This is a genomic window from Mycobacterium sp. FW102-FHT13B02 (genome assembly GCF_058790275.1).
In genome coordinates this window covers 280,017-374,218 of sequence record NZ_JBYTCM010000006.1, presented here as the reverse complement: position 1 = coordinate 374,218, position 94,202 = coordinate 280,017, and the positions used below count along the sequence as shown (strand labels likewise).

Genomic DNA, 94,202 nt, shown 5'->3' with positions numbered 1-94,202 from the left:
CGCAACCTACAACGAGACATTCGCAACGTCACTCGCAACCTAAGTCGAGACTTCGCAACCTTCACTGGGACCAGACAGCAATGGCCTACCTCGAGATCACACCGGCTCGTTAATTGGTAATACCACTAGACCTCTTACCTCTAGTGGGTTAGTGTCGTGCCATGGAGTTGATCGCGATCAAGCGCCGCTCGGCTGCCGACGAGGTGCACGACCAGCTGCTCAAGCAGCTCGTCGCGGGCGCCCCGCCGCCGGGCTCGCGCCTGCCGAGTGAGCGCAAACTGGCCGAGGTGCTGGGCGTTTCGCGGCCTGTGGTGCGCGAGGCGATTCAGCGCCTGGTCGCATCCGGACATCTCGATGTGCGGCAGGGGGACGGCGCTGTCGTCAACGACATCACGCGCACCGGCGGGCTCGACCTGCTGCCGCATCTGCTGGTCGACGCGCCCGAGGGGGCGATGGTGAATCCGTCGGTGGTGCGCAGCGTGCTGGAGGTGCGCGAATACCTCGGGCCGTGGATCGCGGAGCGAGCTGCGGCGCGCTCAGCGGAGAAGCTCTCCGGACCGCTGACCCGGGCACTCACGGACATCGAGCACGCGCAGACCGGCGCCGAGCAGCAACTGGCCGCCCTCACTTTCTGGGAATGCCTTGTGGTGGGCGCGGATTCGATCGCGATGACGCTGATCTTCAACGGGATGCGCCGGGTGTACCAGCCGATGCTGGCGGTGGTGGCCGACGCCGTCGCGGCCGCCGAACCTGTGGACGCCTATCGAAAGCTCGCGGCGGCAGTGACGTCCGGTGCCGCGCCGAAAGCGCGCCGGGCTGCTGCCGTCGTGCTCGGTGGCGCCACCGCGGTGCTCACGGATTTTCTCGACCAGATGGAGGCGCAGTGACGACCACCGGCACCCGAGGTGTGACCCTTGGCCAGGCGGCCCGCGAGTTCTGGCGCCATCCGACGCCGTGGATGATCCTGGCGCTGGTGCTTGGGTCGGTGGTCGCCCGCGTGGCGGTCGGTGGCATCGGTCTGGCCGACGTGTGGGCCCCGCTGGCACTGGTGCTGCTATTTCCGTTCGTGGAGTGGGTGATTCACGTTTTCATCCTGCACTGGCGACCGCGGAAGCTGGGCCGGATCACCCTGGACACACTCGTCGCGCGTGATCATCGTCGACACCATGCGAACCCCCGCGACGTCGACCTGGTCTTCATTCCGACGCCGACCCTGCCGTGGCTGATCGCGGCTATTGTGGCGCTGCCTCTGGGCATCGGCGCCGCGGCCGGCGTGCCCGTATCGGCCACGCTGTCGTTCATTGTGGTCGAGTCGCTGCTCCTCATGACCTACGAGTGGATTCACTACCTCGTGCATACCGACTACAAGCCACGGACCACGCTGTACAAGGCGGTGTGGCGCGGACATCGGTTGCACCACTTCAAGAATGAGCACTACTGGTTCTCGGTCACCACCTCGGGCACATCAGATCGGGTACTCGGCACCTACCCGGACCCCGCGTCGGTCGAGACGAGCCCCACGGCGAAGAATCTGCACGGCACGCTGAATTAGCCGCCCTTACAGGAGATGTCGACCCACACCGTGGTCATTTTCGTCCGATCGATGATGGCGCCCGAAGAATCGACGTTGTCGTTGCGCAGGCCCTCGATTCCGAGGACCTCGCATCCCGACCGCGGTAACGACACCGACCATACGGCTGATTTTGGGCATGCGAATACTCCGTTCGCGCGACCGCGCGGTTGTATTGCAGAGGATTTCGGGCGTCAGGCCTGAACGAACTGTTTGACGAAGGCGATCAGGTCGTCCTTCGGTGGCGGCACGTTGTACGGCTTGGTCTGCGTGTCATTGTCGAAAGACATGAACATCGGACATGTGGTGTCCGTGCCGGACAGCTCCGTGGTGGCGAGCTCCTTGCCGGTGGTGGCCACCCGCACCGTCACGGTGTAGGTGGTGGCGCGCAGGTCGACCTTGTTCGCGGTGGAGTGCCCGTTGTCCTCGTAGCCGGTGCATTCCTTCACGGACTGCTCGTCTTTCGTCTCAACGCACACGACGGTGTCGATGGCGGCATAGGTGTCGCGGTTCGCGTCGAACTGCACTGTCCAGTCCGCCGGCAGTGTGCTGGTGTCCTCGACGAGCGACTGGCCCACCGGGGTGAACAGAATCGTCTTGTGGAACGGCGCATCCGGGTTGTAGCGGGCGGCGCGTGACTGGGTTGCGCCCTGGCACACGGGCATGAAGTCCGCGCTGGTCAGCTTGGCGGCTGCGGGCGGCGATGTGGAGGGATCGAGAGCGGGAAGGGGCTTGGCGGCGTCGACGCGGGAGCAGGCGGCGAGATGGCTAAGGCCGACACCCGCGACCACGATGGTGGCGACGCGTATGCGATTGAGTTGGGGCACTTCGGTTTTCTTTCACCTAGAGACGAATTGCCGTGGGCTGGCTGCCATTGACAGATAGGCAGCCGGGTTACAGCCCACGGCAATGTCGTCGTCTCAGGTGAAGAGATCGGCCTCGCTCAGTGCAGAGTCAGCCAGGCCAGACTGCCCAGTCCGGCGACAAGGCAGTAAATCGCGAACGGCGTCAGCGTGCGGGTTTCGAAGTACTTCACCAGGAACCGCACTGACAGGTACGCCGCGATGAACGCAGCGGCACTACCGGCCAGCACCTGTCCGCCGATGCCGTCGCCGGCGGGGCCGAGCAGTTCCGGAATCTTGAGCGCGCCCGCGGCCAGGATCACCGGGGTCGCCAAGAGGAACGAGAACCGCGCGGCGTCTTCGTGGGACAGCCCTCGCAGCACGCCGGCGACCATGGTCGCGCCGGATCGGCTGATGCCCGGCAGGAGCGCCAGGATCTGGGCCGCACCGATGCCCATGGCCTCCGGGATCGGGAGGCGGGCCAGGCGCTCGTCGGACTCGTTGAGTGCTTCCGAATGTGCGGCGGCGGGCACCGCCGAGGCCGTGCGCCGCCGAAGTCGTTCACCCACAAAGAGAACGACACCGTTGATGGCGAGGAACGCGGCTGCCGGTACCGGCTTGCCCAACGTCGTGCGCAGCGCGTGATCCAACGCCAAGCCTGCGATACCGACGGGGATGGTGGACAGGACCAGCAGCCACGCGAGGCGCTCGGCGGAGGTGGTGATCTTCCGGTTCTTGATCGACGTGATCAACCCGCCGATCACCGCGAGCCAGTCTCGCCAGAAGAAGACGAGCAGTGCCAGCGCGGTCGCGACGTGCACGGCCACCAGGAACGCCAGGTACGGCGATTTCTCGGCCGTCATGCTCAGGTCCTGGGCCCAGCGACCACCGACCAGCGCCGGTACCAGGATCGAGTGGCCCAGACTCGACACCGGGAACAGCTCGGTGACGCCCTGGAACGCGCCGACCACGATAGCTTCGATGTAGTTGAGGCTCAAGGTAATTTGCCCTACTCGCCCTTGAACTGCGGCGGTCGCTTTTCGAACATCGCGGTGATGCCCTCGGTCAGATCCTTCGACGCGATGAACGCCGAGTTCCATGCCGCGACGTAACGCAGGCTGGCCGAAACCCGTTCGGTGCGTTGTTCGTCCAGCACGTCCTTGACGCCGCGCACGGTCAGTGGCGGGTTGGCGGCGATCTCGCGAGCGGTTTCGTGGGCGGCGGCCAACGACGCCTCGGCGTCGGCGAAGACGTCGTTCACCAGACCGATCTTCTCGGCGCGCGCAGCGTCGAAATCCTTACCTGTCAACGCCAATTCGCGCAGATGCCCGTCGTTCAGGATCAGCGGCAGGCGGGCCAGCGAGCCCACGTCGGCGACGATGGCCAGCTTGACCTCACGCACCGAGAACTTCGCGTCGGCGCTGGCGTAGCGGATGTCGACCGCGGAGATCAGGTCGACCCCGCCGCCGATGCACCAGCCCTGAACCGAGGCGATGGTCGGGGTGCGACAGTCGGCGACCGCGGTGATCGACTGCTGCATGGCCCGCAGCTTGGTATGGAAGTCGGCGCGCTCCTTCGCCAGTGCGCCGTCGGCCATCATCGGCGTCAGAGTGCCGCCCATCGCGGCCAGGTCCAGCCCGTAGCTGAAGTTGCGGCCTGATCCGGTGAGGACGATGGCCCGCACGTTCGGATCGGCATCCAGCGCCCCGAAGGCCACCGGCAGCTCGGCCCAGAAGGCCGGGCCCATGGCGTTGCCCTTGCCGGGGCCGGTCAGTGTCACCTGCGCGACGTGATCGTTGACCTCGACAGTGAGAGATTCGTAGGTAGCACCCATGAATCGGAAGGCTAGCCGGTGAACCTGGGCGTAGCGTCTCGCCTATGACGATTCCGTCCGATGTGATCGAGGCCGGCGAGGCCAGTCTGGATGTTCTCGAGCAGGTGCTCTCAGGTCTGGGGCCCGACGACGCAGCGCGGCAAACACCGTGCAGCGAGTTCGATGTGGCGGCGCTCACCGATCACTTGATGAACTCGATCACGGTGATCGGCGGGATCGCGGGCGCGCAGTTGCCTGAACGGGACGCGGCGGCGCCGATCATCGACCAGGTGAGTGCCGCCGCGCGGCCTGCCTTGGCGGCGTGGCGGACCAGGGGACTCGAGGGCACCGTCGCGGCGGGGCCGGGCGAGATGCCGGCCGTGCGGGTCGCCGGCATCCTGTCGCTCGAATTCCTCGTCCACGCGTGGGACTACGCGACGGCAGTCGGCCGGCAGGTGGAGGTCCCCGATGACCTGGCCGAGTACGTCCTCGGGATGACCAAGGCCGCCGTCAGCCCCGCGGCACGGGCAGCCGTCGGGTTCGACGATCCCGTCGAGGTCCCGGCCGACGCGAGCCCGCTCGATCAGCTGATCGGCTTTACCGGCCGCCGCGCCAACTGACGGCGAAGTCCAGGAAAAGGTCGTTCTCCGGCGGCACCGTGACGGTGACGCGGACGCCTTCCTGGCCGTAGGGCCGCACCAGGAGTTTGTTGTCGGCCGCGGCATCGACGAAGTCGACGGTGTCCTCGGAGCTCAAGGGCAGCCAGATGAAGTTGGCCTGCGAGTCGGGCAGCTCGAAGCCCGCCGCGCGCAGTGCGGCGCTGACCCGGGCGCGTTCGGCCACCACGGCGTCGGTCCGGGCCAGCAGCTCGTCGGCGGCGTCTAGGGACGCGATGGCTGCGGCCTGGCTGATGCTGGTCGCGGTGAACGGCACGTACACCTTGCCCAGCGCCGTGACGATGTCTTGGTGCGCGACGGCGTAGCCGACCCGTAGTCCGGCCAGGCCGTAGGCCTTCGAGAAAGTGCGGAGCACGACGACGTTCGGGTGCCCCCGCACCAGTGCCAGGCTGTCCGGGAGCAGGCCGTCGCGGATGTACTCGACGTAGGCCTCGTCCAGGACCACCAGGATGTGCGGTGGCACCTTGGCGACGAAGTCGGCCAGCTTGACCGGATCGACGACTGTTGAGGTGGGGTTGTTGGGGTTGCAGACGAAGATCAGCCGGGTGCGGTCGGTGATCGCGGCCAGCATGGCGTCCAGGTCGTGCGTGTGATCGGTGAGCGGGACGGGGACGGGCGTCGCGCCGGCGGTGCGGACCTGAAGCGGGTAGATCTCGAAGCTGCGCCAAGCGAACAGCACCTCGTCGCCGACGGAGGCGGTGATCTGGATGAGCTGCTGGCACAGGCTCACCGACCCGCAGCCCACCGAAATCTCGTTGGGCGCGAACCCGACATAGGCGGCCAGCCGCTCGCGCAACGCCGCATAGCCGTTGTCCGGATAGCGGTTGATGTTGTCCATCGCATTGACGATGGCCTCGCGGACGCTGGGCAGCGGTCCGTCGACGGTTTCATTGCTGGCGATCTTGATGGCGCCGGGCACTGTGCGGCCGGGGGTGTAGGCGGGCAGGGCGTCCATCTCGGGGCGCAGGCGGGCGGTCACCCGGGACAGTCTAGGTGTCCGGCAGATGGCGCCCTGGCGTCGCGCTTTGCCTTTCGCGGTGTTGACTGTGTACCGTATGCCCTCGGCGGTTCCGGGGTGTAAGAGTCCGGTACCCTCGGATCGTTCAGGAGGCGTGCCAGAGCGGCCGAATGGGACTCACTGCTAATGAGTTGTCCCCCTTACAGGGGACCGGAGGTTCAAATCCTCTCGCCTCCGCCACATAACTTAATAGTTGTAACCATGCGCCCGTAGCTCAACGGATAGAGCATCTGACTACGGATCAGAAGGTTAGGGGTTCGAATCCCTTCGGGCGCACAATCACTACAGGCCAGGAGCATTGCTCCTGGCCTGTAGTTCGTCTATGAGCGGTTTAGATTCCGGCGACGTGGACGAGTTGACCGACGAGTGCCGTCACCAGCATGGCCAACCCACCGCCGATGACGACGCGGAGCGCGGGTCGGAGCAGCTTGGTTCCGGCAATCCACGCGCCCAAGACTCCCGCGACGGCCAGGCCGATGACGGTCACGGCCACGATGAGCCACAGTTTGGTGGTGGGTGTGGGTGCGAGCAGCCCCAGCAGAGGTATGAGGCCACCGACGAAGAAGCTGGCCGCCGATGCAGCGGCAGCTTGTACTGGCCGGGCAGCGGTGATGTCGGAGTGCCCGAGTTCATCGCGTAGGTGTGCCGCCAATGGATCGGCGTCGTGCAACGCGTGTGCGACTTGGTCCGCGAGCTCAGCGGGTAGACCGCGGTCGCGGTAGATGCCGGCCAACTCGGCGAGTTCGGCATCCGGGTCGGTCGCCAATTCGTGCGTTTCTTTGGCGCGATCGCCCCGTTCCACATCGACTTGCGAGCTCACGGAGACGTATTCACCAGCGGCCATAGCCATGGAACCAGCGGCCAGCCCGGCGATACCTGCGGTCAAGACGCTCGTGGCCGCGGCGCCACTGGCCGCGACACCGACCATCAGGCTGGCCGTGGACACCAGACCATCATTGGCGCCCAGTACCGCGGCCCGCAACCAACCGGCATGTGCGCCGCGGTGGGCTTCGGAATGCGGATTGACCATTTCGAAAAAGCTCACAGATATCTCACCTCTGTCGTCGGATCACCTGGCACGTTCGCAGGTTCGCGCCCAGGACGGCTAGGGCATAACGGCTCCATCGATGGAAGTGCGCATCGACTGGGTGGTGGGGTCCTACGGCCCTAGATGCGGCGTGAGCGCCCTGGTGGACTGGGCCAGACGTGCTGCCTTCGATTCTGCCTTGGATCGAGCGCGGGTATGGCAACGGTGGCGCGGCCGAAAGGACAGTCGTGCGAGGCGAGACGAAACAATCAATGAACCAATGGATTTCGCGGCTGCGCCCGTTTGTCGAACCCACGATCGTGGTGCTGACGGTGGCCGCCCTCGCCGGCGGCGGGGTTGCTTGGCTGACCGGATGGCGGTCTGTCGCTGATCGATGCTGGATCGCCGGCACGGTGCTGGCCGTGGTGCCGGCTGTGGTGTGGGTGGTGATCGCGTTGCGACGAGGGCGGCTCGGGGTGGACGTGATCGCGGTACTGTCCCTCGTTGGCACGCTGCTTGTCGGTGAGTATTTGGCGGGTGCGCTGATCGCGGTGATGCTGGCCGGTGGCCGCGCACTGGACGCGGCCGCCACGCGGCGGGCCTCCCACGATCTGCGGGCTCTGCTCGAACGTGCGCCGCGATTCGCGCGGCGCCGGATCGGCACGACGGTCAGTGTGATCCCGCTCGATGACGTGGTTGTCGATGACCTGCTGGTCGTCGGCCCGGGCGAGGTGGTCCCCGTGGACGGCCGGGTTCTCGATGTGGTGGCTGTGCTCGATGAGTCGCTGCTGACCGGCGAACCCCTGCAGGTCGAGCGTGCTGTCGGCGAGCCGGTCCGCAGCGGTGTGGTCAATGCGGGCGGGGCATTTGAATTGCGAGCGACGGCCACCGCTGAGGCCAGCACCTACGCCGGCATCGTCCGGTTGGCCGAGCAGGCCGGTGCGGAAAGCGCTCCGATCGTGCGCTTGGCCGATCGGTACGCCGCGTGGTTCTTGCCGCTGGCGCTGGGGCTGTCGGTAGTGGCGTGGCTGGCCAGCGGCTCGGCAGTGCGTGCGGTGGCGGTGCTGGTGGTGGCTACTCCGTGTCCGTTGCTACTGGCAGCGCCGGTGGCGATCGTGTCGGGTTTGTCGCGGGCATCGCGCACCGGGGTGATCATCCGCAGCGGCGGCGCGTTGGAAAACCTGGGACACGCAACAACTTTGGTGATGGACAAGACCGGAACCCTGACCATGGGCCGCCCGGTTGTGGTCGACGTGATCGCCGGACCTGGCAACGAGGCGACCAGCTTGCTGCAGCTGGCGGCGTCGGTGGACCAGTTCTCCCCGCATGTGCTCGCCGAGGCCATCGTCACCGAGGCGCTGGCACGTGGACTGTCGTTGTCGTTGCCTACAAACGTGGTCGAAGAACCGGGTCGTGGGGTGACGGTCACCATCGAGGGCCGTCGCGTCTCCGTCGGCAAAATTCCGGTCAGCAGCGTGACCAGCGACTGGGGGCGTGGCGTGGTCAACCGGGCCAGCCTGGACGGTGCCGCGATTGCCTGGGTGAGCATCGACGGTGAACTGGCCGGCGCCGTCTTGTTGCGGGACCCGTTGCGCCGCAGGGCACCACGCACGATGCGCCGACTGCGCAAGGCGGGTTTCGACCGGTTGGTCATGCTTACTGGCGACCGGCCCGAGCCCGCCCGCGAGGTCGCCACGGTGCTCGGACTCGATGAGGTCTACGCCGAACAAACCCCGGCGGACAAGGTTGCCGCAGTGCGCGCCGAACGCCAACGTGCCGTGACGGTGATGGTCGGTGACGGCATCAACGACGCACCCGCACTGGCCGCGGCGACGGTGGGGGTGGCGATGGGCGCCCGCGGCGCCACCGCATCTTCCGAAGCTGCCGATATCGTCTTGACCACCGATCGGGTCGACCGGCTTGCAGATGCGATGGACATCGCCCGCTGGTCGCGACGCATCGCTGTGCAAAGTGCGGTGGTCGGGATGAGCTTGTCGCTGCTGGCGATGGTGATCGCCGCCCTGGGGTGGCTACCGCCGGCCGCGGGCGCTCTGCTGCAGGAAGGCATCGACGTCGCGGTTATTCTCAACGCACTTCGTGCCTTGCGGGCCAACCCTCAGACTGCCGTGGAACTACCCATCGAGACCGAACAGCTGCTACTGCACTTTGCGGCCGAACACGACGAGCTGCGCGACACCTTGGGCCAGCTGCGCGAAGCCGCCGACCAACTCGCGGCAACTCCAGATGCGAAGGCATTGCAGTCGCTGATGTCGATACGCAGTCTGCTGTCGGACCGGATCCTGCCTCATGAACTGGCCGAGGAAAACGAGCTGTATCCCGCGTTGGCGCGGCCGCTCGGCAGCGATGAGGCCACCGCCACGATGAGTCGCACTCATGCTGAGATTCAGCGGCTCTCCGATCGTGTCACGGCCCATGCCGGGCTCGCCGAATCGGCCGGCACGATCCAACCGGATCAAGTCGATGACCTATTGGCGTGCCTGTACGGCCTGTACGCGCTGCTGCGCCTGCACTTCGCCCAGGAAGAAGAAAGCTACTTCACCCTTGCGCAGGACGACCCGGCGGCCAAAGATGCGACTGCGGTGCGGCCCGGTTCCGCAGCGGCGCGCTGAGCCCACGGGATAAGCCCGGGATAAGTAGGCGCCGCGGTCACGGACAAGCGCCGGCAAGCGCGGCAAGGTTAGCCATTCCTTGAAGCACAAAGTCGTTCGCCGTGGTGACCAACGTCGCCTCTAACGCCGACATTGCGCCCTCGAATCGTCGACGGACTGCACCGACGATAGCGATGTGTTGTGTGGACAGCGAAAGGGATAACACTTGTGGACACGTTGTTTGGGCTGCCGGGCCATCCGTTGTTGGCGCACGTGGCGGTGACAGCGATTCCCGTCGCTGCGGTGCTGACGGTGGTCATCGCGGCGTTTCCGCGGGTGCCGGCGCTGGTGAAAATCACCACGCTGGCGCTGGGCACCGTCGCGCTGGCCGTGGTGCCGTTCATGGAGTCCTCTGGCAAAGCGCTCGAACACAAGGTGACCGAGACGCCGGCTGTGGAGCTCCACACCGAAATGGGAGAAACGTTGCTGCCGTGGGTAATTGGTCTATTCGCGATCATCGTCGTGATCCTGATGGCTGATCGCTGGTTGCGTCGACCGCAGTCGAACGGGTCAGGCGCGGTAAGCGTGCCGCGTCAGCGCACCCCGATGGGGCGGGCGGTGACCGCGGCTGCGGCCATCTCAGCAGCGGTGGTCGCCACAGGCACTCTGGTGCAGACGGTCCGTATCGGTCACAGCGGCGCGCAGGCCACCTGGTCGACCCCCGCGCCTGCCGTTCCCGCTCCTGGCTCGGGCGGCGCAGGTGAGCAGGAACAAGGTGAACACTGACCAGAGCCGCCGCGCAACTCATACAAATTCATTCCCGCGAAAATATCTGCGGTTCAATGTAATTAAAGGAGAACCGATGCTTCCTTTCCGCCGTTCGTCTATCGTCGCGTGCGCTGTGCTGATGCTGCCGGTAACCGCATGCGCCGGCCAATCGACCCCATCGGGCGCTCCAACCACGTCGAGCACCTCCGCGCTGGCCGAATCCACACGGGCCAATGCCCTGACCGCAATGCATGGCGAAGCGATGGCTCACGCGAAGTATCTGGCATACGCGGCGCAGGCTCAGCAGACAGGGCGCGCGCCGGCCGCTGAGCAATTCACCAGCGCAGCAGAAACCGAATTGCGCGATCATTTCGCTCGCGAAGCCGACCTCATCGGACTAGGCGGAAACCTGTCCGAGAACCTACGCGACGCGCTGAGCGGCGAAACCACCGAAGCCACCAACATGTACCCTGAATTCGCCAAACAGGCTACCGCGGAACATGATCCGGCTGCAGCTGCGCTGTTCACCGACATCGGCTCCGATGAGGCCACGCACGCCAGAGACTTCAGCACCGCCCTGACCTCCGTCACCGGCGGCCAGGGCGCGCCACCGGTACCCGGTGGCGCGCATCCCGCCCCGGAGGCGATTACCGCGGGACCGCCGCATGCGTCGGGTGCGACATTGGACAACCTGCGCTCCGCGATGCAGGGTGAGGCCTTCGCTTACGCCAAGTACATGCGCTACGCAGACCAGGCCCGCCGGGACGGTAACTCCGCAGTGGCACAACTGTTCGCCAGTACCGCCGCCATCGAACTCAACGAGCACTTCGCCTCCTTGGCCAACCTGGCCGGGCTGGTCGCTGCCAGCACCAACGCCAACCTCACCGACGCCATCAACGGCGAACAACACGAGGCTGACGTCATGTATCCGGACTATGCGCGCCAAGCCGATGCGGCGGGCAACCCGCAGGCCGCCGGCCTCTTCCGTGAAATCGCCGGCGACGAAAAGACCCACCAAAAGGCGTTCCAAACGGCACTGACCACCTCATGAACCCGCCGCGGGACACCCGCCACACCACCCGGCGGACCCGCGGCACCCTGACCAGCGGGCTGGCATTCGTTCAGATCTGCTGGACGGCCTACCGGGCTCCACACGAAGGCCCAGGGGGTATCGCGCGACGACAGCAGCAGCGCCTGGAACACCTCGTCGCATATGCCCGCGCACAGTCGCCCTACTATCAGCAGCTGTACCGTGATCTTCCCGAATCGCTTTGCTCGACAGCTCAATTGCCGACGGTCAGCAAGACCGATCTGATGAATCACTTCGACGACTGGGTAACCGACCGAGCCGTCACCAAGGCCACCGTGCAGGAGTTCCTGGCCAATGCGGACAATGTTGGCCACGATTTTCTCGGACGCTACGTCGTGTGTACGACCTCGGGTGCCACCGGTGTGCCGGCGATACTTCTGCACGACCATTTCGCGTTGATGGTCTACAACGTCTTGGGCTACCTGCGTTCGTTGCCGGCGGCGCTGATGACACCCCGAGATATCTGGGCACTGTTGCGGCGACGTGCCCGACTGGCGGCGGTGTTTGTCACCGGTGGACATTTCCTGGGCAACACCATGATGGCTCGACGCATCCGTGCGCTGCCATGGCGCGCCAAGACTCAGCGCCTGTTTTCCGCTTTGTCGCCGGTACCGCGACTGGTGCACGACCTCAACGCTTTTCAACCCGCAGTCCTGGGTGGCTATCCGAGCGCGCTCGAGACGTTGGCCAGAGAACAGCAAGCCGGGAGGCTGCATATCCGCCCCATCCTGATCAACGCCGCGGGTGAAACGCTCACCACCACCGCACGCCGGCTCATCGCAGCCGCTTTCGGCTGCCGAGTCGGCAACTACTACGGCTCATCCGAAGCCATCGGGTTGACCTACGAATGCCGGGCACAGCGACTGCACGTCAACGCCGACTGGTACCTCGTTGAGCCCGTCGACGAACACAACCGCGCGGTACCGCCGGGCCGGCTCTCCGATGGCGTGCTGGTGACCAACTTGGCCAACACAATTCAGCCGATCATTCGCTACCAGATGGGCGACCGCGTCGCGATCGACCCCGATCGGTGTCCATGCGGCAGCCCTTTTCTCTCCATGCGGGTGGTCGGGCGCACCGACGACGTCCTGACGTTTCCGACCGAAGCGGGGGAACCGGTTCGCATCCTGCCGCTCGCGGTCGCGACGGTGGCAGAGGGGATCCATGGGGTTGCTGCCTGCCAGTTCGTTCAGCGCACACCGTCGACGCTCACCGTTCGCCTCGCCACCGACGACGACGCCGATGAGCGGCAGGTGTGGTCCGCACTCCGAGAGCGGCTGGCCGCCTTTCTCACTCAGCATGGCGCCACCACCGTCACGATCGAGAAAGCAGCAGAGCCACCCGCCCTGCACCCTCGCAGCGGAAAATTCCGGCAGGTGTATTCGGAGCTGACGGCACAACATGACGCGGGACGCAGCTAGGCGTCCCGGTTGAATCGGTGACAGCGGATGATGCTCAAGGTGCGGCGACGTCAAGTTCGGCGTACATGCCCGCCGCGTAGTGCCCGGCGATGTTGCAGATCAGCTCGTAGCGCCCCGGTGGCAGGGCCAGGGTGGTCCAGCCGGTGGACTGTGGGGCAATGCCGTACTCGGGCGAGTTTTCTTGGCCTTGGTCGGCGCCGCAGGTGCGGGAGGCTTCACCCAGGCTGCCTGCCTCGTCCACGCGGCCGTCGGGGCCGCTGACACGTTGCCCGGGTAGCTGGCCGGCAGGCAGCGGCAACACCACCATTTCGTGGGCCACGGTGCCGGTGTTGTCGACACGCAACGATATCTGACCGGCCGGGATCAGGTTGGGATACACCATGATTCGCATCATGCCCATACCGGGCATCATGTGCTGGCCCATCATCGGATATCGGCCCATCATCGACCGGCCCCACGGACCCATCATCGGTCCCATATCCGTGAGATTGACCTGAGTCACGGTGCCGGGCAACGCCGGTACCGAACATGTTGGGGCAGAAGGATATTGTCGCCATCGGCCGGGGTACGCCACCGCAGTGGCGGCCAATCCAAGGATCAGCGACGTGGCTGCGATGGCCACCACCGACCACGCACGGTGGGCGCGCCACGTAGCCATGGTCAGCGGTGCTCGCGCAGGGCGGTCATGCGCCGCCGGTATTCGTCATCATCAATCTCGCCCCGGGCCAGGCGTCCACCCAAGATGTCTTCCGCGGCCGGGGTCCGCGGCGCGGCACCCGCGTCCCGAGGGGCACCGCTGAGGTAGCGCACCACGAGCACCGTCGCGGTGATCAGCATTGCGAAGAACAATGTGAACACCACAGCGGTGCCGACCCAACCCCAGCCGCCATTCCACATCCAGCCGTTGCCGCCCCAGCCGCACATCTGCCCATTCCCTTCCCGGCGCCCGTCACGAACTCCGTCCGCAATCGAAACGATTCACCGGAGCGTCAACGCTTTCTAGAGTCCAATGGCCGGCCCCGCAGGGCCCATGGTCGTCAGCCGCCGTCGCGATACGGGCGTCGGGCAATCTGGCCGCGAATGCCGCCCTGACGTGCGCGTTCGGCGCTAAGCTGCCGGTCATGTCGCCGGCGACCACGTCTGCACAGGCCCTGGCGCGTCGCCAACGGGTGTTGACGGTCGCCGCCCGGATCGGTGCTGTGGTGGCCGCCTTTCTCGGCGTCCTGTCGATGCTGGCGGGTGAGGCCGGCATCTGGATCGGGTGCCTGGCCGTCCTGTCCACGCCGGCCTACCTGATGATGCCCAGGCTGTACCGCTACGGCGAAGTCGTCGCACCGCTGACCTTCATCGGCATCGCCTATTTCGTCACGACCCTCGTGACCGCCTATGTCGGAAGGGGAGCCGGTCAGCAGTTGTACTTCCTCGTCGCTGCAGCGCTGTTGGTGGTCATTCTCGGAATCGACCACGTCGTACTGGCATCGGGAGTCGCAGCAGTGGGTGCAGCAACGAGCATCGCACTGCAGTTCCTGGTACCCGCGGATACCGGCGTCCAGCCACAGTGGGCCACGACCGTAGGGTTCGTCATCTCGGTGGTTTCCTCATGGGTGCTCGTGATTGCCACCATCGGGTACGCGATGCGCGAAACCGCCCGCGCCGAAACAGCTTTGGCCGGCGAATACGAACGCTCAGAGTCGCTGCTGGCCAACATCCTGCCGGCGAAGGTCGCCGAGCGGCTGAAGGATCCCCACCGGGACGTCATTGCCGACCGGTACGACGATGCCTCGGTGCTGTTCGCCGATATCGCCGGATTCACCGAGCGGGCAAGCGCTACCTCGCCCACCGATCTGGTCAGATTCCTGGACGCCTTGTACACCGACCTGGACACCCTGGTGGACCGTCACGGACTGGAGAAGGTCAAGACGAGCGGTGATTCCTACATGGTCGTGAGCGGGGTGCCGGAACCACGACCCGACCATCTCCAGGCATTGGCGTGCCTGGCTCTGGAGATGGTCGATGTGGTCGCCGAGTTGACGGACCCTGATGGCCGGCCGGTGCCGCTGCGGATCGGGCTGGCCTCGGGCCCGGTGGTGGCGGGTGTTGTGGGCGCCCGCAAGTTCTTCTACGACGTGTGGGGTGACGCGGTCAACGTCGCGGCGCGAATGGAGACCACTGACGTCGTAGGCCGAATCCAGGTGCCGCAGAACGTTTATGAGCGGCTCAAGGACGCTTTCGTGCTGGAGGAGCGTGGGGCGGTCGAAGTCAAGGGCAAAGGCGTGATGCACACGTGGTACCTGACGAGCCGCCGCGGTGGTTCAACGCACTGACCGGGATCGGTTGCGGCCGGCTACGCCGCAGCCTGCTCCAATTCATCGAGCGCGTCGCGGGAGTAGACCGCCAGGCGCTGCAGGTGCGGCATGGTGTCGCGGCAGCCGATGAATCCGAGGATGACCTTGTCGGTGTAGCCGACCAGGGTGATGTTCAGGCCGTAGCCGTCGCACAGGAAGGACACCGGGGCGATCAGTTCCAGCTGGGCACCGCCGAGGTACAGCGGCTCTTTGGTCAGCACCACGTTGGACACGGTGAGGTTGAACAACGGCGGAATCTTGGTGAGGGCACCGGTCTTCTGGCCGATGGTCAGCGGCAGCAGACCCATCAACGTGTAGTGGTTCAACGCATTTGGTGACATCGCGAGCAGTTCCTTCTTGCCGCGCGTGGTCGAGGCATTGATCACTGCCAGCCGCTGTAACGGGTCGGATTCGGTTGTCGCCAAAGGGCAGACGAATCCGGCGGCGGCATTCAGGGTGTCCTCGTCCCGCTCCCAGCCCACCGGCACCGAGGCGGTCAGGGTTTCGTCGGGTAACTCACCCTGCTCGTCGAGGTAGCGGCGCAAGGCGCCTCCGCACACGGCAAGCGTGACGTCGTTGACCGTCGTCTCTGTGGCTTTGGCGATGGTCTTCAGGCGGGACAGTTCGAGCACCTCGACCGCGAGGCGGCGCTGAGGCGTGAGCGTCGCGTTGAACGGAGCCCGCGGGGTGCCCAGCGTGGCGCCCACGTGGCTGTTGGCGCCGCCGATCATCCCGACCAGATTCTTCACCAACTCGGCCGAACCGGTGACGCCATCCGCGGCCCGGTTCCACAGCTCGTACGCGACCGACGCGAGCCGGTTGCGGTCGGGCACCTCGGCCTTCGGTCCGGCCTCGGACAGCGGTACGTAGCGGTCGGGTTCGGTGCTCAACCATTTCTTGATGGTGTTGATCGCGCCCATGCCGTCCACCGCGCAATGGTGGGCCTTGAAGTAGATCGCGAAGCGACCGTCGCACAGGCCTTCGATGAAGTGCGCCTCCCACAACGGCCGGTGCATGTCGAGTGGGTGCGCGTGCAACCGGGCGACCAGTGTGCCGAGGTCGGCCTCACTCCCTGGATACGGCAGCGCCGACAGGCGCACGTGGTACTCCGGGTCGGGGTCGACGGCGCGCCACTCGGGCAGCAGACCGTCGACCACTTCGCTGTCGAACGGGAACGGCAGAAACGAGAGTCTGGAGAACACTTCGTAGAGGCCGCGGACGTAATCGGGGCCGGCGCCGTCGGGCAACCGGAATGTCAGCAGGGCGCCGATGTGCATCGGCGTCCGGTCGGACTCCATCCGGTAGAACATGGTGTCGACAGCACTCAACAACCGCATGGCAGCACTATGGCAGCTTCGCCAGCTGGAATGCGACGAAATCCACCACCAAGTCCACGCCTGACGCGAATACTTCGTCCCGATCGAACCGGGCCAGAAAAGGAGCGCACGCAACGACTTCCGGTAGCGAGGAACTTTCGAGTTCCGCCTGCCGGGACGCGATGTCGGCCGGATTCGCGCTGCCGAACGTGGGGCCGGCCGACACCTCGCGAAGCAGCATCCCGACGACCGTCGCCACAAGTGCGCGTGTGAGCCGCACGGCGTGCTCGGGGTCCGCTCCGGCCCGCCGCAGGATGGACAGCAGGGCGTCGACGGGCGCGAGCCCGGCCGGCGACGACATCTGCCGCGTCAGAACGAGAGTCGCGGCTTCGGGATGCGCGAGTGTCACCCGCCGAAACGCGTAGGCGAGGGCCCGCAGATCGGTCCGCAGTTCGCCGGTGGGTGCCGGTGGCCGCAGCTGTCCCAGCAGATGTTCGGCGACGGCGTCCAGCAGATCGTCCTTGTCGGCGACATGGTGGTACAGGCTTTTCGCGTCGACGCCGAGTAGTCGGCTGACCGACCGCATGCTCACCGCGGCGATGCCGTCATCGTCGATCACGGTCAGCGCCGCCTCGCGGATGGTCGATCGGCTGAGCTGTGCCAGGGCTTTTGGCGGCCGTCCGCGTCGAGGCGCTGAGGTGGCCGCGTTCATGGGCCCATTCTCACCCAGACTCTTGCGAATTTCCACACCGTGGGATTACTCTCGATTTAATCCCACGGTGTGGAAATAACTTGTAGCTGGAGGAGACGTCATGACGCACCGCTTCGCCATTCCTTCCATCGAGGTATTGCAGGCTCGCGAGAAGCTCGTCCTCGACCACTTCCACGACGAGGTCCGCCAGGACTGGGACGACGTACTGGCCACCTTCCCGCATCCGCACTACGAGATCATTCCGACGCTGACCGTCCACGACGGCGACGCCGATGTGCGTGGCTACTACCACGACACCCGGGTCGCGTTCCCCGATCAGGACCACGAGATCATCGCGCTGCGCCACAGTGCCGATGCGGTGATCGTCGAATTCTGGCTACTCGGAACACATCTCGGTCCGCTGGGCGGTATCCCGGCCACCGGATCGCGGCACCGCACGAGGATGACGGCATATTTCGTGTTCGATGAGGACGAGAACCTGGTGGCGGAACGCATCTACTTCGACACGCTGACAATGCTGAAACAGCTTGTGGGCGGCCTGAATCTGCGTGATCCACGAAACTGGCCCACGGTCATCCGGGGGCTGCGCGGCCTGCTGGCCATGTCGAGTCAGCCCGACGCCCGGCTCATCGATACCGCGCCCGCCAACCTGACATGAGAGTCCACCACCTGAACTGCGGCACCATGCACCCGCGTTTCGTCCCCGACGGGCTGGTCTGCCACATCTTGCTCGTGGAAACGCCCGGCGGTCTCGTGCTTGTCGACTCCGGGCTGGGGCTCCGCGACGCCGAGTCACCGGCCAGCCGTTTCGGCCCGGCCCGCTTCTACGTCCGTCCGGTCTTCGATCCGAATGAAGCCGCCGTCAACCAAATCCGCCGGCTCGGATTTCAGCCCAGCGACGTTCGGCACATCGTGATCACCCACTTCGACGCGGACCACGTGGGTGGCCTCGCCGACTTCCCTTGGGCGCAAGTTCATCTCACCGACGCCGAGGCATTCGCCGCGCTGCACCCCAAGACGCTGGTGGAGAACCGGCGGTACTTAGCGGCCGGCCACGGGCACGGCCCGCTCCTTGTCGAGCACTCGCCGTCGAGCGCCGAGTCCTGGCGCGGATTCCCGGGCGCCAAAGAACTGACCGAGATCGCCGACGGCATGGTCTTGATCAGCCTGCCCGGGCACACGCGTGGGCACGCCGCGGTGGCGGTCGACGCCGGAGACCGCTGGATTCTGCATGCCGGTGACAGCTTCTACCACCACGGCCAGCTCGACGGCAGCGCCACGGCGCCCCGTGCCCTGCGGCTGATGGAACGCTCAGTCGCTTTCGACTGGCGGCGGGTCCAGGCGAATCATCAACGCTTGAGCGAACTTTGGGCTGCGGATGAACCCGATCTATGCCTCGTCAACGCCCATGATCCGGAGCTGCTGCGGCGAGCCGCCGGCTAGGTCTGGCCCAGGGCGTCCCGCCGGATTGCGCGGCGATGGCTGGCCGGACCGGCGCCGAACCAGCGGCGGCATGAGCGCGTCAGCACGCTCTGCTCGGCGTAGCCGAGCTCGCGAGTCAGGTGAGACAGGGTCATGTTGGTATCGCGAAGGTAGTGCTCGGCAGTTCGCCGGCGGACGTCGTCCAGTAACTCGCGGAATGGCGCTCCTTCGTCGGTGAGCCTGCGCTGCAAGGCTCGTGGATGCATGTTGAACTGGCCGGCGATCAGTTCCAACGTGACGGTGCCGGTCGGCAAGAGTTGGCGGACCATCGTTCGCACTGACGTCGAGAAACCTGAGTCGCGAGCGGTGATCAGTTTCAGATATTGGACGACGGCCTGGTTCGCGAGTTGATCGTGGTTGAGATGCTGCGCGAGATCGGTTGTCCGCAAGGTGAATCCGGCGGCCTTGGCACCGAAGCGTGGCGGGCAGCCGAAGTAGCGCCGATAGTCGTCCTCGGGCGTCAGTGGCTGGTGTGGAACGTGGACGTCCAACGGCGTATAGCCGGTGCCGATCATGAGTCGGAGCACGCGAAGTGTGACGCCGAGGGTCAGTTCTGTTGATTGCGTTATCGGCGGCGATCCCTCGAGCAACAATCGAAACTCGAAGAACGCCCGCCCGGGGTCGTCCAGTTGCGTGACGGTGGTGGAAATCGCCGGGCTGTAGGCCGCCATGAAGTTCTCGAAGATGGCGAACGCGTCGGCGACTGTGGCCGCGGTGCGGGCTGCGACCCCGACCGGCCCGAGGATCTCGATGCCTTGTCGCAGGGCGAGCCGGCGCCCGAAGTCCGGTGTGGCAGTGGCGACGGCGGCGGATTCGACGGCAGCGGCCACACCTTCAAAAGGGATGAAGACCTCGTATTGGTCGACGTCTCGGGGCTCGATGCCGGCAGTGCGAAGGAGCTCCACCGGATCGCCGCCCAGCTCGTGAACGAGCCGCGGGTAGTTCGACAGCGATGTTCCTCGCACGACGGACATGGCATCAAATGTCAAAGAATCGTCGTGAAGTGTCAAGACTGCGGCGGGTTCGGCGCGGGATCGTGATGGCAGCTGCCAGATCAACTGACCCGCGAAGGAGGACTCCCATGACAGTGCGACACGTCGCGATCACCGGCGGTGCCCGCGGCATCGGCCTCGCCACCGCCCAGGCCTGCCTACGCGCAGGTATGTCGGTCGCGATCGGAGATGTCGACGGGGCGGCGTGTGCGGCCGCCGCTGCCGAACTCGGTGACCGTGCCGTAGGCCTGCGCCTCGACGTTCGCGATGTGGCCAGCTTCCAGGCCTTTCTGGACGAGGCCGAAAGCCGCCTCGGCTCGCTGGACGCTGTGGTGAACAACGCCGGCATCGCGCCCATCGGCATGTTCGTCGACGAAGATCCCGCTGACACCCAACGGCTGCTCGACATCAACCTCGGCGGTGTGCTCACCGGAACGAGGTTGGCACTCAAGCGGTTCTTGCCCCGAGGTCATGGGCATATCGTGAATCTCGCCTCGTCGGCGGGTCAGATCGCTACCGCCGGCGGCGCCACGTATGCGGCCACCAAGCATGGGGTTGTCGGGTTCACCCGGGCGATCCGCGCTGAATGCCGCGGCACCGGCGTGCGCACCACCATCGTGATGCCCGGCCTCATCAACACCGACATGATCAGCGGCTTCGGTAAGGCCCGCGGCAGCCGCATTGTCAGCCCCGACGCGGTGGCGGAAGCCATCGTCGACGCGTTGCGTGGCGGACGGCAGGAAGTGTTCGTGCCCCGTGAACTCGGCCTCGTCGCCCGGCTCATCGCGGGAACTCCGCCCGCTGTCTCTGATCGGCTCAAGAACCTGCTCAATGCCGATCACATCATGACTCATGCCGATGCGAACGCGCGTGCCGGATACAACCTGCGAATGGACCGCGAGGTCAAGGAGATTCAGCGATGACCGGGTTCCAAACGCGACGGTTGGAGGTGAACGGTGTCGGCTCGCCGGTGTTGACTGGCGGCACCGGCGCCCCGCACGAGGCTGTGGTCTTCGTCCACGGAAATCCGGACGCCGCCGGAGACTGGGAACCATTGATGGCACGGGTCGCGGAGTTTGCGGCTGTGGTGGCACCGGACATGCCCGGTTTTGGCGGGGCGGACAAGGGCGCGGACCAGGATTACACCTTGTCCGGGTATGCCGCTCACCTCGGTGGGCTGATCGACCAACTCGACCTTGATCGAGTACATCTGGTCGCGCACGACTTCGGCGGTCCGATGGCACTGACCTGGGCTGCGGCGAATCCGGATAAGGTCGCCAGTGTCACGCTGATCAACACCGGGGTGCTGCTGGACTACAAGTGGCATCGGCTGGCTCGCGTCTGGCGCACCCCGATCGTGGGGGAACTGTTCATGCGCGCCACCACCGGCCGCTTGGCGCGCTTGGTGATGCGTCACGACAACCCCGGGTTACCCGAGGGCTGGGTGAATCGGATTGCGGGACATCTGAATCCGGCGGGGACCAAGCGAGCCGTCTTGCGTCTGTACCGGTCCACCCGGGCGGAAGACATGGACGCGCTGGTCGAACCATTGCGCCGATGCGATCCCGATGCGCTCGTGGTGTTCGGCACCGACGACGTCTACATCCCGGCCGAACAGGCCGAGCGCCAGCGCCGCGTGTTTCCGCGCGTACGCATTGAAACCTTGCCCGGTGTCGGTCACTGGGCGTGGCTCGAGCAACCCAGCCGGGTTGCCGGCTTGGTCGTCCCGTTCCTGCGTGAACGGGTCGGCATCGATGTTCACAAATCCAACTGACACAAGGAGATTCGACAATGAGCACTTCGGTAGACACCACGGCAGAACAGTTCGCCGCGCTGGCCGCGCGGGCAGCCGACGCACCGCTGGTGATGGTGAACCTGCTGCAGTTCAAGAAGCCGGGTGGGATCGAGCGCTACCTGCAGTATGGGCAGGATGTGGCTCCGCACCTCGAACGCGTCGGGGCCCGCATCGTGTACGGCGGCACCGCACCGGCGGTCATCATCGGGGAGGGTGACTCGCCGTGGTGGGACGCGATTCTGATCGTCGAATACCCCACGCCCGCTGCGTTCATCGACATGGTCACCACCGATGAGTACGCCAAGGTTCACGAGCACCGGGCCGCTGCGCTCGACCGCGGAGACCTGATCGCCACGTCGATGTGGGCGCTGGCCGATTGACCAAGCCGCTCGCACCTGCGATGGGGGCGCGCCCACTGTGACCGTCGCTGACTGACAGCACCTGGCTCGGGCGGCACCAAAATCGCCAGCCTGGCCGGGTCAGATTGCACCCCGGTGGGCGAGCGAATCAGATGGTATGGACTATTGCATGCAGCGTCCTGCAAGATCGTGCCGTGACGGCAGATCATCAGCGATGGGCGGTTGCAGGTGCGGGCGGATCTGGATGCCGAAGTCGGTGCCAAATGGGTGGCTGCGATGGAGCAGTGGTCGGCGCCGCGGCCCGAACCCGACGGCAGCCCCGATGTTCGGTCGGCGGGGCGGCGCCGGGCTGATGCCCTGGAGACGGTGTTGGATATCGCCGCCCGCGGTGGGGATGTCGCCTCGGCGCCGCGCACCCAGTTGCTGCTGACAGTGCCCGCTGACACCCCGGACCTGGCCCAGCTGGAGTTCATGGGATCAATCAGCGCGGCGACGCTGGACAGGATCTGCTGCGATACCACCGTGACCACGGTGATCGTGGACGGCGAGCAGGTACCACTGGATATGGGGCGCGACAAACGGTTGTTCCCGGCGCATCTACGCAAAGCCTTGTATCTGCGCGATCAATGCTGCATCAAATGCGGGGCGCCGCCCGGTCGCACCCATGCGCACCACATCGTGCACTGGACCCACCACGGCGACACCAGTTTGGGGAACGGCTGCCTGCTGTGCCCGGGCTGTCATGCCAATGTCCATCACGACGGCTGGGACGTGGTCATGGGCCTGGACAAACACCCCTGGCTCATCCCACCCGCAGCGGTGGACCCCCACCGGAACCCGATCCCGGCCTACAACCGCCGCACCATGCGACTGGACGTGGCCGCATAGCCGCCCCACGCGCTATCTGAAACCTGCTGTGCACCTTGACAACTAAACAGTGTTGGCCGTTTTCATCACGCCCGGCTTGTACGGCTGCAGCGGCCGCTGCCGGACGAACGTCGGCCACCAGAACCACGGACCCAGTAGCCGCACCAGACACGGCACGATGAACGACCGGACGACCAGGGTGTCCAGCAGCAGGCCGATGCAGACGGTCGAGCCCATCTGGCCGATGGTGCGCAGATCGCTGGAGAGCATGGCCAGCATGGTGAACGCGAACACCAGCCCGGCTGATGTCACCACACCACCGGTGCTGCCCAGTGCGCGGATCAAACCGGTGTTGAGGCCGGCGTGGATTTCCTCCTTGAGGCGGGCCACCAAGAGAAGGTTGTAGTCCGAGCCGACGGCCACCAGCACGATGAACGTCAGCGGCAGGATCAGCCAGTGCAGGTGTAGCCCGATCAGGTGTTGCCAGATGAGTACCGACAACCCGAACGCGCCCGCGTAGGAGAACGCCACGGTGCCGGGAATGACCAAGGCGGCCACCAGAGATCGGGTGATGATCATCATGATCAGGAAGATCAGCACGAAGGCCGCGATGGCCGCGATCATCAGGTCGTTCTTGGCGTACAGCTGGATGTCCTTGTTGTTGGACCCCGAGCCGCCGATATAGATTTTCGACCCGGCCAGCGACGTCTCCTTCAATGCGATCTTGATGGCGTCGGGGAATTGCTCGACGTGCTCGATGCCCTCAGGTCCCATCGCATTGCCCTCATGGGTGACGATGAAGCGCGCCGCATGGCCGTCAGGCGACATCATCAGTGCCATACCGGTTTTGATGTCGTCGTTGTCGAAGGCCTCGCGCGGTATGTAGAAGAAGTCGTCACTGCGCGACGCGTCGAAGTCGTTGCCGACGTTGATCATGTCGTCGAAGGTCTGGTCGGTGTTCTTGTTCTGAATGTCGGTGGGGCCGTAGTTGTTGACGATCAAAGCCAGCAGCGCCTGATTGTCGGCCACCGTCTGCCGCAGCAGTGACACCATCTGCGGCATCAAACTGTCGACCACCTCCAACGAGCCGACGGCATTCCCGATGTCGGCCGCGAGGTTGTCCACCTTGTCGATCACGTCGAACAGCGAGCGGAACGACCAGCACACCGGAATGTCGAAACAGTGCGGTTCCCAATAGAAGTACGCGCGGATCGGGCGCATGAAGTCGTCCAGATTGGCGACCGCGTCGCGCATGTCGTTGGTGACCTGCTGCATGTCCTCCATGGTGAGCACCGTGGAATGCAGCTCGTCGGCGAGCTTCTGGGTCAGGTCCGCCGTCTTCTTCAGTACCTCGATGCTGTGCGCGGTGATCTTGGCCTGCTGGGCGGTGTTCTCGTTGTTGTGCTGGGTGAACGGCAGCTGCTGGCCGTTGCCGCTGCCCTGGGTGGTGAAAAGGTAAGGGATGGAGGCATGTTCGAGGGCCCGTCCCATGGGGCGGGTGATGCTCTGCACCATTGCCACGCCGGGCAGCCGGATGAGCGCCTTGGCCACGCGGTCCAGCGAGATGAAGTCGGCCGAGTTGCGCATGTCATGGTCGGCCTGGACCATCAGCATCTCGCTGAACAGCTTGCTCTTCGGGAAGTGCCGGTCGGCGGCCTGAAATCCCTGGTTGGCCGGGGCATCTGGTGGCTGGTATGTGCGGTCGTCGTAGCTGACCTGGTACGTGGGCACGAACACCGCGCCCACCGAGACGACCGCGACGCTGGCCACCAGGATCGGCTTGGGCCAGCGCACCACGGCGGTGCCGATGCGCCGGTACAGCTTTGCCCTGACTGCCTGCTTCGGGTCGAACAGCCCGAAGAGGCTACCGACGCTGAGTAGTGCGGGCCCGATGGTGAGAGCGCCGGCGATGGTGATCAACATGCTGACCGCCACGGCGGGGCCCATGGTGTGGAAGTAATTCAGCCGGGCAAAGGTCAGGCAGGCGCAGGCGCCGGCGATGGTCAGGCCGGAGCCGACGATGACGTGCGAAACACCCTTGTACGCCGTGTAATACGCGTCCTCCCGGCTCTCGCCGGCCAGCCGTGCTTCGTGATATCGGCCGATGAGAAAGATGCCGTAGTCGGTACCGGCGCCGAGCGTCAGCGAGATGACCATGTTCGTCGCGAACGAAGACAACGGGATCACGCCGTAGTGGCCGAACGCCGAGATCACGCCCTTGACCGACAACATCAGCAGGATCACCCCGAAGAATGGCACCAGCATCGTGACGACCGAGCGGTAGACCAGCAGCAGCATGAAGATGATCAGGAACATCGTCGCGATGGTGATGTTGTTCAGGCTGGAGTTGGCGATGAGGACGGTGTCGGCCGCCAAGGGTGCTGCGCCGCTGACGTAAACCTTCAGCCCGGCAGGTGGATTGGAGTTCTTGACGATCTGTCTGACGGCATTGACCGAGTTGTTGGCCTCCATCTGGCCGATGTCGCCGGCCAGCCGGAGCAGAACGTAGGCGGACTTGCCGTCGAGACTCTGCGCGCCGGCTGCGGTGATCGGTTTGCCCCAGGTGTCCATGACGTACTGCACGTGCGTGCTGTCCGCTTTGAGCGTGCCGACCAGCCCGGCGTAGAACTCGCGATCCTGTTCGGTGAGGCCCCGGTCGGCCTCCAGCACCAGCATGGTCAGGCTGGTCGAGGTGGACTCGTGGAATTCCTTGCCGATGGTCAGCATCGCCACCTGGGACGGCGCGTAGGTTGGCACCATCGGACCGGCGAGTTCCTCGGCGACGTCTTCGATCTTCGGCACGAACGTGTTCGTGACCACGGCGAGCAGGGCCCAAAACACGATGATCGGGATCGCCAGCAGGCGAACCATTCTGGGGACGAAGGGGCGCTTCACCGCGCTGTGTGCGGGATGGGCGATCGGGGCGGTGTCGGTATCGGTCACGCGGACTTCACCCGGCACGCGACGTCGGCGTTGCCGTGATCGTCGGATTGTTCGTCGCGCACAACGTCGTTCACCTTCATCCGGCAGCCGACGGTGCCGCCGTGTACCTGAACGGAGATGCTGCCGGAAACGACGGTGAGGGTGGTGGTCTCGGTGTGCGACCACGGCAGTTCGGTCAGATCCACCTTGTGCGGGTGTCCGCTGATGTCGATGTACGACAGCAGGCCGCCGGAGCCGAGGTTGCCGAACACTTCATAGGTGAGGGTCTTGGGCGTGAACTCCGGTGGCGCCTGCGGTGGGTTGACGGCCAGCACCGGTCCTGGTTCGGAGAACTCGTGCACTTTCACCATGCACAGCACCCCGACGCCGATCGCGATCAGGGCGATCGTGGGCATCCAGGCGCGGGCAAGGAACCGTCTACCGGTAGAGCGCTGGCTCACTCGACCACCTTTCGACAGTGGGACGTCATATATCAATTAGGTTGAGATGAGTCGGCGTAAACGCTATCAGTGAATCGACAACGGGGGAATTTGAGATATTCCACAGCGCGAAAAGGCGTGGTAGGAGCGTCCAGCTAATTCCCAGAATCCACCAGGGTTACCTGGGGGAGACGCCTTTTCAGTTTGATCACGCGGAAGATCTGGGTGGTGACATTGATGGACGAGATCATCGCGATGACGCCGAGGAAAGTGCGCTCCGATGGCGTGGCTCCGTGCAGCTGTTCCAGGCTGCCGAGTACGTAGAAACAGCCCAGCGAGAAGATCGTGAGGGGAATCGCAAAGGTCATCAACGTCCGCTGGCTGTCGATCACCTGGGTGGCGTACTCCAGCTCCTCGGCCGTCATCGGCTCGCGCTTGCGTACCTTGCCGAGCACCGTCTGCTTGGCTCGAACGTTCTCTGCCATCGGCAGTTGCGGTTGTTTTCGCAGGCGCTGGATATAGAAGAACATCACCGTTGCGCCGAATAGCAAAGTCAACAGGGCGACGTCGGCCAGCTTGCCGAACAAGTGCCAGTCGGTGCCGAGAAAGTTCCAATTCATTCGGGCACTCCTTCGCAGTTCTTGATGTGCGGGACGCTACCTCAGCTAACTGGTAATGCGCAGTCGGTGTCAACTCGATTGATATGAGCCCTTGATGCCGAGGCATCGATGGCACAGACTGGCGGAGATGACGCACGTGCAGACGGTCAGAGGCCCGCTGCCTGTCGACCAACTCGGGGCCACCCTCATGCATGAGCACGTGTTCATCCTGGGCGAGGAAATCCGGCAGAACTTCCCGGACTATCCGTCGACGTGGGATGAGGAGACCCGCGTCGCCGACGCGATCGACCAACTGCGCCAATGTAAATCGCGGGGTATCGACACCATCGTCGACCCCACGGTGATCGGCCTGGGCCGTTACCTGCCGCGCATCCAGCGGATCAACGAGCAGGTCGACATCAACATCGTCGTGGCGACCGGCATCTACACCTACAACGACGTGCCGTTTCAATTCCTGCATACCGGTCCCGGGCTGCTCTTCGACACGCCCGAGCCCATGGTGGAGCTGTTCGTCAGAGATATTCGCGAGGGCATCGGTGGCACGGGAGTCAAGGCCGCGTTCCTGAAATGCGCCATCGAGCGCCACGGTCTGACGCCCGGCGTCGAGCGGGTGATGCGCGCGGTCGGTCAGGCGCACGTGGAGACCGGCGCGCCGATCACCGTGCACACCGACGCGCGCAGCCGGTCCGGCCTCGTCGCTCAGCGGGTTTTCGCGGAGGAAGGCGTCGACCTGACCAAGGTGGTCATCGGACACTCCGGGGACAGCACGGATCTCGACTATCTGTGCATGCTGGCCGATGCCGGGTCGTATCTCGGCATGGACCGGTTCGGGCTCGACATCCTGCTGCCGTTCGAACAGCGAGTCGACACGGTCGCGGCGCTGGCCAAGCACGGCTATGCCGAGAAGGTCGTGCTGGCGCACGACACGTCGTGCTTCATCGACTGGTTCTCGCACGACGGGAAAGTTGCGGCGGTGCCGAATTGGAAGCTGACGCACATCAGCGACGACGTCCTGCCCGCGCTGCGCCAACGCGGCGTCACCGACGACCAGATCACCACCATGCTGGTGGACAACCCGCGCCGGTATTTCAGTGCTGCGCCTACTGCTGATCTCTGACACCCACGTGCCCAAGCGGGCGCGGGACATGCCGGCGCGAGTCTGGGATGAGGTGGCCCGGGCGGACGTCGTGCTGCACGCCGGTGACTGGGTTGACGTGACGCTGCTCGACGAACTCGAGCAGCGGGCCACCCGACTCGTCGCGTGCTGGGGTAACAACGATGGCGTCGAACTGCGCGCCCGGCTGCCCGAACGGGCTGACGTCACGCTCGGCGGCGTCCGGTTCACTGTCACGCATGAGACCGGCGCATCAGCCGGCCGCGACGCACGCGCGGCCCGGCTATATCCCGACACCGACGTTCTGGTGTTCGGGCACAGTCACATTCCATGGGACAGCACCGCGGCCACCGGACTGCGGCTGCTCAACCCCGGCTCGCCCACCGACCGTCGGCGACAACCGCACTGCACCTACATGACGGCGGCCGTGGCCGGGGGAGTGCTCACGGACGTGGTGCTGCACGAGTTGTAGCCGCTGAAACGGTATTCCCGCGGCGAAAGTGTGAGAAGCGGCCTGCTGGAATACCGCTTCGGCGAGAATGGGGGGCATGGAGCAGAAGCCGCCCACCGAGGCCATTGCCACCGCCAACCGTGCACACGCCGCGTCACTGCCGTTCGCGGACACCCGGGACTTCGATGACGCCGACCGCGGATTCATCGGTGCGCTGGAGCCCTGCGTTGTCACGGCCGCTGACGGAAGAGTGGTGTGGGACAACGATTCCTACTCGTTCCTATCTGGGCCAGGAGCGGCTCAGGCCCCGGACAGCGTGCACCCCAGCCTGTGGCGGCAGTCGCAGTTGTGCGCCAAGCAGGGCCTGTACGAGGTGGTGCCGGGCATCTACCAGGTCCGGGGCCTGGATCTGTCGAACATCAGCTTCATCGAGGGCGACACCGGCGTCATCGTCATCGACCCGCTGATCTCCACGGAGACCGCCGCCGCGGCGCTCGCGCTGTACCGCGCGCACCGTGGTGAGCGCGAGGTCCGGGCCGTGATCTACACGCACAGCCACGTCGACCATTTCGGCGGGGTGCTTGGGGTGACGTCCCAGGCGGAGGTTGACGCCGGAAAGGTTGCGGTCATCGCGCCGGAGGGCTTCACCGAGCATGCCGTGCAGGAAAACGTCTACGCCGGAACTGCAATGGCCCGCCGGGCGGGCTACATGTACGGCGCCGCCCTGGACCGCGGCCCGCAAGGGCAGGTGGGCTGCGGCCTGGGGCAGGTCGGGTCGACGGGCGAAGTCGCGCTCATCGTGCCCACCCTCGACATCACGGCGACCGGTGAGACCCACACCGTCGACGGCGTAGAGATCGAGTTCCAGATGGCGCCGGGCACCGAAGCGCCGGCCGAGATGCACTTCTATTTCCCGCAATTCCGCGCGCTGTGCATGGCCGAGAACGCCACTCACAACCTGCACAACCTGCTGACTCTCCGCGGCGCACTGGTTCGCGATCCGCACGGCTGGGCCGGTTACCTCACCGAGGCCATCGACACGTTCGCCGGGCGCACCGATGTTGTCTTCGCGTCGCACCACTGGCCCACCTGGGGACAGGACAACATCGTCGAATACCTGTCCGTGCAAAGGGATCTGTACGCCTATCTGCACGACCAGACGCTGCGTCAGCTCAACCAGGGCTACACCGGTATCGAGATCGCCGAAACCTTCCAGATGCCACCGGCATTGGAGAAGGCGTGGCACACCCATGGCTACTACGGCTCGGTCAGCCACAACGTCAAGGCCGTCTACCAGCGGTACATGGGCTGGTTCGACGGCAACCCGGGCCGGTTGTGGCAGCACCCACCCGCCGCGGCGGCACCGCGTTATGTCGCTGCGATGGGTGGCATCGACCGGGTTGTGGAGCTGGCTCGCGCCGCCGCCGACGAGGGTGATTTCCGTTGGGCCGTCACCTTGTTGGACCACGCCATCTTCACCGACGAGAATCACGCGACGGCCCGCGAACTGTATGCGGACACGCTCGAACAGCTGGCCTACGGCGCCGAGAACGCGGTGTGGCGCAACTTCTTCCTGTCCGGCGCCACCGAGCTGAGAGTCGGCACGTTCGGCACACCGACCCAGGCCGCGTCGCCGACCATCATGATGCAGCTGACCCCGGAGCAGATGTTCGATACCTTCGCCATCAACATCAACGGCCCGCGTGCATGGGACCTGAACCTCGTCATCGACGTGACATTCCAGGACATTGCCACCAACTACCGGCTGAGCCTGCGCAACGGAGTCCTGGTACACCGCGAGGTTGCCGCCGACCCGGATACCGCGCAAGCCACCGTCACCCTGGCGAACAAGTTGCGGCTCTTGGCTTTTGCCGCCGGAGATGCGAGTTCCCCGGGGGTTGAGGTGACGGGCGACGCCACGGCGCTCCCGACGCTGCTGAGCGTGGTCGACCGGCCCGACCCGGCGTTCAACATCATCACGCCGTAGCCGGGCCGGCCGGCGAACCTCACACGCTGGGTACCCAGTTGCCGTGGAACCCGGCCGGCACCCGGTGTGGGATCTTGATGCTCGCGACATCGTCCAATGTCTGGGCGTCGATGATCGCCAGCTCGCTGCGGTCGGTCGCCTGGTCGTAGACGTAGCCCATCAGCACGCCGTCGTCTTCGGCCGCGGTCGGCGACGACGGATGGAAGACGAACTCGCCCAACATCTTCCCGCGACCGAAGTTCCGTGTGGCGGTACTGCCGCCGATCAGGTCGTGCTTGAGCAACGTGTCGCTGCCGCTGGCACCTTCGCCTACGGCGGGCGCGTAGCCGTAGCGGTGCCGCTTGCCGGTCAGGCGTTCGTCGACTCGGGGGAACTCCTGGCCACGGTCGTCGAAGCGTTCTTCGCGGACCTTGCCGTCACCCAGGTCGACGGTCCAGCGTTCGAGGGTGGGCGGTCCCTCGTTCGGTCCCAGCTGGTCGGTGTCGAACATCTTCGGGTGCCGGACGACATCCAGGACGATCGTGTTGTCATCGGGGGAGTCGTAGGCGTTCATCGGGTGGAACACATAACACGGCTCGACGTTGAACCAGCGGACGTCGGAGTTGCCACCGTTGCGGGGCATCACGCCAATTCGCGCCGGGTACTTCGGATTCCACGAGTAGGGCATCCGCCGGTCCTTCGATGAAAAGCTCGACTGTCGCGCGGTGACCGGATCGGGAATCTTGACCCGACCGATCAAGGACGACAACAGCAGTCGCGCCGGCAACCGCAGTAGCTTCGGCACCGCCATCTCGGTGATGATGCCCGCATCGAAGCTCACCGGCAGGTCGTAGAAGATGACGTGCCGCTCGGTGAGGGAGAAGTCGTGCATCATCGGGCTGCCGTGCACTTCGATGTCGACGGTGCGTTTCGCGCGGCCGTCGGTGCCGATCACCGAGTACTGCACGGTGTTGCCGCGGGTGAAGCTGTACGAAACCGCGTGCAGTTCACCGGTTTCCGGGTCACGTTTCGGGTGAGCGGTGTAACCGCCGCTGAGGGTCCCGTTGAAATCGCAAACGCCGGCGGTGTCCAGTTCCTCGGTCAGTTCATAGTTCGCCCCACCGCCTTCGACCAGCGCCAGGGTCTTGCCGGCGTGTTCCAGCACATTGGTGTTGGCACCGATGCCGAAAGGACTGCCGTGCCCGGCTTGAGTACCTTCGCCGAGCGCGGCGGCGGTGGACGGCCCGCGCACCCAGCGATTGCGGTACCACTCGGCTTTACCGTCGCGGATGCGGATGCCGTGGACCATGCCGTCACCCAGGAACCAGTGGTACAGCTCGGGGTCGACCTCGCCGATGGGGTTCGGTCCATTGCGTAGATAGCGACCGTCCAGATAGTCCGGGATCGTGCCGGTGACGGTCAGGTCGGTCAGGGTGTATTCGTCGTGCAGTGGCGCGAAGGCGCCTTCCAGGTAGCGGTTGGTCATCCCAGAGCCTCCATAACAGTGTTATTGGCCGCGGTTACTGGTATAACACTGTTATGAGAGGTGTGCAAGGGTGAGCGAAGAAATTCGTCGGCAGTTGATCGAAGCCGGCATCGTGATCCTCGAGCGCGACGGTCTCCAAGCGCTGACTGTGCGCAAGCTCGCCGCCGAGGTCGGCACGTCGACGATGGTGGTGTACACCCACTTCGGGTCGATGACCGGTGTTGTCGACGCCGTGGCGGGCGAGTCGTTCGAGCGGTTCATGCAGGCACTGACCGAAGTACCGCACACCGATGATCCCGTAGCGGACTTCTTGTCGATGGGTAGCGCCTATCACCGCTTCGCCATGGACAAGCCGCAGCGTTACCAGCTGATGTTCGGCACCACCGCGCCGGCCGCGCTGTTGACGCAGCGAAAGGACCTCACCGTCACCGGACATGCCGGCCCGTCCGATGAGTCGTTCCAGGCTCTGCGCAACGGAGTACGCCGCATGATCGACGCGGGACGTATCCGGGACGGCGATGACGCGGCGATCGCGGGCCGTATCTGGAGCGTGATCCACGGGACCGTAATGCTGGAAATGGCAGGGTTTTTCGGCCATGAGGGGCATGGTCTCGTGGGCATCCTCGCACCGCTCGTCATGGACCTACTGGTGGGGATGGGCGACGACCGCGAGCGGGTGAACCAGTCGTTCGCCGCTGCGGCCGCACTCGCATCCGCGGGGGCGAGCTAGGCGAACCCGCCGTCGGCGCGCAGGATGGACCCCGTCGTGAAGCTGGACGCGCCAGACATCAAAAATAGTGCGGCGCCCACGATCTCGCTGGGCTGACCCGCTCGCTGCAGGGGCAGGGAGTGGAAGGCGTTCGCCGTATCCTCGCCCCAGGCCTTGCTGACGTCGGTGAGGAACGGGCCGGCCATCAGGGTGTTGACCCGCACCGTCGGTCCGAACGCCTTCGCGAAACCCTCTGTGAGAGTGTTCAATCCGGCCTTGGCCGCGGCGTAGGGCAGCATGTACGCGTCCGGGCGCAGCGATCCCGACGAGCTGATGTTGATGATCGACCCGCCACCGTCGGCCACCATTCTTTCGCCGACCAATGCCGACAATCGGAACGGCCCCTTGAAGTTCAGGTTCACCACCGCGTCGAAAAGCTTCTCGGGGACCGAGCCCAGCGACTCGTACAGCGGGGACATCCCCGCGTTGTTCACGAGTACGTCGACCTTGCCGAAGCGCTCGTACGCGGCATCGACCAGACCGTCCAGCTCATCCCAGCGTCCGACGTGCACCTGGTGTGCCAGTGCGGCTCGTCCGGTCGCCGCGACGATCTCGTCGGCAGTGGACTGACACGACTCCAGATTCCGGCTGGCGATGACGACGTCGGCGCCGCAGCGGGCCGCGGCGAAGGCCATCTCCCGACCGAGCCCGCGGCTGCCCCCGGTGATCAGAACCACCCGGCCGGTGAGGTCGAAGAGTTCGTCGGCATACCCCATGGCTTTATGGTGACACGGTGCAACTGCTTCTGATCCGCCACGCCCTGCCGCTGCGCAGCGCGCCCGGCGAGGGCGCCGACCCCGATCTGTCGGAGGAAGGCATCGCGCAGGCGATGCGGCTGCCCGATGCCCTCAAGCGGTACCCGATCGCCAGGCTGATCAGCAGCCCGCAGAAGCGCGCCATCCAGACCGGTCAACCGGTGGCCGACGCGCTCGGGCTGGCCATCGAGGTCGACGATCGGCTGGCCGAGTACGACCGGGACATGGCGCAGTACATCCCGATCGAGCAGATCGCCGCCGAGCATCCGGAGGAGATGGCCCGGCTGATGACCGGTCATCTCCCCAGCAGTGTCGACGAAGAGGAGTTCCTGGCGCGCATCACCGAGGCCGTCATGGACATCGCGAGCGAGGCCGAGGCCGACGACACCGTCGCGATCTTCAGTCATGGCGGCGTGATCAACGGCCTGCTGCACGACATCGTGCCGACCGAGCGCATCCTGTCGTTCCAGGTCGACTACACCGGGATCACTCGGCTGCTGGCCTCGCGCAGCGGCCGGCTCGCCGTTGCCGGCGTCAACAGCGTCGAACACGTATGGGATCTGCTGCCGCGAAACCAGCGGTGGTAGACACATTTTGCCGGGGCGAGCGCAGCGACGGGAGAAACAATGACCAGTCTCGAAGGCCTTGATCTCTCCGCCCTTGACGCGCACCTGCGCGGGATCGGGGTGGCCCGCACCGGTGAGCTGCGGGCCGAACTGATCGCCGGGGGCCGGTCGAATCTGACGTTCCTGGTGTTCGACGACGCCGCCAAGTGGGTGCTGCGCCGGCCGCCGCTGCACGGCCTCACGCCGTCGGCGCATGACATGGCCCGCGAGTACAAAGTCGTTGCGGCACTTGAAGGTACGACGGTGCCGGTGGCCCACCCGGTGACGATGCGGGGCGACGACTCGGTGCTCGGTGCGCCGTTCCAGATGGTCGAATTCGTGCCCGGTCGCGTGGTGCGGTACTCGGCGGAGCTCGACGCACTGGGGGATCAGCAGGCCATCGATGCGTGTGTGGACGCGCTGATCAAGGTGCTCGCGGACCTGCATGCCCTGGACCCCGAGGCCGTCGGGCTCGGGGACTTCGGGAAGGCCAACGGGTACTTGGAACGGCAGGTGCGGCGCTGGGGTTCGCAGTGGGATCTGGTGCGGCTGCAGGATGATCCGCGCGACGCCGACGTGCGCCGGTTGCACGGCCTGCTGGCCGAGAAGCTGCCGCCGCAGAGTCGCAGTGCGATCGTGCACGGCGACTATCGCATCGACAACACCATGCTCGACGCCGTCGACGCCACCAAGGTGCGGGCCGTGCTGGACTGGGAGATGTCGACGCTGGGCGACCCGCTGTCGGACGCCGCACTGATGTGCGTCTACCGGCACCCGATGTTCTCCATGGTGCATTCCGACGCGGCCTGGTCCTCGGACAAGATTCCGCCGATGGACCAGCTGGCCCAGAAGTATTCGGTGGCTGCTGGGCAACCTTTGGACCATTGGGAGTTCTATCTGGCGTTGGCGTACTTCAAGCTGGCGATCATCGCCGCCGGCATCGACTTCCGCGCCCGGATGGCGGCCGCAGACGCGGGTCACGACGACCCGGTCGGGGAAGCCGTCGCACCGCTCATCGCCGCCGGACTCGCGGCCCTCACTTAGCGCGCCCCCGCCCACCGCGAGTGTGCGTGTCTGGGCGCGACACGCGGCATTTCACGTGCAGTTCCGTGCCGCTCGACGGCGGCGAGCGTGCGCAAACTGCACGGCTGACCCGGTGTGTCGCGTGCAGACGCGCACGCTCGCGGAAGAAGGGGCGAGAGCTAGAGCCCGGCCTTCAGGTTCTTCTTCGCGGCCAGCCGCAGTTGCAGGATGCGGGTGGTGGCGACGGCGAAGGTCAGCAGGCCGCCGGCGATGGCCGCGAGCAGGATCGTCACACCCAGCTGCACCTGGTGCAGTTTCCAGCCGAGCAGGACGATGTCGACCGGGGTGTCGTTCTGGATGACGAACACCAGCAGCAGGATCAAAATCAAGAAACCGAGGACCAGTGCCGTCCACAGCGCCGCGGTGCGGGTGAACTTCACCGCCGATTCGGGTGCCTTGGACGTCTTGGCGGGCGCCGAGCCCGACTTGGGCGACTTGGGCTCCGGTGGTTCGGCGTGGGTAGGCGCGGCCTTGTGTGTCGCGTCGGTCGGCTCGGGGGTCGACGCGGGATCGCTACTCATACGGTCCATCTTGACGGTTATGTGGGCCGGATGCCGGGAACTGCGGCACCAATTTTCGAATAACGCTAGGGTCGGCCTCAGTGCACGACGCCGAAAGGACGTTCGGATGGACTTTCGGGGAGCCGGGGTGGGCGCTGCCGTACCCCGCCGACTTCTCGCTGCTCTGGCCCTGCTGTGCGCTGTCCTGCTGGCCGGGTGCGGCAGTGCCAATCCCCTCGGCGGAGGCAGCATCTCGGGTGATCTCAAGTCGATCGTGGTGGGGTCCGCCGACTTCCCCGAGTCGAAGATCATCGCCGAGATCTATGCGCAGGCTTTGGCAGCCAACGGCTTTACCGTCGCCAAGCAGTTCGGTATCGGCAGCCGTGAGACTTACGTCCCTGCGGTGAAGGATCATTCGATCGACCTGATCCCCGAATACACCGGCAACCTGCTGCAGTACTTCGACCCGAAGACCACGGCCACCGCCGCCGATGACGTCGAATTGGCGCTCGCCCGAGCGCTTCCGGGGGATCTGTCGATCCTGACGCCCTCCCCGGCCGCCGACACCGACACCGTGGCGGTGTCGGCGGAGACCGCCAAGAAATGGAATCTGAAGACTATCGGTGATCTGGCCCGGCATTCGGCCGAGGTGAAATTCGGTGCGCCATCGGAGTTTCTGCAACGGACCGAGGGCCTACCCGGATTGAAGGCCAAGTACGGCCTCGATATCGCGCCGGCCAACTTCATCGCGATCAGCGACGGCGGGGGACCGGCCACGGTCCGTGCGCTGGTGGACGGAACCGTCACCGCGGCAGATATTTTCAGCACCTCACCGGCCATTGTCCAGAACAACCTGGTGGTACTCGACGATCCGAAGCACAACTTTCTGGCCGCCAACGTGGTGCCGCTGGTGGCGTCGCAGAAGAAATCCGATCTGCTGAAGACGGTGCTCGACGCCGTGAGCGCGAAGCTCACCACGAAGGCCCTGATCGACATGAACACCGCGGTGTCCGGCAACAGCGGCGTCGACGCGGATCAAGCTGCGAAGAAATGGGTGCAGGACAACGGGTTCGACAAGCCGGTGGGCCGATGATCACGTTCGACAAGGTCACCAAGAGCTACGGCGATGCCGTCGCCGTCGACGAGCTGAGCCTCGAGATCGCCGAGGGTGCGCTGGTGGTGTTCGTCGGGCCGTCCGGCTGCGGCAAGACCACCTCCATGCGGATGATCAACCGGATGATCGACCCGACGTCAGGGACCTTGACTGTCAACGGCTCCGACGTGGCGGCCGTCGACCCGGTGAAGCTCCGGCTCGGCATCGGCTACGTGCTGCAGAGTGCCGGGCTGATGCCGCACCTGAAGGTGGTGGACAACGTCGCGACGGTGCCGGTTCTCAAAGGCGAATCCCGCCGCACCGCAAGGAAAAAGGCGCTAGGTGTTTTGGAGCGCGTCGGGCTCGACGTCAAGCTCGCCGACCGCTACCCAGCCCAGTTGTCGGGCGGGCAGCAGCAGCGGGTCGGGGTGGCCCGGGCACTGGCCGCAGACCCTCCGATCTTGTTGATGGACGAGCCGTTCAGCGCGGTGGACCCCGTCGTCCGTGAAGAGCTGCAAGCCGAAATCCTGCGGTTGCAGAGCGATCTACGCAAGACCATCGTCTTCGTCACCCACGACATCGACGAGGCCGTCAAACTCGGCGATCGGGTCGCGGTGTTCGGGCCTGGTGGCAGCCTGCAGCAGTACGACGCGCCACAACGTCTGTTGTCCAACCCGGCCAACGCATTCGTCGCGGGGTTCGTCGGTGCCGACCGCGGCTACCGCGGCCTGCAATTCCGCGACACCGACGGACTCCGGCTGCGCGACATCCGCACGGTCGCCGAGCCGGCGGTCGACGCGTTGGAACTGACCGACGGCCAATGGGCGCTGGTGGTCAATGCCGACGGCAGCCCGTACGCGTGGATCAACGCCCATGGCGTGGGCCTGCACCGCATCGGAAAGTCCTTGTACGACAGCACCATCGCCGGTGGCTCTCTGTTCCGGCCCGACGGCACCCTGCGACTGGCGCTGGACTCGGCGCTGTCGTCGCCCTCCGGTCTGGGTGTGGCGGTCGACGCACAGGGGCGCGTGGCCGGCGGCGTGAGCCTGGACGACGTCATGGCATTGGTGAAGAATCGTAAAGGCCCCCAATGCGATACCTGCTGACCCACCTCGAGACCGCGTGGGTGCTCACGCAGATTCACCTGCGGTTGGCGCTGCTGCCGCTGCTCATCGGGGTGCTGATCGCCGTGCCGCTGGGTGCCTATGTGCGGCAACGGCCGCGGCTGCGCCGGTTCAGCACCGTCACGGCCAGCATCGTGTTCACCATCCCGTCACTGGCGCTGTTCGTGGTGCTGCCGCTGATCATCCCCACCCGGATTCTCGATGAGGCCAACGTCGTGGTCGCCCTGACCCTCTACACGGTGGCCCTCTTGCTGCGGACGGTGCCCGAGGCGCTCGACGCCGTGCCGGCGGACACCCGTGAGGCGGCGACCGCCATGGGCTATCGGCCCCGCACCCGGCTGTTGAGAGTCGAACTGCCGCTGGCGATTCCGGTTCTCACCGCCGGGATGCGCGTGGTTGCCGTGACGAACATCTCGATGGTGTCGGTGGGGTCTGTGATCGGCATCGGCGGGTTGGGTACCTGGTTCACCGAGGGCTATCAAGCCGACAAGAGCGACCAGATCATCGCCGGCATCATCGCGATCTTCGTGCTGGCGGTGGTGGTCGACATGGTGATCCTCGCCGCCGGCCGCCTGGCCACCCCGTGGCTCCGGGCGAAGGCTCCGGCATGAATTTCCTGCACCAGGCCCTGGCCTACATCTTCACCGCAGCGAACTGGACCGGTCCGGCGGGGTTGGGCATGCGAATGCTGGAACATCTCGAATACACCGGCATCGCGGTGCTGTGCAGCGCACTCGTCGCCATCCCGGTGGGCATGTACGTCGGGCACACCGGTCGCGGTACCGCCCTGGTGGTCGGCGGCGTCAACGCCCTGCGCGCACTGCCCACCCTCGGCGTCCTGCTGCTCGGCGTCCTACTGTGGGGCCTGGGCCTGCTGCCCCCGACCGTCGCGCTGATGCTGCTGGGCATTCCACCGCTGCTGGCGGGGACGTACGCCGGGATCGCCAACGTCGACCCCGTGGTGGTCGACGCCGCTCGCGCCATGGGCATGACCGAACGTCAGGTGCTGCTGCGCACCGAGGTACCGGTCGCCATGCCGCTGATCGTCGGAGGCCTGCGGACCGCGACGCTCCAGGTGGTGGCGACGGCGACCGTCGCCGCGTACGCCAGTCTGGGCGGGCTGGGCCGGTTCCTGATCGACGGCATCAAGGTGCGGCAGTTCTATCTGGCGCTGGTCGGGGCCCTGTTGGTCGCCGTCCTCGCCCTCGCTCTGGACGCTGCCTTGGCGCTGGCTGTGCGGGCATCGCGGCCCGGTCCGTCCTCCAGTTGCAGTCGTGACTACGAAGGCGGGCGTCCGTCGCCTACGGTAGACGGGTGAGTGCAGCCCAGTCCGATGCCAGCCCCAACGCTGCTGAACCCGCCTGGCCGGCGATTCTGACCTGGCGCGCGCAGGATGTATCGCGCATGGAGTCGGTCCGGGTCCAGTTGTCCGGCAACCGAATCAAGGCCTACGGCCGCATCGTGGCCGCAGCCACCGACATACATCCGGCGTTCAGCGCGTCCTATGACCTGGTGACCGACGAGAGTGGCGCAACCAAACGCCTGTCGCTCACCGTCACCCTCGCGCAGCGCGAGCGGCAGCTGTCCATCGCGCGCGACGAAGAGAACATGTGGCTGGTGCAGGATCACCAGAACCAGGCCCGCCGTGCGGCCTACAACGGGGCGCTGGACGTCGACGTGGTCTTCAGCCCGTTCTTCAACGCGCTGCCCATCCGGCGTACCGGGCTGCACCACCGCGCTGCGGCGGTGTCCTTGCCGGTCGTCTACGTCCGGGTGCCGGACCTGACGGTCGAACCGGTGACCATCAGCTATGCCAGTGCCGGCCCCGGCCAGCCGATCAAGCTGGACTCACCTGTCGCCGACACCTCGATCACCGTCGACGACGACGGCTTCATCCTCGACTACCCCGGACTGGCAGAGCGGATCTGATCACTCCACCGGCCCGTCCCTCGGCAGCCAGCTCCTCGCGCCAGCCGTCGGCCCCGATGGTCGTCGCGATGATCTCGGGCCGGCGGAAGCTGTCGTAGCGGACGCGAGCGGCATGGCCACTCTCGACCAGTTCAGCCACGGATTGGGCCTCTACCAGCGACGACCGGGCTTGGCTCAGCAGGTCAATGGCCCGGTCCAGCATGACCGTCAGCTCCACGGCGTTGGCCTCACACATGGCCCGGACGAGGTCGGGTCCGCTGGCCGCGACCCGGGTGCCGTCCCGGAACGACCCCGCGGCGAGGGCGAATGCCAGCGGAACCTCACCGGCGGTCGCGGCCAGGGCCTCGGCCAGCAGGTGCGGCAGATGCGAGATGGCGGCGGCCGCGGCGTCGTGTTCGTCGGAGCGGGCCGGGACGATCACCGCGCGGCAATCCAGCGCCAGGTGCATCACCTGGGCCCACACCTGGGGGTCGACGTGGTCGTCGACGCTCACCACCCACGGCGCACCGACGAACAGTTCGGCGGTCCCTGCGGCCCAGCCGGAATGCGCGGTGCCGGCCATCGGATGGCCGCCCACGAAGTTATCCAGTAGTCCGTACTGCTGAACCTGTTCCAGCACATTGCCTTTGACGCTGACAACATCGGTGAGCGGGCAATCCGGGGCGGTGTCGCGGACGTGCTCGAGCATGATCGGCAGCGCGGGCACCGGCACCGCCAGGACGATGAGCGCTTCACTCAAGGCGGCGCGTTTCAGGGTGGCGGTGAGGTCCTCGGTCGCGTCGAATCCGTCGGCCGTCGCGCTCTTGACCGCCTCGATCGAGCGGTTGTACCCGAAGACTTCGCGGCCTGCGGCCTGGCCGGCCCGCATCAGCGAACCGCCGATGAGCCCCAAACCGAGCACACACACCGGAGTTGTCACCATCCAAGGTTTGCACATGGCCCGGGTCGGGTACATACGGGACCGCTGGTCAAGTGGCAGGGCGCGGACTAGCGTTGTCCGCATGGGAGTACAGCGCGCGCAGGCACAGCAGCAGGTTGCCGATCTCCCCGACGGCTTCGGTGTCGCGGTCGTGCGGGAGGACGGCGCGTGGCGCTGCGCCCCGCTGAAGCGGACCGCGCTGGTGGATCTGGCCGCCGCCGAGACCGAACTTCGTGAACTTCGCTCCGCCGGTGCGGTTTTCGGGCTGCTGAACGTCGACGACGAATTCTTCGTGATTGTTCGCCCGGCCCCCTCCGGCGCCCGGCTGCTGTTGTCGGATGCCACCGCGGCGCTGGATTACGACATCGCGGCGGACGTGCTGGAGAAGCTGGATGCCGACCTGAGCCTGGAAGAGCTCGAAGAAGACGACCCCTTCGAGGAAGGTGACCTCGGGCTGCTGTCCGACCTGGGCCTGCCCGAGGCGGTGCTCGGTGTGATCCTCGCCGATGACGAATACGCCGACGAACAACTCAGCCGCATCGCCCAGGAGATGGGCTTCAACGACGAACTCGTGGCGGTATTGGACAAGCTGGGGCGGTGAGCGGCGCTGGCTGTGGCTCGAATGTCGGCTCAGCCGACGAACGGCTGATCAGGCTGGCGCTGGAAGCCGCCGAACTCGCCGGTGCCGACGACGTCCCGATCGGCGCTGTGGTGTTCTCGGCGGACGGGGTCGAGCTGGCCCGGGCGGCCAACGCCCGCGAATCGCTGGGTGACCCGACCGCGCACGCGGAAATCCTGGCGCTGCGCGCGGCTGCGGCGGTGCACGGCGACGGCTGGCGGCTCGAAGGTGCGACGCTGGCCGTGACGGTCGAGCCGTGCACCATGTGCGCCGGCGCGCTGGTGATGTCCCGCGTGGCCCGGGTGGTGTTCGGGGCGTGGGAGCCCAAGACCGGCGCCGTCGGCTCGCTGTGGGATGTGGTCCGGGACCGCAGGCTGACGCACAGACCGGAGGTTCGCGGCGGGGTGCTGGAGGCCGAGTGTGCGGCGCTGATGGAGCAGTTCTTCGCTCGTCAGCGCACGTCAGGGCTCGATTAGGGCGAGACACCCTGCGGCCGGTAAGCTGCCACACGGTGGCGTGTCCGAGCGGCCTAAGGAGCACGCCTCGAAAGCGTGTGTGGGGTAACCCCCCACCGAGGGTTCAAATCCCTCCGCCACCGCCATTGAGCCCCTCACCTGTTAGCCCAGGTGAGGGGCTTTTTTGCGGGTGATCGCGGGCCTGCGTGCGCGCACAGGCGCACAGATCGCAATCTGGAGATTTCGGCGATCTGGCCACACGCTCGCCACTAAAAGTCCCTGAGTGCAATCGTGATTGCGATGCGGTGGTGGTTATTGCGCTCAGGGACCTCTGAAGCCCGCAAAAAGTACCTGGGCTCAATCGCGGCAGCTGCGGGCGCCCCGTGATTGACGCCAGGTATTTCTCTGGTGTCCCTGGCTGAATTTCTCTCCGGCGAGCAGAGTCCGTCGGTGGCGCCGAGCGCGAACCGAGGTCACCGTTGGAGCTCGCCGGAAATCACAAAGGCCAGGCACCCATCGGGTGCCTGGCCTTTGAGATGAGGATTAGCGGCCGAAGTTGAAGGCCGATCCGGTGTTGAAGTTGGAACCGCCGACCGGGGTCGCGACGCCGGCGCCGGAGTTGGTGCTGGTGCTCGCGCCGTCGGGGCCGATCTGGCTCGAGCCACCGGTGTTGAAACCGCTGCCGCCGACCGGGGTGCTGACCGCCGCGCCGCCGTTGGCGCCGCCACCGACGGCCGGGATGAAGTCGGCAGGGGCCGGCAGGGCGAACTCGTTGGAGGCGCCCGCATTGAAGCCGCTGCCGCCGACCGGGGTGTTCACCGCCGCGCCACCGTTGGCGCCGCCGCCGAAGGTCGGGATGAAGTCGGCCGGGTTGGGCACGTTGAAGTCGGTGGCCGCGCCGGTGTTGAAGCTGCTGCCGCCGAGCGGGGTGTTGATCGCCGCGCCGGTGTTGCTGTCGAAGCCCGCGCCGCCGACGCCGGCGTCGGTGCCGGTCGCGGTGTTGAACTCGCCGCCACCGAGCGGGGTGTTCACGCCCGCGCCGCCACCGGCGTTGCTGGCGGCGTCGAGGGGCTGGAAGAACGGGTTCTGCACGCCGAAGCCCGCACCGCCATCGGCGTTGCCACTGCCGACCGGGGTAGCGACCGCGGCGCCGGTTTCACCGGAAACCTCGTCGTCGGCCCACGCCGGGGCGGCGACGGCGAGTGGGGCCAGCGTGAGGGCTGACGCCGCAGCAAATCCGATCAAACGTCCTGAGTTGCGCATTAGTGATACTCCAATCGTGGTTCTCTCGCGTATGGCCGCTGGACCCTACTAGGTCGTACTCGGTTCCTCCGACCACTACCCTGATATCGACGGCCTCGGCTCATCCGTTACAGCAGTGAACCATCTGGTTAACGCATAGTGATTTGCCAACCGTCTCGATTTGGTCACTAATGCTGTGATTATCCTGGCAAGGATATGCCGCGCGATATTCGCTGGGAGGCTGTCCGCTATTCGGAATGCAGGATTGCGGACTCGTACCAATGACACAGTAGCAGGGCCATTTCGACGTCCAGCCTGTCGTCGCCGAGCGGTCGGCCGCGGCGTTCCAAAGCCCGCCCGACGCGATACTTGACGGTGTTGAAATGCACCACCAGCTCGTCGGCCGCGGCAGTGTAGCTACCGCCGTGCCGCAGGAACACCTGCAAGGTCTCGCGCAGACGGGCGTCGTTGGCGCTGGGCCCGGCCAACGGGCCGAGGACGGTGTGGACGAACTCCCGTGCGTCGTCCTGATTCTCGCCCATCAGCGCGGCTGCGGCGAAGCCCGCGGCATCGGCGGCGGTCACGCCAGTCAGGTTGGCCGTCACCGCGACGCTGTGCGCGCGAAGGGCCTGCCGGTGCGACCGGCGGAAACCGTCGACGCTCGGAAGCGGGGTGCCGATCGCGACGGCGGGTGCGTCGGGGTGGGATTCCGTGAACTGCCGCAGCTGTGCCGACGCTCCGGGTGCGGTGGCGCCGGCCAGTGGCAGCCAGCCCCAGCCGGTCCGCTGGTCGACGGCCAAAAAAAGTGGACTGCCTTGTGTGCCAACATGATCGGCGGCTGCGCGCAGAAACTGTTCGAGCTTGGCCAGCGCGTCGTCGTGGGGGATGGCACGTCCCACTGACTGCCTGTCTTCTCCGGGCCACCACAGCACGACGGCCAGATGGTGGCGCCGCATCGGATGACGGATCGCGGCGGTCACGGCCTCGGGGTCGGAGTCGTTGCCGGACAACACTTCCCGCACCCGGAGTGCCTGAGTGCTGTTGCGGTTGGCCAGCCAGCGATCGCGCTCGTCCTCATAAACGGCGACGACCTGCTGCGAGATCCAGTCGATGTAGCGGAACGTCACCGACGTCAGGCGCTCGAAGATCGCCAGACTGGTCTGCGGCGCGAAGCCGGCCCGATTGATCTCCTCGCTTGCGACGTCGAGTACCAGCGCGTGGCCGATCCGATAGGCCCGGGTGAGCGCGTTCATCGGCACCCCGCGCTGGGCGAGCCGACGGGCGTACTCCAGGGCGGCGGTCGGCGCTTCGATGTTGTCCAGAGATATGTCGTAGCGCAGCGCGTGGAATATGGTGTCGACGTTGCCGGCGACGCTGGCGCGGAGCAGTTCGATGATCTCGGAATCGCCGCGGAGTTCGGTGATATCGCTGGCCAGGCGGTGTCCGACGGAGCGCGCCACCTCAGCCTGGCGGGCAATGAGACGGGCCATGATCGTGGTGTTGGCCTCACTGACCGCCGGATCCATGTGCCGACTGTAGGGCCAATCTTTGTGCTGAGCGAACAAATCCGCCGACAAAGTTGATCTGCGCAGAACGGGGTGTCGCAGGCCACTCGATTTCTATCGTTGTGACATGAATCTCGCCTCCCTGCCTGACCGCCGGGCCGCCGCGGCGCCGCACGCGCCGGCGATCGCTGACGACCACACGGACCTCGACAACGCGGCCTTCCTCGACGCCGTCCAGCGCGCCGCCGGGGCACTGCACAAGCGCGGAGTCCGCGCCGGAGACGTCGTCGGCATCATGTTGCCCAACCGCGCGGCCTTCGTGGTGACGCTGTTCGCCACCTGGCGCCTGGGGGCTGTCGCGACGCCCATCAGCCCAACGCTGGTACCTGCCGAGGTCGCCTACCAGGTGGCTGACGCCGGCGCCGTCGTACTCGTCGTGGATCGCGACCTCGACTCCGAGATTCCGGTACTGCACGTCGACGACATGAGTGGCGAGCCGCTGACGTGTGAGCCCGCCGATCGTCTCGACGACGACCTTGCGCTGCTGATCTACACCAGCGGCACGACGGGCCGGCCCAAGGGCGTCATGCTCGACCACGGCAACGTCAATGCCATGTGCGCCATGGTGATCGCAGGATTCGAACTGTCCGAGTCCGACCACAGCTTGCTCATCCTGCCGCTGTTCCACGTCAACGGCATCGTGGTCAGCGTGCTGTCGCCGCTGCTCGCCGGTGGACGGACCACCATCGCCGGCCGATTCAACCCGGCCACCTTCTTCGAACGCCTCGAGGCCAGCCGCGCCACCTACTTCTCCGCGGTGCCAACGATTTACACCATGCTGCTGGGTCTTCCTCCGGAGGTACGGCCCGACACCTCGGCCGTGCGGTTCGCCGTCTGTGGCGCTGCGCCGGCCAGCGTCGAGCTGCTGGAGGGGTTCGAAAAGCGTTACGGCATACCCTTGGTCGAGGGTTATGGGTTGTCCGAGGGATCGTGCGCCAGTACCGGCAATCCACTCGGCGGGCCGCGCAAGGTCGGTACCGTCGGAATTCCTTTGCCCGGGCAGGAAATTCGCATCGTCGACGTGGCCGGTGCGGAGGTTCCGCAGGGCGAGCTCGGCGAAGTGGTCATCAAGGGGCCCAACGTGATGCGCGGCTACCTGAACCGCCCCGAGGAGACCGAGAAGACCCTGAAGGACGGCTGGCTGCATACCGGCGATGTCGGGCGGTTCGACGAGGACGGCTACCTGGTCCTGGTCGACCGGGCCAAGGACATGATCATCCGCGGCGGCGAGAACATCTATCCCAAAGAGATCGAGACCGTCGTCCACCAGGTGGCCGGAGTCGCCGAGGCCGCCGTCGTCGGACGGGCCAGCGGCCTGTACGGCGAAGAACCGGTGCTGTTCGTCTCCGCACATCCGGGAGCCGAAATCGACATCGACGACATCGCCATGCACCTGAAGGCATCACTGTCGAAATACAAACTGCCCGTGGACATCACGGTGCTCGAGACGCTGCCGAAGAATCCCGTCGGGAAGATCGACAAGCCGTCCCTGCGCAAAACCCTCACCACCACCGAACCGCGAATCTAGCCTGATACCGGCAAAGGAGCTCACGTCATGGGATTCATCGAACCGACCTTGCCGAAGGTCGACCTGGAGGAGTTTCTCCGGATGCCGCTGCGGGAGCGGCTGCGCATCATGTGCCTGAAATGGGTGGACGAGGGCTACGGCGCACCGCGCATGATCCACGTCCTGTACGTCGTCAAGCTCGTGTTCTTCTACGCGATCGGTGGCGTGGCGATCGCCACCTGGACGTCGCACCTGCCTGCGTTCTGGCACGTGTCGCAGTGGTGGAACCAGCCGATCGTGTACCAGAAGGTGATTCTGTGGACCGTCCTGCTGGAACTCGTCGGGTTCGCGGGCTCCTGGGGTCCGCTGGCCGGCAAGACCAAGCCGATGACGGGCGGGTTCCGATTCTGGGCCAAGCCCAACACCATTCGGCTGCGGCCGTGGAAGGCAGTGCCATTCACGAACGGCGACCGGCGCACCTGGTTCGACATCATCGTGTACCTGGCCCTGATGGCCACCGTGTTCGCCGCCATGGTGCTGCCCGGGGTGCCCAGCGAATCACTGTCGAAGGCCTTGCCGGGCAACACTTCCGGACTGGTCAACCCGACCCTGTTCGTCGCGCCGATCATCCTGTTCGTGCTGATCGGGCTGCGGGACAAGACGATCTTCCTGGCCGGCCGCGGTGAGCAGTATCTGCCGGCGCTGATCTTCTTCGCCACGCTGCCGTTCGTGAATATGATCATCGCCGGCAAGCTGCTGATCGGCACGGTCTGGATCTGGGCCGGCGTCTCGAAGTTCGGCCTGCACTTCACCAGCGTCATTCCGCCGATGGTGAGCAACAGCCCCGCGATTCCGTTCAAGTGGCTCAAGCGGGCCCACTACCGCAACTTCCCTGAGGACCTGCGTCCGTCACACCTCGCCACTTTCATGGCGCATGGACCGGGCAGCATCGTGGAAATCGCTGCGCCGCTGGCACTTCTGTTCTCGCCGTGGCCGTGGCTGTCGATCGCGGCCGCCGCCATCATGGTCAGCTTCCACCTGTTCATCATCTCGACATTCCCGCTGGCGGTGCCGGTGGAGTGGAACGTGCTGTTCGCCTACGCCACCATCTTCCTATTCTTGGGCTTCCCCAATGGGGACGGCTACGCGGTGTGGGACATGAACTCGGGCTGGCTGGCCATCGTGCTCGCCGCGGCGCTGTCGTTCTTCCCGATCCTGGGGAACCTGCGCCCTGACCTGGTGTCGTTCCTGCCGGCCATGCGCCAGTACGCCGGCAACTGGGCCTCGGCGGTGTGGACCTTCACGCCCGGTGCCGAGCAGAAGCTCAACCGCGTGACGCGGTCGTCGCCCAACTCCGCCGACCAGTACGTCGAGTTCGGCTGGGACCCGATCACCGCCGAGGTTTTCACTCAGCAGGTGACGGCGTGGCGGGCCATGCACAGCCAGGGACGCGGCCTGTACTCCGTGCTGCTGACATGCCTGCCCGACATCGACACTCGCGTGGTCCGCGAAGGCGAGATGTCCTGCAACACCATCATCGGCTTCAACTTCGGCGACGGTCACCTGCACAATGAGGATCTGATCCGGGCAATCCAGTCCGAGGCGCAGTTCGAGCCGGGCGAGTTCGTCATCGCCTGGGTCGAATCGCAGCCGATCCACAAGATGACTCAGGAGTACAAGGTGATCGATGCGGCACTGGGCGTCATCGAGCGCGGCACCTGGAACGTGAAGGACCTGGTCGACGAGCAGCCGTGGCTGCCCAACGGGCCGATCCCGCTCAACGTCACCTGGCGGCGTGCCACGGTCAGCCACTGATGAGCACCGCGGTTGTGGTCGGCGCCGGGCCCAACGGGCTCGCCGCCGCCATCGCCTTGGCTGCCACGGGGGTCGACGTCACGGTGCTGGAGGCCGCCGACCGGATCGGCGGCGGCATCCGCTCCAGCGAGTACATCCTGCCGGGCCTGGTGTTCGACGATTGCGCCGCCATCCACGTGATGGCTGCCGGCTCGAAGTTCATCGAGGACCTCGGCCTGGATCGATATGGCCTGCAGTGGAAATGGACCGAGATCGATTGCGTCCACCCGCTCGACGACGGCTCCGCCGGGGCCCTCTACCGCTCGGTCGAGACCACCGCGACCGGGCTCGGGGTCGACGGGTCGCGGTGGCGGATGCTGTTCGGCGGACCGTCGCGCCGGTTCGACACCCTGTCCGAGGACATCATGGGACCGCTGCTGCGGGTGCCACGCCATCCGCTGGGGCTGGCCCGGTTCGGCGCGCCGACGGTGCTGCCCGCCGCCGCACTGGCGCGCGTGTTCCGTACGCCGCAGGCCCGCGCGCTTTTCGGCGGCGTTGCCGCGCACACCTTTCAACCGCTGCACCGCCCGCTCACCTCCGCGATCGGGCTGGGCATCATCACCGCTGGGCATGCCAACGGCTGGCCGGTGGCCGCCGGGGGATCGCAGTCGATCACCGATGCCTTCGAAGCGGCGCTGACCGAGCTGGGCGGCAAGATCGAGACAGGCGTGCGGATCACCGCGGCATCGCAGTTGCCGCCCGTCGACATCACCATCTTCGATCTGTCACCCACCGCCGTCGCCGGCATCCTGGGGGATCGGCTGCCTACGCGGGTGCGCCGCGCCTTCGATCGGTTCCGTTACGGCCCAGGTGCTTTCAAGGTCGACTTCGCGGTGGAGGGCGATGTGCCGTGGACCAACGCGGCGGCGCGCCAGGCCGGCACCGTCCACCTGTGCGGTGACTTCGCCGAGATCGCCGCGACCGAACGGGATATTCATACGGGCCGGATGCCGCAGCGCCCCTTTGTGCTGGCGTTTCAGCAGTACCTGGCTGACCCGCAACGTTCGGTCGGCACCATCAACCCGGTCTCGGCCTATGCCCACGTGCCGGGCGGCTACGGCGGCGACGCGACCGAGGCGATGATCGCGCAGATCGAGCGGTTCGCTCCCGGGTTCCGCGATCGCATCGTCGGGCACGCCGTGCGGTCGACCACCGAAATGTCCGTCTATAACCCGAATTACGTCGGCGGTGACATCAACACCGGCGCCAAGGACATCCGCCAGCTGGCCTTCGGTCCGCGGACCACGTTGTCGCCGTACACCATCGGCGTCCCCGGGATGTACATCTGCTCGGCGTCCACCCCGCCGGGCCCGGGTGGACACGGCATGTGTGGCGCCAACGCCGCTGCTGTGGCACTGGCTCGGCTCGCCAGGTAGCCCACGCTGTTAGCTCATCAGAAATTCTGGTGCGTCAGGAGCAGCTGCAGGGTTTCACGAAGGTCGGCCAGGCGCCGTTGGCCCAGAACCTTCCGCCAATCGGCCTCGATCGCAATGGCGTTGGTGCGCATCACTGCCAGTGCCTGCCTACCTAGCGGCGTCAGCTCGATGAGCAACGTCCGGGCGTCGGAGGGGTCGCGGGTCCTGGTCACATAGCCGTGCGGCTCCAGAGCCCGGATTGCCTGGGCCACGGCCTGCCTGGTGACGCCGAGGTGGTCAGCCAACATCGAGGCATGCAGCGGGCCGCCGGCCAACGGCACCAGCGCGACCGCCTGCGCCGGCCGGATGCCCGTCAGGCCGGCATCCTCGAATGCTGCCCGCAACCGTGGTGCGGCGAGGCCCGCGACCATGTGCAACATGGCGGGCGTCGTCGGCTGCCAGCCGGTATCAGAGGATGCGTCCGCCACCGACTGAGTGTCCCACCAACTGTTAATTGACAAGTTACTTGTCAATCGATTGGGGCGAGTGCACGATGTATGACATGTTCCAGTCTGTGCGACAGGCCTTGTTGGGCGTGCTCGTTGTCGGCGTGGTCGCGATGATCGGCGGTTGTGTCGGCGGACAACATGCGGCGGGTGCGCCGGAAAGCGGAATACCCGTCGGCCAGTCGAGCCACTCGGTGCGGGCAGGCGGGCTGACCCGGACCTTCCACCTGTACCGGCCTGCCGGGCTCGGCGGCGCGGCACCGTTGGTCGTGATGCTGCATGGCGGCTACGGCGACGGAGCGCAGGCCGAGCGTGCCTACAACTGGGACGGCCAAGCCGATGCCAACCGGTTCCTGGTTGCCTACCCCGACGGCATGGATCGCGCATGGAACGCCGGAACCTGTTGTGGCGTACCGAAGAACCGCGATATCGATGATGTCGGGTTCATCACCGCGATGGTCGCCGCGGTCCAATCGCAGGTGCCCGTCGACGCTGCCCGCATCTACGTCACCGGCATGTCCAACGGCGCCATGATGGCGCTGCGCCTCGGCTGCCAGGCTGACCTGTTCGCCGCCGTGGCTCCTGTCGCGGGGACACTGCTGACCGACTGCTCGCGAGCCGTCCCGACGTCGCTGCTGCAGATTCACGGCACGGCCGACGATCGGGTGCCCTTCGACGGCGGGCCGGGCAAGGCGAAGACCATTGCCGGCGCGCCGAATGTCGACGGACCGTCGGTGCCTGCGGTGAACGCGACGTGGCGCGGCATCGACGGCTGCGGGGCGCCCGCGACGTCCACGGCCGGCACCGTGACAACGCAGACCGCCGACTGTCCCGGTGGGCGCACCGTCGAGCTGATCAGCATCGCCGGTGCCGGCCACCAATGGCCCGGCGGGGTGCCGAGCCCGCTGGCGCAACGGCTGGGCGACCTGCCGCCGCCGTCGACCGCGCTGACCGCGACCGACACCATCTGGCAGTTCTTCGCCGCGCACCCGCGCTGAGTCCGGCGCAAATGTACGGAATGTCGAAAAGTCACCCGAAAAATCCCCGGATTGTCCGAGCGCTGCTGATGTGTCCTGGCGCACACTGAGGCCGTGACCGCCGACGGTGAGGTGAGATGAGTCGACAATGGCGGGTCGCCCTCGCCCAGGCCAGTCCGTTACAGGGCGACGATCCGGTGGCCGAGCTGGCTGCTGACCTCGCGACGATCCTCGCCGAGCGCCCGGACACCCAGATGGTGGTGTTCCCCGAGATTCACCTGCTGGGTGCGAGCGACGGCGGCGACGATCTCCGGTCCTATTTCGACGCTGTCGCCGAGCCGCTCACCGGCCCGCTCGTGCAGGCTCTCGCCGCAGTGGCCGCGGACGCCGGCGTCTGGCTGGTGCCCGGTTCGATCGCCGAGCGCGGCGAGGACGGCCGGGTGTACAACACCGCTGTCGTCTTCGATCCCGACGGTCGTTTGGTCTCGTCGTATCGCAAGGTGTTCCCCTGGCGCCCCTACGAGCCGTGGGCTTCTGGTGCCGGTTTCACGGCCTTCGACGTGCCTGGTGTCGGCCGGATGGGCGTCAACATCTGCTACGACAGCTGGTTCCCCGAGGCGACCCGGCAGATCGCGTGGCTCGGTGCGGAGGTCGTCCTCAACATCGTCAAGACGACGTCCGACGACCGCGAGCAGGAGCTGGTCCTCGCCCGCGCCAACGCGATCGCGAATCAGATCTACTACCTCAGCGTCAACGCCGCCGGGCCACTCGGGCGAGGGCAGAGCATCTACGTCGGACCGGAGGGTGAGGTGCTCGCTCAGGCGGCCCATGCCGAGCCGGAGGTCACGTATCTGACGATCGACCTCGACCGGGTGACCGCGGTGCGGACCCACGGCACCGCCGGGGTCAATCGGGTGTGGGAGCAGTTGCACGCCGATGATGACCCGATCGATCTGCCCGCCTACGGTGGCCAGCTGGTTCACCAGCGGTGGCAGCCCCAGTATGTAAACCGCGAAGGACGCTCATGACCGAAACCGCCCAGCAGCCCGTCGAGGCCGGCCACCTCAACGCCACACTCGGCTTGGGCGGCGTGACGCTGTTCGGCCTCGCGTATATGGCGCCGATCATCGTCCTGGGCATCTTCGGCGTGATCGCCGAGGCGTCCGCGGGCGCCAGTGCCGGTTCGTATCTGCTGGCCACCGTCGCCATGTTGTTCACGGCCGCGAGCTACGCGAAGATGTCGGTGCACTATCCGGTTGCGGGCTCGTCGTACACCTATGTCCGCAAGGCCCTGGATTCGCGGCTCGGATTCTTGGTCGGCTGGACGATCCTGCTCGACTACCTGTTCCTGCCGCTCGTCATCTGGTTGATCGGCGCCGCGTACCTGACCGGTGAGTTTCCGTCGGTGCCGGCGTGGGTGTGGATCGTGGTGTTCATCGTCGTGACGACCGCGCTGAACATCATCGGGCTCAAGGTGGCAGACAAGGCCAACCTCGTTCTGATGGCTCTGCAGTTCCTGGTGATCGCACTGTTCGTCGGTTTCGCGGTGGCTCATATGGTGTCCCACCATGGCGGTGGCTCGCTGCTGTCCGTCACTCCGTTCAGCGGTACCGGTGGCTTCCCCGCGATCGCCGCGGGCGCGGCCATCGCGGCGTACTCCTTTCTCGGGTTCGACGCCGTCAGCACGCTCACGGAGGACACCAAGGATCCGCAGCGCAACATCCCGCGCGCGATCATGCTCGTCGCTGTCATCGGCGGGGTGGTCTTCGTGGCGGTCGCGTACATCCTGACGCTGGTACAGCCCGGCGGCACATTCTCGAACGCCGATTCGCTGGCCGCGGACACGGCGCGGACCATCGGCGGGGCGCTGTTCGCCGCGTTCTTCGTGGCCGGGCTGATCATCGGCCAGTTCACCTCTGGCCTGGCAGCGCAGGCCAGTGTGTCCCGGTTGCTGTATGCCATGGGCCGAGACTCGGTGTTGCCCAAGCGATTCTTCGGCCGGCTCTCGCGGCGGTTCTTCACGCCCGTCTTCAACATCGTGCTGTGCGGGCTGGTCGGGCTGGGTGCGGTGTTCCTCAGCGTCGCCACGTCGACGTCGTTCATCAACTTCGGGGCGTTCACGGCCTTCACGCTGGTGAATGTGTCGGTGATCGGCTACTTCGTGCGGCATCGCGGCGAACAACAACTGAATCCGCTGACGTACGTGGTGATTCCGTTGATCGGCGCGGTCGTGGACGTCTACCTGCTCACCCAACTCGGCAGTGCCGCACTGATTCTCGGGGTGATCTGGATGTGCGCCGGTGTGGTGTATCTCCTGGTCCTCACCCGTGGCCTGCGCGTCCCGCCGCCGGAACTGTCACTGGCTGAGTAGGCGTGCGCGGCTGCCGCCGAAATCGCAATTCAAGACCAAAGGTATGTAAAGTACTCCTCGGTGGTTGCTGAGAGTCGGATCACTGCCGTTGAAAGTGCGGGCAGATCGCGATTAGCGGGGGATCGCGATCTGTACGCATGGCCGCCAGCGGGCGGCTGTCAGGCGGCCGACTTCTCCGAGTGAGTGGTCTGCCCGGCATCGGACGCGCCGGCCTTCGGCTCCGGCTTCGCCTTCGGGGTGTCGGCGTCCGCGCCGGGTGTGTCCTTCTTTTTCTTCGGCTTCGTCACCTTCGCCGATGACGCGTCGGGATCATTCTTCGGCTTGGTCGACTTGGCCGGAGGCGCGTCCGGATCTGCTTGCGGCGCCGGTGATTTCACTTGCGGCTCGGCGGACCCCGCCGGTTTCTGGTCGGTGTTCGACGTCGACGGTACCGAAGACTGCTCGATCGACAGGCCGGTCTTGGCATCCGTCTTCCCGTCGACCCTCGCGACTACCGTCGGCTGGATGGTCGCCGTCTTCTGTTCCGGGACCGCCGGCTTGTCCTCGGCAGTCGCTGCCACCGGCGCCACGGCGGCGGCCTTCTTGGCCGACGCGTTCAGCGGCGTAGCGGGCGGAGGGACTGCCGGTGTGGCGGCAAGCGGAGGCAGGTGCAGTTCCGACCGCACATCGGTGATGAAGTTGTTGACGCCTTCCTGCAGCGCGCCGGGGATCGCTTGGAGCGTCTCGATGATCCGGGACAGCGGAGTGAACAACGAGAACGGTGTGTTCTTCGCCGGGTTCAGGTTCGCCCGGTCCGTGTAGCCCATGTCGACCAGCACGCGCAGCAGCGGCTCGACGGCGTCCAGCAGTGGTTTGACCACGGGCGTCAATCCGATGGCGCCGGCGCCGATGCGCAGGGGCACCAGCAGCGGCAGGTCGGGATTGTTGATGAACACGTAGGTGTCTTGTCCGCCTGCGCTGTTGGTCACCGTGGTGGTGATGGCCGGCGTGGTGCCGGGGATATACGAGTCGTAGTACGCGTCCGGGTGCGCATACATGACACCGAGCAGGCTGTTGGCCAGGGAGAGCGGATTGAAGTACGCCGGGAAATCTGCGTAGGGGTCGTACTCGTTGGTGATGTAGGTGCTGTTGTAGGCCGACGGCACCGCGGGGCCCATGTTGTTCACGATGAACGGCACGCTCATGCCGGGGAACCGCGCGAAGATGCCGCCGTTGGGGGCGAAGGGCGAGGCGATCATCAGGAACGACAGCTGCGAAGGAATGGGACCGGTGTTGTTGGCCAGCAGCTGCCGCTTCGCGAATTCGGCGCCCAGCGTGCCCTCCGAGTAACCGGCGACGATGATCGGCGTGGTCTGCGTGAGGATTTGGTTGTAGGTCTTAGGGCCCGAGATGGCAGTGCTCGCCGACAGCTGGATTGACGCGGGGTAGTTGATCGGGTCGTAGACGTAGCCCGGCGGCACGACGGTGCCGTTGAGTTTCGCGGGAATGTTGGCCGACGTCGGGTCGCCGCGCCCACCGATGCCGATCACGGTGCCGACGACCGACGAGGTGTGGATCAAGCCGACGATCAGTCCCGTGGTGATGTTGGTGGCGGGTCCCAAGAGCAGCGCGCAGCACGTCGCGAACAACAGGAAGACGCGCGGCACACCGCGAGCGGCAGGACTGGTGGTCGGCCATATCTGAACTGACATCGACGTTCCCCCGACTAGGCGTGAATCGGACGTTACTCCCGTGACCAGGGCTTTAGAGGGGAATTTGCAAGTTCCGCCGGAATGCAGAACGGGTGGTGTTCCGGCAACCGGAACACCACCCGTGTCTGTGTGCGGGTACCTGCTAGGGGCAGGTGACCTCGATCTCGAAGGGCTTCTTGGTGGGCTCCATCGGGTTGGCCATGTCGACCCCGGTCGCGGTGCCGCTGATCTTGTAGGTCTTGCCGTCCTTGGTGGCCTTGGCTTCGCCGCCCGGGACACCGTCGGTGTAGCCGAGGGTGACGCCGTTGACAGCGCCCAGGCCGACGGTCTTGACGACTGGCGGGTCGGCGTCGGTCAGGGTGACACCCAGGCCGCCCGAGGCGTTGCCGATGGCGATGACGACATTGCCGGCTGCCGTGGTGCAACCGATCTGGCCCTGGACGTCCTGGGCCTTGCCGTCGATGCTGACCTTCGCGGTGCCGGAGCCCGCGCTCGAGTTACCCGCAGCCGACGAAGCCGAAGCCGACGCGGTGGCCGACGAGCCGGAAGACGACTTCTTGTCGTCCTTGGAACAGCCGGTCAGGCCGGCGGCCAGAACCGCGGCGCCGGCGACGGCGACAACCAAACCACGTTTCATAACTTGTGCTCCTTTGAGTTGCGAACCGTCGCGATCGGCGGGTCATCCAGTGCATTATGGGGTTCGCCACCCGGCTGTTCATGGGATTCACAGAAAATCCCCATAATGGTCCTGACCTGTTTGTTTCCGTGTTGTCGGCGGGCATTCGGGCGTCCGGCCGGGGAATTGATTGAATACAGCGGTGAGTCAGCCGTACTTCGAAGTCACCGCCGAACTGCCGAACCGGCGTGGCCGGGCCGGGGTCATCCATACCCCGCACGGTGACATCCAGACCCCGGCGTTCATCGCCGTCGGCACCGCGGCCACGGTCAAGGGCGTTCTCCCGGAGACCATGAAATCCCTTGGGGCGCAGGCACTTCTTGCCAATGCTTACCACCTGTACCTGCAGCCCGGTCCCGACGTGGTGGACGAGGCGGGAGGTCTCGGCGCCTTCATGAACTGGCCCGGGCCGACCTTCACGGACAGTGGTGGCTTCCAGGTGATGTCGCTCGGTGTGGGCTTCAAGAAGGTGCTGGCCATGGACACGGCCCGCTTGCAGGCCGACGACATCATTGCCGAAGGAAAAGAGCGCCTCGCGCACGTCGACGAGGACGGGGTGACGTTCCGCTCGCACCGCAGCGGCGACGAGCATCGCTTCACACCCGAGGTGTCGATCGGTATTCAGCACCAGCTCGGTGCGGACATCATCTTCGCCTTCGATGAATTGACCACGCTGGTGAATACCCGCGCTTATCAGGAACGTTCGGTGGAACGCACGCACCGGTGGGCGGAGCGTTGCCTGGCCGAACACCGGCGACTGAGCATCGAACGCGCCGGCAAGCCTGCCCAGGCGCTGTTCGGAGTGGTGCAGGGCGCGCAGTACGAGGATTTGCGCCGGCAGGCCACCAAGGGGCTGGTCGGAATCGTCGACGAGGACGGCCGGGGCTTCGACGGCTATGGCATCGGCGGCGCGCTGGAGAAGCAGAACCTGGCCACGATCGTCGGCTGGGTGACGGACGAACTGCCCGCCGACAAACCCCGGCACCTGCTGGGCATCAGTGAGCCGGACGACCTGTTCGCCGCCATCGAGGCCGGCGCCGACACCTTCGACTGTGTGTCACCGTCGCGGGTCGCCCGCAACGCGGCGATGTATTCGGTGACGGGCCGCTTCAACGTCACCAACGCGCGGTTCAAGCGCGACTTCAATCCCATTGACGTCGAATGCGATTGCTACACCTGCGCCCACTACACCCGGGCGTATCTGCACCACTTGTTCAAGGCCAAGGAGATACTGGCGGCCACGCTGGGCACCATCCACAACGAACGGTTCATCATCCGGCTCGTCGACCAGATCCGGGCCGCGATCGGGGCGGGGGAGTTCGACGAGCTGCGGGACCATGTGCTGGGGCGTTACTACCGAAGCTAGTCGGACAGGGCGGCTGCCAGGATGGCTTGTGCTGTCCGGCAAAGCATTTCGGTGGCCTGTTCCTGGCTGATGCCCGCCACGTCGACCAGCCAGACGAACGCTTCGATGCCGGTTGCCGCGCGGATGGCGAGAGCGAGCTGGTGGACATCGACGTCCGGGTTGCTGTGCCGCAGGGGGCTCAACGAGTCCTCGATCCAGGGGACGGCGTGGCCGCGGCGCAGCTCCGGCAGTTCGGCATTGTGGGGCTCGAGGGAAAGGCGCAGTGCGGCGCGCAGTTCCGGCTCCCACTCGATGGTGATCCGCATGCATTCGCGCATGACGAGTTCCAATCGGCGGCTGGGGTCCTCGGGTGCGGACTCGGGAAGCAGAGAGGGCATGTCGAGTTCCGGGTGTACCGCGGCCAGCAGCAAACGTTGGTTCGGGAAATACCGATACGCGGTGGTGCGGGAGATGTCGGCAGCGTGGGCAGCATCCTCGACGGTGGGTAGTTGACCCCGAGCGAGCAGCTCGCGGGTCGCGTCCACCAGCGCGGCGCGGGTGCGCGATTTCTGGCTGCGCCGGCCCGTCGACTCATATGGTATCTGAGTGTCCATCATGGAATAATAGTCCCATATAGCAGAGGGAGGGCCTCGACGTGAGAATCGCTATCAGCGGCGCCGGGATCGCCGGCCCGACATTGGCTTACTGGCTGCGCCGAAGCGGCCACGAGGTGACGGTGATCGAGCGGTCGCCAGAACTGCGTACCGGCGGGTACCTCATCGATTTCTGGGGCGTGGGATTCGACATCGCTGAGCGCATGGGGCTGGCCGGTCAGATCGGGACCGCGGGATACGCAATCGACGAGCTGCGCCTCGTGGATCGGGAGGGCCGCAGGGTCGGTGGGTTCCCGACCGCCGGCTTCCGCCGAGTACTGGGGGGCCGGTTCGCAAGCCTGCCGCGCGGCGAGCTGGCGGCGATGATCTACGACGCCATCGACGGCGATGTCGAGACGATTTTCGGCGACACCATCACCGCGGTCGACCAAAACGACGCAGCTGTGCAGCTCCATTTGGAACACGGTTCGTCGCGAGAGTTCGATCTCCTGGTCGGTGCGGGCGGGCTGCATTCACCGGTGCGCCGCTTGGTCTTTGGCCCGGACTCGACGTTCGAGCGTGATCTCGGATACCGGGTGGCGGCATTCGAGGCGCACGATTACCGGCCGCGTGACGAACTGACCTATGTCTCGTACGGGTTGCCGGGGCGCATGGTGAGCCGGTTCGCCATGCGCGGGGACCGCACCGTCTTCTTGTTCGTCTTCACCGCCGATCAGATCGACGGCGGCACCGAGCCAAACAGTCCGGTCGAGGCCAAAGCAACGCTGCGCGACGTATTCCGGGACGCGGGCTGGGAGTGTCCGCAGATTCTTGACACGTTGGATCGCGTCGACGATCTCTACTACGACCGCGTCAGTCAGATCCGGATGGACGGTTGGTCCAAGGGCCGGACAATGCTGATCGGCGATGCCGCCGCGGCAGTATCACTGCTGGCCGGGGAAGGCACCGGCCTGGCCATGCTCGAGGCTTACCTGCTCGCAGGCGAACTGCACCGCGCCGGCTCCGATTATCCCGGCGCCTTCGCGCGGTATCACCAGACGCTGCGGCCCTTCATCGCCCGCAAGCAGCGGGCCGCTTACAAATTTGCCTCGGTGTTCGCGCCGCGAACCTCCGGTGGAGTGTGGCTGCGCAACCGGATGAGCAAGCTGCTGTCGCAGCCCTATATAGGTGACTGGGTGCTGCAGCGCCAACTGCGCGACGATCTGCGCCTGCCCGGCTACGCGTGGTAGATACGGCCGCTTCAACGGAGCCACCTGCACCGATGCGGACGAGTGCACAATGGCGGGATGACTGCTGGACCCGGTGTGATGGATGCTCAGACGCTGCTTTTGGGACTGATGGATCCAGGCAACCGCGCTGACCCATACCCGCTGTACGAGCGATTCCTCGACGCTGGTCCGCTGGCGCTGCCCGACGCGAACGTGGTGGTGTTTCCGGGCTTCGCCGAGTGCGACGAGGTGCTGCGGCACCCGGCGTCCGCCAACGACAGGTTGAAATCGACGGTGTCGCAGAAGCAGATCGCCGCGGGACAGCGTCAGGCCCGGCCGTTCGGCGAACCGGGCTTCCTGTTCCTCGACCCGCCGGACCACACCCGGCTGCGCGGACTGGCGCAGAAGGCGTTCGCGCCCAAAGTGATCAAGGCGCTCGAGGCCGACATCGTGGCCATGGTGGACGGCTTGCTCGAGGGTGTCACGGGCACCATGGACGTGGTGGCCGACCTGGCCTATCCGTTGCCGGTCGCGGTGATCTGCCGGCTGCTCGGGGTGCCGATGGCCGACGAGCCGCAGTTCAGCCGAGCCTCGGCGCTCTTGGCCCACGGACTGGATCCGTTCGTGGCGGTGAACGACGGGACGGCCGAGGACAATACGGATTTGATGGAGGCCGGGCTGTGGTTGCGCGGGTATCTGCGTGATCTGATCGCCGAGCGCCGCAGTTCGCCGGGTGAGGACCTGATTTCCGCGCTGATCGCCGCCGAAGAGGACGGTGACCAGTTGACCTCCGAAGAGATCGTGGCGACCTGCAACCTGCTACTGATCGCCGGGCATGAGACGACGGTGAATCTGATCGCCAACGCGGCGCTGGCCATGCTGCGGCACCCGCGCTACTGGGCGGAGTTGGCGGCCGATCCCGCGCGCGCGTCGACGATCGTCGAGGAGACGCTGCGCTTCGACCCGCCGGTACAGCTGACCAGCAGAGTCGCCGTCGAGGACATCCAGATCGGTGGCGTCGCCGTGCCGCGGGGCGACATCATGATGCTGCTGCTGGCTGCCGCGCAGCGCGATCCGCGAACGTTCGACAGGCCCGGCGAATTCGACCCGGACCGCGCCGTGGTCAAGCACCTGGCCTTCGGCAAGGGCCCGCACTTCTGTCTCGGTGCGCCGCTGGCGCGGCTGGAGGCGTCCGTCGCGCTCTCGGCGCTGGCCGCGCGTTTCCCCGACGCACAATTGGCGGGCGAGCCCGTCTACAAGCCCAACCTGACGCTGCGGGGTCTGGCCACCCTGCCGGTCACAGTCTAATCCCGGCTACGCTCGCGCGTATGCCTTCAGTTCTCGTCACCGGTGCCGCCCGCGGCATCGGGCTGGCCATCACCCAGCATCTCGCCGCGACCGGGTGGGATGTCATCGCCGGGGTGCGCTCCAAAGCCGACGCCGCGGCGGTCGTGGCCATGGCCCCGCAACGGATTTCGGCTGTGATCCTCGATGTCACCTCTGAAGACGATGTCGACGCACTGGCAGCGGCTCTGCCGGACCGGTTGGATGCGGTGGTGAACAATGCGGGCATCGTGGTGGCCGGCCCCGTGGAGACGCTGACGCCCGCGGACTGGCGGAAGCAGTTGGACGTCAACGTGGTTGGTCAGTTCGCTGTCACCGCGGCGGTGCTGCCCAAGTTGCGGGCGTCCCGTGGCCGGGTGGTGTTCATCTCGAGCGTCAACGGACAATTGTCGGCGCCCATGCTCGGCGCCTATGCGGCGTCGAAGTTCGCGCTGGAAGCCGGTGCCGAGGCACTGCGAATCGAACTGCGACCCTGGGGTGTTCCGGTCGTGGTCGTGGAGCCCTCGCAGACCGATACGGATATGTGGCGCAAGGCCGACGACATGGTGGCCGAGCTGGAAGCCGCGACCTCGCCGGCACACCATGCCCTATACGGCCGGCACATCGCGGGCATGAAGAAGATGATTCCGCTGTCGCAGAAGATGGCCGTAGAGCCGGCGAAAGTCGTTGCGGTGGTGGAGGAAGCGCTCACCGCTCGGCGCCCCAAGCCGCGGTATGTCGTCGGATGGGGGCCTAAGCTTCAGGCTGCGCTGATGACGAACATCCCGGCATCGGTGCGAGGATTCTTGCTGGCCAAGGTGTTCGGAGTGCCCCGCCGGGTGTGAGGCCTGCTCAACGTCTTACGCCGAAACTGAGCTGATGTGTCAGATCCTTTGCGAGATTGACACACAAGCTCATTCTCGGCGGACAACTGTGAAGATCCACGGCTCGCGGGGAAGTCTGGCTGGATCGAACTCGGCCAGCATGCCGTCGAGTGTGGTGGCGATATAGCCCAGTGACGCCGCGATCTGTGCCATCGCTGATTCCGGTCCGATCTCCGAAACCGTCACCGCGCCATCGCGCTTGGCCAGCCGCTTACCGTCGGCGTTGAGCACCAGCGGGACGTGCGCGTAGACGGGCTGCGAATAGCCCAGCAGCGCAGCCAGATACGCCTGCCGCGGGGACGACGGCAACAGGTCGTCGCCGCGCACCACCTGGTCGATGCCCTGGGCGGCGTCGTCCACCACCACGGCCAGGTTGTAGGCCGGCACGTTGTCGCCGCGGCGCAGCACGAAGTCGTCGACGACACCGGTGTACGTGCCCTGCAGCAGATCGGTCACGGTGTATTCGTTTGTGTCCGAACGCAATCGGATAGCTGGTGGGCGGCCCGCGGCGCGGCGTTCGGCGCGCTCGTCGTCGCTGAGGTTCCGGCAGGTGCCTGGGTACGCACCCTCGGGTGCATGGGGTGCCCGGGGCGCCTGCAGGATGTCTTTTCTGCTGCAGAAGCATTCGAACGTCAGGCCGCGTGCCGTCAGCTCATCGACGACAGCGAGGTAGCGGGCCTCGTGTGCGGTCTGGTATTCGGGCGGTTCGTCCCAAGTCAGTCCAACGGACGCCAGATCGTCCAGTTGCCGTTGGGCCACGTCGGCGAACGTGCGATCGTCCAAATCTTCCACGCGCACCAGAAAGCGGCGGCCAGTGGACCGCGCGAACAACCACGCCAGCACCGCGGTGCGCACGTTGCCGATGTGCAGGTCGGCGGACGGACTCGGCGCGAACCGGCCGGCGGGGGACTGGGACACGACCGCAATGTAACGCGCCGGGCGATGAGATTGCCCACCCGCGCCGGTCTACGTGACTATGGAAACTGTGGACCTACCCGTGCAGCCGCCGATAGACCCCATGCTCGCCAAGGCCGCCGCGAAAGTGCCGGATGAGGCGGGGTGGTCCTACGAGCCCAAATGGGACGGGTTCCGGGCCCTGGTGTTCCGCGACGGCGACGAGGTGGTGCTGCAGTCACGCAACGGAAAAGAACTGGGCCGGTACTTCCCGGAACTGCTCGCGGCGTTGCGGGACGAGGTCGCGCCGCGCTGCGTGCTCGATGGCGAGGTCGTGGTGCCGCGGGAAATCCACGGCCGCATCCGGCTGGACTGGGAGTCGCTGAGCCAGCGCATCCACCCTGCGGCCAGCCGGGTACAGATGCTCGCCGAACAGACGCCCGCGCACTTCATCGGCTTCGACGCGCTGGCCGACGGCAGTCGGAGCCTACTGGCCGAGCCGTTTCGCGTCCGGCGGGCCGCGCTGCAAGAGCTGGTGGGTGAGAAGCAGTGGTGCCACGTCACGCGGACCACCGAGGACCCGGAACAGGGTGCGCATTGGCTGACCACTTTCGAAGGCGCCGGTCTCGACGGTGTGATCGCCAAACGGCTTGACGGTCCCTATCTGCCGGGTAAGCGGGAGATGGTCAAGGTCAAGCATGCCCGCGATGCGGATTGCGTCGCCATCGGCTATCGCATCCACAAGAGCGGCGAAGGCATCGGGTCAATACTGCTTGGGCTCTACAGCGACGGCAACCTCCACATGGTCGGTGGCGCAGCGTCTTTCAGCGTCAAAGACCGGATCGCGCTGCTCGCCGAGCTGGAGCCGCTACGAAAGGGTGACGCCCAGGACGGCGAGCCGAGCCGCTGGAATTCAGCCGCCGACAAGACCTGGATTCCGATTCGCCCGGAGAAGGTGTGCGAGGTGGCCTATGACCAGATGGAGGGAAACAGTGTGCATGGCAGGCGATTCCGGCACACGGTGAAGTTCCGGCGCTGGCGGCCGGACCGCGATCCGGAGAGCTGCACGTTCGACCAACTCGACGTGCCGCTCAACTACGACGTGTACGACGTACTGGAGACTCAGGGCGAGCGAAGCGACGGGGAAGGGCATAGCTGATGGCAAGCGCCGCAGAAGAACTCGACGTCGACGGCGTCGCCGTCCGATTGACCAGCCCCGACAAGGTGTACTTTCCGCAGTTGGGAAGCCGGGGCACCAAGCGCACGATGGTCGATTACTATCTGGCTGTCGCGGATCGGATGGTCACGTTGCTAAAGGACCGGCCGACACATCTGCAACGGTTCCCGGACGGCATCGAGGGCGAAGAGATCTACCAAAAGCGGGTTCCGGCAAAGCATCCCGACTATCTTGAGACCTGCACTGTGACGTTCCCGTCCGGTCGCACCGCTGATGCGCTCAAGGTGACGCATCCGTCGGCCATCATCTGGGCTGCGCAGATGGGCACCATCACGCTGCATCCGTGGCAGGTGCGCTGCCCGGACGTCGAGCACCCCGACGAGTTGCGCATCGATCTGGACCCGCAGCCGGGCACCGGCTTCACGCAGGCCCGGGAGATCGCGACCGCTGTGCTCAAGCCGATTCTCGACGAACTCGGCCTGACCGGTTATCCCAAGACCTCGGGCGGCCGTGGGGTGCATGTCTTCGTCCGGATCAAACCGGAGTGGGACTTCATCGCCGTGCGCCGGGCCGGTATCGCGCTGGCCCGCGAAGTGGAGCGGCGGGCGCCGGACGCGGTGACGACGTCGTGGTGGAAGGAAGAACGGGGTGAGCGGTTGTTCATCGACTACAACCAGAATGCGCGGGACCGGACCTTCGCTTCTGCGTACTCGGTGCGCAAGACGCCGATCGCGACGGTATCGACGCCACTGTCCTGGACCGAGCTCGCCGACGCCGATCCCGATGACTACACCATGGCGACCGTGCCGAAACTGCTTGCGCAGCGCGACGATCCGTGGGCCGGCATCGACGAAGTCGCACACTCCCTGGCGCCGTTGCTCGAGATGGTGCAGGCCGACGAGGACCGCGGACTGGGTGACCTGCCCTACCCACCGAACTACCCCAAGATGCCCGGAGAGCCGAAGCGGGTGCAGCCGAGTAAAGACCGGGACTTGAAGGAGTCCTAGAACGTTCTGGTCAACTGCTGGATCGGGTTCGCTGAGATCCTGCATCGACGTTTATTGACGATCGCGTGGGGTCCGGAGCGATGCACTGGGTAGATTGCTGCCCATGACGGGAAGTTGGGGCACGGTTTTGACCGGACTCGTTCCGCTCGGACTGGTGGTGGCACTGTCGCCGATCACTGTCATCCCCGCGGTGTTGGTCCTGCAGGCCTCGCGGCCCCGGCCGACGGGTCTGGCGTTCCTCGCGGGCTGGGCGGCGGGCCTGGCAGCGGTGATCGCGGTGTGCGTCCAGCTGTCGCATTCGCTCAGCGGAGTGCACAAGTCCCCGCCGGAATGGGCGTCGTGGCTGCGGGTGGTGCTGGGCGCGGCACTCATCGTCTTCGGTATCTATCGCTGGTTCACGCGGCACGACAGCACAGATTCGCCGGGCTGGATGAAGAAGATCGCGACCGTCACCCCGGCGCGTGCGGCAGCGATGGGCGCGGCGCTGGTCGTGGTGCGCCCGGATGTCGTATTGATCTGTGTGCCCGCGGGATTGGCGATCGGCACCGCCGGGCTCGGGCTCGAGGGCGACTGGCTGGCGGCAGCCTTCTTCGTGATCGTCGCCGCGTCATCGGTGGCGATTCCGACGCTGGCTTACGCGATTGCCGGTGATCGACTCGATGACACGATGCGACGGCTCAAGGACTGGATGGAGAAGAACAACGCCGCGTTGATGGCCGTGATCATGGTGGTCATCGGCGCGATGGTGCTCCACAACGGCGCGCGAGCGCTCGGGTGGCTGTAGATCGCTGCGACCAACGGCAAGCGACGTCGCGCGGGTAGAGCAGCGAGGCCGTGCCGGCGAGCTTCATAGGCACGGTGTCGTGCAGATGCCCAGGTCAGAAACCTGAGCATCCGCACGACAGCGTGGAGAAAGATGTGTGGGCTGATGCGAAGCGTTCCGCATCAGCCCCCTGAGCTTCACAGCTCAGTTAGACCGCGGTGACTCCGGTCGCAGCCGGGCCCTTGCTGCCCTGGCCGACCTCGAACTCGACCCGCTGGCCTTCGTCGAGGGTGCGGAAACCGTTGCTCTTGATCTCCGAGTAATGGACGAACAGATCCTTGGACCCGTCGTCGGGAGTGATGAAGCCGAAGCCCTTCTCACTGTTGAACCATTTCACAGTTCCCTGTGGCATATACCAACTTCTCTCATGTAGAGCGGATGTTAGGAAGAAACATCCGCTCGGCATCGTAGCTCAGTGGGCTACCTCTCTGCACCCTGAACAGCACATATCGCTGCCCAAGTGTGAACTGGTTCGTCGGTGGGTATGAGGTGCACAGGAGTGCGCCGGCCTCCGCTCGCATGCCGGCCCCGGCCCGGAAGTGACGGACATGCGACTGGTTACGGCCGTGCTCGCTGCCGTTTCTGTCCTCTTTTTGGTGGCCTGCGCGCCCGCGCAGCGCGTTGACCTGGGCCGAAGCGCCGGCTACCTGATCGCCGCGATCTCCGGCGAGCCCGACCAACTCGACCCCCAGAAGACCAGCGCGTACTTCTCCTTCGAGGTCCTCGAGAACGTCTTCGACACCCTGGTCGAGCCGGACGCCGATCTGACCATGCGACCCGCTCTCGCCGAGTCCTGGGATATCTCGCACGATCAGCTGGCGTGGACATTCCATCTGCGGCCCGGGGTCACGTTCCACGACGGCAGTCCGCTCACCGCGTCCGACGTCGTCTACTCGTACCGGCGGATCATCGACGGCAAGTTGGCGAGCGCCGACAAGCTCAGCGCAGTCACCGGGGTCACTGCCACGGACGACCACACGGTCCGGATCACCGTCGCGCACCCGACGCCCAACCTGCTGACCAATCTCGGCGGGTTCAAAGGCGTGGCCATCGTGCAGCGCCGCAACGTCGAGGACGGGCAGATCGCCAGTCACCCGATCGGCACGGGGCCGTTCGTGTTCGCGGGCCAGCGCAGCGGCGATGCGATCACATTGCGCGCAAATCCCCACTACTGGGCCGGTGCTGCGCGGATTCCGGGCGTGACGTTCCGCTTCATCAGCGAGCCGTCGACGGCCCTGTCGGCGCTGCAGGCGGGCGAGATCGATTGGACCGATGCGGTGCCCCCGCAACGGGTCGCCCAACTGCGGGGGGACGACTCGATCCACCTCGCGGTGACACCGAGCAACGACTACTGGTACCTGGCCCTCAACGAAGCCCGGCCGCCCTGGCAGGACGTCCGGGTGCGGCAGGCCGTCGCGTATGCCATTGACCGGGCGTCGATCGTGCAGGCCACCAGTTACGGCGCGGCGCAGGCCAATCAGTTGGCGATCCCGCAGGGCAACCCGTGGTACACGCCCTACGACAAGTACCGCTACGACATCGACCACGCCAAACAGCTGCTGCAGCAGGCCGGCTCGGCCCCGTCTGCCATGGACCTGCTGGTCACCAGTGAGTACCCGCAGACGGTCACCGCGGCCCAGGTGATCGCCGACAACCTCGCGCCATTGGGCATCAAAGTCACCATTCGCACCGTCGACTTCGCCACGTGGCTCGACGAACAACACAACGGACATTTCGACATGCTCATGATGGGTTGGCTCGGCAACATCGACCCCGACGATTTCTATTACGCGCAGCACCACACCGGCGGTGCCAGCAATGCCCAGAAATTCTCCGACCCGCGCGTCGACGCGCTGCTGGACGCCGGGCGCACCGAGACCGATCAGCAAGTACGGCACCAGGATTACGCGCAGGCGGCCACGCTCATCGCAGACCAGGTCAGCTACCTGTACCTGTACAACCCGGCGGTGGTGCAAGCCTGGTCACCGCGGCTCAGCGGGTATGAAGCCAGACGCGACAAGGCAATTCGGTTCCGGGGCGCGGTGCTCAGTGGTGACCGCCCATGATCATCCTGCGGTTCCTGGCCCGCCGGCTCGTGTACTCGCTGGTGGTCCTGGTGGGCGTGCTGATCGTGGTGTTCGCGCTGGTGCATCTGGTTCCCGGTGATCCGGTGCGTATTGCGTTGGGCACGCGGTACACGCCCGAGGCCTACGACGCATTGCGCCATGCCAGCGGGCTGGATCGGCCGCTGGCCGCCCAATTCATCAGCTACCTCGGTCATGCCGCGACCGGGAATCTCGGGGTCAGCTTCCGCAGTGGTGACCCGGTGGCCCAGGTGCTGGCCGAGCGGTTGCCGGCCACCGTGTCGCTGGCTGTCGTCGGCATCGCGGCGGCCCTCGTGATCGCGCTGCCCGCCGGGACCTACGCGGCTTCGCACGAGGGCCGGCTCAGTGACGTGATCGTCCGCGTCACAAGCCAATTCGGCGTGTCCATCCCGGACTTCTGGCTGGGTATCCTGCTCATCTCGCTGTTCTCCACCACACTGGGCTGGCTGCCGACATCGGGCTACCGGCCGCTGTTCGAGGATCCCGCCGGCTGGCTGCGCCACGTGATCCTGCCGGGTGTGACAGTGGGGCTGGTGGCGGCGGCGATCATGACGCGCTACGTGCGCTCCGCCGTGCTGGAGGTGTCGGCGATGGGCTACGTGCGCACGGCCCGCTCGAAAGGCCTGCCACCACGAGTGGTCACGTTGCGGCACGTCGTGCGCAATGCCCTGGTGCCGATCCTCACCATCACCGGCATCCAGCTGGCGACCATCCTCGGCGGCGTCATCGTGGTCGAGGTCGTGTTCGCCTGGCCGGGGTTGGGCCGGCTGGTCTACCTCTCGGTGGCCGCCCGCGATTACCCAGTCATCCAGGGCGCGGTGCTGCTGATCGCCGTCCTGTTCCTGGCGGTCAACCTGGTGGTGGATGCGCTCTACGCCCTTGTCGATCCGCGGATTCGGCTGTCATGAGACTGACCGCCAATCCCGTCACGGTGCTCAGCGCCGCTGTCGTCGTCGCCGCTGTCGTCATCGCTGTCGGCGCCGCCTGGCTGGCGCCGTACGGCATCAACGATGTCAACGTGCCGCTGGCACTGCATCCACCGAGCGGCGCGCACTGGTTCGGCACCGACGAACTGGGACGCGATGTGTTGTCCCGGGTGCTGACGGGCCTGCAGGCGTCGATGACGGTCGCGGTGGTCAGCGTGGCGTGCGCGGCCGTGGTCGGGACCGTGCTGGGCGTCTGCGCCGGATACCGGGGCGGCTGGCTGGACACCGTGGTGATGCGGATGGTCGATGTGATGTTCGCGTTCCCGGTGCTGCTGCTGGCTATGGCGATCGTCGCGGTGCTCGGGCCGGGCCTGGCGACGACGATCGCCGCGATCAGCATCGTCTACGTGCCGATCTTCGCGCGGGTGGCGCGGGCCAGCACGCTGGCGGTGCGGGAGGAGCCCTACGTGGCGGTGTCGCGCACCATGGGTACCCCCGCGGCCTACATCCTGGCCCGGCACGTCCTGCCGAACATCACCGGACCGCTCATCGTCCAGACCTCGCTGTCGCTGGCGTTCGCGATCTTGTCCGAGGCCGCGCTGTCCTTCCTCGGGCTGGGTATCCAGCCGCCGCAGCCGTCGCTGGGCCGGATGATCTTCGATTCGCAGGGCTTCGCCACGCTGGCATGGTGGATGGCGGTGTTCCCGGGCGCGGCCATCGTGGTCGTCGTGCTGGCCTGCAATCTGCTCGGGGATGGGCTGCGCGATGTGCTGGATCCCAAGCAGCGCACCATGATCGAGGCGCGGAGGCGTGGGTGATGAGCGCTTGCGCGAAGAACATCAAGCCAGTGCTGCGGGCTGACAAATTGTCCGTACGGATCGGGCGCCGCGAGATCGTGCGCGGTGTCTCGTTGGCGGTGGAGCCCGAGCAGACCCTCGGCATCGTCGGCGAATCGGGTTCGGGGAAGTCGACGACGGTGCTGGCCGCCACCGGGCTGCTCGATGCACCGGGTGCGGTGGTCACCGGTTCGAGTGTCCTTGCCGGACAACAGGAACTCGTCGGCGCCCCGGCCCGCGTCCTGCGCCGCGTGCACGGCGGCAGGATCGGATTCGTGTTCCAGGACCCGGGGACGTCGCTGAATCCGCTGCTCACCATCGAACGACAGATCACCGAATCGCTGGAAACGCACAAGCATCTGACCCGTCGACAGGCTCGCGCCCGTGCCCTGGAACTACTGGAGGCGGTGGGCCTGCCCGATGCGCAGCGCCGGCTGCGCAGTTACCCTCATCAACTTTCCGGTGGTCAGCGCCAACGGGTGATGATCGCGATCGCCCTGGCCTGCGACCCCGAGCTGCTGATCGCCGACGAGCCGACGACGGCCCTGGACGTCACGACGCAGGCACAGATCATCGCTCTGGTGCGAGGGTTGCAGCGCGAGTTCGGCACTGCAGTGGTGTGGATCAGTCACGATCTCGGGGTGATCGGCGAGGTCGCCGACACGGTCACGGTGCTGCGTGACGGCGAGGTCGTCGAGCAGGCGCCGGTCGACACGATCTTCGAGGCGCCGCAGCAGCACTACACCCGTGAATTGCTCGACGCCAGGCCGGTTTTGGGACACCCGGTGCGTGATGTCCCGGATACCGACGTGCTGCTCGACGTGTCCCATCTGGACGTCAGATTCCCCGTGACCACACCGACGGGGCGGATGGTCGTGCACGCGGTGAAAGACGTGTCGTTCCACATCCGGCGGGGGACGACGCTCGGTCTGGTGGGGGAGTCGGGATCGGGGAAGTCGACCGTGGCAGCTGCCCTGACCGGTCTGGTCGAACCTGACGGCGGGCGGGCGGTGCTGGACGGTACGGATGTGTTGACGGTCGGCCGCCGGGAGCGCAAGGCGGTTCGCCGCCGCATCGGCCTGGTGTTCCAGGATTCGTACTCGTCGCTGAATCCCCGTATCCCGGTCGGTGTTTCGATCGCCGAGCCGCTGGCGGGGCGGGCGGGCGAGCGGCAGGTGCGCGAGCTGCTCGACTCCGTCGAGTTGCAGGGGGACTACGCGACGCGATATCCGCACCAGCTGTCCGGCGGCGAGCGTCAGCGCGTCAACATCGCCCGCGCGCTGGCCGTGGCGCCCGAGCTGCTGATCCTCGACGAAGCCACGGCGTCACTCGACGTGTCGGTGCAGGCCAAGGTGCTGGACCTGCTGAGCAGGCTGCAGCAGGAACATGGCTTGACCTACCTGTTCATCGGCCACGACCTCGCGGTGATCGAGCGCATGTCCCATGAGGTCCTGGTGCTGCGCGGCGGCGAACCAGTCGAATACCGTTCTGCTGCCCAGCTGTTCGCGCATCCGGAACACGAGTACACGCGCACGTTGCTCGCGGCCGTGCCGCCGGCGCGTCCGAGGCGCGGGGGTAGTTGTCCGGCATCGTGACCCACGGGGGACGATTGGCGGATGCGCGCGGTGATCTTCGAGCAGTTCGGCGGGCCGGTGGACGTCCGGTCGGTCGCGGACCCGACGCCGTCACGCGGCGGCGTCGTGGTGCAGGTGCACGCGACCGGGCTGTGCCGCAGCGACTGGCACGCCTGGGCCGGACACGACGACGGCGTCGCCCTCCCGCACGTGCCCGGTCACGAGTTGGTCGGGGAAGTGGTCGCGGTGGGCGCCGACGTTCGGCGCTGGCATGTCGGTGATCGGGTCACCACGCCGTTCGTGTGTGGGTGCGGAATCTGCGAATGGTGTGCCGGCGGTCAGGCGCAGGTGTGCCCTGACCAGACCCAGCCGGGTTTCACTCACTGGGGTTCATTCGGTGAGTACGTCGCCCTGCATGCGGCCGACACGAATCTCGTTGCGGTGCCGGAGGTTATCGACGACGCCGCGGCAGCGGCGCTGGGCTGCCGGTTCGCCACCGCCTACCGGGCGCTGCGCGCTCGCGCCGACGTGCAGCCCGGTGAATGGGTGACGGTGATCGGTGCCGGAGGCGTAGGGCTGAGCGCGGTCCAGGTGGCGGCGGCCGCAGGCGCCAACGTCATCGCCGTCGACCGCACCCCGGCGGCGCTGGAACTGGCGCGAAGCCTCGGCGCCACCGAAACCGTGCTGGCCAACGGATTTGACGTGGCTGCCGCGGTCCACGAGATCACCGGCGGTGGCAGCCATGTCGCGGTCGACGCGGTCGGCACCGCGGGGACGTGTGCCGACGCCATTCACAGCCTGCGTCGGCAGGGGCGTCACGTCCAGGTGGGTCTGCTGCCCAACGTCGACGGTCACCCGCAGGTGCCGATGGATCGCGTAATCGCCTGGGAATTGGATGTTCTGGGCTCGCACGGGATGGCCAGTGCCGACTACCCCGAGATGCTGGAGTTGGTCGCCGCGGGCAAGCTGCGCCCGCAAGCACTGGTCGAGCAGGTGGTTGGACTGGCCGAAGGCGCCCGCCTGCTGCCGGAGTTCGGTGCCGCCAGCCCCGTCGGCGTCACTCTCATCGACCCGCGTCAGCCCTGACGGTCAGGGGACCGGCACGCCTTCCCGAAGGAAGTACACGCCGGCGATGGTGCCGTCGGGGTGAATCTTGACCCGGAACTGGCCCGGCATGCGATCCATCTGGAGCGGGACATTGACCACCGTCAGGTCGCCACGGGTCGTGTCCTCGGGGCCGCCGTGGGACTGGAACGCCCCGAACGTGCGCTGGTAGCCGTCCCACACCTGCTGTAATGCCTTGGGGGACAAGCGTTTCTGCAATTCAGGGTCGAAGCGGGCGGTGACTGCGGCGTAGTTGCCCGCCGCGATGTCGTCGATCGCCGTCATCGCCACCTGGTCGGGGGCATCGGCCGCCAGCGCGGTTGGTGCCACGCCGAGTGCGGCGCCCGCGCCGATCCCGAGCGCGGTGATCGCGGCCGCCCATGTGTTCCGACGCTGATGCTTGGACTGTTCTCCCCGCCACATGACGGCCAGCCTATGCGCTCGCGTCCGGCGTGCCATTGACGAGACCCCGGGTACCGCCTAGTTTGACTACACACGTTGTCAACGGTGACAAGGAGCGAGAAAACGATGTCTCTGCCGATCCCGGCCCGTCATCCCGACGGCCCGCAGCCGGTACCCGCGGCGATCAGTTCGTTCGCCGCCATGCTGGCCATCGGAAAACCCGATGCAGCACAGTGGCAGCGGCTGGGTGAGCGCCTCAATGTCGGCGACGAGCCCATGGACTCCCTGGTCGCCTGGATGTCGGAGTCGGGCATGAAGCAGCTGCGTCCGCTCTTCAACCAGGCGCTCGCCGACGGTATCGCCAGCGTGCCGGAGGCGCCGGAGCCGTTGCGCCGGTTCTTTGAATCGATCGAGGCCACGCCGGACTGGGTTGACCATGACGCGCTGCGCATCGGGCAGCGCACGTTGCGCCGCGGCGGCGCGGACGGCATGTACATCGCTCGCGACGTGGCGCTGCTGGGCGGCTACCAGTTCTCCGGGTTCAATCAGACCCTGCTGCGGACCGGAGCCCTGGAAAAGGGGTCCAACCAGCGGTTCGCCGAGACCATGCAGTGGGCACTCGATGTGATCGACGACGGCGGCCTGGGCAAGTTCGGTTCGGGATACCGGTCCACGATCCGCGTGCGGTTCGTCCATGCCATGGTGCGCAGGCACGTGCAGGCGATGCCGGACTGGCGCCCCGAGCAGTGGGGCCTGCCGGTCAATCAGACCGACATGGCGGCCACGCTCGTCGGGGCCCTGATCGCGCCCGTGCTCGGTGGGCTGGCCATGGGCATCCTGGCTACGCCTGCCGAGTTGAGCAGCGTCGCCCATCTCACCCGGTACGTGGGCTGGCTGATGGGTGTACAGGACGAATGGCTGCCGCGATCGTTCCGCGACAGCGTCCGCATCCTGTACCAGACCTCCACCGCGCTCGCGGTCTCCGACGAGACCACCAAGCAGTTGTCGGTGCCGATGGCGAGTGACCCGCTGGCCTGGCATTACCGCGCTGCGACCGGTTTTCGCCGACGACTGGCCTGGGCGCAGCATCTGTCGGTCACGACTGCCTTCCTGGGTCCGCGGGTGATGCGCACGCTAGGGCTGCCGGCCTACATGCCGCCGTGGTATCCGGTGCTGCGCATTCCGGTCAACAGCGTCCGCAGCATTGCGGCGCTGGTCCTGCCGGGCGGTTCGGAGCGAGCGGCCGACCGCGGGTCACGTGAGCAGAAGGCGTTGCTGCACACGATGACCGGCACGGACCAGGCCACCATCGGGGCGTCTGCATCCCACCTTCGGGGCGTGGCCTGACCGCTACGGCAGAGGCGCGACGGTGGCGAGGTAGGCCGGCTCGATGGGGGACGGGTCGCGCCAGGCATGGCTACCGGACATCAACGCGATGGTGAACGCCTCCAGGAGGCCGAACACGACGACAGGCCACAATGCGCCGGCCAGAACGCCGGTGAGCAACGGATGGTCGGGCGGTTGCTCGTCACTGCTCAACCGCCGGCCGACCAGACACGTCGCCAGGGTCACCACGGCCCACAGTGCTGTGTACGCCTCCACGTAGAGGTGGACCACTGGGCTACTCCCCTTTGAGCTGGTGACCGCCGCGCTAGCAGCTGTGACCGAAGGCTCATTGACATGCTGAACGTGTCGTCAATCTAACTCGCGAAAACGCGCCCGCCAAGGACCTCGGCGGCCAGCAAAACGCCATTACGGTACGCCGAGGAGCGGTGGCAAATCGCCATAATGGGAAGTACCCGGCAGTACTGCTATCCAGCTACTTTGACGGGCTAGTCGATTTTTTTGCCAGAAATTTGCGTGTCAGGACGTCAGCGCGGCCTTGCCGGTGTGCTGCTGTCCGGCGCGGTCGATCCAGAACAGGTCGACGACGTCGCCGGGATAGTGCCGATCCAGCACGCTGGTAAGCGCGCCGGCCGAGCTCACCGTGACGGCATCGATGCTCACCAGCACGTCGCCGGGGAGCATCCCGGCGATTTGCGCGGGCCCACCGCTGATCACGTCGCGGATCAACACGCCGGGCAGCTGAGAGTGCTCATCTGTGCCACCGACGCCGACGCCGAGCAGCGTGGGTTGTCCGATGTGGATGTTGTTCGACACGGCACCGGCCCGGATCTGCGCAGCGGTTGCCAGCGCTTCGTTGATCGGGATCGCGAAACCCTCGCCGCCCGGACCCATGCGGTAGTTCAGCGTCGCCGCCGTCGTCATCCCGACGACCCGGCCGTCGGCGGCGACCAAGGGGCCGCCCGAATCTCCGGCCCGCACCGGGGCCGCGAACTGGATCAGGCCCGTCACCTGCTCCGAACTGCCCGTCAACTCGTCTTTTGCGGTGATGCTGCGGTTCAGACCGATCACGTGTCCGGCCTCGTGGGTCAGCGAGCTGCCGCTGCCGTCCGCGTTGCCCAGCGCGACCACCTCGTCGCCGACAGCCAACTGGGTGGAGTCTCCGATCGGCGCCACCGGCAGATCGGCTGCGCCGCGCAGCTGCAGCACGGCGATGTCGTGATGCCGGTCGTAGCCCACCAGGTCCGCGCGGTAGGGCCGCCCGCCGACGGTGGCCGTCACCTTGTCGGCGCCCTGCACGACGTGGAAATTCGTCAGCAGCCCGCCACCCGGGTCCAGTACGAAGCCGGTCCCGGCGCCGATGGCGTGCTGGTAATTGATGATGGTGTCGACGCGCGCGGTCGTGGGTTCGACAGCGGCTGCGGCAGCGGACGGGTCTGCGTGGGCGGCTGGAGTGACGCTGATGCTCGCCAGGCCGACGGCCGCCGCGACGACCGCGGTGCCGAACCGACCGCCGAAGCGGAACCCGCCCATGTGCTGTCCTCCGGACTGCGAGGTGATGGCCGTGTGACCGGCCCCTTAGGCTCCGCGCCCGAACAACCCGGAACCCTTGCCGGAGCGGCGGTTGCGCAGCTTACCGGCGGGGGCGTCATCAGTGGCCTTTTCTTCAGCCTCGTCCTCATCGGTGTCGGCGGTCTCTTCGCCGGACGTCTTGGCAGCTTCATCGGACTCGGCATCGTCGGCGTTACCGGCGTCGGCGGTCTCGGCGGCCTCGGTTGCCTCTTCGCCGGCCTCCGCAACGGTCTCTGAGGCGGTCTCGTCGCCGGCTTCGGCGGTGCTGACTGGGGCCTTTTCACTGGCCTCGTCATCCTTGCGCCGGCCGCGGCGAGTGCCGTCCTTGACCTTCAGCGGAGCTGGGGGCGGCGGCGGCAGTTCGGCGACAAAAGCCAGGTAGAACCCGAGTGCGGCGAGCAAGGCCAGCCCGGCCGCGCCACCGTAGATGCCGAACAACCAAGTGCCCGCCTGATCCAGGGTCAGCCAGATCTCGCTGATCGCGGCACCGATGATCAGGACGCCGGCGACGATGTGCAGGACGATCGACCAGGTGCGCAGAGACAGCGCCAACTCGGGGGTGCCGTACTCGGGCTGGGCGGTGCGCTGGCGGGTGAACAAGACCGGCAGCGCCGACAACGCGACGACGAGGCCGCAGACGATGCGCATCGCGGTGCCGAGAGTGTGCGACCAGTCGCCGGTCAGCTCATTCCAGCGGGGCAGGGCGAAGAAGAAGAAGAGCAGCCCGGCGAGCACCAGGAATGACGCGTGCCAAAGGATCGCTACCGGCCGCCGCATGCTGCTCCTCGAGGTTTTTCGCTCCGATGTGGGTCCGGGGTGCGACCGGCTTGTCAGCTGGTCGCACCCCGGACCGAGTGCGGAGGATAGGGGATTTGAACCCCTGAGGGCTGTTAACCCAACCCGCGTTCCAGGCGAGCGCCATAGGCCACTAGGCGAATCCTCCGTCGACAAGGGTACCCGACCCGGATCCGACGCCCTACCGGCGTGCCACCGGGTGGGTACTACACTCATGGCCGGACCCCGCGCGGCGTCCATCCTGTGAACTCCCCCAGGGCCGGAAGGCAGCAAGGGTCAACGGGCTCTGGCGGGTGCGCGGGGTCCCCTATGTTTTCGCGATCTGATGCGAGAGGCGCGCCGTGTCGTTTCTGTCCCTCGGCCGTGACGAATTGCAGGCCCAACTCGAACTGCAGCAGCGCAATTACACCGAGCTGCAGGCCCGCAATCTGACTCTCGATCTGACTCGGGGTAAGCCGTCAGCGGAGCAGCTCGATCTGTCGAACGCCATGCTGGGCCTGCCCGGGGACACCCCGGGCTCCTACCTGGATTCCACCGGCACCGACACCCGCAACTACGGCGGCCTCCACGGCCTGCCCGAGCTGCGGGCCATCTTCGGTGAGCTGCTCGGCCTGCCGGTGTCGAACCTGATCGCCGGCAACAACGCCAGCCTGGAGCTGATGCACGACGTCATCGTGTTCTCGCTGCTGCACGGTGGTGTCGATTCGCCGCGGCCTTGGATCGAGGAAGCTGCAAGTTCCGGTCTTAGGTTTCTGTGCCCGGCGCCGGGGTATGACCGCCACTTCGCGATCACCGAGAGCTTCGGCATCGAGATGATCCCGGTGCCCATGCTCGAGGAGGGCCCGGACGTCGACCTCATCGAGGAACTGGTCGCTGCCGACCCGGCGATCAAGGGCATGTGGTGTGTGCCGGTGTTCGGCAACCCGACCGGCGTCACCTACTCCTGGGAGGTCACCCGGCGGCTGGTGCAGATGCAGACGGCCGCACCGGATTTCCGGCTGTTCTGGGACAACGCCTACGCCGTGCACACGCTGACGCACGAATCGGTGCCGAACATCGACATCGTCGGGCTGGCCGCGACCGCGGGCAACCCGAACCGGCCGTACGTCTTCGCCTCGACGTCCAAGATCACCTTCGCCGGAGCCGGCGTCAGTTTCTTCGGTGGCTCGCTCGGCAACATTGCGTGGTACCTGCAGCACGCAGAGAAGAAGACCATCGGCCCGGACAAGGTGAACCAGTTGCGCCATGTGCGCTTCTTCGGCGACGCCGACGGCGTGCGGTTGCACATGCAGCGGCACCAGGCGCTGATGGCGCCGAAGTTCGCGGCGGTCGCCGAGATTCTCGACGACCGGCTCAGCGAGTCGAAGATCGCGTCGTGGACCGACCCCAAGGGGGGCTACTTCGTCAGCCTCGATGTGTGGCCTGGCACCGCCAGGCGCACCGTGGCTCTGGCGAAGGATGCCGGCATCGCGGTGACCGCGGCCGGTGCGTCGTTCCCGTACAAGAAGGACCCGGACGACAAGAACATCCGGATCGCGCCGACGTTCCCCTCGCTGCCGGACCTGCGGGTCGCCATCGACGGCCTGGCGACGTGCGCGCTGCTGGCTGCGACCGAGGTACTGCTGAAGGACTGAGGCCGGGCGGGCCGGGCACTCCGGATTGACTCTGAACTGGAGTCGACCCTGACTGCACGGCGATTCGCGGGCGGATTTCCCGCCACCACGTCAGGTTCGCGACCGACGATCGGTGAGGTTCAGAGGCAACGGGCAGCAGAGCGGCCGTCAGACTCGCTCGGTAGCCTTCTCCCGTGGCTCTCTACCGCAAGTATCGACCGGCAAGTTTCGCTGAGGTAGTCGGGCAGGAACATGTCACCGAGCCGCTGTGCAACGCGCTCGAATCAGGGCGGATCAACCACGCCTACCTGTTCTCCGGGCCGCGCGGCTGCGGTAAGACGTCGTCGGCGCGCATCCTGGCCCGGTCACTGAACTGCGAGGAGGGCCCGACGGCCAACCCGTGCGGGGTGTGCCATTCGTGTGTGGCGCTCGCGCCCAACGGGCCGGGCAACATCGACGTCGTCGAGCTCGACGCGGCCAGCCACGGTGGTGTCGACGACACGCGTGAACTTCGGGACCGCGCGTTCTACGCACCGGCACAGTCGCGCTACCGCATCTTCATCATCGACGAAGCGCACATGGTGACCAACGCCGGTTTCAACGCGCTGCTGAAGATCGTCGAGGAGCCGCCGGAGCACCTCATCTTCGTGTTCGCGACCACGGAGCCGGAGAAGGTGCTGCCGACCATCCGGTCGCGTACGCACCACTACCCGTTCCGGTTGCTGCCGCCGAAGACCATGCGCGGGCTGCTGGAGAAAATCTGCGCTCAGGAGGACGTGGGCGTCGACGACGCCGTGTACCCATTGGTCATCCGGGCCGGCGGCGGCTCGCCCCGCGACACGTTGTCGGTGCTCGACCAGCTGCTGGCCGGCGCTGAGCAGAACCGCGTGGTCTACCAGCGCGCGCTGTCCCTGTTGGGAGCGACGGACCTCGCGCTGATCGACCGCGCTGTAGACGCACTGGCCGCGGGCGACGGTGCCGCGCTCTTCGGAGCCGTCGAGTCGGTGATCGACGCCGGGCACGACCCGCGCCGCTTCGGCACCGACCTGCTGGAGCGCTTCCGGGATCTGATTGTGCTGCAAGTGGTTCCGGATGCCGCGGCGCGCGGTGTGGTCGACGCGCCGGATGATGTCATGGAACGCATGCGGGACCAGGCTGCCCAGATCGGCACCGCGACACTGACCCGCTACGCCGAGGTGATGCATGCCGGCCTGGGGGAGATGCGCGGCGCGACGGCACCCCGGCTGCTGCTCGAAGTGGTGTGCGCCCGGCTGCTGCTGCCGTCGGCCAGCGACACCGAGGCCGCTCTGCTGCAACGGATCGAGCGCATCGAGACCCGGATGAACGTCTCGATCCCGGCGTCCGAGGGTGGGGTCGCCGCCGCACCACGTCCCGCTCCGGCAGCGGTGGTAACGCCAGGTTCTGTTCACGAATCGTTGGCGGAAGCTCCGCCCGGCCTGTCCACGCCGGCCGCTGACGCAGGCTTGGGTGCCCCGCGATTCATGCGGAGAAGCCAAGCGCCGCAACCGGTTTCTGCCGCTGAGCCGGAGTATGTGCCGACGCCGCCGGCACCCTCGGCACCTCCGGTCTCGCGTCCTGAGCCGCGTCCGGCCCCCGAACCCGCGCCGGTTCAACGTGAAACATCACCTGAACCGGCCCCCGCACCCGCTCCCGCGCCCGCAGCCCCGGCGGCCCCGGCACCCGCGGCGACGGCCGCAGCGACGCCCGGCGAGCCCGACGCGGCCGCGGTGCGCACCATGTGGCCGACGGTGCGCGAGAAGGTCCGCGCCCGCAGTCGCTCGCTGGAAGCCATGCTGATGGAGGCGACGGTCCGCGGCATCGAGGCCGACACCCTGGTGTTGGCGCATCCGGCGCCGCCGCTGGCGAGACGACTCAGCGAGCAGCACAACGCCGACGTCATCCGCGAGGCGCTCAAGGACGCGCTCGGGGTGAACTGGCGGGTACGGTGCGATGCCGGTGCCGCGCCCGCGGGTGCGGCCGGGGCCCCGGCCGCCGGTGCCGCCCCGGCGTCGACGCCGCGACCCGCAGCGCCGACGCCCGAGCAGCAGGCTGCCGTCGAGCGCGCCGAAGAAGAGGACATGCTGGCCGACGCCGCCAACGACCGCGGCACGGACGTGCCCCGGCGCGATCCCGAAGAAGTGGCGCTGGAACTGCTCAAGAGTGAGCTGGGCGCCCGGCCGATCGGGGAGTAGTAGGGCGGCGAAACCCGTCAGCTTGGGCTGACCATGTCAGCTGATGGTGACAGGTCCTGACCGAACATGTCCCGAAGAGCGCGGCGCCCCGCTGCGTTGACGCACGGTGGTGTCGGAGCCCGCGCTCAGGGCGTCCACCACGGCCGCAGCGGCAGCCCGCCGTCAGCGCCGTGCTCGTCCAGCTTGACGGCCAGAACCTGGTGCAGTTGAACCACATTGGTCTCGAAGCCCACGCGGGAGCCAGCCATGTACATGCCCCAGACCTTGGCTGTGGCCAGCCCGACCTCGGCGACGGCTTCGTCCCAGTTCCGGACCAGGTTGGCGCACCAGTCGCGCAGCGTCAGGGCGTAGTGCTGGCGCAGGTTCTCCTCGTGCAGGACCTCCAGTCCGGCGTCCTGGGCCGTGGCGATGATCCGGCCGGAGCCGGTCAGTTCCCCATCGGGGAAGACGTACCGGTCGATGAAGCCGCCGACGCTCCTGGCGTGGTTGTGCGGTCGGGTGATGCAGTGGTTGAGCAGCAGCCCGCCGGGCCGTAGCCGGTCGCGCAGGAACTGGAAGTACGCCGGATAGTTGGCGATACCGATGTGCTCGGTCAGGCCGATCGAGGACACCGCGTCGAAGTTGTCCGCCCGTACGTCGCGGTAATCACCATGGACGACGCGGGCGTGCTCGGTCAGACCCTCGTCGGCGATGGCGTGCTGGGCCCAGTCGGCCTGCGCCGCGGACAGTGTCACGCCGGTGGCCTGGACACCGCGCCGGGCGGCATACCGGACCATGCCGCCCCAGCCGCAGCCGACGTCGAGCAGCCGGTCACCGGGCTGCAACCGCAGCTTGTCGAACACCAGCCGGTACTTGTTCTCCTGGGCTTCTTCGAGCGTGGCGTCCGGGCGCGGGTAGCAGGCGCAGGTGTACGTCATCGACGGGCCGAGCACCCGCTCGTAGAACGCGTTGGACACGTCGTAGTGGTGGTGGATGGCCTCGGCGTCCCGGATCCGGCTGTGCCGCAGCCCTTCCGCAATCCGCCGCCATTTCGGTAGGGCCTCTTGCGGCGGCGGGGCAATCGGCAGCAGGTGCTCGTATCCGATGGACCGCACGATGTTGGCCAGCACCCGGATCGGCGGGCGCTTGAACTGCAGCTTGTCGGCAAGCGCTTTGAGCAACTCGTAGGGGTCGCCCGGATGTACGCCGAGCGCCGCGAGATCACCCGCGACGTAGGCGCGGGCCAGGCCCAGGTCGCCGGGTGCGGTCGCGAGGTACGTCGTGCCGCGGGGAGTGAGCAGGCTCAAGCCCAGCGCGGCGTCCTCGGGGCCGGCGGAACTGCCGTCGTACGCCTCGAATTTCAGGGGCAGCCGGCCGCTCGAGAAGCTCTCCAGCACTTCAGCCAGAGTCAGCTTGCCGTCGGTCGTACCGCGGTCGTCAGTTGCCGTCATTGCCGTTGTACCGCCTTCGCATAGAGGTCTAGTAGCCGCGATTCGGGGTCGTAAACGTCCTTGACCTTCCGGTACTCCGCGCCGCCGTAACGCCTGTCGAAATCGTCGGGCGAATAGAACGATTCGGAGTACAGGGATTTGTGGCCGCCGCATTCGTCGACCTTGCTCTCGATCAACCGGTTCGTCTCCCCGGCCTCCCGGCCGGCCGGCACCGATGACCAGAACCCGACGTTGACGTAGTTGCGGTGGGGCTGGATCGGATACAGCGGCCACTGGGCGTCACCGCGTAACCGCAACGGGCACAACCAGATCGGGGTGATGGGCACCCGCTCGAGAAACCACTCGAGAAAGTCGACGACGCGCTCTGCCGGCACCTCGACGTCCTGCACCACGCGCTCGCGCAGGGGCTGCTTCGGGGCGAAGATGCTGCGCCGTTCGATCCGGTCGGCGATGTGGAAGCGCTGGTCCAGGCCGACCAGCTTCCAGTACACGCTGCTGCGCCGGTACCGCCGGGGCCACAACCGCCGGACGAGCGGGCGTTGCGCACCGAAGGCCTCGGAACACCAGAACCAGTCGGTGTCCCAGCGCCAGAGATAGTCATGCGTGGTGAGCCGGTCGTGTCGTTCGCCGGAGTCGTGCTGGATGGACCGGTAGAAGATGCGCTGTCCGGTGTAATCGCTGACCGGGCCGTCCGTCCCGGTCTTCATCCCCAGGCACAGATAGCTCTCGCCGGGGCCGAAGACGACGCCGTCGAGATAGTCGACGGGGACGCCGTCATGGCCGCCGGTGTCGAGGATCCGCTGCAGCTCGCCGACCAGATCGGTGAGCCGGTGGAAGCGCAGGTGCCTGAGCTTGACGAACGGCCGCACGGGTTCCAGCTCGATCCGTAGCCGCACCGAATAGCCCAGCGTGCCATAGGAATTCGGGAAGGCGTAGAACAGGTCGGAATGGGTGTGCGGGGAAGCCCGGATCAGCTCGCCGGCCCCGGTGAGGATGTCCAGCTCCAGTACGGACTCGTGCGGCAGGCCGTTGCGGAAGGACGTCGACTCGATGCCCAGCCCGGTGACGGCGCCCCCGAGGGTGATGGTCTTGAGTTGCGGAACGACCAACGGCGCCAAGCCGAACGGCAGCGTCGCCGCCACCAGCGTCTCGTAGGTGCACATGCCCTGGACGTCGGCGGTACGGGACTCGGTGTCGACCGCGAGGACGCCGTCGAGCCCGGAGACGTCCAGCCCCTTGGTCTTGGTGCGCGACCGGGCGCGGAACAGGTTCGATGTCGGTTTCGCCAGTCGCACCGTCGCCCCCTGCGGGATGGCGCGGTAGCTGTCCAGCAGCCGTTGCACGGCCGCCTCGTGGGCGGCCGTCGCGTCGGTCGCGACAGCGGTCACACATATACGCTAGACCGAGACCGCGGTCCTCGCGACCGCACAGTGAAGCCACGAACAGGAGTTTTGCCTGATGGGACAGGTCAGTGCGTCCAGCACCGTGTTGATTCTCGCCGAGCCGGAGAAGGTGCTGGCGGCGGTCGCCGACTACCAGACCGTGCGCCCGAAGATCCTTTCGCCGAACTACAGCGGCTACCAGGTGCTCGAAGGCGGACAGGGCGCCGGCACTGTCGCGACCTGGAAGCTGCAGGCCACGAAGAAGCGCTCGCGTGAGGTGAAGGCCACGGTCGACGTCGCGGGCAAGAGCGTCATCGAGAAGGACGCCAACTCGTCGATGGTGACCACCTGGACCGTCGCCCCGGCCGGCACCGGTTCGACCGTCACCGTCAAGACCGCGTGGCAGGGCGCCGGCGGCATCGGCGGCTTCTTCGAGAAGACCTTCGCGCCACTTGGCCTGCGCAAGATCCAGGACGAGGTGCTGGGCAACCTGAAGAAGGTTGTCGAGGGATAGCAACGACGGCGCGACGCGTCCGTAATTAGCGGCCAGATGGTCGCCCGACCTTCCGTCGGGCGACTAGGCTGGCGCACACCCGATCATCATGCGGCTGAGCCGCGAATCAAACCAAGGGGATCTTCATGCAACCCGGTGGCCAGCCCGATATGTCCGCGCTGCTCGCTCAGGCGCAGCAGATGCAGCAGCAGCTCATGGCTGCGCAGGAGTCCCTGGCCACCTCGTCGGTGGTCGGTCAGGCCGGCGGTGGGCTGGTCAAGGTCACCATGATGGGCAGCGGGGAGATCACCGCGCTGACCATCGACCCGAAGGTCGTCGATCCGGACGACATCGAGACGCTGCAGGACCTCATCGTGGGTGCCCTGGGCGACGCTTCCGAGCAGGTGACACTGATGGCGCAGCAGCGCCTCGGTCCGCTGGCCGGCGGCATGCAGGGCATGGGCCTGCCCGGGTTCTGATGTGTTTGAAGGACCAGTACAGGATTTGATCGACGAGCTCGGCAAGCTGCCGGGTATCGGGCCGAAGAGTGCCCAGCGCATCGCGTTCCACCTGTTGTCGGTGGAGCCGCCGGACATCGACCGGCTGACCGCGGTGCTGAACCGGGTACGCGACGGGGTCAAGTTCTGTGCGGTGTGCGGAAACGTGTCCGACGACGACCGGTGCCGCATCTGTAGCGACCCGCGCCGCGATGGCTCGCTGGTGTGTGTCGTCGAGGAGCCCAAAGACGTCCAGGCGGTGGAGCGCACGCGCGAATTCCGCGGGCGCTACCACGTCCTGGGTGGGGCGCTCGATCCGCTGTCCGGCGTCGGGCCGGAGCAATTGCGAATTCGTGAACTGCTCAACAGGATTGGACAGCGGGTCGACGGCGTGGACATCGTCGAGGTGATCATCGCGACCGACCCGAACACCGAGGGCGAGGCCACCGCCACGTACCTGGTGCGCATGCTGCGGGACATTCCGGGACTTTCGGTGACGCGCATCGCGTCGGGTCTGCCGATGGGTGGCGACCTGGAGTTCGCCGACGAGCTGACGCTGGGCCGGGCCCTGGCCGGCCGCCGCGCCATGGTCTGATTCGCGGCTCGGCCGCGGTGGTCTGATTCGCGGCTCGGCCGCGGTGGTTTAACTCTGCGTTGCCACGAAACGACTTCCCGTAGGGGTGGGTACTCCTACTTTTTGTGCTTGAGCCCGCATCGGCGAATACAGCTAACTATCGGAATCAACTGCCGGAGGGTGTGCCCTGCAAAGTCGGCACGGATATCGGCATCGGGCAAAGATTGCCGCGAAAGTTGTTACGACATCGGGGATTTCGGAGGGATTGCTCGATCGCGGTGCGCCGGGGTCGGTTTATTGACGCCCGTTTGTGGACATAGTGTGGGCATGTAGCATTCGCCCACGAGGTGAGTGGAAATCGCCTCGCCCAATTATCTTGAGCGTCAATTCTTTTGGGGGCACCATGAGCACCAACCCGTTCGACGACGACAATGGTTCTTTCTTCGTGCTGATCAACGACGAAGAGCAGCACAGCCTGTGGCCGACCTTTGCTGACGTTCCGGCGGGCTGGCGGGTGGTCTTCGGTGAGGCGGACCGCGCCGCGTGCCTGGAGTACATCGAGCGGGAGTGGGCCGACATCCGGCCGAAGAGCTTGCGGGACCGACTGGCGGTGGGGCAGCGGCTCTGATCGCTCGGTGATTCAGGGGTAGTTCGGCATTTCTGGTTTCGGGATGGATCTCGGCGATTCGTCGTTGCCTGTCACGCGTGGGCAGTTGGATATCTGGCTCGCGCAGGAAACAGGTCAATCGGCTGCGGAATGGCAGCTCGGCATCTTCGTAAAAATTGACGGCCCGGTCGATTTCGAGATTTTCGAGCAGTCCATCCGCCGCGTCGTCGGCGAGGCCGATCCGGTGCTCGCGACCTTCTCGGAGTCCGACGGCCAGGTGCGCCAGCGCCTGCTCGATGTCGCCGACATCGAAGTGGCCTTTCACGATCTGGCCCGTGCCGATCCGACACACGCGGACCAGCCGATGGCCGAGGCCCGCGCGATGGCCTCGGCGCTGCAGCGCACCCCGATGCCGTTGGACGGGCCGCTGCTGCGCTTCGCGTACTTCCGCGCCGACGCCACGGAGTCCTACTTCTTCGCGTGCTGCCACCACATCGTCGCCGACGGTATCGGGTTGGCGCTGGTCCTGCAGCGGATCGCCGCGGTGTACTCGGAAGCTGTTGCGGGCCTGCCGATTCAGCCGTCGTATTTCAGTTCCCTGCAAGACCTGCTCGACTGTGAAGAAGCGTACGAAGCCTCTGCGGACTACGCCGAGGACGAGGCGTACTGGACGGCGAATCTGCCGGCGGAAACCACGCGCGAGCTCGAGTCGGATGACGCCGCGGGTGCCGTCGATGGCTCGTCCGAGCCGATCCAGTTGGACCCCGCGTTGTTGGCGCGGGTCGAACGACTGTGTGAGGCCTGGGACGTGCGCCGGTCGACGGTGCTCATCGCGGCGTGCGCGCTGGTCCTGCGGAGCCGGGCGTCGGTAGGGCACGAGGTGGTGCTCGACCTGCCGGTGACCCGTCGCGTGCTGCAGGTGTCGAAGACGTTGCCCGGCATGGTCGCTGGGGTGGTGCCGCTGGTGCTGCAGATTTCGCCTGATGTCACGGTCGCCGAGTTCTGCGCGCATGTGCACACCCGCACCCGAGAAGCGGTGCGCCATCAGCGATTTCCGGTCCAGGCCCTGGAACGCAAGCTCCGTGGGCCGGGCGCCGACCGGATCGTCGTCGACTTTCTGCCGACTGGGTTCACCGTGCCGTTGGGAGAGGCCACGGCGGCGGCGCAGCTGATCTCAGGTCTCGGGCGTGGCTCCGGGCTGGCGTTCTCCGGCACGGGCGACGAGCTGTCGGTCACCACGTTCGGCACCCGCCGGCTCGACGTCGTCGAGCTCGCGGACCAGCTGGACCGCGTGCTGACCGCGATGACGGCCGATCCGGCACGGCGCCTGTCCGCCTTGCCGCTGCTCGGTTCGCCGGCGCAAGACCGGCTGGCGGAGTTCGGAAACTGGGCGGCGCTCGATGCCGACACCGCGTCGCGGGTGTCGATTCCGGCGCTCTTCGCCGATCAGGTGGCTCGTGTTCCGGAGGCGGTGGCGCTCAGCGGCGACGGCCGGACCCTGACGTACCGGCAGCTGGACCGCGCATCCAGCCGCATGGCGCAACTGCTTGCCGACCGCGGTGCCGGGCCGGGCCGGCGCGTGGCGGTGATGCTGCCGCGGTCGTCCGAGGCCATCGTGACCATCCTGGCCGTGCTCAAGACCGGCGCGGCCTACCTGCCGATCGACCCCGCCTTGCCGGCGTCCCGGATCGCCTTCATGCTGGCCGATTCCGCGCCATTCGCGGCCGTTACCACCACTGCGCTCGCGGACCGGTTCGACGGATTCGACGGCGTCGTCATCGACGTGCGGGGGCGCGACGCATTCGACGGGCCCGCCGACTGGCCGGCCGCGGCCGGGCCCGAACCCGACGACGTCGCCTACGTCATCTACACCTCGGGTACCACCGGCACGCCGAAAGGCGTTGCGATTGCCCACCAGAACCTCACGCAGCTGATCGCTTCGCAGGATGCCGGCCTGCCGGCCGAGCAGGCGTGGTCGCACTGGCATTCGTATGCCTTCGATTTCTCGGTGTGGGAAATTTTCTCCGCACTGCTGCGTGGCGGCCGACTGGTGGTGGTTCCTGAGTCGGTGTCCGCCGACCCGGCCGAGTTCCACGACTTCCTGATCGCGGAAAAAGTCACCGTACTGACCCAAACCCCCTCTGCCATCGGGATGTTGGACATGGCGGGCCTGGAGTCCTGTGCGCTGGTGATGGGCGGCGAGGCATGCCCGGCCGAGGTGGTCGAGCAGTGGGCGCCCCGCGCACACGAGGAGCAAGACGGCTCTGCGCGGACGATGGTCAACGCCTATGGCCCCACGGAGACCACGATCTACGCGGCGATCAGTGCTCCGCTGACGGCCGACGGTGGTGCGGCCCCGATCGGAACGCCGCCGAGCGGCGCGGCGTTGTTCGTGCTGGACGGCTGGATGCAGCCGGTGCAGCCGGGGGTGGTCGGCGAACTGTATGTGGCCGGTGCCGGCGTGGGTGTCGGATACCTGCACCGGACCGCATTGACCGGAGCCCGTTTTGTGCCATGCCCGTTCGGTAAGCCGGGCGAGCGCATGTACCGCACCGGCGATCTGGTGTATTGGGGCGACGACGGGCAGCTGCGGTACGTGGGCCGCGCCGATGCTCAGGTCAAGATTCGTGGCTACCGCATCGAATTGGGCGAAGTACAAACAGCTTTGGCTGCGCTCGATGGCGTCGCGCAGGCCGCGGCGATCGTCCGGGAGGACCGTCCCGGCGACAAGCGCCTGGTCGGCTACGTCACCGGTGCCGTCGATCCCGTCGAAGCGCGGGCCGCCCTCGCGGATCGGCTACCGGCATATCTCGTCCCGTCGGTGATCGTGGTGCTGCCGGAACTGCCCCTGACCACCAGCGGCAAGCTCGATACCCGCAGCCTGCCGGTGCCGGAGTACACCGGCGACGACTACCGTGCACCGGACAGCCCGGTCGAAGAGATCCTGGCCGCCATCTACGCCGAAATCCTCGGCCTGGATACGGCGGCCGTCAGTGTCGACGACTCGTTCTTCGAGCTGGGCGGCGACAGCATTCTCGCGATGCAGGTGGCGGCGCGCGCCCGCGCGGCCGGTCTGGCATGCCGCCCGCGCGACATATTCGTCGAGCAGACGGTGGCGCGGCTGGCGCAGACCGTGACCGTGACCGACGACGCGGATGACGTGGTCGACGAGGGCGTCGGCGCGGTGCAGACGACGCCGATCATGCGGTGGCTCAACACCGTCGAAGGTCCGGTCGATCAGTTCAACCAGACTCTCGTGCTGCAGGCGCCGCAGGGCGCCACCGAGGCCGACGCGGTGATGTTGGTGCAGGCCTTGATGGATCGGCACGCGATGCTGCGGCTGCGGGTCGACACCGATGGCGCACTGGAAGTACCCGAAGCCGGGTCGGTCGCGGCCCGGGAATGCGTGGTCGCCGTCGGCGAACTGACCGAAGCCGCGGTGGCCGCGGCGCGGGGACGGCTGAACCCGAGTGCCGGGGTGATGGTCAGCGGCCTGTGGGTCGGCGCCACCGAGCAACTGGTCCTGATGGTTCACCACCTCGCGGTCGACGGGGTGTCGTGGCGAATCCTGTTGGAAGACACCAATATCGCGTGGGCTCAGCACCGCGCCGGCCAGCCCGTGGAACTGACCACGACAGGCACGTCGTTCCAGCGGTGGGCCGCGCTGCTCGCCGAACATGCGCAGCATCCGGAGGTGCTGGCGCAGGCGACGGCTTGGCAGCAGGTGACATCGGTACCCGCGACGCTGCCGGCGGCGGACCCTGTTGCGGACACCTACGCCACCGCCGGCCGGCTGTCGGTCACGCTGGACGCCGACCACACCCGAGCGCTGCTCGGCGAGGTGCCGGCAGCATTTCACGCCGGCGTGCAGGACATCCTGCTGGTCGGGTTCGCGCTGGCGGTCGCGGAATTTCTGGGCACCGCCGGGGCGGCCATCGGCATCGACGTCGAAAGCCACGGGCGCGACGAAGATCTGGCCGACGATATGGACCTGTCGCGGACCGTGGGGTGGTTCACCGCCAAATACCCGGTGGCGCTGACATTGAGCGAGTTGTCCTGGACGCAGATCGTCGAGGGGGACGACGCGCTGGGCGCTGTTGTCAAGGCAGCCAAGGAGCAGCTGCGCGCGCAGCCGCCGGGCCTGACGTACGGGTTGCTGCGGTACCTGAACGACGACATCGAACTGGATCGCACGGATCCGAGCATCGGATTCAATTACCTTGGCCGCCTGGGCTTTCCGCAAATCGCCGGGGTCGAAGAGCTGTGGCGGCTGGGCCGGGACGAGCTGTCTTTGGATGGCGCCGCGGCGCCCCTGCCGTTGTTCCACACCGTCGAGCTCAACGCCGGCACCGTCGACACCGATGCCGGACCGCAACTGCAGGCCGACTGGACGTGGGCGACGTCCGTGCTCGACGACGCCCAGCTGAACCGGTTGAGCCGGTTGTGGTTCGAGGCACTGGCCGGCATCTGCGCGCACGTCCGGGCGGGTGGCGGCGGCCTGACGCCATCGGATATCGCGCCGACACAGCTGGGGCAGCAGCAGATCGATCAGTTGCAGCAGCAGTACCGGGTCGCCGACATTCTGCCGCTGACGCCATTGCAACAGGGCCTGTTGTTCCACAGCCGCACGGCCCATGAGCGCGCCGACGTCGCGGCCGAGATGTACTCGGTGCAACTGGACTTCACGCTCACCGGTGCCCTCGATCCGCAGCGACTCCGAGATGCGGTGCAAACTACCGTCAATCGGCACCCGCACCTGGCCGCTGTCTTCTGTCAGCAGTTCGACGAGCCGGTGCAGGTGATTCAGGCCGAACCGGAAATCGCCTGGCGGTTCCTCGATTTCAGCGCGACGGGTGCACTCGACGAAGACGAGATACAGCGGCTGTGCGCCGCGGAGCGTATTGCTGTCGGCGACCTTGCCGGTGAGCCGCCGTTCCGGGCACTGCTGATCCGGATCGCGCACGACCGGCACCGCTTCGTGCTGACCAATCACCACATCGTGCTCGACGGCTGGTCGCTGCCGATCCTGCTGCGCGAGATCTTCGCCGGGTATGCCGGGCACCGGTTACCGCCCGCGGCGTCGTACCGGAAGTTCATCACCTGGCTCGCCGAGCGCGACCTCGACGCGGCGCGCGCGGCGTGGGGTGCGGTGCTCGCGGACTTCGATACGCCGACGCTGGTGGGGCCGCAGGACCGGCTGCAGGACCGGCTCGGCCGCGGACACCGCGGCTTCGCGTCGTGCCACGTTTCGGCAGAGACCACGCGCGCCCTCGGAGAGCTTGCGCGCTCGTGTCAGACCACCGTCAGCACCGTGTTGCAGGGCGCGTGGGCCGTGCTGTTGGCGTCGTTGACAGGCAAGCGTGACGTCGCGTTCGGCACCGCGCGCTCCCGGCTCGGCCAGCTCGATGCGGGCGACACCGAATCGATGGTCGGTCTGCTGATCAACACCGTGCCGGTGCGCGCCAACCTCGCCGCGGGCACGACCGTCACCGGCCTGCTCGACCAGCTGCAGGCGGCGCACAACGACACGCTCGATCATCAACATCTGGCGCTCGGCGAGATTCACCGCGTCGCCGGCCACGACCAGCTCTTCGACACGCTCTTCGTGTACGAGAACTATCCGGTCGAAGCGGGCATGTCGGTCGGTGGTGAAGATGGCGCCGAGCTGACGATTTCGTCTTTCGCGAACCGCGAGTTCAATCACTACCCGCTGACTGTCGAGGCGTTTCCGGGCGATGAGCTCGGCCTGCACCTCGAATACGACACCGAAGTGTTCACCGCGGCCGGCATCCAGGCGCTGACCGGCAGGCTGAGCCGGTTGCTGGCGGCGATGACCGCGGATCCGTCGCGCAAGGTGTTGTCCATCGACTTGCTCGATGCGGCGGAACGGGACGAGCTACAGCGGTGGTCTGGTGCCGGGACGCGCGCGCCGGTCGGGCTCGGGACTGAACTGCTCGCCGCTGCCGTCGCGGTCGACCCGGATGCGGTTGCTGTGGTCGACGGCGTGCGGGTCATGTCCTACCGCGAGCTCGACGAAGCGTCGAACCGATTGGCGCGCTTGCTGATCGAGGGTGGAGTCGGGCCCGAACGCGCGGTGGGCGTCGCGATGGACCGCTGCGCCGAATTGGTGGTGGCGTGGTGGGCCGTGCTCAAAGCGGGCGGCGTATACGTGCCGGTGGATCGCACCCACCCCGTCGAACGTATTGCCACGGTGCTGGATTCGGTGGCCGCCACGTGCGTGCTCACCCGCGACGCCGACCAGATTGGTGGCGCGGGGTCCCGCCCGGTGTTCCGGGCAGACATCGACTTGTCGGCCTACCGCGCCGACCCGATCACCGACGCCGACCGTGCGCTGCCGCTGGCGGTGGGCAACACCGCCTACGTCATCTTCACCTCAGGCTCGACGGGTGAGCCCAAGGGCGTCGCGGTCAGTCATGCGGGTCTGCTGGGAGCCGCTACGGCACAACGTGATTCTTACAACTTGGCTGCCGACTCGCGGGTCCTGATGGTCGCTGCCCCGACGTTCGATGCGTCCCTGTTCGAGATGCTGATGGCTACCGGTGCGGCTGCCGCACTCGTGGTGGCACCGCGGGACGTGTATGCGGGCGAGGCACTCGCCGACCTGATGCAGCGGCAGCGGGTCAGCGTGACCCTGCTGACCCCGACAGTCGTGGCGTCCCTGGACCGGGCCCGGCTCGACGGGCTGACCACACTGATCACCGGCGGTGAGGCCTGCCCCGACGAACTCGTGCACGCCTGGGCACCCGGCCGCAGCATGTTCAATGCCTACGGCCCCAGCGAGTCGACCATCTGGGCCACCGGTACACCGCTGACGCCGGGGCAGCAGGTCAACATCGGCAGGCCCATCGCGGGCACCCGGACCCTGGTGCTGGACGCGCAGCTCAACCCCGTGCCGCCGGGCGTGACGGGCGAGTTGTACCTGGCCGGCCCCGCGGTCGCGCTCGGCTATGTGGGCCGACCGACGCTGAGCGCCGAACGCTTCGTCGCCAATCCGCATGGCGGGCCGGATGATTCCGGCAGCCGCATGTACCGCACCGGCGACCTCGCGCGCTGGAACACCGACGGCACGCTGGACTACCTGGGCCGGGCCGACACCCAGATCAAGCTGCGCGGTCAGCGCATCGAGCTGGGCGAGATCGAAAGTGCGCTGCTGGCCTGCCCGCAGGTCAGCCAGGCCGCGGCCACGGTGCACCACGGCACCGGCGGCGCGCAGTTGGTCGGTTACATCACCTTCGAACATGCCACCGACGGCCAGCGTGACACCGCGCATGACGCGGAGATCGTCGGGGAGTGGCAGGACATCTACGACGAGCTGTACGCCGCCGACGACGCGGAAGGTGAAGCGCCCGAGTTCGGTTCGGACTTCCGAGGATGGAACAGCAGCTACACCGGCGAGCCGATTCCACTGGCCGAGATGGAGCAGTGGCGGGCCGCCACGGTCGACCGCATCATGGAACTGCGTCCGCGGCGGGTGCTGGAGATCGGCGCGGGCTCCGGTCTGATCCTGTCCCAGATCGCGCCGCACTGCGAGCAGTATGTCGCCACCGACGTGTCGTCGGCCGCGGTCGACAAGCTGGCGCGTTCGTTGCAGCAGTTGGAGATTCCGTGGCGCGACCGGGTCGAGTTCATGGCGCGGGCGGCGCACGTCACCGACGGACTGCCGCGTGGCCACTTCGACACCATCATCGTGAACTCGGTGGTCCAGTACTTTCCCAACGCGGCGTACCTGACCGAGGTCATCGACAACGCGGTGGAGCTGCTGGCGCCCGGCGGCACGCTGTTCCTCGGCGACATCCGAAACCACACCCTGCAGCACGCCTTCCAGAGCGCCATCGTGCTGGGCCGCAGTGACAGTGAGGCGATATCCGGTACCGATGCCGCGGTGATCCGGCAGCGTGTCGAACATGCCGTGCTCGGTGAAGCGGAGCTGCTGCTGGCGCCGGAGTTCTTCACGACGTGGGCAACGCGACGGGAATCGGCTGTCGGACTTGGTATCCGGATCAAACGCGGCACCGCGGACAACGAGCTCAACCGCTACCGGTACGACGTCACCATCCACAAGGCGCCCGTGGCGGGCCGCTCAGTCGCCGATGTCGGCTCTTGGGCATGGGACGAATGCCCCGACCTCGCCGGCCTGCAGCGCCGGTTGGCCGACCTGCAGCCGGAGGCCATCCGGATCACCGACATTCCCCGCGCGGGCGTGAGCATCGACGTCCGGCTGGAAGCGGAACTCGCCGGAGCGGCGCGTGATTCCGAAGCAGCGGAGGCCACAACGGAAGAACTCCACCGCATCGGTGAAGACGCGGGATACCAGGTCGCCGTCACGTGGGGCGCGGTGCGCGGTAGCGTCGATGCCGTCTTCGTCAGGCCGGATGACGCCGGTTCGGCCGGGGTCCCGCTGACGGACCTCTACCGGCCGCTCGCGCACACCGGCGTCCACGCGAACGAGCCGCACAGCAGCACGAAGATCAGCGCGGTCCGAAACCGACTGAGCGCGTGGCTGCCCGACTACATGGTGCCGCAGCACATCGTGGTGCTCGACGAGATGCCGCTGACGACGTCGGGCAAGCTCGATCGCAAGTCGCTACCGGCGCCGGAGTACGCCGACGCCGACGGCTACCGGGCGCCGGCCGGGGTCGTGGAGGAGATTCTCGCGGACATCTACGCCCAGGTGCTGGGCGTGCAGCGGGTCGGCGTGGACGACTCGTTCTTCGATCTGGGCGGCGACTCGTTGTCGGCGATGCGCCTGATCGGTGCGGTGAATTCGAGTTTGGCGGTGGACCTTTCGGTGCGCGCGCTGTTCGAGGCGCCCACGGTTGCGCAGCTGGCGCCCCGGATCGGCGGGGACGCCACGCGGCTGGCTCCGCTGGTGGCCGGGCAGCGGCCCGAGCTGCTGCCGCTGTCCTTCGCCCAGAACCGGTTGTGGTTCTTCGACCAGTTGCAGGGCCCCTCGGCCATCTACAACCTGGCCGTGGCACTGCGGCTGCGCGGGCGCCTCGATGCCGACGCGCTCGGTCGCGCCCTGTCCGATGTGGTGTCCCGCCACGAAAGCCTGCGGACCTTGTTCGTGGCGCCGGAGGGTACGCCCGAGCAGGTGATCATCCCCGCGGACCGGGCCGACATCGGCTGGCAGACCGTCGACGCCGCCGGCTGGACAGCGCGCCGGCTCGACGATGCCGTGGGCGCGGCGGCGCGGCACACCTTCGACCTTTCGGCGCAGGTTCCGTTCCACGCCAGGCTGTTCCGCATCAGCGACGACAACCACATCCTGGTAGTGGTGGTGCACCACATCGCTGCCGACGGTTCGTCGGTGACCCCGCTCGTGCGTGATCTCGGCCTGGCCTATGCCAGCCGGTGCGTCGGGCGAGCCCCGGACTGGGCGCCGCTGCCGGTGCAGTATGTCGACTACACGCTGTGGCAGCGTGCACAATTCGGTGAACTCGACGATGCCGACAGTCCCATCGCGGCGCAACTGGACTTCTGGCAGGAGACCCTCGCCAGGCTGCCCGAGCGCCTCGACCTGCCGACCGACCGGCCGTACCCACCGACGGCCGACCACCACGGCGCGCGGGTGACCGTACAGTGGCCGGTCGCCCTGCAGCAGCAGATCCGCCGCGTCGCCCGTGAGCACAACGCGACCAGCTTCATGGTGATCCAGGCGGCGTTCGCCGCTCTGCTGGCGCGAATCAGCTCGACTTCTGATGTGGCGGTGGGCTTCCCGATCGCGGGCCGGCGCGACCCGGCACTCGATGAGCTCGTGGGGTTCTTCGTCAACACTCTGGTGCTCCGGGTCGACCTGGGCGAGTTCCCCGGCGGCGACCCCAGGTTCGTCGACCTACTCGCGCAGGTCCGCCGGCGGAGCCTGGCGGCATACGAGCACCAGGACGTGCCGTTCGAGATGCTCGTCGAGCGGCTGAATCCCACCCGGAGCCTGACTCACCATCCGGTGGTCCAGGTGCTGCTGGGCTGGCAGAACTTCTCCTGGCAGGCCGGGGACGCGGCAGGACTGGCTCTCGGCGATCTGCAGGTGACCCCGTTGACGGTGGACACCCAGACCGCCCGGATGGACCTGGCGTTCTCGCTGGGCGAGCGGTGGGACACCGACGGGGAGCCTGACGGACTCGACGTGATGGTGGAGTTCC

Annotated in this window: 83 protein-coding genes, 4 tRNA genes, 1 other RNA gene and 1 pseudogene (1 of these 89 only partly in view); 57 read left to right on the top strand and 32 right to left on the bottom strand. The window is 66.6% G+C overall.

Annotated features, from left to right (window positions below):
* Positions 1-161 precede the first annotated feature (161 nt).
* Together AC3WTE_RS13830 and AC3WTE_RS13825 are read left to right on the top strand one after the other, a co-directional pair.
* The gene (locus AC3WTE_RS13830; RefSeq protein WP_492438244.1) at positions 162-887 is read left to right on the top strand and encodes a FadR/GntR family transcriptional regulator; all 726 of its coding nucleotides are present in this window, start codon (positions 162-164) and stop codon (positions 885-887) included.
* Positions 884-1,552 carry a sterol desaturase family protein gene (locus AC3WTE_RS13825; protein ID WP_492438242.1) on the top strand — a complete coding sequence of 223 codons (669 nt, stop codon included), beginning with the start codon at positions 884-886 and terminating at the stop codon, positions 1,550-1,552. The genes AC3WTE_RS13830 and AC3WTE_RS13825 overlap by 4 nt, the downstream gene beginning before the upstream one ends.
* A 212-nt stretch (positions 1,553-1,764) precedes the next feature.
* Here the strand turns inward: AC3WTE_RS13825 and AC3WTE_RS13820 are convergent, their stop codons facing one another.
* The 3 genes from AC3WTE_RS13820 to AC3WTE_RS13810 form a co-directional block, all read right to left on the bottom strand.
* A complete protein-coding gene (locus AC3WTE_RS13820) occupies positions 1,765-2,397 on the bottom strand; it encodes a hypothetical protein (protein WP_492438240.1) in 633 nt (210 codons plus the stop codon).
* A gap of 116 nt (positions 2,398-2,513) precedes the next feature.
* Positions 2,514-3,416, bottom strand: coding sequence for an undecaprenyl-diphosphate phosphatase (locus AC3WTE_RS13815; RefSeq protein ID WP_492438290.1), 903 nt, complete (start codon positions 3,414-3,416; stop codon positions 2,514-2,516).
* A gap of 5 nt (positions 3,417-3,421) precedes the next feature.
* Complete coding sequence (locus tag AC3WTE_RS13810; protein WP_492438238.1) at positions 3,422-4,246, bottom strand: crotonase/enoyl-CoA hydratase family protein; 825 nt, start codon at positions 4,244-4,246, stop codon at positions 3,422-3,424.
* Between the two features lie 44 nt (positions 4,247-4,290).
* On the opposite strand from AC3WTE_RS13810, the gene AC3WTE_RS13805 reads away from it, so the two are divergent.
* Positions 4,291-4,845, top strand: a complete 555-nt coding sequence (locus AC3WTE_RS13805; RefSeq protein ID WP_492438236.1) for a TIGR03086 family metal-binding protein — start codon at positions 4,291-4,293, stop codon at positions 4,843-4,845.
* Here the strand turns inward: AC3WTE_RS13805 and AC3WTE_RS13800 are convergent.
* Entirely contained in the window at positions 4,823-5,881 is a 1,059-nt protein-coding gene (locus AC3WTE_RS13800) for a pyridoxal phosphate-dependent aminotransferase (protein ID WP_492438234.1), read from the bottom strand. The two genes, AC3WTE_RS13805 and AC3WTE_RS13800, sit on opposite strands and share 23 nt — an antisense overlap.
* Positions 5,882-6,008: 127 nt before the next feature.
* Here AC3WTE_RS13800 and AC3WTE_RS13795 point away from each other — a divergent pair.
* Both AC3WTE_RS13795 and AC3WTE_RS13790 read left to right on the top strand, forming a co-directional pair.
* A tRNA-Ser gene (locus tag AC3WTE_RS13795) sits at positions 6,009-6,100 on the top strand.
* A gap of 23 nt (positions 6,101-6,123) precedes the next feature.
* Positions 6,124-6,196, top strand: a tRNA-Arg gene (locus AC3WTE_RS13790).
* Positions 6,197-6,251: 55 nt separating this feature from the next.
* On the opposite strand, the gene AC3WTE_RS13785 is transcribed toward AC3WTE_RS13790, so the two are convergent.
* Positions 6,252-6,965, bottom strand: a complete 714-nt coding sequence (locus AC3WTE_RS13785) for a VIT1/CCC1 transporter family protein (RefSeq protein WP_459367336.1) — start codon at positions 6,963-6,965, stop codon at positions 6,252-6,254.
* A gap of 254 nt (positions 6,966-7,219) precedes the next feature.
* Here AC3WTE_RS13785 and AC3WTE_RS13780 point away from each other — a divergent pair, with 254 nt between their 5' ends.
* The 4 genes from AC3WTE_RS13780 to AC3WTE_RS13765 all read left to right on the top strand — a co-directional run bounded on the left by AC3WTE_RS13780 (position 7,220) and on the right by AC3WTE_RS13765 (position 12,835).
* On the top strand, positions 7,220-9,577 hold the full coding sequence (locus AC3WTE_RS13780) for a heavy metal translocating P-type ATPase (RefSeq protein ID WP_492438232.1): 2,358 nt from the start codon (positions 7,220-7,222) through the stop codon (positions 9,575-9,577).
* A 207-nt stretch (positions 9,578-9,784) separates the two neighbouring features.
* On the top strand, positions 9,785-10,342 hold the full coding sequence (locus AC3WTE_RS13775) for a hypothetical protein (RefSeq protein ID WP_492438230.1): 558 nt from the start codon (positions 9,785-9,787) through the stop codon (positions 10,340-10,342).
* 76 nt (positions 10,343-10,418) lie between these two features.
* Entirely contained in the window at positions 10,419-11,375 is a 957-nt protein-coding gene (locus AC3WTE_RS13770; RefSeq protein WP_492438228.1) for a ferritin family protein, read from the top strand.
* Complete coding sequence (locus AC3WTE_RS13765; protein ID WP_492438226.1) at positions 11,372-12,835, top strand: phenylacetate--CoA ligase family protein; 1,464 nt, start codon at positions 11,372-11,374, stop codon at positions 12,833-12,835. The genes AC3WTE_RS13770 and AC3WTE_RS13765 overlap by 4 nt, the downstream gene beginning before the upstream one ends.
* A 34-nt stretch (positions 12,836-12,869) precedes the next feature.
* On the opposite strand, the gene AC3WTE_RS13760 is transcribed toward AC3WTE_RS13765, so the two are convergent.
* Both AC3WTE_RS13760 and AC3WTE_RS13755 read right to left on the bottom strand, forming a co-directional pair.
* Positions 12,870-13,493, bottom strand: coding sequence for a sulfocyanin-like copper-binding protein (locus AC3WTE_RS13760; protein WP_492438224.1), 624 nt, complete (start codon positions 13,491-13,493; stop codon positions 12,870-12,872).
* Between the two features lie 2 nt (positions 13,494-13,495).
* Positions 13,496-13,759, bottom strand: coding sequence for an SHOCT domain-containing protein (locus AC3WTE_RS13755; protein WP_492438222.1), 264 nt, complete (start codon positions 13,757-13,759; stop codon positions 13,496-13,498).
* Between the two features lie 197 nt (positions 13,760-13,956).
* Between AC3WTE_RS13755 and AC3WTE_RS13750 the strand changes: the two genes are divergently transcribed.
* On the top strand, positions 13,957-15,159 hold the full coding sequence (locus AC3WTE_RS13750) for an adenylate/guanylate cyclase domain-containing protein (protein ID WP_492438220.1): 1,203 nt from the start codon (positions 13,957-13,959) through the stop codon (positions 15,157-15,159).
* 20 nt (positions 15,160-15,179) lie between these two features.
* On the opposite strand, the gene AC3WTE_RS13745 is transcribed toward AC3WTE_RS13750, so the two are convergent.
* Both AC3WTE_RS13745 and AC3WTE_RS13740 read right to left on the bottom strand, forming a co-directional pair.
* A complete protein-coding gene (locus tag AC3WTE_RS13745; RefSeq protein WP_492438218.1) occupies positions 15,180-16,517 on the bottom strand; it encodes a WS/DGAT/MGAT family O-acyltransferase in 1,338 nt (445 codons plus the stop codon).
* A 7-nt stretch (positions 16,518-16,524) separates the two neighbouring features.
* Entirely contained in the window at positions 16,525-17,208 is a 684-nt protein-coding gene (locus tag AC3WTE_RS13740) for a TetR/AcrR family transcriptional regulator (protein WP_492438216.1), read from the bottom strand.
* A 100-nt stretch (positions 17,209-17,308) separates the two neighbouring features.
* Between AC3WTE_RS13740 and AC3WTE_RS13735 the strand changes: the two genes are divergently transcribed.
* The gene (locus tag AC3WTE_RS13735; protein WP_492438214.1) at positions 17,309-17,866 is read left to right on the top strand and encodes an ester cyclase; all 558 of its coding nucleotides are present in this window, start codon (positions 17,309-17,311) and stop codon (positions 17,864-17,866) included.
* Positions 17,863-18,651, top strand: coding sequence for an MBL fold metallo-hydrolase (locus AC3WTE_RS13730; RefSeq protein ID WP_492438212.1), 789 nt, complete (start codon positions 17,863-17,865; stop codon positions 18,649-18,651). Before AC3WTE_RS13735 ends, AC3WTE_RS13730 begins: the two co-directional genes overlap by 4 nt.
* Here the strand turns inward: AC3WTE_RS13730 and AC3WTE_RS13725 are convergent.
* Complete coding sequence (locus tag AC3WTE_RS13725) at positions 18,648-19,664, bottom strand: AraC family transcriptional regulator (protein WP_492438210.1); 1,017 nt, start codon at positions 19,662-19,664, stop codon at positions 18,648-18,650. The genes AC3WTE_RS13730 and AC3WTE_RS13725 overlap by 4 nt on opposite strands.
* Positions 19,665-19,771: 107 nt before the next feature.
* Between AC3WTE_RS13725 and AC3WTE_RS13720 the strand changes: the two genes are divergently transcribed.
* From AC3WTE_RS13720 to AC3WTE_RS13705, 4 genes and pseudogenes are all read left to right on the top strand, one after another.
* Positions 19,772-20,605 carry an SDR family NAD(P)-dependent oxidoreductase gene (locus AC3WTE_RS13720; RefSeq protein ID WP_492438208.1) on the top strand — a complete coding sequence of 278 codons (834 nt, stop codon included), beginning with the start codon at positions 19,772-19,774 and terminating at the stop codon, positions 20,603-20,605.
* On the top strand, positions 20,602-21,456 hold the full coding sequence (locus AC3WTE_RS13715) for an alpha/beta fold hydrolase (protein WP_492438206.1): 855 nt from the start codon (positions 20,602-20,604) through the stop codon (positions 21,454-21,456). Before AC3WTE_RS13720 ends, AC3WTE_RS13715 begins: the two co-directional genes overlap by 4 nt.
* Positions 21,457-21,473: 17 nt before the next feature.
* Positions 21,474-21,857 (top strand): DUF1330 domain-containing protein, encoded by a 384-nt coding sequence (locus AC3WTE_RS13710; RefSeq protein ID WP_492438204.1) that lies wholly within the window; start codon positions 21,474-21,476, stop codon positions 21,855-21,857.
* A gap of 180 nt (positions 21,858-22,037) precedes the next feature.
* Positions 22,038-22,724, top strand: a pseudogene (locus tag AC3WTE_RS13705) (HNH endonuclease); the annotation flags it as partial.
* A gap of 42 nt (positions 22,725-22,766) precedes the next feature.
* Here AC3WTE_RS13705 and AC3WTE_RS13700 read toward each other — a convergent pair.
* The 3 genes from AC3WTE_RS13700 to AC3WTE_RS13690 all read right to left on the bottom strand — a co-directional run bounded on the left by AC3WTE_RS13700 (position 22,767) and on the right by AC3WTE_RS13690 (position 26,685).
* Complete coding sequence (locus AC3WTE_RS13700; protein WP_492438289.1) at positions 22,767-25,574, bottom strand: MMPL/RND family transporter; 2,808 nt, start codon at positions 25,572-25,574, stop codon at positions 22,767-22,769.
* Between the two features lie 68 nt (positions 25,575-25,642).
* Complete coding sequence (locus tag AC3WTE_RS13695) at positions 25,643-26,041, bottom strand: MmpS family transport accessory protein (RefSeq protein WP_492438288.1); 399 nt, start codon at positions 26,039-26,041, stop codon at positions 25,643-25,645.
* A gap of 179 nt (positions 26,042-26,220) precedes the next feature.
* Complete coding sequence (locus AC3WTE_RS13690) at positions 26,221-26,685, bottom strand: hypothetical protein (RefSeq protein ID WP_492438202.1); 465 nt, start codon at positions 26,683-26,685, stop codon at positions 26,221-26,223.
* Positions 26,686-26,812: 127 nt separating this feature from the next.
* Between AC3WTE_RS13690 and AC3WTE_RS13685 the strand changes: the two genes are divergently transcribed.
* The 3 genes from AC3WTE_RS13685 to AC3WTE_RS13675 all read left to right on the top strand — a co-directional run bounded on the left by AC3WTE_RS13685 (position 26,813) and on the right by AC3WTE_RS13675 (position 30,237).
* Positions 26,813-27,802: a phosphotriesterase family protein gene (locus AC3WTE_RS13685; protein WP_492438200.1), complete on the top strand. Its 990-nt coding sequence runs from the start codon at positions 26,813-26,815 to the stop codon at positions 27,800-27,802.
* Positions 27,780-28,271 carry a metallophosphoesterase family protein gene (locus AC3WTE_RS13680; RefSeq protein WP_492438286.1) on the top strand — a complete coding sequence of 164 codons (492 nt, stop codon included), beginning with the start codon at positions 27,780-27,782 and terminating at the stop codon, positions 28,269-28,271. Before AC3WTE_RS13685 ends, AC3WTE_RS13680 begins: the two co-directional genes overlap by 23 nt.
* Before the next feature lie 76 nt (positions 28,272-28,347).
* Positions 28,348-30,237, top strand: a complete 1,890-nt coding sequence (locus tag AC3WTE_RS13675; RefSeq protein ID WP_492438198.1) for an alkyl/aryl-sulfatase — start codon at positions 28,348-28,350, stop codon at positions 30,235-30,237.
* A 19-nt stretch (positions 30,238-30,256) separates the two neighbouring features.
* Here the strand turns inward: AC3WTE_RS13675 and AC3WTE_RS13670 are convergent, their stop codons facing one another.
* The gene (locus tag AC3WTE_RS13670; RefSeq protein ID WP_492438196.1) at positions 30,257-31,702 is read right to left on the bottom strand and encodes a carotenoid oxygenase family protein; all 1,446 of its coding nucleotides are present in this window, start codon (positions 31,700-31,702) and stop codon (positions 30,257-30,259) included.
* A gap of 70 nt (positions 31,703-31,772) precedes the next feature.
* Here AC3WTE_RS13670 and AC3WTE_RS13665 point away from each other — a divergent pair, with 70 nt between their 5' ends.
* Complete coding sequence (locus AC3WTE_RS13665) at positions 31,773-32,432, top strand: TetR/AcrR family transcriptional regulator (RefSeq protein WP_492438194.1); 660 nt, start codon at positions 31,773-31,775, stop codon at positions 32,430-32,432.
* Here the strand turns inward: AC3WTE_RS13665 and AC3WTE_RS13660 are convergent.
* Positions 32,429-33,187: an SDR family NAD(P)-dependent oxidoreductase gene (locus AC3WTE_RS13660; protein ID WP_492438192.1), complete on the bottom strand. Its 759-nt coding sequence runs from the start codon at positions 33,185-33,187 to the stop codon at positions 32,429-32,431. The two genes, AC3WTE_RS13665 and AC3WTE_RS13660, sit on opposite strands and share 4 nt — an antisense overlap.
* Positions 33,188-33,204: 17 nt before the next feature.
* On the opposite strand from AC3WTE_RS13660, the gene AC3WTE_RS13655 reads away from it, so the two are divergent.
* Together AC3WTE_RS13655 and AC3WTE_RS13650 are read left to right on the top strand one after the other, a co-directional pair.
* Positions 33,205-33,813, top strand: coding sequence for a histidine phosphatase family protein (locus AC3WTE_RS13655; RefSeq protein ID WP_492438190.1), 609 nt, complete (start codon positions 33,205-33,207; stop codon positions 33,811-33,813).
* A gap of 39 nt (positions 33,814-33,852) precedes the next feature.
* Positions 33,853-34,875 carry a phosphotransferase family protein gene (locus tag AC3WTE_RS13650; RefSeq protein ID WP_492438188.1) on the top strand — a complete coding sequence of 341 codons (1,023 nt, stop codon included), beginning with the start codon at positions 33,853-33,855 and terminating at the stop codon, positions 34,873-34,875.
* Between the two features lie 158 nt (positions 34,876-35,033).
* On the opposite strand, the gene AC3WTE_RS13645 is transcribed toward AC3WTE_RS13650, so the two are convergent.
* The gene (locus AC3WTE_RS13645) at positions 35,034-35,435 is read right to left on the bottom strand and encodes a lipopolysaccharide assembly protein LapA domain-containing protein (RefSeq protein WP_492438186.1); all 402 of its coding nucleotides are present in this window, start codon (positions 35,433-35,435) and stop codon (positions 35,034-35,036) included.
* Between the two features lie 106 nt (positions 35,436-35,541).
* Here AC3WTE_RS13645 and AC3WTE_RS13640 point away from each other — a divergent pair, with 106 nt between their 5' ends.
* From AC3WTE_RS13640 to AC3WTE_RS13620, 5 genes are read left to right on the top strand one after another with little or no spacing between them, the layout of a single operon-like run.
* Complete coding sequence (locus AC3WTE_RS13640; protein ID WP_492438184.1) at positions 35,542-36,507, top strand: ABC transporter substrate-binding protein; 966 nt, start codon at positions 35,542-35,544, stop codon at positions 36,505-36,507.
* Positions 36,504-37,613: an ABC transporter ATP-binding protein gene (locus tag AC3WTE_RS13635; RefSeq protein WP_492438182.1), complete on the top strand. Its 1,110-nt coding sequence runs from the start codon at positions 36,504-36,506 to the stop codon at positions 37,611-37,613. The genes AC3WTE_RS13640 and AC3WTE_RS13635 overlap by 4 nt, the downstream gene beginning before the upstream one ends.
* On the top strand, positions 37,598-38,242 hold the full coding sequence (locus AC3WTE_RS13630) for an ABC transporter permease (protein WP_492438180.1): 645 nt from the start codon (positions 37,598-37,600) through the stop codon (positions 38,240-38,242). Before AC3WTE_RS13635 ends, AC3WTE_RS13630 begins: the two co-directional genes overlap by 16 nt.
* Entirely contained in the window at positions 38,239-38,949 is a 711-nt protein-coding gene (locus tag AC3WTE_RS13625) for an ABC transporter permease (protein WP_492438178.1), read from the top strand. The genes AC3WTE_RS13630 and AC3WTE_RS13625 overlap by 4 nt, the downstream gene beginning before the upstream one ends.
* Positions 38,946-39,560, top strand: a complete 615-nt coding sequence (locus AC3WTE_RS13620) for a putative glycolipid-binding domain-containing protein (RefSeq protein WP_492438176.1) — start codon at positions 38,946-38,948, stop codon at positions 39,558-39,560. Before AC3WTE_RS13625 ends, AC3WTE_RS13620 begins: the two co-directional genes overlap by 4 nt.
* Here the strand turns inward: AC3WTE_RS13620 and AC3WTE_RS13615 are convergent.
* On the bottom strand, positions 39,523-40,482 hold the full coding sequence (locus AC3WTE_RS13615) for a prephenate dehydrogenase (protein ID WP_492438174.1): 960 nt from the start codon (positions 40,480-40,482) through the stop codon (positions 39,523-39,525). The two genes, AC3WTE_RS13620 and AC3WTE_RS13615, sit on opposite strands and share 38 nt — an antisense overlap.
* 79 nt (positions 40,483-40,561) lie before the next feature.
* On the opposite strand from AC3WTE_RS13615, the gene AC3WTE_RS13610 reads away from it, so the two are divergent.
* From AC3WTE_RS13610 to AC3WTE_RS13600, 3 genes are all read left to right on the top strand, one after another.
* Positions 40,562-41,080: a tRNA adenosine deaminase-associated protein gene (locus AC3WTE_RS13610; RefSeq protein ID WP_492438172.1), complete on the top strand. Its 519-nt coding sequence runs from the start codon at positions 40,562-40,564 to the stop codon at positions 41,078-41,080.
* Positions 41,077-41,574 (top strand): nucleoside deaminase, encoded by a 498-nt coding sequence (locus tag AC3WTE_RS13605; RefSeq protein ID WP_492438170.1) that lies wholly within the window; start codon positions 41,077-41,079, stop codon positions 41,572-41,574. The genes AC3WTE_RS13610 and AC3WTE_RS13605 overlap by 4 nt, the downstream gene beginning before the upstream one ends.
* Before the next feature lie 34 nt (positions 41,575-41,608).
* Positions 41,609-41,699, top strand: a tRNA-Ser gene (locus AC3WTE_RS13600).
* A 397-nt stretch (positions 41,700-42,096) separates the two neighbouring features.
* Here the strand turns inward: AC3WTE_RS13600 and AC3WTE_RS13595 are convergent.
* Together AC3WTE_RS13595 and AC3WTE_RS13590 are read right to left on the bottom strand one after the other, a co-directional pair.
* Positions 42,097-42,816, bottom strand: coding sequence for a hypothetical protein (locus AC3WTE_RS13595; protein WP_492438168.1), 720 nt, complete (start codon positions 42,814-42,816; stop codon positions 42,097-42,099).
* Positions 42,817-43,043: 227 nt separating this feature from the next.
* Entirely contained in the window at positions 43,044-44,321 is a 1,278-nt protein-coding gene (locus AC3WTE_RS13590) for a PucR family transcriptional regulator (RefSeq protein ID WP_492438166.1), read from the bottom strand.
* 106 nt (positions 44,322-44,427) lie between these two features.
* Here AC3WTE_RS13590 and AC3WTE_RS13585 point away from each other — a divergent pair, with 106 nt between their 5' ends.
* The 3 genes from AC3WTE_RS13585 to AC3WTE_RS13575 are packed head-to-tail and all read left to right on the top strand — an operon-like array spanning position 44,428 to position 49,097.
* Complete coding sequence (locus AC3WTE_RS13585; protein ID WP_492438164.1) at positions 44,428-45,888, top strand: class I adenylate-forming enzyme family protein; 1,461 nt, start codon at positions 44,428-44,430, stop codon at positions 45,886-45,888.
* A gap of 27 nt (positions 45,889-45,915) precedes the next feature.
* Positions 45,916-47,682 (top strand): DUF3556 domain-containing protein, encoded by a 1,767-nt coding sequence (locus AC3WTE_RS13580; protein WP_492438162.1) that lies wholly within the window; start codon positions 45,916-45,918, stop codon positions 47,680-47,682.
* On the top strand, positions 47,682-49,097 hold the full coding sequence (locus AC3WTE_RS13575; protein ID WP_492438160.1) for a phytoene desaturase family protein: 1,416 nt from the start codon (positions 47,682-47,684) through the stop codon (positions 49,095-49,097). The genes AC3WTE_RS13580 and AC3WTE_RS13575 overlap by 1 nt, the downstream gene beginning before the upstream one ends.
* Before the next feature lie 17 nt (positions 49,098-49,114).
* Here AC3WTE_RS13575 and AC3WTE_RS13570 read toward each other — a convergent pair whose 3' ends face one another.
* Positions 49,115-49,516, bottom strand: coding sequence for a MarR family winged helix-turn-helix transcriptional regulator (locus tag AC3WTE_RS13570; RefSeq protein ID WP_492438284.1), 402 nt, complete (start codon positions 49,514-49,516; stop codon positions 49,115-49,117).
* 122 nt (positions 49,517-49,638) lie between these two features.
* On the opposite strand from AC3WTE_RS13570, the gene AC3WTE_RS13565 reads away from it, so the two are divergent.
* The 3 genes from AC3WTE_RS13565 (at position 49,639) to AC3WTE_RS13555 (ending at position 52,930) form a co-directional block, all read left to right on the top strand.
* The gene (locus tag AC3WTE_RS13565; RefSeq protein WP_492438158.1) at positions 49,639-50,580 is read left to right on the top strand and encodes an extracellular catalytic domain type 1 short-chain-length polyhydroxyalkanoate depolymerase; all 942 of its coding nucleotides are present in this window, start codon (positions 49,639-49,641) and stop codon (positions 50,578-50,580) included.
* Between the two features lie 116 nt (positions 50,581-50,696).
* A complete protein-coding gene (locus AC3WTE_RS13560; RefSeq protein WP_492438156.1) occupies positions 50,697-51,587 on the top strand; it encodes a carbon-nitrogen hydrolase family protein in 891 nt (296 codons plus the stop codon).
* Positions 51,584-52,930, top strand: a complete 1,347-nt coding sequence (locus AC3WTE_RS13555) for an APC family permease (protein ID WP_492438154.1) — start codon at positions 51,584-51,586, stop codon at positions 52,928-52,930. The genes AC3WTE_RS13560 and AC3WTE_RS13555 overlap by 4 nt, the downstream gene beginning before the upstream one ends.
* A 158-nt stretch (positions 52,931-53,088) precedes the next feature.
* Here AC3WTE_RS13555 and AC3WTE_RS13550 read toward each other — a convergent pair whose 3' ends face one another.
* Positions 53,089-54,621, bottom strand: coding sequence for a PE-PPE domain-containing protein (locus tag AC3WTE_RS13550; protein ID WP_492438152.1), 1,533 nt, complete (start codon positions 54,619-54,621; stop codon positions 53,089-53,091).
* A 142-nt stretch (positions 54,622-54,763) separates the two neighbouring features.
* A complete protein-coding gene (locus tag AC3WTE_RS13545; protein WP_459367290.1) occupies positions 54,764-55,258 on the bottom strand; it encodes a lipoprotein LpqH in 495 nt (164 codons plus the stop codon).
* Between the two features lie 181 nt (positions 55,259-55,439).
* Between AC3WTE_RS13545 and tgt the strand changes: the two genes are divergently transcribed.
* Positions 55,440-56,663 carry a tRNA guanosine(34) transglycosylase Tgt gene (gene tgt / locus AC3WTE_RS13540; protein ID WP_492438150.1) on the top strand — a complete coding sequence of 408 codons (1,224 nt, stop codon included), beginning with the start codon at positions 55,440-55,442 and terminating at the stop codon, positions 56,661-56,663.
* On the opposite strand, the gene AC3WTE_RS13535 is transcribed toward tgt, so the two are convergent.
* A complete protein-coding gene (locus AC3WTE_RS13535) occupies positions 56,660-57,256 on the bottom strand; it encodes a TetR/AcrR family transcriptional regulator (RefSeq protein ID WP_492438148.1) in 597 nt (198 codons plus the stop codon). The two genes, tgt and AC3WTE_RS13535, sit on opposite strands and share 4 nt — an antisense overlap.
* 41 nt (positions 57,257-57,297) lie before the next feature.
* Here AC3WTE_RS13535 and AC3WTE_RS13530 point away from each other — a divergent pair, with 41 nt between their 5' ends.
* From AC3WTE_RS13530 to AC3WTE_RS13520, 3 genes are read left to right on the top strand one after another with little or no spacing between them, the layout of a single operon-like run.
* Positions 57,298-58,485, top strand: a complete 1,188-nt coding sequence (locus tag AC3WTE_RS13530; RefSeq protein WP_492438146.1) for an FAD-binding domain — start codon at positions 57,298-57,300, stop codon at positions 58,483-58,485.
* A 57-nt stretch (positions 58,486-58,542) separates the two neighbouring features.
* The gene (locus tag AC3WTE_RS13525) at positions 58,543-59,772 is read left to right on the top strand and encodes a cytochrome P450 (protein ID WP_492438144.1); all 1,230 of its coding nucleotides are present in this window, start codon (positions 58,543-58,545) and stop codon (positions 59,770-59,772) included.
* 20 nt (positions 59,773-59,792) lie between these two features.
* Entirely contained in the window at positions 59,793-60,632 is an 840-nt protein-coding gene (locus AC3WTE_RS13520; RefSeq protein WP_492438142.1) for an SDR family NAD(P)-dependent oxidoreductase, read from the top strand.
* A gap of 69 nt (positions 60,633-60,701) precedes the next feature.
* Here the strand turns inward: AC3WTE_RS13520 and gluQRS are convergent, their stop codons facing one another.
* Positions 60,702-61,589, bottom strand: a complete 888-nt coding sequence (gene gluQRS / locus AC3WTE_RS13515; protein WP_492438141.1) for a tRNA glutamyl-Q(34) synthetase GluQRS — start codon at positions 61,587-61,589, stop codon at positions 60,702-60,704.
* A gap of 58 nt (positions 61,590-61,647) precedes the next feature.
* Here gluQRS and AC3WTE_RS13510 point away from each other — a divergent pair, with 58 nt between their 5' ends.
* From AC3WTE_RS13510 to AC3WTE_RS13500, 3 genes are all read left to right on the top strand, one after another.
* Entirely contained in the window at positions 61,648-62,724 is a 1,077-nt protein-coding gene (locus AC3WTE_RS13510) for an ATP-dependent DNA ligase (protein ID WP_492438139.1), read from the top strand.
* Positions 62,724-63,749, top strand: coding sequence for a non-homologous end-joining DNA ligase (gene ligD / locus AC3WTE_RS13505; RefSeq protein WP_492438137.1), 1,026 nt, complete (start codon positions 62,724-62,726; stop codon positions 63,747-63,749). Before AC3WTE_RS13510 ends, ligD begins: the two co-directional genes overlap by 1 nt.
* A gap of 103 nt (positions 63,750-63,852) precedes the next feature.
* Complete coding sequence (locus tag AC3WTE_RS13500) at positions 63,853-64,533, top strand: GAP family protein (RefSeq protein ID WP_492438136.1); 681 nt, start codon at positions 63,853-63,855, stop codon at positions 64,531-64,533.
* 187 nt (positions 64,534-64,720) lie between these two features.
* On the opposite strand, the gene cspE is transcribed toward AC3WTE_RS13500, so the two are convergent.
* Complete coding sequence (cspE, locus tag AC3WTE_RS13495; protein WP_043402873.1) at positions 64,721-64,924, bottom strand: transcription antiterminator/RNA stability regulator CspE; 204 nt, start codon at positions 64,922-64,924, stop codon at positions 64,721-64,723.
* 196 nt (positions 64,925-65,120) lie between these two features.
* Here cspE and AC3WTE_RS13490 point away from each other — a divergent pair, with 196 nt between their 5' ends.
* From AC3WTE_RS13490 to AC3WTE_RS13470, 5 genes are read left to right on the top strand one after another with little or no spacing between them, the layout of a single operon-like run.
* Positions 65,121-66,638 carry an ABC transporter substrate-binding protein gene (locus AC3WTE_RS13490; protein WP_492438134.1) on the top strand — a complete coding sequence of 506 codons (1,518 nt, stop codon included), beginning with the start codon at positions 65,121-65,123 and terminating at the stop codon, positions 66,636-66,638.
* Entirely contained in the window at positions 66,635-67,585 is a 951-nt protein-coding gene (locus tag AC3WTE_RS13485; protein ID WP_492438133.1) for an ABC transporter permease, read from the top strand. The genes AC3WTE_RS13490 and AC3WTE_RS13485 overlap by 4 nt, the downstream gene beginning before the upstream one ends.
* Positions 67,582-68,421, top strand: a complete 840-nt coding sequence (locus tag AC3WTE_RS13480) for an ABC transporter permease (protein ID WP_492438131.1) — start codon at positions 67,582-67,584, stop codon at positions 68,419-68,421. Before AC3WTE_RS13485 ends, AC3WTE_RS13480 begins: the two co-directional genes overlap by 4 nt.
* The gene (locus tag AC3WTE_RS13475) at positions 68,421-70,034 is read left to right on the top strand and encodes a dipeptide ABC transporter ATP-binding protein (RefSeq protein ID WP_492438129.1); all 1,614 of its coding nucleotides are present in this window, start codon (positions 68,421-68,423) and stop codon (positions 70,032-70,034) included. Before AC3WTE_RS13480 ends, AC3WTE_RS13475 begins: the two co-directional genes overlap by 1 nt.
* Before the next feature lie 21 nt (positions 70,035-70,055).
* Positions 70,056-71,099: a zinc-dependent alcohol dehydrogenase family protein gene (locus tag AC3WTE_RS13470; RefSeq protein WP_492438128.1), complete on the top strand. Its 1,044-nt coding sequence runs from the start codon at positions 70,056-70,058 to the stop codon at positions 71,097-71,099.
* Positions 71,100-71,102: 3 nt separating this feature from the next.
* Here AC3WTE_RS13470 and AC3WTE_RS13465 read toward each other — a convergent pair whose 3' ends face one another.
* Positions 71,103-71,540, bottom strand: a complete 438-nt coding sequence (locus tag AC3WTE_RS13465; RefSeq protein ID WP_492438126.1) for a DUF3887 domain-containing protein — start codon at positions 71,538-71,540, stop codon at positions 71,103-71,105.
* Positions 71,541-71,645: 105 nt separating this feature from the next.
* Here AC3WTE_RS13465 and AC3WTE_RS13460 point away from each other — a divergent pair, with 105 nt between their 5' ends.
* On the top strand, positions 71,646-72,866 hold the full coding sequence (locus AC3WTE_RS13460; protein WP_492438124.1) for an oxygenase MpaB family protein: 1,221 nt from the start codon (positions 71,646-71,648) through the stop codon (positions 72,864-72,866).
* A gap of 3 nt (positions 72,867-72,869) precedes the next feature.
* Here the strand turns inward: AC3WTE_RS13460 and AC3WTE_RS13455 are convergent, their stop codons facing one another.
* From AC3WTE_RS13455 to AC3WTE_RS13440, 4 genes are all read right to left on the bottom strand, one after another.
* Positions 72,870-73,136: a hypothetical protein gene (locus AC3WTE_RS13455; protein ID WP_492438122.1), complete on the bottom strand. Its 267-nt coding sequence runs from the start codon at positions 73,134-73,136 to the stop codon at positions 72,870-72,872.
* A gap of 246 nt (positions 73,137-73,382) precedes the next feature.
* A complete protein-coding gene (locus tag AC3WTE_RS13450) occupies positions 73,383-74,396 on the bottom strand; it encodes a S1C family serine protease (RefSeq protein WP_492438120.1) in 1,014 nt (337 codons plus the stop codon).
* Positions 74,397-74,441: 45 nt separating this feature from the next.
* Complete coding sequence (lucA, locus tag AC3WTE_RS13445; protein ID WP_492438118.1) at positions 74,442-75,212, bottom strand: lipid uptake coordinator LucA; 771 nt, start codon at positions 75,210-75,212, stop codon at positions 74,442-74,444.
* Positions 75,213-75,292: 80 nt separating this feature from the next.
* Positions 75,293-75,378: transfer RNA gene (locus AC3WTE_RS13440), tRNA-Ser, on the bottom strand.
* A gap of 68 nt (positions 75,379-75,446) precedes the next feature.
* Here AC3WTE_RS13440 and ffs point away from each other — a divergent pair.
* The 3 genes from ffs (at position 75,447) to AC3WTE_RS13425 (ending at position 79,056) form a co-directional block, all read left to right on the top strand.
* An RNA gene (gene ffs, locus AC3WTE_RS13435) (signal recognition particle sRNA small type) lies at positions 75,447-75,543 on the top strand.
* 28 nt (positions 75,544-75,571) lie between these two features.
* Positions 75,572-76,864, top strand: coding sequence for an aspartate aminotransferase type Ic (locus AC3WTE_RS13430; RefSeq protein ID WP_492438116.1), 1,293 nt, complete (start codon positions 75,572-75,574; stop codon positions 76,862-76,864).
* A gap of 173 nt (positions 76,865-77,037) precedes the next feature.
* Positions 77,038-79,056: a DNA polymerase III subunits gamma/tau gene (locus AC3WTE_RS13425; RefSeq protein ID WP_492438114.1), complete on the top strand. Its 2,019-nt coding sequence runs from the start codon at positions 77,038-77,040 to the stop codon at positions 79,054-79,056.
* 125 nt (positions 79,057-79,181) lie between these two features.
* Here the strand turns inward: AC3WTE_RS13425 and AC3WTE_RS13420 are convergent, their stop codons facing one another.
* Positions 79,182-80,486, bottom strand: coding sequence for a class I SAM-dependent methyltransferase (locus tag AC3WTE_RS13420; RefSeq protein WP_492438113.1), 1,305 nt, complete (start codon positions 80,484-80,486; stop codon positions 79,182-79,184).
* A complete protein-coding gene (locus tag AC3WTE_RS13415) occupies positions 80,483-81,874 on the bottom strand; it encodes an FAD-binding oxidoreductase (protein WP_492438111.1) in 1,392 nt (463 codons plus the stop codon). Before AC3WTE_RS13415 ends, AC3WTE_RS13420 begins: the two co-directional genes overlap by 4 nt.
* Positions 81,875-81,944: 70 nt before the next feature.
* Here AC3WTE_RS13415 and AC3WTE_RS13410 point away from each other — a divergent pair, with 70 nt between their 5' ends.
* From AC3WTE_RS13410 to AC3WTE_RS13390, 5 genes are all read left to right on the top strand, one after another.
* Positions 81,945-82,382: an SRPBCC family protein gene (locus AC3WTE_RS13410; protein ID WP_492438109.1), complete on the top strand. Its 438-nt coding sequence runs from the start codon at positions 81,945-81,947 to the stop codon at positions 82,380-82,382.
* 125 nt (positions 82,383-82,507) lie between these two features.
* Positions 82,508-82,840, top strand: a complete 333-nt coding sequence (locus AC3WTE_RS13405) for a YbaB/EbfC family nucleoid-associated protein (RefSeq protein ID WP_029119043.1) — start codon at positions 82,508-82,510, stop codon at positions 82,838-82,840.
* A gap of 1 nt (position 82,841) precedes the next feature.
* Positions 82,842-83,453, top strand: a complete 612-nt coding sequence (gene recR / locus AC3WTE_RS13400; protein ID WP_492438107.1) for a recombination mediator RecR — start codon at positions 82,842-82,844, stop codon at positions 83,451-83,453.
* A 382-nt stretch (positions 83,454-83,835) separates the two neighbouring features.
* A complete protein-coding gene (locus AC3WTE_RS13395) occupies positions 83,836-84,060 on the top strand; it encodes an MbtH family protein (protein ID WP_459367266.1) in 225 nt (74 codons plus the stop codon).
* 43 nt (positions 84,061-84,103) lie between these two features.
* Positions 84,104-94,202, top strand: partial view of a non-ribosomal peptide synthase/polyketide synthase gene (locus tag AC3WTE_RS13390; protein WP_492438105.1) — the 5' portion only. The gene runs 21,029 nt beyond the window's last position; 10,099 of the gene's 31,128 nt are visible here — the first part of the coding sequence; it begins with the start codon at positions 84,104-84,106; its stop codon lies off the right edge, out of view.

Bases quoted from the DNA above. Each gene is read 5' to 3' on its own strand.
- AC3WTE_RS13830 (WP_492438244.1), top strand. From the start codon at position 162: ATGGAGTTGATCGCGATCAAGCGCCGCTCGGCTGCCGACGAGGTGCAC.
- AC3WTE_RS13810 (WP_492438238.1), bottom strand. From the start codon at position 4,246: ATGGGTGCTACCTACGAATCTCTCACTGTCGAGGTCAACGATCACGTC.
- AC3WTE_RS13805 (WP_492438236.1), top strand. From the start codon at position 4,291: ATGACGATTCCGTCCGATGTGATCGAGGCCGGCGAGGCCAGTCTGGAT.
- AC3WTE_RS13780 (WP_492438232.1), top strand. From the start codon at position 7,220: ATGAACCAATGGATTTCGCGGCTGCGCCCGTTTGTCGAACCCACGATC.
- AC3WTE_RS13770 (WP_492438228.1), top strand. From the start codon at position 10,419: ATGCTTCCTTTCCGCCGTTCGTCTATCGTCGCGTGCGCTGTGCTGATG.
- AC3WTE_RS13765 (WP_492438226.1), top strand. From the start codon at position 11,372: ATGAACCCGCCGCGGGACACCCGCCACACCACCCGGCGGACCCGCGGC.
- AC3WTE_RS13760 (WP_492438224.1), bottom strand. From the start codon at position 13,493: ATGGCTACGTGGCGCGCCCACCGTGCGTGGTCGGTGGTGGCCATCGCA.
- AC3WTE_RS13755 (WP_492438222.1), bottom strand. From the start codon at position 13,759: ATGTGCGGCTGGGGCGGCAACGGCTGGATGTGGAATGGCGGCTGGGGT.
- AC3WTE_RS13750 (WP_492438220.1), top strand. From the start codon at position 13,957: ATGTCGCCGGCGACCACGTCTGCACAGGCCCTGGCGCGTCGCCAACGG.
- AC3WTE_RS13745 (WP_492438218.1), bottom strand. From the start codon at position 16,517: ATGCGGTTGTTGAGTGCTGTCGACACCATGTTCTACCGGATGGAGTCC.
- AC3WTE_RS13740 (WP_492438216.1), bottom strand. From the start codon at position 17,208: ATGAACGCGGCCACCTCAGCGCCTCGACGCGGACGGCCGCCAAAAGCC.
- AC3WTE_RS13735 (WP_492438214.1), top strand. From the start codon at position 17,309: ATGACGCACCGCTTCGCCATTCCTTCCATCGAGGTATTGCAGGCTCGC.
- AC3WTE_RS13730 (WP_492438212.1), top strand. From the start codon at position 17,863: ATGAGAGTCCACCACCTGAACTGCGGCACCATGCACCCGCGTTTCGTC.
- AC3WTE_RS13725 (WP_492438210.1), bottom strand. From the start codon at position 19,664: ATGTCCGTCGTGCGAGGAACATCGCTGTCGAACTACCCGCGGCTCGTT.
- AC3WTE_RS13720 (WP_492438208.1), top strand. From the start codon at position 19,772: ATGACAGTGCGACACGTCGCGATCACCGGCGGTGCCCGCGGCATCGGC.
- AC3WTE_RS13715 (WP_492438206.1), top strand. From the start codon at position 20,602: ATGACCGGGTTCCAAACGCGACGGTTGGAGGTGAACGGTGTCGGCTCG.
- AC3WTE_RS13710 (WP_492438204.1), top strand. From the start codon at position 21,474: ATGAGCACTTCGGTAGACACCACGGCAGAACAGTTCGCCGCGCTGGCC.
- AC3WTE_RS13700 (WP_492438289.1), bottom strand. From the start codon at position 25,574: ATGGTTCGCCTGCTGGCGATCCCGATCATCGTGTTTTGGGCCCTGCTC.
- AC3WTE_RS13695 (WP_492438288.1), bottom strand. From the start codon at position 26,041: ATGCCCACGATCGCCCTGATCGCGATCGGCGTCGGGGTGCTGTGCATG.
- AC3WTE_RS13690 (WP_492438202.1), bottom strand. From the start codon at position 26,685: ATGAATTGGAACTTTCTCGGCACCGACTGGCACTTGTTCGGCAAGCTG.
- AC3WTE_RS13685 (WP_492438200.1), top strand. From the start codon at position 26,813: ATGACGCACGTGCAGACGGTCAGAGGCCCGCTGCCTGTCGACCAACTC.
- AC3WTE_RS13675 (WP_492438198.1), top strand. From the start codon at position 28,348: ATGGAGCAGAAGCCGCCCACCGAGGCCATTGCCACCGCCAACCGTGCA.
- AC3WTE_RS13670 (WP_492438196.1), bottom strand. From the start codon at position 31,702: ATGACCAACCGCTACCTGGAAGGCGCCTTCGCGCCACTGCACGACGAA.
- AC3WTE_RS13660 (WP_492438192.1), bottom strand. From the start codon at position 33,187: ATGGGGTATGCCGACGAACTCTTCGACCTCACCGGCCGGGTGGTTCTG.
- AC3WTE_RS13650 (WP_492438188.1), top strand. From the start codon at position 33,853: ATGACCAGTCTCGAAGGCCTTGATCTCTCCGCCCTTGACGCGCACCTG.
- AC3WTE_RS13645 (WP_492438186.1), bottom strand. From the start codon at position 35,435: ATGAGTAGCGATCCCGCGTCGACCCCCGAGCCGACCGACGCGACACAC.
- AC3WTE_RS13640 (WP_492438184.1), top strand. From the start codon at position 35,542: ATGGACTTTCGGGGAGCCGGGGTGGGCGCTGCCGTACCCCGCCGACTT.
- AC3WTE_RS13635 (WP_492438182.1), top strand. From the start codon at position 36,504: ATGATCACGTTCGACAAGGTCACCAAGAGCTACGGCGATGCCGTCGCC.
- AC3WTE_RS13630 (WP_492438180.1), top strand. From the start codon at position 37,598: ATGCGATACCTGCTGACCCACCTCGAGACCGCGTGGGTGCTCACGCAG.
- AC3WTE_RS13625 (WP_492438178.1), top strand. From the start codon at position 38,239: ATGAATTTCCTGCACCAGGCCCTGGCCTACATCTTCACCGCAGCGAAC.
- AC3WTE_RS13615 (WP_492438174.1), bottom strand. From the start codon at position 40,482: ATGGTGACAACTCCGGTGTGTGTGCTCGGTTTGGGGCTCATCGGCGGT.
- AC3WTE_RS13610 (WP_492438172.1), top strand. From the start codon at position 40,562: ATGGGAGTACAGCGCGCGCAGGCACAGCAGCAGGTTGCCGATCTCCCC.
- AC3WTE_RS13595 (WP_492438168.1), bottom strand. From the start codon at position 42,816: ATGCGCAACTCAGGACGTTTGATCGGATTTGCTGCGGCGTCAGCCCTC.
- AC3WTE_RS13590 (WP_492438166.1), bottom strand. From the start codon at position 44,321: ATGGATCCGGCGGTCAGTGAGGCCAACACCACGATCATGGCCCGTCTC.
- AC3WTE_RS13585 (WP_492438164.1), top strand. From the start codon at position 44,428: ATGAATCTCGCCTCCCTGCCTGACCGCCGGGCCGCCGCGGCGCCGCAC.
- AC3WTE_RS13580 (WP_492438162.1), top strand. From the start codon at position 45,916: ATGGGATTCATCGAACCGACCTTGCCGAAGGTCGACCTGGAGGAGTTT.
- AC3WTE_RS13575 (WP_492438160.1), top strand. From the start codon at position 47,682: ATGAGCACCGCGGTTGTGGTCGGCGCCGGGCCCAACGGGCTCGCCGCC.
- AC3WTE_RS13570 (WP_492438284.1), bottom strand. From the start codon at position 49,516: ATGTTGCACATGGTCGCGGGCCTCGCCGCACCACGGTTGCGGGCAGCA.
- AC3WTE_RS13565 (WP_492438158.1), top strand. From the start codon at position 49,639: ATGTTCCAGTCTGTGCGACAGGCCTTGTTGGGCGTGCTCGTTGTCGGC.
- AC3WTE_RS13560 (WP_492438156.1), top strand. From the start codon at position 50,697: ATGAGTCGACAATGGCGGGTCGCCCTCGCCCAGGCCAGTCCGTTACAG.
- AC3WTE_RS13555 (WP_492438154.1), top strand. From the start codon at position 51,584: ATGACCGAAACCGCCCAGCAGCCCGTCGAGGCCGGCCACCTCAACGCC.
- AC3WTE_RS13550 (WP_492438152.1), bottom strand. From the start codon at position 54,621: ATGTCAGTTCAGATATGGCCGACCACCAGTCCTGCCGCTCGCGGTGTG.
- AC3WTE_RS13545 (WP_459367290.1), bottom strand. From the start codon at position 55,258: ATGAAACGTGGTTTGGTTGTCGCCGTCGCCGGCGCCGCGGTTCTGGCC.
- AC3WTE_RS13535 (WP_492438148.1), bottom strand. From the start codon at position 57,256: ATGGACACTCAGATACCATATGAGTCGACGGGCCGGCGCAGCCAGAAA.
- AC3WTE_RS13525 (WP_492438144.1), top strand. From the start codon at position 58,543: ATGACTGCTGGACCCGGTGTGATGGATGCTCAGACGCTGCTTTTGGGA.
- AC3WTE_RS13520 (WP_492438142.1), top strand. From the start codon at position 59,793: ATGCCTTCAGTTCTCGTCACCGGTGCCGCCCGCGGCATCGGGCTGGCC.
- AC3WTE_RS13510 (WP_492438139.1), top strand. From the start codon at position 61,648: ATGGAAACTGTGGACCTACCCGTGCAGCCGCCGATAGACCCCATGCTC.
- ligD (WP_492438137.1), top strand. From the start codon at position 62,724: ATGGCAAGCGCCGCAGAAGAACTCGACGTCGACGGCGTCGCCGTCCGA.
- AC3WTE_RS13500 (WP_492438136.1), top strand. From the start codon at position 63,853: ATGACGGGAAGTTGGGGCACGGTTTTGACCGGACTCGTTCCGCTCGGA.
- cspE (WP_043402873.1), bottom strand. From the start codon at position 64,924: ATGCCACAGGGAACTGTGAAATGGTTCAACAGTGAGAAGGGCTTCGGC.
- AC3WTE_RS13490 (WP_492438134.1), top strand. From the start codon at position 65,121: ATGCGACTGGTTACGGCCGTGCTCGCTGCCGTTTCTGTCCTCTTTTTG.
- AC3WTE_RS13485 (WP_492438133.1), top strand. From the start codon at position 66,635: ATGATCATCCTGCGGTTCCTGGCCCGCCGGCTCGTGTACTCGCTGGTG.
- AC3WTE_RS13480 (WP_492438131.1), top strand. From the start codon at position 67,582: ATGAGACTGACCGCCAATCCCGTCACGGTGCTCAGCGCCGCTGTCGTC.
- AC3WTE_RS13475 (WP_492438129.1), top strand. From the start codon at position 68,421: ATGAGCGCTTGCGCGAAGAACATCAAGCCAGTGCTGCGGGCTGACAAA.
- AC3WTE_RS13470 (WP_492438128.1), top strand. From the start codon at position 70,056: ATGCGCGCGGTGATCTTCGAGCAGTTCGGCGGGCCGGTGGACGTCCGG.
- AC3WTE_RS13465 (WP_492438126.1), bottom strand. From the start codon at position 71,540: ATGTGGCGGGGAGAACAGTCCAAGCATCAGCGTCGGAACACATGGGCG.
- AC3WTE_RS13460 (WP_492438124.1), top strand. From the start codon at position 71,646: ATGTCTCTGCCGATCCCGGCCCGTCATCCCGACGGCCCGCAGCCGGTA.
- AC3WTE_RS13450 (WP_492438120.1), bottom strand. From the start codon at position 74,396: ATGGGCGGGTTCCGCTTCGGCGGTCGGTTCGGCACCGCGGTCGTCGCG.
- lucA (WP_492438118.1), bottom strand. From the start codon at position 75,212: ATGCGGCGGCCGGTAGCGATCCTTTGGCACGCGTCATTCCTGGTGCTC.
- AC3WTE_RS13420 (WP_492438113.1), bottom strand. From the start codon at position 80,486: ATGACGGCAACTGACGACCGCGGTACGACCGACGGCAAGCTGACTCTG.
- AC3WTE_RS13410 (WP_492438109.1), top strand. From the start codon at position 81,945: ATGGGACAGGTCAGTGCGTCCAGCACCGTGTTGATTCTCGCCGAGCCG.
- AC3WTE_RS13405 (WP_029119043.1), top strand. From the start codon at position 82,508: ATGCAACCCGGTGGCCAGCCCGATATGTCCGCGCTGCTCGCTCAGGCG.
- AC3WTE_RS13395 (WP_459367266.1), top strand. From the start codon at position 83,836: ATGAGCACCAACCCGTTCGACGACGACAATGGTTCTTTCTTCGTGCTG.